This is a genomic window from Ruminococcus sp. NK3A76, from assembly GCF_000686125.1.
Classification (GTDB): domain Bacteria; phylum Bacillota; class Clostridia; order Oscillospirales; family Ruminococcaceae; genus NK3A76.
The window spans coordinates 519,043-634,385 of record NZ_JMMA01000002.1; the positions used below are offsets into that span (position 1 = coordinate 519,043).

Below are 115,343 nucleotides of genomic sequence, written 5' to 3' on the forward strand. Positions count from 1 at the left end.
GCCTTCACAGTTCATAGTAAACGCTATGCAGGAGGAATAATCGGATATTTTAAACAAGGAAATCTTAGTATAAGTAATGTTGCTATCAAATTGCCCACTGTACTTAATGAGTATAAAGGACAAGATACTAGTGATAATGCTGTTGATTTTGATAATGGTGCCGGTGGTGTAATAGGCTATTGCCAAAATGTTAATGGTAATAGTCCGATTGAATTATCTAATATTGTATTAGGTCAGTTGAATAGTGATATTGAATCACGAATTGGATATATTGAAGATTATACATGCGCTAAGAAAGAAGCGAATGTTGTAGCAGGCGGTATAATCGGAAGAAATAATACTGTTGTTGGCTCTAATTCATATTCTTTAAAGTTTGATAATTGCAATGTATACAATATTAGTATTTTTGGCCATAGAGTTGGGGGATTGATAGGAAGCGATGCAGCAGATAATAATACAAACACTTCATCAAAAATAGTAATATATAATTCCCAAGTAAAAAGTGATAATGATTCTGTTTTGTATGGTTTAATTCCTGAACAGATCAAGCACAGAAATTGTGGCGGAATAATGGGTGGATCAAGAGCCGGAAAAGGCGTCGTGATAGATACATGTACTGTTGAGGGATACACTTTTCAAGGATTCCAAGATACAGCTGGTGTATGTGCTAATGTTGAAGGAGGAGCATTTGAAGTACGTAACTTTACAATAAAGAATGTAACAATGAAATCTGATTATTCAGCTTGTTTGTTTGGCTGGCTCAACCAACCGTTATCCGGTTATAATATCCTTTGCGATAATATCCAGTTTCAGGATAGAAAAGGCGGAACAACTTATAATGCAACACAACATGGATATTTAGTCGCTAAAAACAACATAAAGAATATTAAGATAGCTGGATTATCCATTCAGAACGCTACACCAAAATCGTCAGCATATTTTATTCCTCCTCGATTATCGGGAACAAACGATTATAATGCTAATGGCGGATATGTTGTTTTCGCAGATTACAATGGCGCTGCTTCTGACAGCAATAAAACATTTTCGGATATAAATAATACCACAAATGTTAAAGACTATAATAACCAAATTGTTACAGATAATACTCCTTATGTAACATCAAGTCCTAAAATGTTTATCGGTACAGATCAGTTCCTGACGGGTGATGCGGTAAGCTCGACTACTTACGAGGACTCAGCGTTAGAGCAGATAATACTTGATAAGCAGGATCCGGAAAAGAGCAAAAACGGTGCTCAATCATACCAGACAGCTCCTGCTGTCGATACTTCTCTTCTCAAAGACATAACCGACCACCTCACCACATCAAGAGATGAATTCGGGATACAGTCTATGCCGAATTTCCCGATGCTGAAGGTCGAGGATTCTGATAAGGCAAAGGTAACTGCATATATAAACTATTATATCCAGAATCTTACCAACTCGCCAAGCACTTTCATTTTCCAGCTGGATAAAACATCTGATAATAAAGAAAACATCTATAAGGTCACTATGCATAAATGCACATATGACAAAGATACCGGCAAGTTTACTGTTGGAGCAGACGGTTCAGGCTCGCTGAAACGATATACAACAGGCTTCCAGATGGAAGCTAACAGAATTGATAACGCCGACCCCAACACACCGCAGTTCACGCTGATGGACGTTCAGTTCCTGAATCCTTCTAAAAACTCTGAGGTCGCTTATCATCTTTATGTACCGATATATGTCAAGAAGTTGATACAGTATAAGTTCAGTGCTAAGATAATCTCGGGTACGAACTATTATGCAGGCGCTTATGATAATATAAACGAGCATAACACGCTGTTTGAAAACCTCGGAAACCCTGTTACGATGAAGGTGGAGTATACATATGACAGGACCGCTTCGGACTGGGCAGAAGCGATAAACAGCGGTGAAAATGTGCTGACAGACTCGAATTTCTATAAGGAACTCAAACTGTCGATGAATGACAACGGCTGGATACCTGATTCTCGACTGGTGCTCGTTGACCCGAACAATAACGACAAACACTATTATCTTGACACGGGAGTCGCAGATAAGGATTCGAGCGGATATTACCATATCCCGTTTGATAAGTTCACAACTGACGGAACAGATTCCGCAACTGCGTATAAACCGGCACCGCTGAACAGCCTGCTCGATGTGACCTGCACTGATACGGACAACGGCCCTCTTGTGATCACGACTGATGATACAAAGGCGACGGTCAAGGATCAAAGCGGAACAATGTATATGCCTCGGCCGACAGGTAACACCTCGCAGGGGTATACAGCTACAGTTACGGCTATCAGGCCGGAGACGTATTATCTCAGCTTCTTTACCAACAAGGATAAGGGAAATGACAGGATCTATCATTACGAGATAAGCTCGCTTGAAAGATTTGAGAAGCATGATGACAGTGATACCAACTGGAAGCCTAATAAGATAATCAGGGCATATAACTATCCTGTTCATCTTATCATAGGGAAACTGTATACTAACGATGACTTTACGCTGTCTGTAAATACTCCGAGGTCTCCTGGTACATACAAGATGACTAAGGATAACAATGTCATTGAGGTGACGATGACAGCTCATGTTGCTCTTACAGATGAGGCAAAGATTGAAAGGGTATGGCAGAACCTCAATGAGAACAGCAATTCCACGATATATCAGACGTTCCTTATGAACTATGATATGAAGGAAAAGGACGCTCTGACATCAAAGATCGGCGTGGACACATCAGCAATACAGTCGATAACGGTCACGAAGTATATGATCTATTATGGTTTGGTAGTGCCGACTACTGATGCTGAGCTTGCGGCAAATCCCGGTGAGGAGATAGCTTATTCTGATCCTGAGGAGCTCATGACAAGCAACTACATCGAACTCAGAAACAATAAAAACCTGAATGAATACCTCGGAAACAGTGCCGCCGGGCATGACAATGCAGCGACGATACAGGTCACATTCGCAATAGAGTATCCTGATGTGAATCTTGCCAAGCAGTTCCCCGAGAGAAGCGATGAGACCAACACGGAGATCGGCTCGCTGGTAAGAGGCTATTCAAACATTTCATCTGTTGCTGAGAGCGGTGCTTACAGTTCGACATCTAATCCTGCTGCCAGTCAGCACAGGTATTACACCAAAAACACTGCGGCGTCGAAGCTGACATACAGTGTCGTCAAAACAACGGATAGTGCAGCAGGGCATTACAGCTCGCTCGGTATAAACCCGTTTGATGAGCAGGACAGCAAGAGCCCGACAAACAAAGGCCATATCGACTCCACGGCGCTGTATAATTTTATGGACTTCTCTGACCCGGGTGATTATATAGAGTTCAACATCTCGCTCACCTGCAAGAAGGACGGATATGATAATACTCCGCTCGTGCTCGGAGACTATCTGAGAAATCTGACTGTCAAAGCCGGTTCGACACTTCTGTATACACAGGGCGACACAGTGGATACAGAGAATATAAAGGGGCATATAAGCAGCGACGGAAAGATACTGACCTTGCGTGCTCATAAGTCCAAGCTGACTGAGGTCTCGAAAAAGGCTTATTCGATCGACATATCGTATGATGTGCTGACCGGTGAGAAAAACGGGTTCGGAAGCACAAAGGCTTATTCAAACTACAAGGTCTCGCTCACAGCGGATATCTATTCGGACATGAGCGAAGAAAGCACGCTTAACAACCCGACGCACGCATCAGACCACATTATCTATACCAACTCAAAGCTACAGTATAAAATGATCGCCTGATGCTGTCAAAGAAAACATCTTCCGGGCCGGGACATACCCCCGGCTCGGGGAAATAAATACCCGGCGGCTATTTAAAAACGCCGCAAACACCCGATATATAGTTCGTAGGATTATAATACACAAAAAAATCGCACGGCATTTTGTTAAATCTGCCAAACTTTTTAAGACTGGCGTCTAAACTATTGACAAAAAAGGCTGCATATAATATAATTATAGTGTGATAAAGTATTATATAATAAAGCGGCAAGTGCCGTGATACTGCCTATAGAATTGAAATTTTAGGAAAGGGAATGATAATATGAAAAAGAACAGTACAAAAATGAAGCTGTTATCGGCAGCAGGAATGCTCGCTATATCAGCTGCAATGCTGGCTACATCGACTTATGCATGGTTTTCGATGAATAAGGAAGTTTCGGTTACTAATATGCAATTAAAAGCTAAAAGTGAAGACGGTATTTTGATTGCTGCATATACACAAAGCAACAGCACATGGACTGCGCCAACGGCTTCAGCTTTCAGCAATACAGCAAATGCTTCAGCAGCTGACGTTAATGGCAGCACTGTTGCGGAGTTGCTTCCGACTTTTACTTCGGCTGGAACCACTTGGTACCATGCAGCAAGTAAGGTGTCAAATAATGGTCAGGACTATACAGATGCAGGATATACAGTTGTTACTAATGATACAACAAACAGTTATTATCTAACAAACAAATTCCAGATTAAATCAACTGGTGATGAAAAAGCAGTTTATGTTAAAAGCATTACAGTAACAAGGGGTACAGAAGAAAATTATGATCCGTCTATGCGTGTAATGATTAAGTCTGGAGATGCAACCTTGTTCTTTGCACCTATAGGTGAGCATACAGGGTCGGAAACCATTTTAGCTGCTACAGCTGATGATGATGCTCTTGAAGCAAATGAATCAATAACATTTGTAAGTGTCAATACTACTGGTGCAAAAATACTTAACGACGTTACAACTACTGCTGAGGATGTGCAGGTTTATATTTATTTTGATGGTGAAGATGCAGCATGCAAGACTGATAATGTTGGCGATTTTGCAAACAAGTCTGTAAGTATTGAATTCACAACAGATACTCCGACAGGTACATGATTACCTTGAAATGAGAAATACCATATCCCCCTCTCTCGAGGGGGATATTTTTATGCCTTTTTTCTACAGAAAACGCACAATAAAATCCTTACAATTAATTGACATTTTCGTGAATTTGTAGTATAATAGAATTGGCTAACTGTTTCTATTTATAAAACAGCTGAAAGGGGTGTTTAAACGTGGCCGGACAAACGCTGGTAGGAGGCCTTCGGGCAGTTGAAATGTATTACAGGAACGTGCGTGAGATATCAAGCGGCTCGGCGGCGTTTTTGCAGACGCAGACAAGGCTCAACACTCCTGACATGGGCGTGCTGATGCCCGAAGCGTACAGGGAGCTGTGCGATTTTACAAACCAGTCGGTGGCGCTTTTCGGGCTTGAACTCGTGCAGGCGCTCGACGCTATAAAGAAATTTGAAGACAGAGATGTGCCGTTTCGCTGGCTGAGCGTGTATATGCCGGTCAACTACTTAAGAGAGGAAAAGGCGGAGCGTGGCATTATCGGATATATGGAAAGATACAAGGTCGATTCAAACCGCCTGTGTTTTGAACTGCCTGACAAGCTGCTTTCCGAGACAAGCGGCGCTGCGGCTGATAATATACAGAAGCTGCGAAACAGGGGCTTCCACTTTATGCTGCAAAACTTCGGTGCGGCTTCAACGCCTATGATGAGGCTGTCGGATTTTGCGGTGGACTATGTGCTTATGAGCGGCGAGGTGACTACATACCTCGGGCGTGATTCAAGAGCTGACAATGCCGTCAAGTCAATGATAGCCTTTGCAAAGGATATGGGCGCTGAGCCTATAGCCGACAGCGTGGTCAACGCTTCGCAGGCAGAGATGCTTTTTGAGCTTGAATGCAACTACTGCACGGGAACGCTTGCAGGAAAATATACGCAGGAGCGCTACGTCAGACGCCGTGGCGACGATGCAGAAGAAGATACCCAGGAATGAGGAGTAACCTATGGACGAAAAGCTGAGAGATGTTTTGGAGCTTCGCAGAACAGCAAAGGAGGTCAAGCGGCACGTTATCCTGATGCGTGTGCTCGGCCTGCTCGCTATAATTCTTATTGCGATAGTTTCTATAGCGTATGCGATAGCATATTTCTATGATAAGTACGGGAGCTTTACTGTCAGGATAAATAAATACGATATGGTAAAGCAGGGGCTGACCCTTTCGGAAAACCCCGACTGGGAAAGAACACAGTCGGTGCTCAATGCTGATATCATCTATGATATGACCAATATCAGCGGCGAAGACCTGCCGGAGAATATCGACAGTGTCAACGGCTCGCATAACGGCGAAAACTATATCGCATATACCTTCTACCTGATAAACTCGGGCGATGATACGCTTTCCTACGAGGGCGAGATGACACTTGACAATGTCACAAACGACCTTGACGAGGCGATACGCATAGCTGTGTATATCAACGGCGAAAAGACCGTCTACGGCAAGACCAAGTCGAGCGGCGAGGGCATCGAGGGCGACTGCGACAAGGAGTTCGACACCTCGAATATCGTAATGACAACAGGCAAGGAAGGCTTCAAGCCCGGCAGCAAGGATAAGTACACAGTAGTCGTATGGCTCGAGGGCAACGACCCCGACTGCACAGATGAGCTTATAGGCGGCACGCTTAAGCTCGGCATGGATTTCAGGATAGTAGAATCGACCTGATAAATTATAAATAGGGGAGCATAATCTGTATGAAAAAGGCGCTTTCGATAATAGTTAATATAATAGCGTGGGTGATACTGCTTTTCGCACTGCTTGTGACAATAATAGTTTTCTCGTCGTCAAGAAACGGCGATACGGCTGATGTCTTCGGGTATATACCACTCACAGTCGAGTCCGACTCGATGAAGCCGACCTTTGAAAAGGGCGACCTTATCATCATAAAAGAGGTCGATGACCTGTACGACTTAAAAGAGGACGACGTTATCACCTACTGGACGATAATCGACGGCAAGCGTGTCAAGAACACCCACCGAATAGTGAGCATCAACGAGTTCGAGTCATCAAGGAGCTTCGTTATGAAGGGCGATAACAACGAGATAAATGACGAAGACCCTGTGCTCCCGGCTGATATTATCGGCAGGTGGAACGACACGAAAATAGGCGGCGGCGGAAAGGTCATGGACTTTCTGCGCACCAAGAAGGGCTTCTTTATCTGCATCGTGATACCGATGATACTCTTCTTCCTGTTTGAGCTGTATAAGTTCATAGTGACGCTGGTAGAGGTCAAGAAGCCGGTGCTCACAGAGGCCGATGAGGAAGCTATAAAGAAGAGAGCAATAGAGGAATATCTCGCCGAGCAGAACAAGAAAAACGGCGATGAGGATACAGACAGCACCGGTGCAGATGATACATCTGACGGTCAGGAGAAGTAAGACTTAGGAGAAGACTATGAATGCATTCTTAAAATGGTTTTTTGTCTTTATATCCGAGATGCTAAAGGGCTTTGCCGATATCTTCGGCGGCCTGTGGAGCGGTATAAAGCAGATATTCAACATCAAAAACTACATAAGTATATTTAAAAGCTACTCTACCGAGTTCGGTGCTCTGGCGTGGATACTGGCTGTGCTGTCTATTATCGTGGTCGTGGCTATCTTTGTGATAATCGCACTTATGATAATACTCGCACTCAGAAAGTACGTCCGTTTCAGGCATTCTATCGTCTCGAATGAGGATCTTCTGGAGGAGATAGCTCTGCTCCAGCGCAGAGTGCTCAAAATGACCAAGGAGAAGGACGAGATCATGGCTATGAAGATAGCTCAGATGGGCGTTCCTATGTCGGGCGGCTTGGCTCTCGGTGACGGTCAGATGATGCTTGACGGCGAGGCCGCAGGCGCTGAGGGCATGGCACCTCAGGCTGAGGCTGTGGCTGACGACGGTATCATTCAGACGACAGACAGGCGTTTCTCAAAGCTCATGGAGGTCGATGCTTTCTACAAGACCTACACGCCGCCTGAGTATGACAACACCATAACACTCGAGGAGTTCTGCGAGAGATACCGCAACTTCGCCTGCTCCCGTATGCACCTGTATTATGAGCCCAAGACCATACGCCTCTTCATTGCGGGCATGGCTTCTACAAAGCTCATAATCTTACAGGGTATCTCCGGTACAGGTAAGACCTCGCTTCCTTACTCGTTCGGTAAGTTCTTACAGCACGACACTACCATAGCATCCGTACAGCCTTCATGGCGTGACAGAACTGAGCTTTTCGGTTACTTCAACGAATTCACCAAGAACTTCAACGAGACTGAGACACTTAAGAGAATATACTCATCGAGCTTCAACAACGATATCAACCTTATCCTCCTCGATGAGATGAACATTGCACGTATAGAGTATTACTTCGCAGAGATGCTCTCGATACTTGAAATGCCTAACGCTGACGAGTGGGAGCTCGACATCGTGCCCAACGCATGGAGCACCGACCCTGTGAACCTCGACCACGGCAAGATAAAGATACCGCAGAACATCTGGTACATCGGTACTGCTAATAACGACGACTCGACCTACGCTATCTCAGATAAGGTCTACGACCGTGCTCAGCCGATAAACCTCGATGCAAAGGGTATACCGTTTGAAGCGCCCGACACACCGCCTATCAATATGGGCTTTGATCATCTTGACAAGCTGTTCAACGAGGCGTTTGAGAAGTACCCGATATCTCAGGAGAACTTAAAGAAGATTCAGCAGCTCGACCTGTGGGTAATAGAAAAGCTGCGTGTGGCATTCGGTAACAGAATCTTAAAGCAGATGAACCTGTTTGTGCCTGTATACGTTGCCTGCGGCGGCGAGGAGCTTGACGGTATCGACTATGTTCTTGCTACCAAGATATTCAGAAAGTTTGAGAGCCTGAACCTTGCCATGCTTCGTGAGGAGCTGCGTGAGCTTTGCGTATACATCACAAAATCCTTCGGCAAGAACAAGATGAACGAGTCGATAGCTTATCTGGAGAGGCTGCAGAAATTATTCTAAGCTGGTGTACCGCAATGAACAAAACACTATCAAAAATAGGCGCAATGCTCACCGCAGTTACGGTGGCGCTGTTTGCACTGTTTATAATAATGGATTTTTCCTTCGGGTCGTACTTTGTGTGTATGTTCCTGCCTATAGGCTATGTCATGACGGCGGCAGGCTTTGCGCATGAGTGCGATGAAGACAGGAAGGTGGCCGCAAACATAGGCATGATCCTTGCGGCGGTGTATATGACGCTGATACTGCTTGTATACTACTCGCAGACAACGAGCGTCAGGCTTGAAGACCTGTCCGGGCAGGCGCAGAAGATACTCGACTATAAAAACGGTGGGCTGATGTTCAACTACGACCTGCTGGGCTACGGCATGATGGCGCTCTCGACATTCTTTATCGGGCTGACTGTAAAGCCCGAGAACAAAAAGGATAAGTGGCTCAGAACACTTATGATGATACACGGGGTATTCTTCCTCAGCTGCTTTATAATGCCTATGACGGGAATGTTTCTCTCAATGGCGGACGGTGACGGCGGAAACGGCGGCAGTATAGCGCTGCTTTTCTGGTGCATATACTTTTTCCCGATAGGGGTGCTCTCTTACCTGCATTTTGACAGGGGAGAAAGCAAGGACTGATATAAAAGACTTAATTCAAGGAGGTGAGTAAGGCTATGGCAGGCTCGCAGCAGCAATGGGTAAAGGAATTCAAGAGCTTTGTAAAGGATATGGGCGACGACGAGCTTTTTGCCTCGCTTGACTCGCTTCTTCACGCAAGCAGAAATAATTTTGCATTCAACCGCAAGATAATGGAAAAGGCGATAGACGTATCGTGGGTAGAAACGATAGAAAACGGCCTTTTCCACGTTGATAACGTGATAAGAAACCCAAGACGTACCATTGAGGACGTTGAGGAGGTAGTGCCGATAGCCCTCTCACGCAAGATAACCGTCGAGAGCGTAAAGCACTTAGCACAGCACACAGACCTTATACAGAGCATCGACAAGAAGACAGGGCGCATAACCCCTTCCAAGATACTCAATGTGTATAAGGAAGAAAGCCTTATGACCTACGAGAACAAGTTTGTAAACACCCTCGTAGACAGGCTGTATATATTCATAAACAGAAGATACGAAAAGCTCGCCCAGGTGGCCAAGGACGAGGAAGTGCTCTCTCTCGGCTACGACACCGACATCGACGACGGTTCGGGCGGCAAGATGAAGATAAATATAAATATCGAGACGATAGACAGTCTTGACAAGGTCAATGAGAGCGGCCTGACAGTGTGGCAGAGAGTTGAAAAGCTCAAAAAGATAATCGAGGAATACAAGGGCTCGGAGCTTTGCCTGACACTGGGCAACACCTATATAAGACCGCCTGTCATGCGTACAAACGCTATCATGAAAAACGTTGACCTCAAAGCCTGCCTGACGCTATGGCAGTATATCGAGAGCTACGACAAGGTCGGCTACGAGATAAACGTGCAGAACACAGCCGTCAAGCCGGATATCAAGTATGTAGAGGATTTCTACAAGGTCGTCATCATGAGCCTGCTGCTTTTCCGCTCGTACAATGCAGAAAACGGCAACAAGAAATTAGAGGAGATGAAGACCGTCAAGCAGCGCTCGCTCCAGCCGAGGTTCTTAAAGCACTTTGACAAGGAGCTTGCGAGCACCTATGATATACAGACAGAGGCCGCAGCCGGCTATCTTGCGGCAGACAGCGACCAGAAGCTGATAAAGAAGATGCCTGAGGACGTCAGCGGCGTTATAGACCAGGTGTCCAAGGTAATCGAGATAGAGCGCAATTATATGCGTGAGCAGGAACGCCTTCGCCAGGAGCGCATAAAGGCCGAGGAAGAAGCCGAGCGCCTGCGCCAGGAGGAACTTGCCCGCCAGGAGGAGCTCAGGCGCATAGAAGAAGCCAAAGAGGCCGAGCGGGAGCGTATCAGGCAGCAGCAGCAGGAGGAAGAACGCCAGCTGCGTGAGATGCTCGAACAGAAGCGCCGTGAGCAGGAAGAAGCCGAAAAGGAGCGTGCAAGGCAGGAGGAGATCCGTCTTGCAAGGCTCGAAGAGGAGCGCAAACGAGAAGAAGAAGAGCGCCTGAAGCGGGAGAAGGAGGAGGCCGAGGCCGCCGAAAGAGAGCGTATCAGGCAGGAAAAGCTGCAGGTAATGACCGAGCTTGGCGAGGCCGAGGGACTGGCTGCCGAGCAGATAGAGGAAGAAGCTCAGGCGGCAGAGGAAGCCGAGGAGCAGAAGGCCTACGAGGAAGTTACCGAGGCGGAGATAGAAGAAGTAAAGAACGATATCGAGGAGGAGGCTGCCGAGAACGAGGAGCAGCCTGAGGAGGTAGAAGACCCGAGAGCTATTGCTGCACGAATGAAGCTCGAACAGCAAAAGCGTGAGAAGGAGCGCAGGGAGCGTGAGCGTGCCGAGCGTCTCAAGGCCGAAAGACAGCGCTTTGAGAGCAAGCCTTTCCGGGAGATATACAAGGAATACTCCAAGAACCCGATATACGCTATACCACGTCTGATAAGATATATACTTGCATTCGTATTCGGTATAATACCCGAGGATACAGACAACCCCGACCTCAGAGAGAAACTTGCAAAGCGCAAGGCCGAGGCCGAGGCAAGAGAGATCGAGCAGGCAAAGCATATCGAGATGGAGGGCTACTACAAAAAGTATGCCCAGACATTCAAGTATCGCTTTATGCGAAAGATCGGCGATATCAAGTTCAAGCGCAAAAAGAAGAAAGAGCGCAAGAACAGCCCGAGGCCTGTATACAAGCCGCCTGTTCGCACCGCAGAGGAGCAGCGTGCTATTGATACAGAGATGAAGCGCCTGTATAAGGAGTATCACGTATCTCTTGCGGAGAGATTTAGAAGGTGGCTCGAGGAATTTAAGTTCAAGCATCGAAGGAGATGAGCGAAGGCTTGAAAAGCGCCGAAAATACAGCAAATACAAAAGGCAGACTGACTAAAGCCTTCGATATAGCGCTAACAGCTGTTATCGCCGTGCTTGTTATCGTGATAGGCTATACTATGTATCAGAGCCACCACGGCAAGTCGGCAAGCTTCTTCGGCAAGAGCGTGCTTGTGGTAGTCACAGGCAGTATGGAGCCGTCTATCAGCGAGGGAGACCACATTTTCATTGAGAAATGCGACCCCGATACGCTCAAAGAGGGCGATATAATAACATTCACCTCCCACGAGGAGGATATAAACGGCAAGCTGGTTACTCACCGCATAATAGCCAAAAACGCCGACGGCAGCTTTGAAACAAAGGGCGATGCTAACCCCACAGCCGATAAAGAGCCCGTTAAGCCCTCTGATATCGAGGGCAGATATGCGGGCAGGGCAAGGGTGTTTGACCTGATAGGGTCATTCGGCAGCCCCCAGAAGCTGATAATGGTGTTTGTGATGATACCGCTTGCACTTGTGTCGCTTTATGAGGTCAAGACGCTGATGAAGCTGTTCATTAAAAGCAGGGCAGAGCAGCGGCTGACTGATGAAGAGCTCAAACAAAAGCTTATAAGAGAAGAGATAGAAAAGGAAAAAGAACGCCTGCGGCAGCAGGCCGAGAATGATAAAGCAGGGGAGGTGGAGCCTGATGGGACAGGAAGCGATAATGAGGCGTAAGATGATAAGCGCTATCATATTTGCCATAGTCATGACGATTGGAATGCTCGTGTTCATCGGGCTTTACATCGACGAAAGGAACCTTGTGCAGGAAAAATACCGTGAGCAGTATTCAACAGCGCTCGGAAATGTGACTGAGGACATAGATTCCTACATCAAAGCCGAGGGCGACAAGGATATGCGCTATACAAGGATAGTCTGTGATATGTCAACTGCCGATTCCTTTGCTTTTCTGATAGATAATTTTACTGACAGGCAGAAGACGGTAAACGAGCTGTACACCTGCCTGCTCAAATACCCCGAGCAGATGACAGGCAAGCTCGAAGATGTGAAAGAAGCTGTGGCTGATATGCAGCAGGGGCTTGACAAGGGGTATGACAAGGCCGACGAGATAATCGACTCGGTCAACAAAAAAGGTAATTAATTTTGTAGAAGGTGATATACATGAGTGAAAAAAGCAAGCTGAAAAAGGAAATAAAGATCTGTCAGCAGACGATAGAGGAGATAGAGCGCAAGCGTTCACGTTCCCAGTCTGCGCTCGTTCAGGCGGTGCTTTTGCAGGAAACGCCTAACGAGAACGACGTTGAGTGGTTCAACAAGTACACAGGCGAGATAACCGCCTGCCGTAACCATATGATAGAGCTGCAGAAAAAGCTCGACTCGATAAAGTAGGTGTTATACTATGAGCGAGAGAAACATTACAGATTATCTGGGCTATGAATATGACAAGATACCCCTCTGGACTACCCCTAAGGAGCTTATGGAGCTCTGGAGGAAGGAATACGAGAGGGGCAAGGCCGAGGGCTTTATCCCGGTGATAATACCTATAGAGGACAGGCTTGAAGACTATCTTGAAGACATGGAGGGGCAGGACTACGATGCAGAGCAGCTGCCCGATGTAAGGCAGTTCTTTTCCGCAGCGAAGGAGAACTGTGACGACTATTCTCAGTTTATAGGAACTATGACGCAGGGCGATGCGAATGACCTCATGGTGTCTATGACCGACTATGAGTCAGGCGAGCTTGCCGAGTGCGTCATGATACATCTGCCGACAGACAAGCCGTGGGAAGCAGCACTTCTGGTGCCCTTCGGCGGCTGGAACGACTGCCCCACGCCTGACGATATGGCAGCAGTTTTAAAATACTGGTACGAGCAGTACGGCGCAGTGCCGGCAGCGATAACACACGACACCTTAGAGCTGGTGCTCCCCAAGCCCATACCGAGAGAGGACGCATCACAGGTGGCTGTTGAGCAGTATCTTTTCTGCTCTGACAGGGTGACACAGTGTACCAAATCGGGCACTATCGGTGAGCTTGCGGGTGATCTGAGCGTTTCTACCGTGTGGTATTTCTGGTGGGATTAGCCATTTGGTGTTGGCAATACGGAGTTAACAATAACTATGGACAAAAAAGAAAAAAACACCCTTTCATTTTGGACAGCGGTTTTGGTGTTCGATGCTATCTATTATTTTATGTTTCATAAAGTTTCATCAAGATGGAACGTTTCAAATCCGCAAACAATACTAATGATTTCAGTACTTATTCCTGCTTTTTTTGAGCTGTTTCTTTTTATTTATCCAAGAGAGCAGGAAAGATTAATTTATAAAGGTTTTGCATTTTATATAGCAAGGCTATGGGTGATTTGTTTCTGTATATATGTAATATGCTATGGATTTAAGCATCATAACAGTCCGTTAGATGCAAAAGTGTATTTATGGCTTCCTTTTATGATAGCTATAATACTTATATGCTTGAAAAGCATTATTGGACATATTTATTCCGGCATTAAAGCCGTTAATAAAGATAAAACAACAAAGGAGTAATTAAAACAATGAGCAAGATCGAAACAAAGTGTATTCAGGCAGGCTGGCAGCCCAAGCAGGGTGAGCCGAGACAGGTGCCTATCTATCAGTCAACTACATTCAAGTATGACACGAGCGATGCTATGGGCAAGCTCTTTGACTTAGAGGCATCGGGCTATTTCTATACACGCCTTCAGAACCCGACAAACGATGCGGTAGCAAACAAGATATGCGCACTCGAAGGCGGCGTTGCTGCTATGCTGACATCGTCAGGCCAGGCTGCTAATTTCTTTGCGATATTCAATATCTGCGAGGCAGGCGACCACTTTATAGCTTCCTCGTCTATCTACGGCGGCACATTCAACCTCTTTGGCACGACAATGAAGAAAATGGGCATCGAGTGCTCATTCTTTGACGCAAAGATGTCCGATGACGAGATAAAGGCTCTTATCAAGCCCAACACAAAGGCTGTTTTCGGCGAGACTATAACAAACCCGACCTGCGATGTGTTCGATATCGAGAGATTTGCAAAGATCGCACACGAGGCAGGCGTTCCGCTCATCATAGACAATACCTTCGCAACACCTGTAAACTGCCGCCCGATAGAGTGGGGCGCAGACATTGTAACTCACTCGACGACCAAGTATATGGACGGCCACGCATCAGGTGTCGGCGGCTGTATAGTTGACAGCGGCAATTTCGACTGGGAAGCTCACAAGGAGAAGTTCCCGATGCTCACAACCCCCGACGAGAGCTATCACGGCCTTGTTTACACCGAGAAGTTCGGCAAGGGCGCATACATCACAAAGGCTACATCTCAGCTTATGAGAGACTTCGGCGCTATACAGTCACCGCAGAATGCATTCTACCTCAACTTAGGCCTTGAATCGCTCCATGTAAGAATGCCGAGACACTGCGAGAATGCGCTTAAGATAGCTAAGTTCTTAAAGTCGAGCGATAAGGTCGCATGGATAAAGTACCCCGAGCTTGAGGGCGACGAGAGCTATGAGCTTGCAAAGAAGTATCTCCCGAACGGCTCCTGCGGCGTAATGTGCTTTGGCATCAAGGGCGGCAGAGCAGAAAGCATCAAGTTCATGGACAGCCTTAAGCTCGTATCAATAGTTACACACGTTGCAGATGCACGCACCTGCCTGCTCCACCCTGCAAGCCACACACACAGGCAGATGACAGACGAGCAGCTGTTAGAGGCAGGCATAGCACCCGACCTTATCAGGCTCTCTGTAGGCCTGGAGAACGCTGACGACCTTATCGAGGACATCAGGCAGGCACTGGATAAGATCTGAGATAATATCTGAATAAACTAACACCCCCGGTTTTTTATAAACCCGGGGGTGTTTCTATCAGTCCGACAGCTTGCATAACAGCCGCCATATTATCAGAAACGCAAACAAAGGTACAAGGTCGTTGCCGTCAAGCAGTTTGTTAAGCAGTATCACGGTCAGCGGTAAAACAATAAAGAGAATGACCAGAAATGCAATTATGTGTCCGCCGCCGCTGAGCTGTGAGAATATCGACTTCTTTGCAGGCTTTACAGGGCGGTAAACAGGGCTGCCGCCGTTTTGCTTTTCCTGCTCTTTCTGATACTCCTCAAAAGCCAGATAGTCCATAAACTCCAAAAACATCTTATCATCATCGCTCATAACAGCACCTCCTGTCTGCTTTTTCTGAGGCTATTATAACACGAGTTGCCAAAGCTGTCAATGCAAAATTTTGGACAGTTACAAAAAATTGCCGCCCGTTTCCCAGGCGGCGATCTTTTGCGTCATCAGTTGTTTGTAATGGTCTTGTACACTAAGAGGGGGAACGGAGCCGTGAACGGTATTTCTCTCTGTCACGGCTTATATGTCAAAGGGGCACGTCTGCCTTCCTTTGCCAAAATAATACCACATACTTAACCGTATGTCAATGGTTTTACTAAAACTGTAAACTCATCTTAACTGTACTGTAATAAGGTTACAGACGGCGTTTTGCGGTGAGCGCCTTGAATAATTGTACGCAAAAAGGTACAAGTGCGGCGAATGTGACAGATATCAGAGTGTAGCTTAAAGTCATTCTGCCCTCTGAGAAAACGCCCGAAAGCGCCGGCAGGAACACAGCAGCCATAAGCGCTGCAAGAGATATCAGCACCGAGATGATGAGCGTGGGGTTGTTTAGTATTCCGGTGCGGCAAAGCGGCTTTGTCTCGCTCTTGCATTCAAAAACGTGAATGAGCTGATTTACCGAAAGAGTGATAAGAGCTCCTGTTCTTGCGCAGGCGAGGGGAGCGCCTATCCTCAGCAGCAGCCCGAACGCTGCAAGCGTTGAAAGCGCAATTAGTATGCCCCTTATGAACACCGAGAAAAGCAGCCCTCCCTCGAAAAAGCTGTCGCTGTCCTTTCTTGGCGGCTTGTGCATCACCTCCGGCTCGGGCGGCTCTAAACCGAGCGCTACTGCCGGCAGGCCGTCTGTCACGAGGTTTACAAGAAGTATCTGAGAGGGGGTGAGTATCGCCGGCATACCTATTAGTATAGCCCCGAGTGTTGTGAGCACCTCGCCTATGTTGCAACCGAGCAGAAACCTCACGAACTTCCTGATGTTTGAGTAGATAGCCCTGCCCTCACGCACAGCTCCCTCAAGCGTTGCAAAGTTGTCATCGAGCAGTATCACATCCGCTGCCTGTTTGGTGACATCAGTTCCTGTTATGCCCATTGATACACCGATGTCGGCTTCCTTTATCGCAGGGGCATCATTTACTCCGTCGCCTGTCATGGCGCATATGTGGCCGCACTTTCGCAGCAGCCTGACTATTCGCAGCTTGTGCGCAGGGGTCACTCGTGCGTAAACGCTCACCTGGTCTATGATGTCGCAAAGCTGCTCGTCTGTCAGTCGGTCAAGCTCCGAGCCTGTGAGCGCTCTGTCGCCCTCACGAAAGATGCCGGCCTGCTTGGCTATAGCTCTGGCGGTGAGTATGTGGTCGCCTGTGATCATAACTGTTCTTATCCCCGCACGGCGGCAGCTTGTCACAGCGCCCCTTGCTTCATCACGCAGAGGGTCTTTCATCGCAGCAAGTCCCAAGAACACCGCCCCCTGCCCGAAGTCACAGCAAAGCGCCAGCACACGCAGGCCGTTTTCAGCATACCTCTCGCAGACCTTGTTTATGAGCGTCTTTTCATTGGCGCTCATGGCAAATTCGCCATCGCCGTCAAGCCGCAGCGTGCAGCCTGAGAGCACAGCCGCCGGTGCGCCCTTTGTGAATGCCACTTCATTTCCGTCTTTGGATCTGACGGTCACGCTCATGGTCTTTTTCTCGCTGTCAAACGGCTGCTCTGATATTCGCTCTGCGCCCAAAGTTTCGGCTGTGACGGAGTTTGTGTATGCCGCCATTGCAAGGGCAGCTTCAGTCGGGTCGCCTGTGCAGGTGAGTGATGTCTTGCCACGGTTTCTTTCTGAGGGGGTGGCTCTTGTGCGCTTTATCACAGCATCGCTGCATAAGGCGCAGCACTGGTTTATCAGCCTGAAAGCCCTCTCGCTGCCCGGCTTGTCTGATGTGTATTTTCCGTCAGAAAGAGTGTAGCTGCATGGGGCTTCAGAGTAGACGAAAAGGTCAGTCACGGTCATTTTATTCTGTGTCACAGTGCCTGTTTTGTCAGTGCAGATGACATCAGCGCAGCCAAGCGTTTCGACACTGTGCAGCCTGTGAACGAGCGCCTGCTTTTTGAGCATTCTCCTCACTGACAGCGACAGCGCAACAGTCACAGCCGCAGGCAGCCCCTCTGGGATTGCAGCAACGGCAATCGTGATAGATGTCATCAGCATATCGGTTATCCCCTCGCCACGGAGTATGCCTGCGATAAAGGTGAGTATGCATATGCCGACACATATAAGTGCGAGCATCTTGCCAAGCTCGCCGAGCTTTTTCTGTAAGGGTGTAAGCTGCTCGTCTGCATTGCTTATCATGCCGGATATCTGGCCTATCTGTGTGTCTTTCCCGGTGTGGCAGGCTTTCATCAGTCCGCTGCCCTTGACGGCTGTCGTGCCCATGTAGAGCATATAGTCAAGGTTTATCGAGGAATAGTCAGTCTCGCTGGTTCTGACCTTTTTGCGTGCAGGCAGGCTCTCGCCGCTGAGCGAGCTCTCGTCGCATTCAAGAGCTGAGCACTTTAGCAGATATCCGTCGCATGGGATAGTGTCGCCGGCGCTGACACTTATCACATCACCGCACACCACCTCGGAGGAGGGGATACTCATAAGCTCTCCGTCACGGTATACCCTGGCTGTGGGGGCGGTCATGGCTTCGAGCTTTTCAAGCGTCTTCTCGCACCTGTATTCCTGAAAAAAGCCTAAGCAGGCGTTTACGACTATTATAATAAGTATAGGCACAGCGTCGCTTATCTGCCCCGCAGCCACAGTCACCGCCATTGCAAACAGCAGTATCATCACCATGACATCGTGGAACTGGTTGGCAAATATCTTTAGCGGCCCCTTGCGCTTTCCGGGGTCAAGGGTGTTCGCTCCGTCACTGAGCAGCCGCTGCCTTGCCTCACCCGAGGTTAGCCCCTGTGTCTCGCTGCCTGCCACGCTTTGGGCAGGGTCAAGCTCCATTTTAAGTATATCAAGCATCTTTTTTGCTCCTTTCATGGCTTTTTACTATGTCTATGAAGCCGTTTTTGAAAAAAGAACAAGCCTAAGATGTGCCAATATATTAGTTTCTGAGATTAACAAACCTTATTATAATTTACAAGTTGAAAAGCCGGGGATTTTTTTGGACAAGACAAATGTTACAAAAGGTTACAAACGGTGCTATAATCGGTTACAAAACGATTTTATTCTGTAAACTGTCTGTTTTTCTTCCGTAATAAACGTGAAAAAAAGTCTGAAAAAAGGCGATTTTTGGAGAATTTACTATTGATTTTTCTTGAAGAGTGTGGTAAAATATTAGTGTACTAAATTTTACATAATTTTTTGTTTTCATCTTTCCTGCGGTAAATCCACAGGCTGCATGGGGGCAGATGCGGCGAGTTTTGGCTGTCCCTTTGGTAGAGCAATGGCAGGAAAAGATATGAGACATATGGAAAGTGTGTAAATTCTGTAAACATGAAGGGTAAATATTATACTTAATTTTTATTTTGACGTGGAAATTTTTAGGCAATTAGCGGAATTTATGCGCCAGGGCTTTTAAATAAAGCGCAGCTGTGGTATAATAACGGAAAGTAATGTTAACGATTTCCGTGGATCAAGGGGTTGTGGATCAAGTGGAAAAATTTATTATAAGGGGCGGAAAGCCGCTTGAAGGAGAGGTCTCTATAAGCGGTGCCAAGAATGCAGCCGTTGCACTTGTTGCAGCTACTATACTTTGTGATGAGCCTTGTATTCTTGAAAACGTTCCCGAGATAAGCGATATAACCAAATGCGTCAAGATCCTTAAGGAAATGGGCGCAGACATAAAGATAATCAACAGAAATACAATAAGATTCGATACAAGAAATATCCGTGAGCCTGTAGTTCCCTATGAGCTTGCGATAACTATGAGAGCTTCGAGCTACTTCCTTGGCACTCTGCTTGGCAGGTTCCATGAAGCATACGTTCCGATGCCCGGCGGCTGTGACCTTGGCGACAGGCCGATAGATCAGCACCTTAAGGCATTCCGCTCGCTCGGCGCTACAGATGAGATAATAAACGGTGCGAACCATGTAACAGCAAAGAGACTTATCGGCTCGCAGATATACTTTGACTTTATAACAGTCGGCGCTACTATAAACGCTATATGCGCAGCAGTAAAGGCTGAGGGTCTTACAATAATCGAGAACTGCGCTAAGGAGCCGCACATAGTTGACCTTGCGAACTTCCTTAACTCTATGGGCGCAGATATCAGAGGCGCAGGTACAGACGTTATAAAGATTAGAGGTGTAGATCACCTTCACGGCGTTACTTATGCAACTATCCCCGACCAGATAGAGGCAGGCACATATATGGTAGCTGCTGCCGCTACAAGGGGCAATGTACTTATCAAGAATGTAATACCCAAGCATCTTGAATCTATCACAGCCAAGCTCAGAAAAGTCGGCGTGACTGTTGAGGAGTTTGATGAGAGCGTAAGAGTAAGCGTTGACGGCCCTATGGTAAAGACATCGCTCAAGACTCAGCCGCACCCGGGCTTCCCGACAGATATGCAGCCGCAGTTCTCCACTCTGCTCACACTTGCAGAGGGTACGAGCATCGTGACTGATGATATTTTCGACAACCGTTTCAGATATGTGGGCGAGCTCAGAAAAATGGGCGCTGATATATCCGTTGATGGCAAGGTGGCAGTTATACAGGGCGTGGGCGGCCTTAAGGGTGCTCCCGTTATCGCTACCGACCTCAGAGCAGGCGCTGCTATGGTGATAGCCGGCCTTGCTGCACAGGGCACAACTGAGATAGACAATATCTTCTATATCGAGCGTGGCTATGAGAACATCGACGAAAAGCTCCGTGGCCTCGGCGCTGATATCAGACGTGTTTATACTGAGGACAAGGGCGCTGCTAAGCTCAGCAGCTGATAAAAGGATAAAAAAGTTTACACTCTCCGTGTTTTGCGGAGGGTGTTTTTGTTGACTTATGTAAAAAAATATGATATAATCTTCTGTGAAAGTTTCTAAGGCGATACCGCAAAGCTGTCAGGCGGTCTTGGTGCGGTGTTGCAAAGATCAAAGAAGGAGATAAATATGGCAACGGTTTACCCACTATATTCATCAAGCAGCGGTAACTGCACATATATAGGCGATGATAAAAGCGGCGTGCTCATAGACTGCGGTGTCAGCTGTAAAAAGGCTGTCGATGCCCTCTCGCAGCACGGTATACCTCTTGATGCGGTAAAGGCTGTGTGCGTTACACATACCCACTCAGACCATATAAGCGGCCTTAAGGTGCTCACCAAAAAGCACCCGGTTGCTATCATCGCACAGAAGACCAACCTTGATATACTCTGCGATAAGGATAAGATAAACGCTGCCTGCCCCCTTGTGGAGATACAAAACGGCCAGACGATAAGCTGCGCTGACCTGGAGATAACCGCATTCGAGACATGGCACGACACCCCGGCAAGCTGTGGCTATACCTTTGTGACTAAGGATAATAAAAAGGCGGCCGTGTGTACCGACCTCGGCGTCGTGACGGATAATGTCAGGGCGGCTGTGTCAGGCTGTGATATGGCGCTTATCGAATCAAATTACGACAGGCAGATGCTTATAAACGGCTATTACGAGTATAACCTCAAACAGCGTATACTCTCAGACCACGGGCATCTTTCAAACAACGACAGCGGCGCATTTATAAATGAGCTTATCGCAAGCGGTACTACGAGGGTGTGCCTCGGGCATCTGAGCGAGCATAACAACACCCCTGCAAAGGCTGAGAGCACCGTGCTTTCAAGCCTTGGGCGTTTCAGAAGAAACAGGGATTACCTTCTTGAAGTCGCTACAAAGGATTTCAGCGGACTGGCGGTGGTATTCTGATAAAGGTAAATATCATCACGGTCGGCAAGCTAAAAGAGAACTATCTTAAGCAGGCACAGGAGGAATACTCAAAGCGGCTGGGGGCTTTCTGCAAGCTGACTGTTATAGAACTGCCTGAGAGCAGGCTGTCTGATAACCCCTCGCAGAAGGAGATAGACGCAGCACTTGCCAATGAAGCCAAAGCAATGGCCAAATACACCGAGGGCAAGGACGCAAAGAACATCGCCATGTGCATAGAGGGCGGCCAGCTTTCAAGTGTAAAGCTGTCAAGGAAGATAGAGGAGCTCTCGCTGTCTGCGAGCACGCTCAATTTTATAATCGGCTCGTCGTTCGGTATCGACGAGAGCGTTAAAAAGAAAGCTGATATGAGACTGTCTATGTCTGAGATGACCTTCCCTCACCAGCTTGCACGCATAATGCTGCTGGAGCAGGTCTACAGGGCGTTTTCTATCACGGCAGGGAGCAAGTATCACAAATGATATTTGAGGAGATCTATGAGAAAAATACTTATTACGAATGATGACGGCATATTTGCAGACGGCATCATAAGGCTTGCGAGAGCTGCAAAGAAATACGGCGAGGTCTGGGTAGTAGCACCTGACGGGCAGAGGAGTGCGGCTTCTCACAGTATATCGCTTAGGCACAGCTTTGATGCATGGGAGGTGGATTTCCCTGTCGAGGGCGTACACGCTTTCGCCTGCGAGGGAACTCCTGCTGACTGCGTGCGCATAGGTGTTTTGAACATCGTCCCCGGAAAGCCTGACCATGTGTTCTCGGGCATCAACTACGGCTATAACCTTGCATCGGATATACAGTATTCTGCAACGGCAGGTGCGGCGTTCGAGGCGGCCTTTCAGCGTGTGCATACTATTGCATTCTCCGAGGGCGCTGAGGATATCCATGAGGTGACTGACAGATATCTTGATGAGCTGATAGCAGAGCTTATAGATAAGCCGCTTGACCTGTGGGAGATATGGAACGTAAACTTCCCCTCGTGCAGCCTTGCGGATTGCGGCGGCATACTCCGTGACAGAACAGTCTCGACAGATGATTTCTACCACGACCACTACATAGAGACACGTCTTGACGACAAGAGGATAAACTTCACAGTCGAGGGCGTGCGCAACTGGGCGGCAAAAGAGGGCACAGACCTTCGAGCGATACTTGATAACTGCGTTTCTGTCGGCAAGGCAAAGAATATCTCATGATTATTCGTAATAGTTATTGACAAATGCAGAGATTTATGTTAAGGCAACACCGCACGACTCGCGGCTAACGCCTCTGCACATCATCTGCTTGCCAGCTTTCCGTCATATTACCCCAATTCTCCTTGACTTGCGTCAGCAAGCCTGTGTCGAATTTAGGCAATCTGACGAAAATCTGTGCCTCAACGCCAGTTGAGGTTGCGCATACTGATGCACAGGGGTCTTGCGGTGTTGCCTTAAAATAACTACATCAATTGAGAGGCGGGTGAATGATATGAAAACTTTAGAATACCGAAACGAGAGTGTCTGTCATTCACATAATGCGTCCTGATGCGCTCAAGCGCAATGATTTGATATACAGGTAATATAAAGTGTTCTCGTTAACGGAACGTGCCATAAAGAAGTAAACTTATTTTAATATCGGCTGCGCAGCCCTACGCTACGCAGCCTTTTTCCTTTTGTCGTAATCCTGTCTGTCAAGCACAAGGCTCGTTCTGACTACCTTGAATCTGAATACTATCTCGATTTCCTGCCTCCTGTGACCGCTTGACTTGTCGGGTGCGTGAACAGTGATAAACTCCACAAGCTCGTGCATAATGTCGGGTGTCAGCTTGTCAACGTGCTTTATCCTTTTGGCAAGCTCAATAAAAGCTGTGATGTCGGATGCCTTCTGCTCCTTGTCCTCGATGAAGGCGGTCAGCTCACCGACCTTTGCTTTAAGCTGCTTTTGCTCGTCCTCGTAATTTTTTGACATCATCTCAAAACGCTCGTCAGAGATCTTGCCCGAAACATTGTCCTCGTAAAGCCTTGTGAACAGCTTGTCAAGCTCGGCTATCCGCTTTTCGGATCTGCCGAGCATTTTCTTTGCCTGTTTGACCTCCTTCAAATGGTCGGCGGCCTTGCTCTCCATTGTTGTCTGAACAAAGCTGTCATCGTCCTTGTTTATCATGTCGAGGACCTTGTTCATTTCAGAAAGAACGATCTCTTTGAGAATGCAGGTTCGTATAAAATGTGCAGTGCATTCCGTATGGTCGCTGGCATAGGTGCTGCATTTCAAATGCTCCTGTATGTCGGACAGCGTCCTTGCCCTGCAAAGATACATCGGCTTGCCGCAGTCGGCACAATAGACTACCCCCGAAAACGGATTGACCTCGTTTGAACGCTGTATCCTGCGTTTGTTCTTCCTTAGCTCCTGTACCAGCTCAAAGTCTTGCTTGCTGATTATCGGCTCGTGAGTGTTTTCAAAGATCACCCATTCCTCTTGTGGATTTTTTACTGTTTTCTTACACTTGTAGGATTTTTTGTGCGTTTTGAAATTCACCGTATGCCCAAGATATTCGTACTTTTCCAAGATGCCGACCACCGTTTTCTGCGCCCAGCGATAAGGCTTGTCGCAGATGACCTTGCCGTTTGCTTTAAATTCATTGTAGGCAGTCGGTTTCAAAATCTTATCAGCCGACAGTTTCTTTGCGATCTGTGTCGGGCCATAGCCCTCGATACACAACTGATATATTTTCCTGACAATAGGTGCGGTCTCCTCATCAGGCTCCCAAGCGTTTTTGTCCTGCTCGCTCTTTTTGTAGCCATACGGAGGAATGGTCGAAAGCGGTTTGCCCGACATTCCCTTTGCCTTAAATACGGCCTTTATCTTCTTTGAGGTGTCACGAGCGAACCAATCATTAAAAATGTTTTTGAACGCCATGAACTCATTTTCCGATTTCAGCGTATCCACATTATCATTGATAGCTATGTAGCGAACATCATAGTCGGGGAATATCATTTCAATATATTCGCCGGTTTTCAGATACTCTCTCCCGAGCCTTGAAAGGTCTTTGGTTATGATCGTGCTTATCCTGCCGTTTTCCATATCGGCTATCATTCGCTGAAAATCGGGTCTGTCGAAATTCGTGCCGCTATACCCGTCGTCGATATAGAACTGCGTATTTCTGAAACCGTTATCCTGCGCATACTTCAAAAGTATTGTCTTCTGATTTGTTATGCTGTTGCTCTCGCCCTGCAAATCATCGTCATTGCTAAGGCGGCAATACAGTGCTGTAATTTTGTCTGTCATAAAACCCTCTCTTTCCGACAAATACAGCGGATCATTTACAGTATACCACAAACTTGTGAACACTTTATCGCTTTAAAGCCGATTTTGTGTAAATGATCCGCCCTTTGTCGGAGACTATGCGGCCATTAGGCAATCAAGCCGACATAGCCTTTTCCACTTCTTTTGTTATCAAGCGCTGAACTACATCTTCAAGCGACTCCTCACAATCGAGGTCAAAGTACGTTTTGACAATATATGTTGACTTGCCGAATTTGTATTCTGTCACCGAATTAAGCTTATAGCGCTCTTTCTTTAGTTCGTCTTTTTCTATGATTCTGCTCAAATATTTTTCTCCCTTCGCTTTCACGAAAGGAGGTATGACGGCTGTCAAAACGGTTGGCGAAACCAGTCCGACAGCTCCTGCCGCCTGGCACTGCGGCAGTATGCACTTTGATGATGTTGCTAAATACCGAAAGCTGCCCGACTTGCCCTAATAGGCGAACGGCTCATCGGGCAGCGAGTAGTTTTACATTGGACTCACCTTGCCTTTTCACAAATCTATTTAAGCCGATTTTGACTTTTCTTGTTCCTGCCGATACTTTTCCGTCACCTCGGCTATGAATTCTATGCAGTCCTCGTGCAGAAGCATAAACTCAATGATCTCTCCATACTTTTCAAGCGGCAGATCGTCTTTCATTCTGTTTCTGAACATCTTACCGACTGCCTGATTAGTCACCATTTCGGCTTTCTCCAGCTCGTCTGCGATTTCTGCATCGAGCTTCTTTTGAGCATCACGCCTCTCTTTAAGGCGCTTTTCAATTTTACTGATTTCTTCGGTCATCAGCTTCGATTTCTCGATCTTTTCTTCTGTTGTCAGTTTCTTATTGCTCAATAGCATTCTCCTTTCCGTGAGGCGCAATTCTGCGCCCGATGCATACGCATCTATTCGCATACGCGAAGGTTTGATTTTGGGCAGCTCGCTTTCTTCACAATATGTGTACCCGTTTTAAGCTCACCACCCCCGGAGGGCGCACTTATACAAACCACGGAGGGTTTGTAAGTGCGCCAGAGGGAGACCCCTCTGGACTCCCCAAAGCGAGCCATACGGCTCTGTTGTTGTAGGGCTCATCGCTTCGGCTTGGTGTTAGCTGTCTTTGCTGTTCCAAAGTCCTTTTCAGAATGCATTTTCTTGTAGCTTGTCAGCAAGGCAAGAGCTCTATCCTTTTCAGCCTTCGGTATGAACAATTCGCATTTGTCCTCATTGTAGAACATAAACTCACAGGGCACACCTCGGCTTTGCAGAAATGTCTCATACTGTTCCAAAGTGTCCTGCTCATCATGAATGACGAAAGCGTCCGACACCTTGCAGCCTATATTTGCTTCAAGGTAGTCTATCATATCCTGCCGATGTTCCGAGCGCATTGTCTGCATTTGCTTTTCAAGCGCAGCTATCTCCGTTTCAAGATTGTGCTGCCTTATCCTTCTGTTGCGGTTGCCTTTATCAGTCTTAAAGCCCTTTCGCTCAACTGCACAGACCTCTACGCCCAAATGGATCTGCGGTAGCTTGTCAACTCCCTGCTCTTTGTAGCTTCGGTGATCGACCCGAGCGTCCGAAACGAAATACAGCTTGTGATTGCACCAATCCGCCCAGCGTTCCCGCCATTCAATTAGAAGCTTCTTGTCATTCCAGGCACGTTCCTTTTGCGTGAAGCCCGACTTGTTCAACTTTCGGGTAGCGAGCAGAATGTGAACGTGAGGGTTTCCGTCGCCTTTGTCATGGATAGCGAAATCGCAGCACATTCCTTGTGACACAAAGCACTGCTCGCAGAACTGTCTGACCAGATTAATTTGATCTTCTCTTGACAGCTCCTTCGGCAAAGCAGCGTTAATACTCCGAGCAGTTTGGCTGTTCTTGCGCTTTTCGGCTGCTTCGGCAGCGTTCTATAGTTTGGCTCGTTCTCGAAATTCAGGCGGCGCATTTATGGGAAGCATAATCTCCTTATGCACCACCTCATGCTTGTTGCGGTAATCGTGGATTTGACCGTCACTCTCATTTTTGATCTTCTCGCCTGCGATATATGCGGCACTCGCTACGCAGCAGCCGCCTTTTGAGCGAGTGACCATTTTGACATTGAAATGATATATTGCGGGTATCAGTCCTTCTTTCTTAATGGATATGTTTTGAAAATCAAACGTACGTTCTGATTGTATATTTTAGTATAGCACGGGCAAAAGGGATTGTCAATACGTTTATCGAACATTTGTTTATATAGACAAAATTGTGGATATGAATTTTGGCAGATTGCTGTATATTATATTTGAGTAAATATTTCGTGTACTTAACAAAGCATTTACAATCATTATGTGATATTTTGCCCCCGTCACTTGTTTTACTTAAAAGGGGGAATGAAAATGCTGCTTAAGCTTTCACTTTGTTACTACAGAAAGCACCCTGCAAAACTTGCAATCATGCTTGCAATACTGCTGTCGGGAATAGTTGCTCTTGCGCTGACTCTGCTTTTTGTCAGAAGCTCCAAAATGCAGGAGCTTGAAAACCAGCTCACTCTGTCCGGGGATTATGATGTAATTGCGTTTGACTGTGATTATACGATCGCAGAAAAAGTAACTGCTCTCAAAAGCGTTACCGACAGCGGAATGTATAAACGTACCTATGTGACACTTGGCGGCAATAGCGTTCCTGCTATGGCTTTTCGTGACAAGCACTCGCAGGAGATATTTCATATGTCAATGCTTCGGGGAACAGCGCCTGAAAGTGCCGATGAGATCGCCCTTGACCTGACACTTGCCAAAGCCTGCGGTATATCGCCTTACCCCGGGCAGACCGTCATTTTAAATATAGGCGGCGAGGAAAGATCTCTTACACTTACCGGTGTGTTTGAGATAAAAAATGAAACAGCCTATGGCGGCTTTACCCGATACCCCTCATCTGTAGAGGAGGGATATGAGCTGCCTATGATAATTCTTGACAGCAGCTATTTTTCCGAGGGCAGCGGGCTGTATACTGTTTTTGTTCAGGCGGATAAAGGAAACACAGAGCAGATGTATATGGATATCCTGTCCCTTGGCGCAGATGAGAGCCTTGTGGATATGACAAACGGTAGGGGCTTTTCCTATTCGTATATTTTAGGCACTGAGGACTTTGGCGAGGTAAAAAGCCTTGAACAGACCGATGAGGAGATATCTTCCGGCAGTGCGCGTAAGGATATATTCTCATACATTATACCGCTGTTTGCCATGCTGATAGGCGTTGTTACAGTAATATCGCTTTATCAGATGATGAAAAACACCTTTGATGACAGAATGAGAAACAGCGGCATTATTCTTAGTCTTGGAATGTCAAGCTCTGCCCGACTGTTACAGCTTGTGGGTGAGGTGATTGTGATCACTGCAATAACACTTCCTGTCGGACTTTTGCTTGCAAGGTATATTTTTCTTTTGACTGTAAAGCTTACCTCTGTTCAAAATGCTCTTAATGCAGATAAGCTGATAAAGGAAGTTACATATGCCCCTTGGGTCACAACAGTTATAATAATATCTGTATCGGTTCTTGCGGTTTCGCTGCTCTATGTATGCAGGTATAAGAAAATGACGGCTCTTACGCTTATTACGGGCAAGTCATCAAAAATCGGGAAACGCCTTAAAAAGCACCGTAGATGCAAGATGCGTGGCTCGCTTTTTATAGTTTTCAGTAATATATCTTACACAACATTTTCTGTCACATTGCTTATCATCATCGGTATGGCAAGTATGAGCTTCGGCACATTATTTGTCAGCGAGATAGGAAGATTTGAATCAAGCGAGACTAGATTTCTCCTTGAAGAAAGCGGTATGAAAAATGCCGACCTTTCCGCTTCAAAGCAGGAGGGTTGCATTATAGAACCAAATACAGAAAACCACCACGACTACGGCATTTCGCCCTATCTTTTTGAAGGCTTTAAAGAAAACTGTGCGGAGGATATAAAAGACGCAAGCTCCTGCATAGTCTGCAGCTCGGGAATGATAATATTAAACGGCGAATATGAAAACCTGCCCTATATCCTTAAGGATAAAAGGCTTACTCCCGAGACGGTAAAGGACAATGATGACGGTGTGCTTTCATTTGATGAAGCGGAGGGCAAGGCAAGGCTTGCAGTATGGGAAAAGGCAGGCTATCAATCGGACGAAAATGCTTTCTCTGCGCCCTTTGTGGCACTTGATGAGAACGGGTTTTCTGCGCTTGAGCTTAAAGAGGGCAGCATCAATGAGGCTGAGATATCCGCAGGCAGGGAATGTATAATTGCTGTAAGCGAAACAAGCTACAAGGACATCTCGGCTGTCCTTCACACAGGCGATGAGATAACGCTTTCAAGCATTATGATAAACAGTGCCGCAGATGAGCTTGATGCAAATTCTCTGACTGCCGAGGACTATGAAAAATACGGCACCCTTGCCTACAAAGACACCGTGACAGAGGACGGTGCAAACGTCCCGATGACTGCATACTGTATGGGCAGGCGGCAGGATATAAAGGTAAAAATAGGCGGCATAGCTGCAATAAAACCGACAGCAAAGCGGACTTTTATCACCAAAACGGCAGAGTGAATATTTTTGTCACACCCGAATGCTTTAAGGCTTGGGGCCTGCCAGATGAAAACCTGACAGATGTAAGCGTTTCGCTTAAAGACGGTGCAAATATCAGGGCAGTTGATAAGGAGTGGTACAATATGCTCGGGCAGTGCAAGGGTATAAAAAGCGCTTCAAAAAGCGAGCTGCTTGAACGATATGAGCGTGAAAGGAACGGTATGAAAAATATCTTCCTGCGGCTTGAAGGTATGCTTATCATGCTGACGCTGACAGGAATAATATTAGCGCTGTACAGCAGGCTGCGGCAGCAGCGGAAAAACATTGCCGCTATGAGGGCTATAGGCTTTACAAAGGGGCAGCTTGCACTGATCTCACTTGCGCAAAATGAGCTGTTGGTGCTTTTGGGTGCTATAATATCTTTACTGCCGATATATGCTTTTCACAGGCTTTCGGCATATGCACAAAGTATTAAATTTGAAGGCGGCGTAGGCAGTGTAACGGAAGAAACGGCTGCCAGTCGGACAGATATTTTTCTGTATAACGGACTGCTCAGATTCGATATGTTAAACAAAGCTTACCGAAAGGACATATTTCTTGTGATACTGTTTTTTGCAGTTATTATAGGCATAGCCTCGGTCATACCGATACTTACACAAAAGAAGCTGAAAATAACAGATGAGCTGAAAAGGGAGTGAGCAAATGCTGATAGAAGCTAAGGACCTTTGCAAATACTACGGCAAGGGCGAGGGTGAGGTAAAAGCGCTTGACAATGCCTGCCTTTCGATAGATAAGGGCGAGATGACAGCCATTGTCGGCACAAGCGGAGCAGGCAAATCAACACTTTTACACCTGTTGGGCGGCCTTGACAAGCCAAGCTCGGGTGTGGTACGATATGAGGGTGAGAATATATTTGATTACAGTGAGCATAAGCTTGCAAGGTTCAGGCTCAAAAAAATAGGGTTTGTTTTTCAGTTCTTCGGGCTTGTTCCCGAGCTGACTGCGTGGAATAATATTATACTGCCCGCAGGTCTTAACAGAAATGTCGATAAGGAGTATATCCGCCACATTTGCGAGACCCTCGGCATAAGTGAAAGGCTCATTCATTACCCAAGCCAGCTTTCAGGCGGTCAACAGCAGCGTGTGGCAATCGCAAGGGCGCTTGCAAACAAGCCTTCCGTACTGCTTTGTGATGAGCCTACGGGAAACCTTGATGAGGCCTCGGGCAAAGAGGTAATGGAGCTGCTTGCAAGAGTAAGAAGGGAATACGGGCAGACTGTGATCATAATAACCCACGACAGCTCTATTGCAGGGCAGTGCGGCAGAATTATAAAAATAAATGACGGAAAGCTAACGGAAAATGGATAAGGAATATTTTGAAAACTGTGTCAGGCTATATGAGAAAACAGTTTTTCATATAGCGGTGAATTATTGCAAAAGCTACCATGATGCAGAGGATATAACGCAGGAGGTATTTCTGCGGTTTTACAATAAGATCAAGCAGCCGCCGAATGTAGAGCAGGCAAAATTTCTGCTTATACGAATGGCTGTGAATATCAGCATAAATCACACAAGATCGGCGTGGAAAACTAAAGTGATCCAAAGCGATAATGATGAGCTGCTTGATAAGCTATATAATGGCGGCAAGGCAGAGAGCAAGCGCAGTGCCGAGGTGCTGTCGGCCGTGCGTGAGCTGCCGGTAAAGTACAGATCGGTGGTATATCTTTATTACTATGAGGATATGCAAATAGGCGAGATAAGCCGTGTGATTAAAATAAAAGAGACTACTGTTCAGACACAGCTTTACCGTGCAAGGGAAATACTCAGAAAAAAGCTCGGGGAGGTGCCAAAGTGAATAACAGATTTAAAGAAGCATATGATGATATAAACGTCCCGGACAGCCTGCATAGCAGACTTATGGATATACCTGCTAAAAAGGCAGCTGCCAAAAGCGTTTGGGTCAGGGCAGCGGCGATAATGGCGGCAGTATTTGTGCTGTTCTTTTCTGCCGACATAATAGGCTATGCAGTTACCGGAGAGGGCATAGTCGAGCGTGTCCATAAGGCATTTTCCGATGATAAGAGTATAACCAAAGTCGAGATAAACGGCAGACCCGCAGACAGCTTTGAGATCTCCTCTGACGGAAAGACTGTAATTATAAATGATGATATCTACGCCGGGGTGCTTATAGATACAGACGGCAATGCCAATGATATAGCTATCAGCATTTTCTCAGAGCCTGTGCTTTCAGCAGAAAGCCAAAATGGCAGGGTGTATCTGCTGATAGGTTCGGCGGGTAAAATGAAAATCGACATTACTGATGATTTACAGGACGGCGAGGCAAAGGGTAGCTTTATAGTAGATGATAAGGAGTATAACTACAAGGTGACGGAACAGGACGAGGTATTTGAAGTGGAGTATGAGTAAAAGTTAAAAGTCATACAAACGCCTTTTACAGAAAAACAGACAGGGAATCTGATAAACGATCTGCCTGTCTGTTATTATTAATGATGAACCCGAGTTATATTATACAGGAGAATTAAAATAATTATTACATATGAGCCTTTTTGTAGTTTCGACAATATATGACAGTATAAAAAGCACCCCGATGAAGATTCCATCGAGGTGTTTTGATCTGCTGTTATTTGTCTGTTTTAGTTGTTAGTTAGCTCAAAAACTTCTGTGTGGCACGTGCCCATATCGGGGGCACTTTTTTATTATTATTTCGGCCGCATTAAGGAGAAAAAACTATGAAAATATTATCTGTAAAAAACAACACTGACCTTTGTGAAAAGGTAAAGGACTATTGCAAAAACAACTGGGCAAAGGTGTATGAGAGCTTTGCCAAGACTGCGGATAAAAGCGTTACAGCAGAGCGCTTTCCGCAGACATGGCTGATGTATGAGCGCCGCAAGGACGAGCCGCAGCTGAGTATCGCAGGCTTTTACCAGCTCGATGTGCAGGACGGACTGACTGTTCACACGTCGCTTACGCCGTTTATAACGACGCTGTTTGTTGATCCGTATTTTCGCAGCACAAGGCACTTCGGCGAAACTGCTCTTATGCACGCCCGTGAGATGCTCGGGGATATGGGCTATGACACGGCATATCTTCATACCGACCTTGTGGGCTACTACGAGAAATACGGCTTTAGCGAGATAGGGCTCGATATCACCAACTACGGCAGCCCGACAAAGGTCTACTGCGCCGACACGATAACCGACATTTACTACGAGGTGTATGATAAGCATAATAAAAAGCCCGACCATATCCGCCTTGGTATAGGCAACACCGCTGGGCCATTGTACGTCAGACACGCAGTCATATTTTCCGTCAGATTGGCTAAATTTACCGCAGGAATACTAACGTATTTCAAGGTAAATTTGGGTAATATGACGGAAAATTTGCAAGTGGATGGCGTGCAAAGGTATCCGCCGGTGGTTGTGCGGTGTTGCCTATATATAAGCTGAAAAACCGGCTTAATGAGAGCAGGGCGTGGCATCTGTGGTTTGACAAGCATTGCAGCTGCAAGCAGTGGATGGACATAGCTGACGATATTACTGTCACGGCATTCTGCGACGGGCGTGTGGTCGGCTCGGTGAACTTCCTGCAAAGCGGCAGTGACAAGAAAAACTGGTATCTCGGCGATCTGTGCGTGGCTGAGGACTTCAGAAGGAGAGGCATAGCATCACAGCTGCTGCGCAAGGGCATGGGGCTTATCAGACGCAAGGCAAACGGCGGCGAGTATTTGTATGCCTATATTGACAGAGATAATAAGGCATCTGTCGGCCTGCATAAAAAGCTCGGCTTTGCCGACACCGGCGAGATAAGACCCTTTGAGGAGCTTATGTTCGGCGATGAGGAGACAACGTGGGTGAAGTATCTTTGATATAGTATCTTTGGCATAAAACGCAAGACCCTTTCCGGGCTTGAACCGGAGGGGGTCTTGTAATATGCCCTAAAAAACCGTCTTTTTATTGACTTATACGAAGGTTGTGTGATATAATGATATTATACAAACCGAGGTGAAAGCAATGAATAAAATCGCAGGACATTTTAAAACGATAACACACCACCGTCATCAGGTGATAAAAAACTGCTGGTATGCAGGTATATTCTTCCAGGGGCTGTTCCATGACCTGTCTAAGTATTCGCCGACAGAGTTCATTGTCGGGGTCAGGCACTATCAGGGCACACGCTCACCCAACGAGGGCGAAAGGGAGGACTACGGCTACTCTCTTGCGTGGATGCACCACAAGGGCAGGAACAAGCACCACTTTGAATACTGGACTGACTATGACAGCGTGACCAAAAAGCTAAAGCCTGTCAAGATGCCGATGCGCTATGTCAAGGAGATGTTCTGTGACAGAATGGCGGCAAGCAAGACATATCTTGGCGAGAATTATTCCGACGCTGCACCGCTTGATTATTTCTTAAAGGGCAACACGGCCTCCCGTATGCACCCTGAAACGGCGGCGCTGCTTGAAAGGCTGCTCGTCATGCTCAAAGAAAAGGGCGAAAAAAAGACCTTTGCATACATCAGAAGACTAAAAGAATACTGAGATAAGCCCTGAAATAGAAAAATATGACTGCTATTTTCAGGCCGCTTTCATATACATATCACATTCAGATACTATAATAAGACTGTTGATATTATTATTTCTAAAAAAGGGGAGATATATATGCCAAGGATATTAGTTGTCGATGATGAGCCGAAGATAAGGGCACTTATCAGAGAATACGCCGAGTGGGGCGGCTATGAGGTAGTCGAGGCGGCTGACGGTATGGAGGCAGCAGAGCTTGCAAAGGCTCACGACTATGACGTTATAGTTATGGATATCATGATGCCCAAGCTCGACGGCTATTCGGCTGTAAAGGAGATAAGAAAGACCAAGAAGACACCTGTTATCATGCTCTCGGCAAGAGGTGAGGAGTATGACAAGCTTTTCGGCTTCGAGATAGGCGTTGATGACTATGTGGTAAAGCCCTTCTCGCCCAAGGAGCTCATGGCGAGGATAAAGGCAGTCATCGCACGCTCAAAGCCCTCACGCATCAGCGAGGAGGAAGTGCTCATATATAAGGGACTGGAGATAAACTTCACAGCCCGTGAGGTGAAGATAGACGGCCAGAAGGTGCAGATGACCCCGAAGGAATACGACCTGCTTTTCTTCCTGGTGCGAAATATGAACATCGCCCTTTCAAGAGAAAAGCTGCTTGAAGAAGTATGGGGCTTTGACTTCTACGGCGATGACAGAACTGTGGATACTCATATCAAAATGCTCAGAAACAGCCTTGGTGAGTACCGCAACCTTATAGTGACCCTGAGAGGAATGGGGTATAAGTTTGAAAAGATCGAGCAGTAGGACTGTGAACGGCACGCCCAGAAAGCATGGCATGAAATACTATGTGTGGATATATTTTATGATATTCACCATACTTATTCTTGCTATACTCTGGGTGTTCCAGTATTTCTTTTTGCAAAACTACTATCGCTCGGCCAAGACGAGGGATATGACGCTTGCGGCACAGAAGCTCACTTCAAAGGCCGGCAGCGAGGATTTCTATTCGCTGATAAATGAGACGGCTTTCAAAAACGGCATGAACGTAAAGATAGTTGACGATATGGGCAACGAGCTGTATAACGTCAACAATATGGGCAGCTTTTCGCTGCTTGCGCAGGATAACTACGGCACCAAGCAGTTTGAGCTCATCAATAAGTATGAGGAGTCGGGCAAGGACACCTACAGCGAGGTCATAAGCAATTCTGACTTCAAGGTAAAGGAGATAGTTCTGGTATCGGGTGCCGGCAAGGGCTGCTATCTGATAATCGAAGCCTCTATCGAGCCGCTTGATTCCACAACAAGGATAATCAGGGAGCAGCTTTTCTATATCTCGATAATACTCTTTGAGCTGGCGTTTATCGTGACTATCATCATATCAAGACGGCTGTCAAAGCCTATCACTGAGCTTACCAATACTGCGAGACAGTTCGGCTCGGGCGATTATGATATTAGCTTTACAGCCAAGGGCTATAACGAGGTCGAGGAGCTTTCAAATGTGCTCGAAGACGCAAAGGACGAGATAAAGAAGGTAACTGACCTCAGAAAAGAGCTTATCGCAAACGTATCTCACGACCTGAGAACACCTCTTACAATGGTCAAGGCATATGCTGAGATGATAAGAGACTTATCTGGCGATAACCCTGTCAAGCGTGAGGAGCACCTGAAGGTCATAATTGATGAGTCGGACAGGCTCTCAAACCTTGTAAATGACCTGCTTGCCATATCCCGTATGGAGTCGGGCAATATGGAGCTCAACAAGCAGGAGTTCCATATAGTAGACAAGCTCGAAGACTGCATGACGAGATACAAGCTGCTCGTTGAGCAGGAGGGCTATGATATACAGTATATCCCCGATGAGGACAGAGTGGTCTGCGCAGACCCTGAGAAGATAGACCAGGTAATATATAATTTCATAAACAACGCCATAAACTATACAGGCGAGGACAAGGTGATACGCCTTGTGCAGAAGAACAAGCACGGCTGCGTGCGCATCGAGGTCACTGATAACGGGCAGGGCATATCCAAGGAGCTGCTGCCGAAGGTGTTCGACCGCTATTACAGGGGCGAAAAGTATAAGCGTGATGTGGTGGGTACAGGGCTCGGGCTCTCTATCTGCAAGGAGATACTTAAAAAGCATGATTTCGCTTTCGGTGTTTCGTCTACCGAGGGCGTGGGGTCGGTATTCTGGTTCGAGATGCCTGTTGAGGCTGAAAAGAAGCATTTAAAGCGACAGCCAAAGGAAAAGGAAAGGCCGCAGGAGCCTTTGACGGAAAATAATACTAAGCCAAAGGAGCAATAAATAAATGTCGGTTTTTTTTAAGGAGCTTATCGCAGTTTCGGGGCTGAGCTTTATAATAATGGGCAGGTATATCTTCTACTGCCTTTTCCCGGTATTTATCAAGGCGGCAATGATGTTCCTGCTCGATGTCAAGGGAATGTGGAAGATCTCGCTCTCCTCGCTGCTGACACAGTTCACTCTCGTCGGGGCAGGGGCAATATTTGCAAGAATGATACATCCGGAGCTTGATATCTTTTATGCACTTGAAGATACCGGCATAGAAAATGTTGGGATTTTCGTAATGTTGACACTGATTATCGTGTATATTTCGGCTGACATAATTATGATGAAAATATCAAATAAAGAACTTTTTTCTAACGTAAAGTCCCTATTTACGGTACTTGGCGCAGACATTGTAAACTTTTTTCTAATTGTGCTCATGTTCTCCCACCAGATCATCATAACAGTGTAGTTTAAGCACCTGCTAAATGTTCTTATAAAGGTTAATATATTTATACTTAAGAACACCGTTCCCGTGTGAAGGAGCGGTGTTCTTTAATCGTTTTCGGATAAAATGTTAATATATAATCGTAAAATATCACTACTTTTATCGAAAACGTTTTAAGGCTTGACAAATCGGTTTAAATCTGCTATAATGTTAAAGAAATCACAACGAAAACATTTACATTTTATAGATTTATAGTGATTTTTAACATATGTGATTTCATCAGCTCGAAAAGGCGGCTAAATCTGATTGGAGATTTCGTTGTGGTTTCGTGAACGATTCGTGAAAGCACTTTGGAATTACAAATCGGTAACGTTTTACATAATTCAATATACAAGCTGCACAAAAAGCGAGTGTGAAAGTTGTGAAATTGTCCATAATTTATTACATAGCGCATAAAAAAAGCATAAAACACTTGCAATTATCTTCGGAATACTGTATATTTTTATGTAGCGGAAAGACCGGAAGGAACGCCGCAACGGCGCTATCGAAAACGTTAACTTAATAAGAAGGGGCGAACGGTAAAATGGTTTCTCTGAAAGATATATCAGTTCGCTGCGGCGTGTCGGTGGCAACTGTGAGCAAGGCGCTGAACGGTCATAAGGACGTAAGCGAGGCGACCAAGGAAAGGCTCATAAAGGCTGCGAAGGAAATGGGTTACTTCCCTAACTCGCAGGCGAGGGCGCTGAAGACTAACAGGACATATAACCTTGGGGTCATGTTCCTTGACGAAGCCGGCAGCGGTCTTACACATGAGTTCTTTGCAAGGCTTCTCAACAGCTTCAAGATGGAAGCTGAGTCGGCCGGGTACGATATAACATTTATAAACAGAGATATGGGGTCAAGAAAAATGACCACATACGAACACTGTAAGTACAGAAATGTTGACGGCGTGATAATCCAATCCCATTAAGTCACCCCATTCCCGCCAGCACTCCACTTATAAAAATACAATAAAACTCTAATATAAGGATATCAAGGCGCAGCAAAGCTGACGGTCATTTTGCCGCCTGAAAAAATATGAATTTCTCGGTCAGGCTATCCTGTAATTAAAATACACGTCCCGCCTTGCACCCTTTATTCGTGGTTTGTCTCGTCCTTTTCGGATCGGCAGTATGAATGCTGATATGAGTGCAGAAATGTCAGACTGAATAACCTTCCCCGATAAAAAGTTTCTGCATATCTGCACCGCCTGAGAAAGGTTTATCCTGTAGGCGTATTTCCTGCCATTTTTTGAACGCTTGATATCAACTTGACCTGTGATAAGCTGGCAAAAGTTGTACATCACCATTCTTGCATATATTTCCTGAAGTACACTGTCGGTTTTCTTAGAGTGATAATAATTCAGACCTATCGTGTGTTTCAGATCTCTGAATGATGTTTCTATCCCCCAGCGCATACCGTAGAGCTTTTTGATCTCAATAGGCGGAAACTTTTCCTTCGGCAGATTTGTCATTATGACCTCATATTTTTCCTTGACCTTAAAGCGGACTATTCTTATCGGCAGCTCATAAAACTGTGGAGGAGCAGTGCGGTCAAAGCTTCTTGGAAGATAATCAAATGCAGTTGTGATATGCTTTATCCTGTGATCATTATTCATCATTTCTTTGATATCTTGAGTATATCTTCTGGTTAATTGCAGCGTTATGCACTCATCAAAAAATCTGTCCGGCAGACCAAGTCCGGCAGCAATACCTCTGCTGTCAATATCCTGTACCCTTATCAGAAACCTGTGCCCCGATTCGATAATATGCGCCATATCATTGTATGACTCGTATCCTCTGTCAGCAATAAAAATGATAGGGATATCGTCATTTCGGTGCTTTTCGACCATTTCGATAAATGCCTCTCTTTCATCGCAGTTACGCTTTTTCTTGATCACAACATCTGTATATGTATGCCGCAAAAGGTCATACATGGCGTTGATGTGAAACAGATTGTAGTGCCTGCCGTTTGGATTAGAAAAATATGATGCCCGGTCATCGGGATTGGTAGGCACATGAGAATCAGAGCCGTCAACAGCAAAAAGACGGTAGCCCTTATACAGATATTTTTTCTTGTTATCCGTAGTCGCTGAAACCAATCGGTCAAACAGAGCTTCAAACGCAGATGGCTTTATCTTAGCCCGAGCCTGAACAAAGGCAGAAGGCGTAGGGGTATTCTTTTTGAAATCAAAATACGGCAGCAACTCGTGAGAGAGCGATCTGTCTTCCATAAGAAGCAGAGCCTTGAAAATATCCCGGGGCTTGAATTTGCCTTTTCGGGTAAAATTGCTTTTTGATGAAACGAAAAATTCATCACGCTGCGAACAGATAACGTCAATAATATCCCATAAAGTTTTTCTCAATCTTCCTGCATATTTCATAATGAAAACCTCCTTGAAACGGTAAAAACTATACCTATTTAAAAGGGTTTAATTGCCGCAGGCAATTAAACCGCAGATTTTCATCAATTTGTCAAGTGGTTTTCTGTAAAGTTTTCATTTTGTACATATTTCGGTTGACTTAATGGGATTGTTTCATAAGACAATCCCATTAAGTCACCCCATTCCCGCCAGCACTCCACTTATAAAAATACAATAAAACTCTAATATAAGGATATCAAGGCGCAGCAAAGCTGACGGTCATTTTGCCGCCTGAAAAAATATGAATTTCTCGGTCAGGCTATCCTGTAATTAAAATACACGTCCCGCCTTGCACCCTTTATTCGTGGTTTGTCTCGTCCTTTTCGGATCGGCAGTATGAATGCTGATATGAGTGCAGAAATGTCAGACTGAATAACCTTCCCCGATAAAAAGTTTCTGCATATCTGCACCGCCTGAGAAAGGTTTATCCTGTAGGCGTATTTCCTGCCATTTTTTGAACGCTTGATATCAACTTGACCTGTGATAAGCTGGCAAAAGTTGTACATCACCATTCTTGCATATATTTCCTGAAGTACACTGTCGGTTTTCTTAGAGTGATAATAATTCAGACCTATCGTGTGTTTCAGATCTCTGAATGATGTTTCTATCCCCCAGCGCATACCGTAGAGCTTTTTGATCTCAATAGGCGGAAACTTTTCCTTCGGCAGATTTGTCATTATGACCTCATATTTTTCCTTGACCTTAAAGCGGACTATTCTTATCGGCAGCTCATAAAACTGTGGAGGAGCAGTGCGGTCAAAGCTTCTTGGAAGATAATCAAATGCAGTTGTGATATGCTTTATCCTGTGATCATTATTCATCATTTCTTTGATATCTTGAGTATATCTTCTGGTTAATTGCAGCGTTATGCACTCATCAAAAAATCTGTCCGGCAGACCAAGTCCGGCAGCAATACCTCTGCTGTCAATATCCTGTACCCTTATCAGAAACCTGTGCCCCGATTCGATAATATGCGCCATATCATTGTATGACTCGTATCCTCTGTCAGCAATAAAAATGATAGGGATATCGTCATTTCGGTGCTTTTCGACCATTTCGATAAATGCCTCTCTTTCATCGCAGTTACGCTTTTTCTTGATCACAACATCTGTATATGTATGCCGCAAAAGGTCATACATGGCGTTGATGTGAAACAGATTGTAGTGCCTGCCGTTTGGATTAGAAAAATATGATGCCCGGTCATCGGGATTGGTAGGCACATGAGAATCAGAGCCGTCAACAGCAAAAAGACGGTAGCCCTTATACAGATATTTTTTCTTGTTATCCGTAGTCGCTGAAACCAATCGGTCAAACAGAGCTTCAAACGCAGATGGCTTTATCTTAGCCCGAGCCTGAACAAAGGCAGAAGGCGTAGGGGTATTCTTTTTGAAATCAAAATACGGCAGCAACTCGTGAGAGAGCGATCTGTCTTCCATAAGAAGCAGAGCCTTGAAAATATCCCGGGGCTTGAATTTGCCTTTTCGGGTAAAATTGCTTTTTGATGAAACGAAAAATTCATCACGCTGCGAACAGATAACGTCAATAATATCCCATAAAGTTTTTCTCAATCTTCCTGCATATTTCATAATGAAAACCTCCTTGAAACGGTAAAAACTATACCTATTTAAAAGGGTTTAATTGCCGCAGGCAATTAAACCGCAGATTTTCATCAATTTGTCAAGTGGTTTTCTGTAAAGTTTTCATTTTGTACATATTTCGGTTGACTTAATGGGATTGCGTGATAATCGCCTGCACAGATTTCTCCTCGTCAGATGTTTATGAAGTTATAAACGGTGATATCCCGGTGGTGACTATAGACCATACCTTTGAGATGCGCTCGTCTGTTCTTTCTAATAATGAACAGGGCATCGAGGAGCTGGTCGATTATGCATACTCCTTAGGGCATAAGAAAATCGCTTATATCCAGGGAAACAGATCGGCGGTCGCTGAAAAGAGACTTAAAGGCTTTCTTCAGTCGATGAGCAGTAAGGGGCTTGAGATAAAGAGCGACTGGATACTCACAGCCGAATATCATAACCCCGAGCTTACATATAAGTATACAAAACAGCTGCTTGACAGCAACGACAGACCGACCTGCATATTCATGCCGGATGATTACTCGGCGATAGGCGGATATAACGCCATAAAGGATATGGGGCTGACGATCGGTAAGGATGTATCGGTGGTCGGGTATGACGGGATAGCGTATGCAACGCTTGTTTCCCCGAAGCTGACGACATATGCACAGGATACCGAGAAGATCGGCATAGCGGCGGCAAAAAAACTTGTGGCTCTGATAGAAGAACCGCAGACAACATTCCATGAGGTCATTACGATCGGCGGTAGCCTTGTAAAAGGTGAGTCGGTCGTGAAGATAAATCAATAAAAGGCATTAGGTTTTTGGGAGACACCCAGAAATTATTAAAAACAAATGCATTTTTAAGGAGGAAATTTATTATGACAAAGCTTAAGAGAATTCTTTGCGGCACAATGTGCCTCGCAATGGCAGGTTCAATGTTTACTGCTTGCGGTGACGACAGCAGCAGCAGCGGTAAGTCTGCTGAGGACGTAAAGCCCGCAGAGCAGAAGACAGAGGGTTCTGAGGACTCCAAGAACACTATCAAGATCTATGTATGGAACCAGGAGTTCCAGGGTCTCTTCAGAAGATACTATCCTGACTATGATGCTGAGAAGTCCGGCTACGACACAGAGAAGCATGAAAAGACAGGTACAGGCGACGATTACCTCAAGGATGGCAAGAAGGTCGTTTGGGTAGTTAACGACAACCAGGGCAACAACTATCAGGATAAGCTCGATACAGCTCTTAAGGCACAGTCTGAGTCTGATGACAAGGTTGATATGTTCCTTATCGAGGCTGACTACGCTCTCAAGTATGTAAATTCACCTTACACACTTCCTCTTAAGGACATCGGTGTTACAGACGACGATATGAAGGATATGTATGACTATACAAAGCAGGTCGCTACATCTGCTGACGATACAATCCGTGCAGTATCCTGGCAGGCAACCCCTGGCCTCTTCGCTTACAGAAGAGATATCGCTAAGACCGTTCTCGGCACAGACGAGCCCGATAAGGTACAGGCAGAGCTCGCTGACTGGGACAAGTTCGATGCAGTTGCTGAGAAGATGAACGCTAAGGGCTATCAGATGCTCTCCGGCTTCGATGACAGCTACCGTGTATTCTCCAACAACGTTGAGAAGCCTTGGGTAGACGGCGACAAAACTATCCAGATCGACGATCAGATCTGGAAGTGGGTTGACCAGACTAAGGATTACACAGACAAGGGCTACAACAACAAGACAACTCTCTGGGCTCCTGAGTGGTCTGCTGACCAGGGCCCGACAGGTAAGGTATTCGGCTTCTTCTACTCCACATGGGGCATCAACTTCACACTCGCTGAGAACTCCCTCGAGAAGTCCACTAAAGACGGCGGCAAGCAGGAAGTTGGTAACGGTCTCTATGGTCAGTATGCAGTTTGCGAAGGCCCTGCAGCATTCTTCTGGGGCGGTACATGGCTCTGCTGCGCTGCTGGTTCCGACAACCAGGATATCGTTGCTGACATCATGAAGAAGATGACCTGCGACAAGGATATCGCTAAGCAGCTCACACTTGACACTCTTGACTATACAAACAACAAGACAGCTATGCAGGAGATCGCTGACGATGCTTCCTACGGCTCTGAGTTCCTCGGCGGCCAGAACCACATCAAGCTCTTCGCTGCTGCTGCTCCCAGCATCAAGATGGATAAGACAACTGAGTTTGACCAGGGTCTTAACGAGGCATTCCAGACAGCATTCCATGACTACTTCAACGGTACAGTTGATAAGGATACAGCTCTTGACAACTTCTACAAGGCAGCTCTCGAGAAGTATCCGAACCTCAAGAAGCCTGACTAATTTAAGTCTCGTTGCGTAAAAATTATTGAAATTTCTGGAGTACGGGGTGGCGCCACCGCCATCCCGTATTCTTGAATTCTTTACTCTATGAAAGGAATTTTGCTATATTTTATAGCAGGGTGAGTATATGGCGTCATCAAATAAACACAAATCCATAAGCTATGCTAAATGGGGCTATTTCTTTATCTTACCTTTCTTTGTTGTCTATGCAATCTTTTCTCTCTATCCTATGTTCTCGACTATCCGTGACAGCTTCTATAAAAAGATGACTGTTGGTCTTATCGAGTATCCTGAAGAGTTCGTTGGCGTAAACAACTACATTGATCTTTTCAAGGAAGGCGATATTTTTACCTATTTTGGCAATACCTTTATTATCTGGATAATAGGCTTTATTCCCCAGATATTTATTGCACTTCTCCTTGCTTCTTGGTTTACAGACATTCGTCTTAAGCTCAAGGCACAGGGCTTCTTCAAAGTCGTGATCTATCTTCCTAACATAATCATGGCTGCAGCTGTATCAATGCTGTTCTTCTCGATCTTCGCAGACAGCGGTCCGATAAACGACATCTACAAGGACATCACAGGTGCTGAGGAATCCTACAGATTCTTTGCTCATGTCGGCAGTACAAGGATCGTTATCGCACTTATCAACTTTTTAATGTGGTTTGGTAATACTACCATACTCCTTATGGCGGCAATTATGGGTGTTGACCCTGCCCTCTACGAAGCAGCTGAGATCGACGGTGCTACACCTTCTCAGACCTTCTGGCAGATCACTATCCCTTCAATAAGACCTATCCTTATCTACGTTCTCGTTACATCGCTCATCGGCGGTGTTCAGATGTACGATATCCCGCAGATCATCACTAACGGTCAGGGTAATCCTAACAGAACGAGCATGACAGTTGTTATGTATCTTAATAACCAGATCTCAGTAGGTAAGAACTACGGTAAGGCTGGTACTATCTCGGTAGTTCTGTTCATCGTTGCAGCTGTTCTCTCACTCGGTGTAGCAGCATTCAATTCTAAGGATCAGATCGCTGAGCAAAGAGCTAAAAAGCTCAAGAAAAAGAAACTGAAGGGGGCATATAAGATATGAGTGCTAATACAACAGATCATGTAGGCGAGCACAGCAGTAAGACCACTCTTCTTGTCAGACGTATAGTTGCATATACTGTACTTGTTCTTCTTACTATTGTTGCGCTGTTCCCCTTCGTTATAATGATCATCAACTCGACACGTTCGCACCCGGATATCCAGAAGGGCTTCAAGTTTGTAATAGGCGGAAGCTTCGGTACAAACTTCAAGAACGTGTACAACAACACAGATATCCCGCTGTTAACCGGTCTTAAGAACTCATTCATCGTTGCAGGTTCCTGCACATTTCTGAGTACATATTTCTCGGCACTTACAGCTTACGGTATCCATGTTTATGAGTTCAGACTCAAGAAATTCGCTTTCGCATTCATTCTCGTTATCATGATGGTTCCTGCACAGGTTTCCGCTCTCGGTTTCTACAGAATGATGTTCGACCTCGAACTCACAAACAACCTTCTCCCGCTTATTATTCCGTCTATCGCTGCTCCTGCAACATTCTTCTTCATGAAGCAGTATATGGAATCCTCACTTCCTCTTGAAATAGTTGAGGCTGCCCGTATCGACGGCTGTAACGAGTTCCGCACCTTTAACTCGATAGTTATGCCTATCATGAAGCCGGCTATGGCTGTTCAGGGCATCTTCACTTTCGTTGCTAACTGGAACAACTACTTCATTCCTTCTCTTATCATTGATAAGAAAGAGTTAAAGACACTCCCTATCATGGTCGCTCAGCTCAGATCTGCTGACTTCCTTAAGTTCGATATGGGTCAGGTTTACATGATGATCTTCATTGCAATTATCCCTGTTGTCGTGGTATATCTTGCACTTTCCAAGTTCATCATCAGAGGTATTGCTCTTGGTTCTGTAAAGGGCTGATTTGTAAAATTAAAAGCGTCTGCATCTTGCAGGCGCTTTTTTTGTGTGGGTATAATAATAATGGCTGCCAATCATGTGACCGGCAGCCTTTTTGGATTTTGGTTTATTTATCAAGTGCGTTGTTGATAGCAGATACGAGAGCCTTTATCGAAGAAACGATAATATCAGAGTTCCTGCCGACGCCCCAGAACACCTCATTTCCGACATTTATGCCGACATATGATACAGCCTCGGAGGTGGACTTGCGCTCGAGTGCGTGCTCGGTGTAGGTGTCGATGTTGAAGTCTATATCGAGTATCTTTGATAAGCAGTTTGCAACAGCGTCAAGTCTGCCGTTGCCCTCAGCCTGTGCTTCAAGTATCTTGCCCTTTAAGTTGACTCTTACAGCAGCGCCGATAACGCCCTCAGCCTTCTGGACATAATGCGCTTCCTCGATGTTGAGGATATCGTTCTTGTTGAGATATGCTTCCTTGAATATCGAGTATACCTCGTCGGGCTTGAGCTCCTTGTGTGCTCTGTCGGAAACGCCCTTGACCTTGTAGCCGAAGTTCTCTCTCATCTTCTTGGGGAGGTCATAGCCAAACTGGTTCTGTAAAATATAGCCAATTCCGCCCTTGCCCGACTGGGAATTTATCCTGATAACGTCGCCGTCGTACTCTCTGCCGACATCGTGCGGGTCGATAGGGAGGTAGGGAACTGTCCACTGGTGGAGGTTCTTTTCCTTTCTCCAGTTCATGCCCTTTGCGATAGCGTCCTGATGCGAGCCGGAGAATGCAGCAAACACGAGTGCGCCGCAGTAGGGGCTTCTTACATTTACCTTCATGCGTGTAACTCTCTCATAGAGCTCAACGAGCGAAGGCATATCCGAGAAGTCGAGCTCGGGGTCAACGCCGTGGCTGAACATATTCATAGCGAGTGTGATGATGTCAACATTGCCTGTTCTCTCGCCGTTGCCGAAGCAGGTGCCTTCTATTCTGTCTGCGCCTGCGAGTAAGCCAAGCTCGGAATCAGCAACTGCACTGCCCCTGTCGTTGTGGGGATGGAGCGATACGATGACATTCTCTCTGTTGTGGAGCACAGAGCACATATACTCTATCTGCGAAGCATAAACGTGCGGCAAGCTCATCTCAACTGTTACAGGGAGATTGATGATGACTTTATTCTCAGGTGTTGGCTGCCAGATGTCAATTACTGCGTTGCAGATGTCTCTTGCAAACTCCATCTCTGTGCCTGTGAAGCTCTCGGGAGAGTACTCAAAGGTGATGTTGCCCTTTGCCTTTTTCTTGTATTCGTTGCAGAGTGTAGCACCGTCGGTAGCAATCTTGATTATATCTTCCTTGTTCTTTTTGAACACCTGCTCACGCTGTGCAACAGATGTCGAGTTGTAGAGGTGAACTACTGCGTTCTTAGCGCCGTCGATAGCCTCAAATGTCTTTTTGATGATGTGCTCTCTTGACTGTGTGAGCACCTGGATAGTTACATCATCAGGTATCATATTCTTCTCGATAAGTGTGCGGCAGAACTCATATTCAGTGTCAGATGCAGCCGGGAAGCCTATCTCTATCTCCTTGAAGCCGATGTTTACAAGCTTTGTGAAGAATTCGAGCTTTTCCTCTAAGCTCATGGGGATAATGAGCGCCTGGTTGCCGTCACGGAGGTCAACAGAGCACCATGCAGGAGCCTTGTCGATGTATTCTTTCTTGACCCATTCAAAGCAGGGTACGGGGGGCATGAAATAGCCTCTCTGGTATTTATCAAAGTTTTTCATAGTATCTTTCCTTTCTGTTTTCGTCAGATAAGCTGTTGTGTCGTGTCCGGTAAAAAAGCCGGCTTCAAAGTCGCACCTTGCCGCCGCAGGGCAGGAGCATATTCTTTTGTGTTCTCATATATCCGCCCTCACTTTCAGCAAATAAAAAACCCCATCTTCCTAAATGAAGACGAGGATAATACCCGTGTTACCACTTCAATTCACGCACAGCTCACACTGTACGCCTTAGCCGTATCTGTTATAATACGCTTCCCTGTAACGTGAGAAACACGTTCAAGACTACTTGACCTGACCTTTATGGTATATATAAACACCATACAGCACCGCTGCACCGCCGTACTGCCACACCTGACCGGCCGCTTCACCTTGACTGCTCGGGGAGGAGTTATTACTTATCACATCTGCCGCCTTGCACCGACCGCCGGCTCTCTGAAAGCTGCTCTAAGCGTTTGTTCCCTTCATCGCATTTGTTAACTATAATATTATTATATTATATAACTTGCGCTTTGTCAAGTACTTCAAATTTTTTTTACAATTTATTGACACAGAGCCGCTAAAGGTGTATAATATAAGTGTATAAATATTTTTAAGAGAGGTATCCTTTTATGATATATGAAAGCATCAAAAAGCTTGTGACATACGGCCTTGAAACAGGGCTTATTACCGAGTCGGATAAGGTGTATGCAACAAACAGACTGCTCGAAGCTTTGGGTCTTGATGAGTATGACGAGCCGCAGCAGGAATTCAGCGGCATCGACCTTGAAAGCACTCTTAAGGAGCTGCTTGACTACGCCTGCGAGAAAGGGCTTTGTGAGGACTCGACAGTCTACCGTGACCTTTTCGATACAAAGCTCATGGGGCTGCTCACGCCAAGACCTTCTGAGGTGGACGAAAAGTTCTGGTTCAAGTATGACCACCCCTCGGCAGTCGCTGCGACGGATTATTTCTATAAGCTCTCGCAGGATACTGACTATATCAGGCGCTACCGCATAAAGAAGGATATGCGCTGGCTCGCACCCACCGGGTACGGCGAGCTGGATATAACTATAAACCTTTCCAAGCCGGAGAAGGACCCCAAGGCTATTGCCGCTGCAAAGAACGCAAAGCAGTCGGGCTATCCGAAATGCCTGCTCTGCTATGAGAACGTGGGCTACGCCGGCAGAGTAAACCACCCTGCAAGGCAGAACCACCGTGTTATCTCGCTGGAGATAAACGGTGAACAGTGGGGCTTGCAGTATTCGCCGTATGTATATTACAACGAGCACTGCATACTATTTAATAAGAAGCACACCCCTATGGTTATCGACAAGGGCGCATTCAAAAAGCTATTTGATTTTGTGAGCCAGTTCCCGCACTACTTCATCGGCTCGAATGCTGACCTGCCGATAGTCGGCGGCTCTATACTTGCGCACGAGCATTTCCAGGGCGGCCATTACGACTTCGCTATGGCAAAGGCTCCTGTTGAGCGTGAGGTGGTGTTCTCAGGCTTTGAGGACGTTAAGGCAGGTATCGTCAAGTGGCCTATGTCGGTCATCAGGATATCATCGCCCGACAGCGAAAGGCTTGTCGAGCTTGCTGATAAGATACTTACCCTCTGGCGTGGCTATACCGATGAGGAAGCATTTATCTTCGCTGAGACAGACGGTGAGCCGCACAACACGATAACACCTATCGCCAGAAAGCGTGGGGCAGAGTATGAGCTCGACCTTGTGCTCAGAAACAACATAACAACTGATGAACACCCCCTCGGTGTTTATCACCCCCATGCAGAGCTTCACCATATAAAGAAGGAAAACATCGGCCTTATAGAAGTTATGGGTCTTGCTGTTCTGCCTTCAAGGTTAAAGGGCGAGATGGCACAGCTTGCTGATGTGATAGTCAATAAGGGCGCTGCGGCTTTAAGAGAAGACGAGGTGCTCTCAAAGCACGCTGACTGGGCAGAGGAATTCTGCGCAAGGCGTGATGTCAATAAGGATAACATAAACGATGTGATAAAGGAAGAGATAGGCGCTGTCTTTGCAAAGGTGCTCGAACACGCAGGCGTGTATAAGAGAAATGAACAGGGGCAGGCGTATTTTGACAGATTTATAACCTATGTGAACATGAAATGAGTGAAAATATAAACTATGGAACTTACAAGCAAAAACAAACGTATCGCTAAGATAGCAATATACGCAGCATTTGCGGTAGTTGTGCTGGTGGCATTCTTCTTCTGGGCGAGATATATCGAAAAGGCCAAGGCGTATCATGTTGACCCGCTCAAGGAAGAAACGCTGATGTCTATCGGCGTAAAAAACTGCAAGAAGCTGATGATAGTAGCGCACCCTGACGATGAGTTCCTCTGGGGAGGGGCGCACCTTAAGGAGGGCGGCTATCTTGTTGTGTGCATAACCAACGGCAAGAAGCTCGAAAGGCATGATGAATTTATAAACGCCGTTGAAAAGTCCGGCAACACGCCTCTGATACTCGGCTACCCCGACAAGGTGCTCGGCAAGCGTGATGAGTGGACGGAGGTAAGAGACAAGATAGAGGACGACCTGGGCTACATTATGAGCTACAACGACTGGGAGCTCATAGTAACACACAACCCGAGCGGCGAATACGGCCACATACACCACGTTATGACTAACGAGATAGTCACAAAGCTGTATGAAAGGCAGAAACCCTCGGCCAAGCTGTGGTTCTTCGGGAAATACTATAAAGCATCTGACCTGCCGGCTGTCAAGGACAAACTGACGCCGATAACCGAGGAGGAGCTTGACTTCAAGGAGTCGCTTAGAGAGTGCTACCCCTCACAGGAAGATACGATAGAAAAACTTTCGCATATGGTGCCATATGAGATGTGGACGGAGTATCAGCCTGCCTGATACTATTAATAACAGAGATGGGTGATAAGAATGCAGTTTGAAGTACAGTGTGATATGAATGACGGTATCGTTATAATGGATCCGTGCTTTGTGAAGGATATGAATGAGGATATCCTGAATGCAATGAATATCTTCCTTGACCCGGACGGAGAAACTGAGCTTGCCGATGATTTCCCGGGTGAAGACTGGAACGATGTTTACAAGCGTGAAACTGCACCTCTTATTTCTCTTGCCAAGGACGGTAAGCTGTGGATAAGCCTGCTGCCGCCGTGTGAAAAGAGCTTTGTTCTGAAAGAAGCTGATGATGACAAGCTGACTGAAAAGCTGATGATAGCATCAGGCAGGGTCGTTGCTGTTATGGCAAGCGAGCTGCTCCAGTGCTTATACTATCCGGAGCTTGAAATGGAGCTGCTCGGAGAGACAGAGCTTGAAAACGGCGAGTATAAGATAGGCTCATCAGCTGACGTAATGATAGGTATAAAAAGACAGAAATAAATGATTTAAATAACTTCGTTTCAAAGGAGAACTATGAAAAGCAAGCTGAACAACAAGGACATATATGCGCTTGGCGGTATCATACTGTCAAGCGCAGTTATAATGATAGCGTTTATCGTCATAAAAGGGGCGGTCTACGGCTCGCAGATGGACTGGGTGTCGCAGCACTACCCGATACCCGAGTATTTCAGGACGCTGTTTTATGACACGCACCAGCTTTTCCCGTCGTATGCTGCCAATATAGGCGCAGGGGAGAGCATATATTCACTTTCCTACTACGGGCTTTATTCGCCTGTGACACTTTTATCATACCTGCTGCCGTTCGTGCCCATGCCATACTATATGATGATGACGAGCGTGCTTACGGTCTATGCAAGTGACTGCATATTCTATTTTCTTATAAGAAAGCGCCATGATCTTAAGGTCACAGTGTTTATGAGCGTGCTGTTTGCATTCTCGTTCGTGCTGATATTCCATTCGCACAGGCATATAATGTTTGTCAGCTTTATGCCGTTTCTGCTGCTGGCGCTTCACTTTACCGACAGGTATTTCGAGACCGGCAGGCGCTGGCCGCTCGTGCTGAGTGCATTCCTTATGATAATGTGCAACTACTTTTTCGCTGTCACAGCGCTTTTTGCACTTGCAGCCTATGGTATGGCAAAGACTATCGACGAGAAGCTGTCGTTCGGCGGCTTTGTAAAGAGATATGCACCGTTTGTAATGCTCTTGTTTGTAAGCGTGCTGATGTCCTGCGTGCTGCTGCTGCCGACGGCCTACGGGCTCCTTGCCGGCAGAGACGAGGGCAACGTCGCAGTTTCGCTTTCATCATTCCTGCCAAGAATGCGCTTTGACTGGCTGACATACAACAACTACTCTATGGGGCTTTCAGCATTCGGCGTTTTTGCCTGCATACACGGCATATTCTATGCAAAGGGCGGCAGGCGCTTTCTGTGCGTGCTCACTATACTTTTCGCAGTGTGTCCGCTGCTTGTGTTCATATTAAACGGCACGCTGTATTTCGATTCAAAGGTGCTCATAGCATTCCTGCCGCTTGCGTTGTATGCGATAGTTCCCTTCATAGAGGACGTATACGAAAACGGCATAAGCAGGCTCAAGCTGCCGCTCACAGTCTTTGTGGTGCTGTCTGCTATGTGCCTTGTCATCAACTTCTCTGATGCACTTGTCAAGGTGTATGCAGCAGATGCGGCTGTTACGGCTGTTGTTCTGCTTAGGCTCAACAAGAAGTTTGACAAGCGCCTTTTCTGCTTCTTCCTTGCTGTTGCTGTCGGCACCTGCTGCTTTAAGAATCACTTTGACGAGCTCGTTCTGACAGGGCAGTTCGCAGAGATAGAGAATGACACGGTGACTGAGCTTATAGACGATGTGTCAAAAGGAAAAGTCGTGCGAACAGCGGTGGATGTAAGGCGTGTCGATACACCAAACAAGGTCTACAGCATCGACCAGTATCAGGACACGGTGTATTCATCTATCCACTCGAAGGATTATAACACCTTCTACTTTGAAAAGATGTGCAACGAGAACGAATACCGCAACTCAGCCCTCACCACACGCTCGCAGAACCTGTTTTTCAACTGCTTTATGGGCGACAGATACATAGTATCCGACAGACCTCTGCAAAACTACGGCTATGAGCTGCTAAAAGACACCGGCGACGGGCATTACCTCTATGAGAACAAGAACGCCCTGCCGCTTGCATATCACACATCACAGCTTATGAGCCAGAGAGAGTTTGATTCTCTCAGCTATCCGGCGACAGTCGAGGCGCTTACCAGATACACGATAGTTGATAAGGACATACCCGACACAGACTTTGTGTCGCAGATGCAGAGGGTCGATATAGGCGATATCTTCGACATAGGCGACGAGCTTGCGGACGGCGACAGCTGCACAAACGGCAGTGACGGCGAGCACAGCTTTGAGCTTAAGAGCAGGCTTGCGGAATACTCAAAAGACCTGCCCGAAAGCTGCAAGGGCAAGCTGCTCGTGATAAAGTTCCACGTTGACAACCCCAAGGAAAAGCACGACAGCGGCGCTGCAAAGCTCGGTGATGTAACAATAATCATCAACGATATAAAGAACAAGCTCACCGACCCCGACTGGAAATACTTTAACAACAATAACGATATGGAGTACGTTTTATCGGACTGCAAGGATAAGCTCGATATCACGATAAAGGGCGGAAGCTTCAAGATATCAGCGCTTGAAGCGTACACAGCCGATACCTCATACTTTGATAAGCTGAGCGATAACAGGGCTGCGTTTGATTTTGATGTTTCACAGACAAAGGGCGACAGCATCACAGGAACAGTCAACGCCCCTGAGGACGGCTATCTGACGACGAGCTTTGTATACCTTGACGGCATGACTGCCGAGATAGACGGAGAAAAGGTGACTCCCGAAAAGGTGAACACCGCCTTTGTCGGCCTGCCTGTGACAAAGGGCAGCCACAAGGTAGTCATAACCTACCATGCGCCGTGGCTCAGTGCCGGCATTGCAGCGAGCGGTGCAGGCTTTGCAGTCTTCCTGCTTGTGATAATACTTGATATATTTAAAAAGAAAAAGGACAAATAAATACACCCGTGAGCGGAGTTAAATAACGCTCACGGGTGTTTGATTTGGTTTTACATCGTCTTTATAAGCCATGGGATAAAGTATGAAACTATGCACATTATAGTCGTTGCGAGCAGCAGCCCCAGGAATATCGGAAGTACGGCTCTTTTGGGCTTTATGTCAAGCAGCACTGCAATGAGCGAGCCCGTCCACGCCCCTGTGCCGGGGAGGGGGATACCTACAAAGAGCAGCAGCCCCAAAAACTCATATTTCTGTATCTTGTCAGACTTTTCAAGCGATTTCTTCTCTATCTTTTCAACTAACCCCTTGAACAGCTTTGTCTTTTTGAGCCATTCAAAAATAGGCTTTATAAACATCATGATAAAGGGGATAGGGATTATGTTTCCGATTATGCAGATAGGTATCGCCTTGGTGATGCTCACCCCGAGCAGCGATGCCGCCACGATGCCGCCCCTGAGTTCGAGTATCGGCACCATCGAGATGATGAATATTATCAGTTCCTTCGGGAGCCCTGCAAGGGTCTCGGTAAAAAAGCTGATGAGCGTATCAGTCATGTTTAAGTTGTCCTTTCCTGTGTGTCTTGTTCTATGCTTTCTGTTTCTGTGTTTTCTTCTGTTTGCAAAGGTCCGGCTTCTTCTGCCTGCGGCTCTGAGCCTTGAGTCTTAGCAGTATCTTCTTCCGGGGCAGGTTTGCTTTCTTTCATGCTCTCGTATTTCTCTATAAGCGCACGCAGTTTTGTCAGATTTCTTTCCTCGCACTTTGTCGAGAGGGTGCTCTCTGCTTCGTCAGCAAGAGCCTTTGCATCACGCAGGCTGCCCTCCTTCAGCGAGCAAAGCGCCAGATAAAGGTCGCAGTCGCAGATGTTCCTGTCGCTGCCGTCTGCCGACCTTGACTGCAAAAGATAAGACCTTGCCTTGCCATAGTTTCCCTTGGCATACTCAAAAACGCCCAGTGTGTGCAGCACTGACGGCGCAGGCCTTGAAAAATACGGCTCGGCCTCTGAGTAGACCTTCTCGGCGTTTTTAAGGTCGCCGTTTTGCAGATAGGTGTACATAAAGGCATTGAAATACTCCTGCTGCAAATTGGGCGACAGCTCGGAAAAATCAATCTTTTCAAGCGTTTCAAGAGCCTTGGTGTAATTCTCTGTCTCGGTATACACAGCACTTAGTATAAGCATATATGCCGCCTTTTTTGAGGGGCTTTGAGTGCGCTCTGCCTTGCGCTCCATTAAATCGTATGCCTTTTGCGGGTCGTCCTGCTGCTCGGCGATCTTCAGAGCCTTGTTCACAGGGTGCAGATCAATAAGCGAGTAAATGAGCTTCACGGCAGCAGCCGTTACAGCACCAGCGGCAGAAGCCGTTCTTAAGATATTCAGGCACTTCATGGCGTCCGGCTTGTCTTTTGAAAAAGCCCACACGCCGAGCATAACAAAAAAGCCCAGCACTATGCCGGTGCAAACGCAGATGATCACGCTTTTTATAATGTATAAAGCCCTTTTCAAACTCTCACCGCCCGAATATCAACTCACCTATATAGAATACCATAGTTTCACATAAAAGTCAATGCTATTTTTGCCTTGCAGTATTGACTTTTGGTAAGTGATTTGGTATAATTATATATGTATCATTACGGCAATATCGCCTTGAGTTTTTAAGGAAGGGTCTTATTATGAAGAAGCTGCTATTTGTTTTTAACCCCCATGCAGGCAAGGGCATGATAAGAAGTAATCTTTGTGATATAATAGATATTTTCACCAAACACGGCTATGAGGTCACGGCATATCCTACGCAGGCGCCGCTTGACGGTTATCAGAAGATAGCCTCTGACGCAGCGCTTTATGACGTTGTGGTCACATCGGGCGGTGACGGAACGCTCTCGGAAGCGGTAAAAGGTCTTATGCACTATAAGCAGAAGATACCGCTCGGTTATATCCCGGCAGGCTCGACGAATGACTTTGCGGCAAGTATGTCACTCAACCGCAAGATGAAAGATGCCGCTGAGGAAATAATGCAGGGTGTGTTCTTTGATTACGATGTAGGTGATTTTAATGGCAACAAGTTTGTCTATGTTGCCGCATTCGGCGCTTTTACTGATGTTTCCTACCAGACGCCGCAGTGGTCTAAGAATATCCTCGGGCACGCTGCGTATCTTTTTGAGGGGCTTCGCAGGCTGCCTAAGATAACCGGCTATGATGTCAGGGTCGAGCATGACGGCGAGGTCATAGAGGGCAAGTTCGTCTATGGCATGGTGTCAAACACTATCTCGGTCGGCGGCATGAAAAAGCTCATCGCAGACGGCGTGTGCTATGACGACGGGCTTTTTGAGATAACTCTTATAAAGATGCCCTCAAACCCCATAGAGCTTTCAAACACGCTCACCGAGGCGATGCTTGATAAGTTCAATGAAAACAGTATCGTGACTTTCAAGACCTCGAAGGTGACATTTACATCAAATGACGAGATTGCCTGGACGCTTGACGGCGAGGCAGGCGGCGCTTTTAGGCATGTCGAGATAAACAACATCAAGCAGGCAGTGCGCTTTCTTGTAAAGCCCGACTCAAAGACTGCCGAGCAGGACGCACTTCTTGGCAGAGTCAAGAACACCGTTCAGGAAAAGCCCGAGCTTGGCTGGGATAACCTGTTTGAAGACCAGATGGATATTGATGAATAAGCGTATAAGTAGTCCGAAATTACGGACTGCTTGTTCTTTTATCCCACCTTCTGCAAGTCTATGCCCTTGAAGTAGAATCTCATTATGCTGTCGTATGTCTTCTCGTTCTTGGCAAGGGAGTTTGCCCCGTACTGGCTAAGCCCCACAAGATGACCGCAGCCGCAGACTGTGAAGGTGAAGCTGCCGCCCTCGTATTCATAACGAAAATGCGGGCTTCTGAGGTCAAAAATCTTCATGAAGTCATAGCCGCTCATTTTCTCTTTTTTGTCGCCTATGCCGATGCTCAGCACCGTTCCGCCCCGTGAAGTCTCGTTTATGTCGAGCCACGTTTCAGGCTTGCTGTCAAAACTAAGCCCCGGGCAGCTATCAAGCAGCTTGGCTTTGAGCTCGTCGGCGGTTATTATGTATTTCTTTGAGTAATCCTCGCTTGACGGGTCAAACTCGCTCTCAACGCTTACAAGATAGGGGATATCAATCCCCCAGGCGTTCTCGGCACTCTCGGTAAAGCCGCTCGATATGCCGTGAAATGCCGAGACTATCGGCTTGCCGTCGTATACTGCTATAATGTCGCCTACGCTGTCAACGCAGGCGGCTATTTTTTTGACGGCCTTGTCTGCATCGTCGCCGTAGAGGTCATTTATGGCGGCTTCATCGTAATACGGCTGGTAGACTTCTCTGTCAAGGCTGATGTCAGCGCCCAGCAGCTCCTTTGTAGGCTCGTCCTGCTCGGCCATGTGGCGTGAGAGAATGTAGGTGTGCGCAAGTATTACCTGGCATTTTAAAGCCTCGTCCTCATAGTCGTATGGCATCTGCGCTGCTACTGCACCTATCAGGTAATCCCTTATAGGGAGTTCGGTGATGCTGCCGCTTTCGGTGTCGAGTATCTTCACCGTGTCAAGCGGCTCTAAGCTGCTTTTTATGACGGTGCTGCCTATCTTCTGCGGCTTGTCGCCTGCTATCAGCACTATCATGGGTATAAGTGTCAGAAACATTATGAATATCAGTACTGCCTGAAAGTATTTTTTCAAAGTGCTCACTCCTTTTTTTTATAATCTTATGTCTCTGCCACAGGCGATATTCATTGACAAGGCGTCGTTATTTTGGTATAATGTTCTCAGGAGCGTGATGCTATGAAAACAACACCGTATAAAAGACGTGCTTATTATTATGAAACGGATAAAATGGGCATAGTTCACCATTCTAACTATGTGCGTATACTTGAAGAATCAAGGGTAGACCTTATGCGCAAGGTCGGGCTGCCGTTTACGATGGTAGAGGAGCTGGGGCTCATGATACCTGTGCTTTCGGTAAATCTGGAATATAAATTCCCGCTTCGGTTCGATGATGAATTCGAGGTGGTGTGCAGCCTTGCTGATTTTAACGGCTGCAAGTTCACAGTCAGGTATGAGGTAAATAACCTCACCACGGGCAAGCTCGCAGTAAAGGCTGTCACGAGCCACTGCTTTACCGATGAAAGGCTCGTGCCTGTGCGCCTAAAAAAGAAATTCCCTGAGATATATGAAAAATTCAATGAGTATGTGATACCTCAGACTGACGACAAAGGAAAGGAAGAATAACAATGAGCATTATAAGAGATGAGTCGCTCTGGGAGAGCGGCAAGAGAAAGATAGACTGGGTGCGCCACAATATGCCTCTGCTAAACGGCCTGGAGGAGCGCTTTATAAAGGAAAAGCCCTTTGAGGGGCTTAAGGTCGCACTGTCTGTACATTTAGAGGCAAAGACAGCTTACCTTTGCAAGGTGCTCGCAGCAGGCGGAGCTCAGATGTATGTCACAGGCTCTAACCCGCTTTCAACGCAGGACGACGTTGCGGCAGCGCTTGTGCATGACGGGCTGAATGTCTTCGCATGGCACGGAGCAACTGATGAGGAGTATCACAGCCATATCTCTGAGGTCGTAAAGATAGGCCCCAACATCATCATAGACGACGGCGGCGACCTTGTAAACATTATCCACAACGAGTACAAAGAGCTTATCCCACAGGTTATAGGCGGCTGCGAGGAGACGACAACCGGTATTATCCGCCTTATGGCTATGAACAGGGATAAGGCGCTTAGATTCCCTATGGTGCTTGTAAACAATGCACGCTGCAAGCATCTTTTCGATAACCGATACGGCACAGGCCAGTCGGTGTGGGACGGCATAAACCGCACGACAAACCTCATAGTTGCCGGCAAGAATGTAGTCGTTGCAGGCTACGGCTGGTGCGGCAAGGGCGTTGCGATGCGTGCAAAGGGTCTTGGTGCAAGGGTCATCGTCACCGAGATAGACCCTGTAAAGGCTGCCGAGGCTGTAATGGACGGCTTCAGGGTGATGAAGATGACCGAGGCTGCAAAGACAGGTGATATCTTTGTGACCGTGACAGGCTGCAAGGACGTTATCTGTGAGGACAGCTTTGCCAATATGAAGGACGGCGCTATCCTCTGCAACGCAGGACATTTTGACTGCGAGGTAGACGTAGCAGGCCTTGACAGGATAGCAAAGAAGAAATTCCTGGCAAGAAACAACATCGACGGCTATACACTCGAAGACGGCAGAACACTCTACGTTATCGGTGAGGGCAGGCTCGTAAACCTTGCTGCCGGCGACGGCCACCCGGCAGAGATAATGGATATGTCGTTTGCTATACAGGCACTCTCGGCACTTTACCTTGCACAGCACAGGAATGAGAGCCATGAGCCTGGCGATATGGTGATAGGCGTGCCTGAAAGCGTTGATGAAGAAGTCGCAAGAGAAAAACTGCGTCACTGGGGCTATGAGATAGACACTCTCACCGAGGAGCAGGAAAGGTATTTAAACAGCTGGAACGTTGAATAAACCGCAACTCATCTCACATAATATATACGAGATGAAATCGGGCGGTGAATTGATTGACAAGGGCAAGACTTGAAGGGGTATGTGTGTTTTTTACAGGGGCTTTCTGCTATGGGCTGTGTGAACTTATAGCAAGGGGCAGAACGCATATCACAATGGGTCTTTTAGGCGGCGTGGCAATGCTTTTTATACACTTCCTGGGCGAAAAGCGCAGGAACGGTATGCTCATAATCACCGCCATGGCAGCAGGGGCGCTGTTCATCACGGCAGTGGAATACATCGCCGGGCTGATACTGAACATAAGCCTCGGCCTTGCGATATGGGATTACTCATCGCTTGCTCTCAATTACCGTGGGCAGATATGCATAGAGTATTCTTTAAAATGGGGGCTCATCACCCTTGCAGGAATGCTTTTTGATGAGCTTCTGCGTGTGTTCGTGTTCAAGGACAAGGCGTTTGTGATAAACAAGCCTGTCCCCGACAGGATAATAAGACAACTTAAGATATTGACGGAGGGGTCGATAAAATGAACGATTATAACTCACCGATACTTAACAAACTCGATAGCTATGCAGGCTACTATGAAACAGAGCGTGCTTCATACAAGGGCGTGCTCTCAAAGGTGCTCTACTTTATGGCGCTCATAGGCCTTGGCATAGCAGGCTTTTTCCTGCTGCATTCGATGCTGGCCGATAAGGGCGCAGTAATTGCTACGCAGGAGAAGAATTTTGTCATCTACCAGACCGAGATGCTGGCATTCATAGGCTGTATAGTGATAATACTCGTGTCTTCACTGATATCATCATTCAAGCCAATGGCGATACCCTTTTTCGGGTCGGTGTATGCCTGCGCTACAGGCTACTGGGTAACGTTTATCTCACGCACCTATGCATATGCATACGGCGGCATCGTGATAGAAGCACTTGTGCTCACAGCTTTGCTTGTAGGCGTTATGGCTTTCATATACTTCTCAGGCCTTGTTAAGGTCACAGACCAGATGAGAACTATCGTCTATTCAGTGTTCGGCACAATGTTCATGGGCTCGCTCATCTATATGCTCATATACTTCATAGCTCCTAACAGCGGCCTTGTGAGAATGGTGTCTGCTGTTAATAACGGACCGTTAGGAATAGTATTTGCGGTGCTCGGTGTTGCGCTTGCCTGCTTCTTCCTGATAATCGACTTTGACACTATCGTGAATGTCGTAGAGCGTGGACTTGACAGGCAGTATGAGTGGTATGCAGCATACGGCCTTGTTGTGAGCATAGTTTATCTCTATGTAAGGCTTCTCCGCCTGCTTGCAAGGCTCAACCGCAGAAACTGACAGGTGTTTGTTTATGACTAAGAAAGAAAAAGCCGTCATCGTGTGTGACAGGCTTGAAGAAAGATATCCCGATGCACGCTGCTCGCTTGTCTACACAAAGCCGCACGAGCTTATGATAGCAGGCAGGCTCTCGGCACAGTGTACAGATGCAAGAGTGAATATCGTGACAAAGGAGCTTTTTGCAAAGTATCAGAGTATTGAGGATTTTGCTAATGCCGATATCAAGGACATCGAGCGCATCATCATGCCATGTGGGCTGTATAAGACCAAGGCGCAGTCGATAGTGGGTATGTGCCAAAAGCTGCTTGAAGATTTCGGCGGCGAGATACCGAAAACTATTGAGGAGCTGACCACTCTGCCCGGCATCGGCAGAAAGACTGCTAATCTTATCATGGGCGATGTTCACGGTCTTCCTGCTATCGTTACCGATACTCACTGTATCAGGATATGCGGAAGGATAGGGCTCTCAAAGTCAAAGGAGCCGGCAAAGGTCGAGCAGGAGCTGCGGCCTATTATCCCCAAGGAGCGCTCGTCTGACTTCTGCCACAGGCTTGTGATGTTCGGGCGTGACGTATGTAAGGCAAGAGGCGAGAAATGCGCTGAGTGCGAGCTTTGCGACGTGTGTACATACTTCAGATCAAAGCAGAAGGTATAAAAGCCCGAGCAGCAGCTTATAATCGCCCCCGTTTTTGTAAATGATATAAATAAGCATTCCGATAAGAGCCTTTTCCTCGTCTATCTTTATAGAGCCGAGGTCAAAGAGCTCCTTCGGGGTGCTTTTGTTTTTCTGCGGCGGTGCGGCTGTGGGTGAGTCGCTGCGCTGACCGCTTATGAAGGAATTGGCACGAGCGTGCATCTCCCTTGCACGCTCTATAGCTTCACGCTGCATACGGTTCAGGTTCTCATCATTTGAAAAGTCCAAGCCCTTCACCTCCAAGCAGGCCGCTCTCCTTAAGAGCCGGGTATGCTGCAAGCAGCCGGAAAACGCTTATCACCCTGTCTATCTTTGCCTGCTTTTCCTCGCTGACCATAGGCTTAAGCGCAAGCAGCAGGTTGATGCTGTCGTCGTTGCTCGTTGCAGCACTTATCACCGAGCCGAGCTTGAGCATAGTCGCCGGGTCTATGCCGCCGCTTTGCTGCCCCGGCGGGGGAGAGCCGCCAAGCAGCGACGAGAGCTGTGAAAGCCCCTCATTGCTGCTGCCGCTTTGCTGCTCAGGCTCGCTGCTGCCGGAAAGCATTTTTGCAAGCTCGCTTATCTGCGCCATGGCATTCTCGTCACCGAGCACGCCCTGCAGCTTTGATACAATATCGTCCAATGTCACTTACCTCCGAGCTTTTTGTAAATGCTTCTTGCCCTTGGCGAGCTTAAATATCTCTCGGCGGCCTTGGGGTCTTTCATCGCCTGCTGCAATACTTTTCCGCTGTCGCCTGACATATTGTTGATAGCTCTTTCAAGCGAGCCGTCCTCTATCTGCTGCTGTAGCTTCTCAGGCGTCGTGCCGAGCTTTTTCGATGCCATTGCGATGAGCGCCTGCATGGCTTTGTTGTCTAATTGCTGCATAAAACACTGTCCTTTCGTTAAAAAAATATCACTTTTATTGTTTAAGGGCGTATTATATTTTCTTAATAATTTTATGTTATAATATACTAAATAATTCTTTTATTATGGGGAGGGGTAAGCTGTGAGAATAATCGTGTTTTCAGACACACACGGGCATTTTTCTGCCATGCATAAGATATTCAAGCGCAATACCTCTGCCGACTGCTTTATTTTCTTAGGCGACGGGCTTGAGGAGCTTGCTCATATCAAGGAGCTCTACCCCGAAAAGCAGATACTCTGCGTCAGCGGCAACTGCGACTTCACCGAGGAGTATTTAAGCACTGATGTAGCCGTGATCGGCGGTGTCAAGATACTCTATACCCACGGCCACAGGCACGATGTGAGGTTCACGACCGCCAAGATACGCCTAAAGGCCAAGGAAATGGGTGCAAAGATAGTGCTCTACGGCCACACGCATTGCAGGAATTACGAGTATGTTGACGGGATACACCTTTTAAACCCCGGAAGCGCTGCCCAGCCACGTGACGGGCTGCCGCCGAGCTATGCCTTTATCGACATAACCCCCAAGGGCATCATGTGCGCCCATGTTGACTTATAATATGTCATATCCCAATGAAAGGTGAGTGATAGCTATGAAAGACCCGAACCATGCAAAGGGTATAATGTATCTGATACTGTTTGGCAGCTTTGTGCCTTTTATCATAGGTTCTATAGTCATGGCGGATATGCTCTGGCTTGCTATAATTATGTATATCGCAGGCACTGTTTTAATGGGCTATTCGCTCCTTTACGGCATAAAAAACGTAAGATGCCCTCACTGCGGCAAGCTGCAGAACCTGAAGCTATGGCCTATAACCACCTGCCCATACTGCAAAAAGAGAGTTGACAGGTTTTTCTGATATCTTTGGTCAAATAATAAAAATAATTAAATTTATACCACAGCTACTTGACAATGCAAAGTAGTTGTGGTATATTATTTGCAAAAGGTACTTTGCAATACAAAGTACCGCACCCGGAAAGGGGAGGAAGCAATGGATAATGCACAGCTATTAAAGGGCTTGCTCGAAGGCTGCGTACTTGCTGTCATTGCCGAGGGCGAGACCTACGGCTATGAGATACTTGACAGGCTGTCAAAGGCAGGGTTTGAGGATATCGGCGAGGGCACGCTCTATCCGATAATCACAAGGCTCGACAAGGGCGGACTGATAAGCTGCCGCAAGGCAAAGTCGCCGCTCGGGCCTGTGAGAAAGTATTACAGCATGACCGAGCAGGGCATGGCCGAGCTTGAAGATTTCAAAGAGAGATACAAACGTATATCACGCTGCGCAGGCAGGCTGCTGTACGAGAGAGTAGAAGATATATGAATTTCCACAGTCTTGAAAAAGGCCTTACGGGCGAATATAAAGAGGCTTATAAAAAGGTCAGCACATACGCTGCCATGAAAAACTATTCGGGCGACAGCATAGAGGAGCAGATGACAGAGCTTTACGATATACTGCTCACCGCCGAGAAAAACGGCAAGCCGGTGCAAAGCATCATCGGCAAGGACACCGAGAGCTTTCTGCACAGCTTCTTTTCCGAATACGGTGCAAAGGAGAGGGTGATGAATTATCTCACTATCCTTTACAGGCTGGCTGTGCTGATGCTCATATTTGCGGCATTTGATGTGTTTGCAGCTGACAGCCCCAAAGAAATGCTGCTGCACGGCAGTATTGCACCGCAGAATATTATAGGCGGTTTCCTTACAGGCTTTGCGTTTACGATACTTACATCGACCGTCTTTGCGCCCCGTGCTGCAAAGAGCCGGAAGAATGATTCTAACATGTGGCTCGGGCTGACGGTGGTCGTTTTCGGTGTGCTGTTAGTGGCAGAGGTCTTGCTGATGAAGCATTATAAAGACAAGCTCGGTTTTTTAAGTGTCAGCTGTCTGCCGTATATGATATGCTGTGCGGCGTATATCACAGTTTTCCTTGTGTGCCGTGCGGTATACAGATACTGGACATACGGCACTGTAAGAAATGTCACCAAGCAGCTTTACAGTGATGCGCACTACAAGAGCATTGATGATGCTGAACTGAAGTATATGACAATGAAGCGCTGGCAAAAGACCTTTGATAAGATGCTCAGAAATGGCAAGACAGAGGAGGATTTTGAGAAGGCTGTACGCAATGAGATAAAGAATCAAAAAACAGGCAATGTGATATTTGTAGTCACTACTGTCTCACTCACACTTATTTCAATAATAAAGGTCGCAATGGAGAGCGCTATGCCCGACACGATACTTTATGCGGTAATAATAACCGTTATCGAGGGGTTGCTGATAAGGTTCTTTCTCCGAACCTTTAAGAGCGGTGAAAAAACAACGAGAGAGATAATTGATGAGTGCGAGAGCGAGGGCGTAAGTATGTTGCAGTTTATCAAAAACAAGCTCGACACCACCAGAGAAAGCGAGGAAACAGATGCAGAACACGCAGCCATATGAGCAGAGAGAGAACGAGCACATCTACTATCCCACTGTGAAAAATAACAAGATGATCTGGGCGCTGCTGTTCATTCTCTGCGTGGCCGTGCCGGTGTTTGGCGTGACATTTGCGAGCATTCTTGAAATAGCTTTCCTCACAGGTGTGAGCGGCTTCTTTATCTTCGCTGCAATTGGTGCGGTGGCAGCATTTTCACTGGCAAGGCTTTTTGCAGTGGATATACAGTACATAAGCGTTTACCGTGGCGGCCTGCGCATATATAAAAAGGACGGCAGCGAGGTGTTTTATCCGCTTAACTGCTACGCAGGCTACACCTATGAGCTCGTCTCGACAAGGTCAAACTACAAGTCCGCAATACTCTGGTTTCAGGACGGCAATGACAGAACAGGCCTTGAGATAAACTGCCTTAATGACGAGCAGAAGCAGTCGATAGTGAATGATATCGAAGCTCTTATCAAAACAGAAAGCTTCAAGCAGGCAGCACCGAAAAAGCCGGCAGTGCAGAACATTGTCCGCCCGGCTGCGCCTGTGAATGAGTCCAAAAAATCAGACCCTATGCAATACAGGCTGATGCTTGAAAAGGCCGCCGGAAAGATAACCCTCAATGACAGGATACATCTTACAAAGATGCTGACCGAGCAGAGAAAGATAGATGCTGTCAAGCTGATACAGCGTATAACGGGGCTTGGCATCGCCGAGGCAAGAGATCTGGCGGAGTATCATTCTGACCTGATATGGGTGGGTTCAAGGCTGGAGCAGATGTCAAAGCCGACCGGCTCGCCTTACGAGGAACGCCTAAAAAGAAAGGCCGACCCTGCTAAATACAAGGAGTATCTCGGTCAGGCAGCAGGGCGCATGAGCTATGAAGACAGAGCCTGTGCAAGAGAGCTCATCGCACAGAAAAACAACATCGAGGCCATTCGCCTTGTCAGGGAGCGCACAGGCCTTGGGCTTGCCGAGGTGAGAGATCTGGTCATGGATCACAGCGAGGTGCTGTGACAGAGCAGTCTGATATATGTACAAAAAACAGTACAATAAACATCTGAAATACAACAGTCTGTAAAATAAGTGCTGACAGGTCTGCACACAAGCCGGCTATTGACAAAGCAAAGAAAATATGGTATAATATTCTTGGCGGTAATCGTTAGGCGAGACGGTTACTTATGAGGGCAAATGGAATTGAGGGTATGCTGCGTGGCAACCCTCTTTTCTTGTTTTTCTAAGTTTTTTTGAAAAAGGGCTTGATTTTTGTTTCAAGTTATGGTATAATATTTATGCTGTATTTGAGCCCCCATAGTTAAACGGATATAACAGCCCCCTCCTAAGGGGCAGTTACAGGTTCGATTCCTGTTGGGGGTGCCATGACCCATAATGTGGGTCACTTTTTTTGCGGATGTGGTGAAATTGGCAGACACGTCAGATTTAGGTTCTGATGCCGTAAGGTGTGCAGGTTCAAGTCCTGTCATCCGCACCAGAAATAAAGCTCTGAAATAGCGTAAATGCGCTGTTTCGGGGCTTTTTGTTTTGCCTGTTTTGGGATTTTGGGTCTGCTTGCCTTGGTGCTTTGGCGTAGTATTTCCAATTGTCTTGACAGGTCACTGTGTTTTGGTTAATAATTAAAACAAATAAACAAATGCCATTGATTGTATATAAAAATATTGACATTATACCTAAATGTTTTTAAACGATTCTATCAAATATGTGCATTGAAATACCTGTCTGATAGTGGTATAGTATATGATGAGGTTATTATGGCAACACCGCACAAAGACCGCCTGAAGGCTTTGTACGCAACTTACTTGCATCTTTTCCGTCATATTACACATTTTTTCCTTGAAATACGGTAGTATTCCTTCGGAAAATCTGTGCAATCTGACGAAAAAGCTGACTGCGCAATTTGCGCACAATCTTCGTGCGGTGTTGCCTTTATTAAACGCACAAATACACACGATTATATGTATCTCTACGGCAGCTCACAGCATGAGGAACAAAGAACGCTGACCACAACAACGCAGTACATTGATCTTGCCTACTATATACATCAGGGCAGCAACTTTCTGAGGTTCAATGGTTCCGGGTTCTCAAATACCACGAATATTTCTCAGGCGACCGAATGGGCAGTCGATACGAACGGCAGGATCTATACAGTATTGCAAAACGGCAGCACTTATACATATTACTACCTGATAAATGACAATAATACATTGGGTCATCAGGCGGCAGCGGCAGATGCCGAAATCCCTGCGTCTGTAACTACGTGGACAGTGAACAGCACGTCGATAAGCAATAACAGCTGCTATCTCAACAGATCGTCAAACAACACGCTTGAGCTTATCCAGAGCTCCGGCGCAACATCATGGAGCATCGACAGCACAGCCAATGAGATATACAGCGGCGACTGGTATGTATCCTACAATGGCAGAGCATGGTGCCTGACACGCAAGGCTCCTGATCTCATCTCGGACGGAAACGGGCACTATGCACGCATCGTTGGCGGAACGCTCTCAACAACGAGCGATATCAACGAAGCATCAGATCTCTACGTGAGCGGCGGCACGCTTGCTGTTCATACAGACAATAACTGTTATACCACCTATACTATCGACGAATACGGCAGGATACTGAACGGCGATGAAATGCTTTATTCTGAGAACGGAGCATTTGTCTGGAAAGATGCCTACTATTACGTCATAAAGACTGATAATAACTATATGCTATTGAATGAAAACAGTCTCAGCATAACAAGTGATCTGAACGATGCAACACACTGGGTGTTTGAAAACAACAGTCTTACAGTTGCCAATGGCAGTACATATCTGGATTATAACCGATCAGTCATGTTTGCATATAGCTACACCCTTGCTGTTAACGGGTCTGCGCCTAAGTGGCAAAGCACTGATAATGGTTTGTATTTTTCGGCTAATTCAACGATTCTGGTCGGCAGTAAGAATTACTATCTTACTTATTCCAATAATAGCTGGACGCTCAACCAGGATTCCGGCACTGCCCGTCTCGAAGCACGCCACATAGACACAAATGTATCTTTGACGAGTTCATCACGCACACCTGTCACAGCATATGAGGATAATACCGTTTCCGGCACCGCAAATGAATCAGGCGAAACGACTGTGCAGTTATCTGATACAACATATCGTCCTATCACTGTGACAACAGGCAGCCAAAAACGATGACGGAACGTATACCTATCGTTATGCCGGTGCAAGTGCTCCTTCAAGCGGTACAAAGGTGTTCGATACAGCATGGCTGACCGATCCTGACAGTGTCCGCAGTAATACGGTATACTATTTCGAGATCCCTGTCAATGCAGGTGAATATGCGCTCGGCTCTGTATCAGGCAGTAACGGTGCTTATCTGCTTTATCTGGATATTTCCACGCATCAGGGCGACTCTGTGCTCACTTATGAGAAAATGGAGATAACGACTACGACTTATCAGATGCCTGCCGGAGTCAGGTTCAGTGACGATGAGTTCAAGGCATATGCTATTCCCGTATCGCAGACCGGCAGCATTGAATTCACAAGCGAAGGCCTGACGGTCACCTCATATCCTGAGCTGGATGATACAAGTTCATCAGAGACTAAGATGATCGAGACTGTCACAGTCATTGACTATGCAGGAACCGTGGCGGCACGGCGTATCACAGAAGGCAGCAGCGTGACATACTATTACGGTGCAGATGCAGAGCACCTGACACTATCGAATGCACGGGTATGCAGCGTATACTTCGCAAATACAGCTTCTGACACTGTGATACTGCAATACTATTATTATCCTGAGGATACGAATACCGTTCAGAATAAGGCATCACCTACCTATGTGATAGCTGAAGATATAACTATATCGGCATATGATGTGACTGCTTCGGCAAGCGATGCTGCGGTCACAGCCAATGTTACTGTATTCGACACGGACAAGTCTTATCTGACATTCCAGAGCCGCAGTGATATCTCGGCAGGGGATACTGTGACCATTCCGGTCATATCACCGTAAACAAATATCAGAATGTGTTCTGAAATGACTGCTCCCACCGGAGCTTATATCCGGTGGGGGTCATCGTATATCATATCAAAGCCACCCTATCAGGCACATTAGCACCTATACTGCTTTGAAAAAAATGTGTCCTTCTGTGCAGGCTATGTGTATCAAAAACCGCCCCCCGGAAAACCGGAGAGCGGAAACTTTTATGCTGACCCCCGCAGGCGGAATCAAACCGCCGTAGTCCCTTCGTGAGGGGAAGGGTGTTCTTGCACTGAACTATACGGGGGGTGGGCTGCAAGCAGCTTCTCCCACTTAGCGGGTGGGTGTTTTATATAAACTACCTGTATATATTATATACTCCATAAAGGCTTTTGTCAACTTGATTTTTATGAGGGGCAACACCGCACAAAGAACGCCTGAAGGCTTTGTACGCAACTTACTTGCATCTTTTCCGTCATATTACACATTTTTTCCTTGAAATACGGTAGTATTCCTTCGGAAAATCTGTGCAATCTGACGAAAATCTAGACGTCGCATCTGACGCACAGGGGTCGTGCGGTATTGCCTAAAACAAACAGCTGATTATCAAATAAAGGCCTGTATGCCGGATATAAGCATACAGGTCTTTCGCTTTTTATGAAACGGGCAGCACTTGATGAATGCTATGCTAACAGCAAAAGCCGCCGGGAGTGTTCCCGACGGCTTCTGCTTATTATATGAGGAGTGTATCACGTTATCTTATTTATGGCGGTTAGCATCAGCTAACCTTATGCTTTTATTATACACGTTATTTAATACAAAGTCAAGAAAATTTATCTCTCCGACGTTAAATTTGGCGAAATAACGAAAACGATTAGCGATAACTAACCCGAATTTGTGAGAAAGGTATATCATTCCCCTTGAGCATAGTTGACATAACGCCTTGTCTGCGGTATAATTATCATTGTAGTTTTACAAGGAGAGCAATAATATGACATTACAACAGCTTAGATATATAATAGAGATAGCCGAGACAGGCTCTATCACAATGGCGGCACAGCGGCTTTTTATAGCACAGCCAAGCCTTTCAAAGTCGGTCGCCGAGCTTGAAAAGGAAATGGGCATCACGATATTTGCACGCAGCAACAGGGGAGTGTATCTTACAGAGGAGGGGTCAAGATTTCTTTCCTATGCAAGGCAGATAATCGAGCAGACGCAGCTGCTTGAAAGCGAGTATAAATCCGCACCGCCCCCGAACAGGGTGTTTGCCGTGTCGTCGCAGCATTACGCCTTTGTGGTCAATGCGTTTGTAGAGCTCGTGCGTGAATACGGCAAGGATAAGTATGAGTTCACCCTGCGTGAGCTCAAAACTGCCGAGATAATCGAAGACGTGCGCACTCACCGCAGCGACATAGGCGTGCTTTTCTTAAGCAGCTTCAATCGTGAGGTGATTAGGCATATTCTCCAGAGCGAGGAGCTTAAGTTTGAAACGCTGTTCACTGCCAAGCCGCACGTTTTTGTTAGCAAGAATAACCCGCTTGTCGGCCGCAGCAGCGTCACACTTGAAGACCTGAGGGAATTCCCGAGGCTGACATACGACCAGGGCGTCAAGAATTCCTTCTACTTCGCCGAGGAGCTGCACATCACCGAGCAGAGCCCCAAGAATATCATAGTTTCAGACAGAGCGTCGCTTTTTAACCTTCTCATAGGCCTTGACGGATATACTATCTCATCAGGCGTGCTGAGTTCTGACCTTAACGGTGACAATATCGTATCAATCCCCCTTGAAAGCGACGAGCGCATGGAGATAGGCTACATAATCACCAACGACCGCCCCATGAACGCTATGACACAGAGCTATCTTGAACACCTTAATAGATACATTTCAAATTACTCACCGGATCAATGATATGCGGCTGTTTCATGCAGCCGTTTCTTTTTGCCCTGATATAGCCAAAAGCTATCGCACTGTATGATTATTATATATTAACACATTTCAGAAATGTGTGTTATAATAGTAAACGTAGTAATCATACAGGAGGAATAGGAAATGAAGACAACAATAATCGGATACCCAAGGATAGGTGATCTGCGTGAACTGAAATTTGCAAGCGAGAAATATTTCAGAAAAGAGATAACAGCTGATGAACTCGAAAGGACTGCAAAAGAGATAAGGCAGCACGACCTTGCCATACAGAAAAGCAGCGGACTTGACTATATACCGTCAAATGATTTCTCATACTATGACGGCGTGCTCGATACGGCTTTCCTGCTTGGTGCCGTGCCTGAAAGATACACATCGCTCGGGCTTTCTGAGCTTGATACATACTTTGCGGCGGCAAGGGGCTATCAGGGCGATAAGGGCGATGTAAGAGCGCTTGCCATGAAAAAGTGGTTCAACACCAACTATCATTATATCGTGCCTGAGATAGACGACGAAACAGAGATAAAGCTTAATGGCAGCAAGCCGTTTGACCTGTTTTCAGAGGCTCTTGAAAGCGGCGTCAAGACAAAGCCCGTTATCATCGGTGCATACACGTTCTTAAAGCTCGCAAGATACAAGGGCAGCAAAAAGGCGGAAGATTTTGCAGAGCAGGCAGCAAAGGCATACACAGAGCTTCTTGAAAAGCTCGCTGCCCTCGGCGCTGAGTGGGTGCAGCTTGATGAGCCCTCGCTCGTTACTGATATGACAGCTGAGGATATATCGCTTTTCAAGTCGATTTATGAAAAGATACTTGCTGACAAGCACGGCGTAAAGGTGCTCGTTCAGACATACTTCGGCGATGTGCGTGACTGCTACAGCGAGCTGTGCGCTCTTGACTTTGACGGCATAGGCCTTGACTTTGTCGAGGGCAAGGAGTCGTTAAACCTTATAAGTAAATACGGCTTCCCGACAGGAACAGTGCTCTTTGCAGGTGTGGTAAACGGCAAGAACATCTGGCGCAACAACTACGCCGGAACACTTGATATAATAGCCAAGCTCAGGGGCTTTACTGATGATATCGTGCTTGGCACATCATGCTCGCTGCTGCACGTTCCCTGCACTCTTGACAACGAGAGCAAGCTCTCTGCCGATATCAAGAAGCACTTTGCATACGCCGCTGAAAAGCTCACAGAGCTTGCCGAGCTTAAGAAGCTGGTGCTGGCAGAAAAGCCTGAGGAAACAGCGGAATTTGTACGCAACGCCGCACTTCACAGCGGCAGCAGGATAGAGGGCAACGAGGCAGTAAGACAGAAAGTCGCAAGCCTTGGTGAGAAGGACTTTACAAGACTGCCTGAGTTTGCCGAGCGTGAAAAGATACAGAAGGAGCGCTTTAAGCTGCCGCTTTTCCCGACAACGACTATCGGCTCGTTCCCCCAGACAAAGGAGGTCAAGGCAAACCGTGCAGCACGCCGCAAGGGCGAGATAACACAGGCCGAATACGAGCAGTTTATCGAGAAGAAGATAGCCGAGTGTGTATCGCTTCAGGAGGAGATAGGCCTTGATGTGCTCGTTCACGGCGAGTATGAAAGAAACGACATGGTGGAATACTTCGGTGAGTGCCTTGACGGTTATATCTTCACAGAAAAAGCGTGGGTGCAGTCATACGGCACACGCTGCGTCAAGCCGCCTGTTATCTGGGGTGATATCTCCCGTGCAAGACCTATGACAGTACGCTGGTCAAAGTATGCGCAGAGCCTTACAAACAAGCCCATGAAGGGTATGCTCACAGGCCCTGTGACGATACTCAACTGGTCGTTCCCGAGAGAGGATATAACACTTAAGGAAAGTGCTTTCCAGATAGCACACGCTATCCGTGAGGAGGTGCTCGACCTTGAAGCAAACGGCATAAGCATTATTCAGGTAGACGAGGCTGCCCTGCGTGAAAAGCTGCCGCTTCGCCGTGCTGACTGGCACAAGGATTATCTTGACTGGGCGATACCGGCGTTTCGGTATGTCCACAGCGGTGTAAAGCCACAAACACAGATACACACGCATATGTGCTACAGCGAGTTTGCAGATATAATCAAGGACATAGACGATATGGACGCAGACGTGATAACCTTTGAAGCATCACGCTCTGACCTGACTATCCTTGATGTGTTAAAGGAGAACAGCTTCCGCACAGAGGTCGGCCCCGGTGTGTATGACATCCATTCACCGAGAGTGCCTTCAAAGGATGAGATAAAGACAGCCGTAAACAAGATGCTCGGGCGCATATCCGCTGACAAGCTGTGGATAAACCCCGACTGCGGACTTAAGACAAGAGGCACCGAGGAGACAGTTCCGAGCCTTGAAAACCTTGTTGCGGCAGCAAAAGAGGTAAGAAATGAGAACAGCTGATATTTTTAAAGAGAAGACAGTCTTTTCGCTTGAGATATTCCCCCCAAAGCCTGGGGCTGATGAGAGCGTGATATATAAAACACTTGACGGCCTTACCGATATCTGCCCGGATTTTATAAGCGTTACCTACGGCGCAGGCGGCGGCAAAAACGGCAGCAGGACTATAGGCATCGCATCTGATATACAGCAGCTATACGGTGTCACAAGTGCTGCACATCTGCCCTGCATCGGCCTTACAAAGCAGCAGGCGGCAGATATCCTTGACAGTATGCAGAAAAGCGGCATAGAGAATATCCTTGCTCTGCGTGGCGACAGGGGAGAGGGCGACACCCCTCACGGCGACTTTGAGCACGCAAGTGACCTGATAACATTTATCAGGGAAAACTACGACTTCAACATAATAGCAGCCTGCTATCCCGAAGTCCACCCCGAGAGCGCATCTGCGGCTGATGACATAAAGCATCTGAGATACAAGGTAGACCAGGGCGCAAGCCACCTGATAACACAGCTTTTCCTTGACAATGAATACTTCTACCGTTTCTATGAGAAAACGCTCATTGCCGGCATAGATGTGCCTATAGAAGCCGGCATAATGCCTGTGACTAACAGGCGGCAGATAGAGCGCATGGTAAGCCTTTGCGGAGTTGAGCTACCTAAGAAATTCCGCCAGATGCTCGACCGCTACGGTGATGACCCTGTGGCTCTGCGTGATGCAGGCATCGCCTACGCTATCGACCAGATAACCGACCTTATCACTGACGGTGTGAGCGGAATACATCTTTACACGATGAATGACACTGACATCGCACACCGCATATATGACGCTGTGCAGAGCCTTATCATGGTGAGCACAGGCATGAGGGCATAAAGGCAACACCACACAAAGATTGCCTGACGGCTTTGTACCAAATCCACTTGCATATTTTCCGCCATATTACACATTTTCTCCTTGAAATACGGTAGTATTCCTTCGGAAAATCTGTGCAATCTGACGAAAAAGCTGACTGCGCAATTTGCGCACAATCTTCGTGCGGTGTTGCCTTAATAGTTTCGGTACTTATAGCAACACCGGTCAAGGCATCGGCAGAGGACGGTGAAACAGAGCTCGTAACCGCCTATTCCGACCTGTGGAAGGGCGATATATCCGTTAAGGCAGGCGAGAAGATAAGGTGGTATGTTGATGTGCCTGAGGACGTTACACCCAGGGGGTGCGGCGCTACCGTAAAGATTCCAGGCCTTGGCTTCGGCACAGACACACACAACAAGGAAGAAGGCCACATCGTTTTAAAGCAGGGCAGAAACTTTATCTATGAATTCACAGCCGAGGAGACAGGCGATATACTCTTTACCTGCTGGATGGGCTCGGGCTGCCACAAGAACTATATCCACGTTACTGAGGACGGAACATACACAGCCGAGCCGGCTGCTGAGTCTGAGAAAGGAGTTGAACAGGTAAGTCACGAGGACGAAGCCACCGCTGAGGAGACTGCTTCTGCAGAGGAGATAAAGCCTGCCGATGCTGATACAGCAGAGGAAACACGGTCAGCTGATACAGACACGACCACAGAAGACACACAGCCTGCCGATGCCGACGCAGAAGCCGCAGACGATACCGAGACAGCCGACGTTGACAGAGCAGACGACACTGAGGTGGTAGATGCAGAAAACGACTTATCAGATGAAAAAGCAGAGGCAGAAGACGATGAGACAGCTGCCGACGAAGCTGCTGACGATGAGCAGGCAGAAGACGCAGTGGACGGCGAAGCTGACGGCGCAACACTTTCCGGCAGCGAGACTGTTACAGCTACAGCTCCTGCATCTCAGGGCGCTGTTACATCAAATCCTGTGACAGGCGTTCACAGCACAGTCGCCGGCGCAGTTATAATACTTGCAGCTGTTGCAGCGGTCAAGAGAAAGAAATAAACTCCACCCTTTCACAATAAAGAGGAAGCTCGTTTTTTGGCAAACGGGCTTTCTTTTTATTGAAAAAAACGGTGCTGTGGGCTTATAAAGCAAAGCCGGAAGGCAAATTGCCATATTTGTGGTACGATAGAAAAAAATTTTTGGAAATTCTGCACCCATTTGCCCGGTTTGGAGGGTATTATAAATAGTACAGTATGCATAAGTGTTGTAACACCTAAAAAATGACGGCTAAAGCACTAAGGCAACACCGCACAAAGACCGCCTGAAGGCTTTGTACGCAACTTACTTGCATCTTTTCCGTCATATTACACTTTTTTTCCTTGAAATACGGTAGTATTCCTTCGGAAAATCTGTGCAATCTGACGAAAAAGCTGACTGCGCAATTTGCGCACAATCTTCGTGCGGTGTTGCCCTAAAAAGCATCGCAACAAGGACGGTTTTTCTATGACAAACGAATTCAGTTTAGAAGAATACATCAAGGACTTATCACCCGAGCTGCAGCAAAAGGCAAGACAGTGCAAGACCAGAGATGAGCTTGACACTTTTATAGCCGATAACAACTTAGAGCTGCCTGAGGACGTGCTCGAAATGGTAGCAGTCGGCTGCTCAAAGACCGAGACATGGGTGTGCAACACCTGCAATTCCGTAATGAGTGAAGAAAACTCCGCCTATCCCCATGTGTATGCACCCTCTGACGGCAAACAGCATGAAGGAACGTATTATACGACCATTAAAATCTGCCCTGTCTGTCAGAAGAACTACGAATATTGCAGTGATTATATGCGTAAGGAAATGAGATAAATGTATTTCAGAGTAAAAGACAACATAGCCCTGCGCAGCTGGCAGTTTGTCCCAAGGGCGTACTACATAAAGAACGACCCCTACGCAAAAGCCCTTAGCGAGGAGGAGTTTGAGCTGCTTGACCGCTGCGACGGTGAGCAGGATATAGAAGAAAGCGAGCTTGTAAGCCGGCTTTTAGCAAAGGGCCTTATCGAGCCCTGCGAAAAGGGCGAGCACCCCCGTGAATGGTCAAGGCTTAAGACCTACAGCCACCGCTATTTCCCGATGATGAATTTCATGATAACAGGCAAGTGCAACTACAACTGCCTGCATTGCTTCAATGCGGCAGACAATGCGCCCCTGATGACCGAATGGAAGTACGAAGAAGCTCTTGACCTGCTCGACCAGGCACGGGACTGCGGTATAGAGGGCATTACGATAACAGGCGGTGAGCCTATGCTGCACCCACACTTTATGGATATCGTTAAGGCGATCTACAGCAGGGATATGTTTATAAGAGAGCTAAACACCAACGGCTTTTTTATCACTCAGCAGGTACTTGATGAGTTTAAGGAGATAGGCTGCGACCCGCTTATGAAAATATCCTTTGACGGCATAGGCTGCCACGACTGGATGCGTGACCGCAAGGGCGCTGAGGAGCGTACTCTTGCCGCTATGGAGCTTTGCATAAAAAACGGCTTTAAGGTAATGTCGCAGACACAGGTGAACAAAAGAAACCTGCACACGCTTATCCCTACAGCAAGAAAGCTCAATGACATGGGCGTATCTGTCCTGCGGCTTATCCGCACGACCGAAGCCCCACGCTGGGAGAAAAACTCGCCCGGCAGCTGTCTTACATTTGAGGAATACTATGAGGCTATGCTCGGCTTTATTGGCGAGTATAAAAACAGCGGTATGACAATGGAACTGACACTATGGCAGTTTATGAGCGCACACCCTGAGACCAGAAGCTACAGCATTCAGCCGGTGCTGTGTCCGAGCGGCAAATACAAGCCTACAGCGCCTGTCTGCAAGGGGATAAGAGGGCTTGTAGGCATCACATCTTCCGGCGACATAGTGCCCTGCCTGCAAATGTCCGGCTACTTTGAAGAAAACGGCATACATCTTGGCAACCTGCACAAGACGAGCCTTAAAGAGCTGCTTGCTGAGAGCGATTATATGAAGATAGTCTGCACAAACCTGCACAAGCGCAGAAAGAATAACCCCAAATGTGATGCGTGCAGATTTTTCCCATACTGCAACGGCGGCTGCCCTGCACTGGGCGGACTATACTCTGCTGACAGGCTGAACCTTAACGATACGGACATAACAAAGTGCCTGTTCTTTGAAAACGGCTGGTATCAAAAATGCGTTAAGACGATGTCCGGCTGGACGAACACCACGTCAGTTGCAGAGCTTGAAACGTAAAACCTGAAAGGACCATATAAATGGAACTTGATACTATTTGCGAAAAATACAGCCTGTCCTGTGAAGACAGGGCAGAGCTTTCAGAATATCTGACCAACCGCTTCGCAGGCCTTAAAGAGAATGAGCCTGCCGCCTTTGAGCAGCTTGATGTTTGGAAAAAGCTCGCATCACTTGCGGGGCTTTGCGGTGCGGCGGAGGTAATAAACCAGAAGGTATGCCGCAGGCTGCCTGTTGGTTTTAAACACCCTGACGGCGTGCAGCTTAAGATATACACTTCCCCTGCCGGGGAGCTGCCGATCATCTATGTTGATGACAAGGACGATTTTGAAGCGCTTGTTACAAACATAGTCCACAAGGGCGAGCGCCCTGAGAATATCGGCAAAACAGGTGCGGCGTTTGTTTCGGGGCAGAAGACAAGGCTTATTATATTGTCATCAAAGCCCTACAGCAACCTTCCGGCAAGTGAGCTTTCGCTTGATAAAGATGACTGGGCGCAGAAATCTCTGCTGATACGCCGCAGCCACGAGTGTACGCACTTTTACACAAAGCAGGTCTACGGTGTTTCCAACAATATCCTGCACGACGAGCTGATGGCGGATTTTGTCGGGCTCTATGACACCTTCGGCTTTTATAGGGCTGAGTGGTTTTTGAAGTTTTTGGGCATTATCCCCGGCAGCGGCGACAGGCTTGGAGTTTACACAGCCGGCCTTTCGCAAAAGGTCACGCAGGCCGTGACAGAGATAGTTGAAGCGGCGGCACACGGCCTTGAAAAATGGTCGCACAGCGAGGGATTCTTAAGCCTTGACTACAGTGCAAGGATAAGAGAAATGGTGCATATGGGCATCACGGGCATGGCAGATCTTAATGATATGAAAGAGGTGAGTATATGAGCGCTGAAAAAAGAAGAAGGCGACCCAAGCTTATGATAAGGATAGCTCTGATACTCATATTTGTCCTGACGTTTATGTTGACCGCAATGATGTATGCGATATATACAAGCACTACAGACGGCTTTCTTGAAGCTAAAGATGCACATATGAAAGCTGTTCTTGACGAGCTGTATGAAAACACCATTTACATAAATGATGAAGAAGGGATTCTGGAATGGTATCTTGATATGTGGGAAAAGTATCCCGAAGATATGCTCAGAGAGACCACAGAGGAAGAGTTTGACAGGTTTGGCACCTATCTTGGATCTCTTGATGATGAAGATGTATGGAGCGTTGACTCTCTGAAAAAAATGCCTGAAGATATCCAAATATACAGTGCCAGGAACCAGCTTGAAAATATAGATTTCTCACTTAGATTTGAATCTGCCGATAATAGCTATGAGCGAGTGTTCTTTGTTGATGTCAGAGAAGAGCACAGAGGTAATGTGATAGCAGAATATTCGTTACTTGAAGATAAACAGTTGGGCGATACATATGATCTTGACCCGTCAGAGCACCCTGCAATAAAACAGATGCTCGAAGAAAACAAAGACACACTATATTTTGAAAAAATGTATGATTTCCCCGAAAAGGGAAGCTACTATATAGCATACAGGCCTCTCATTGCAGACGGCAAGGCAGTTGCGGCAATTGGCGTAGTATATAACTGGGATGAATTCCAGCAAAAGATAATGGATACATTAGGACAGGCGGCTGTAATATGTATAGCCGGTTTGCTTCTGGCAATGCTTGTTTTATTCGCTATGATCTACCACAGCGCCGTGCTGCCGGTCAAGAATATACAGAGCGGCGTGCGTGATTACATCGAGACCAAGGACAGCGAGGCAATTATCGACAAGATGTCAAGGATAAAACAACGAAACGAGTTCGGTATACTGTCAAGCGATATTTCAGACCTTGCCAGGGCGATAGACCGCTTCAACGAGGAGAATATAAAGCTGACGAGTGAGCGTGAGAGGGTGGCAGCAGAGCTTGACATGGCAACGGCTATCCAGGCAGAGCAGCTGCCGAGCGTATTCCCGGCATTCCCTGACAGGACGGAGTTCGATATCTACGCATCTATGACCCCTGCAAAGGAGGTCGGCGGCGATTTCTACGACTTCTTCTTTGTTGACGATGACCACTTTGCAATGGTAATGGCAGACGTTTCGGGCAAGGGAGTTCCGGCGGCACTGTTTATGATGATGTCGAAGATTCTCATAAACAACTTCACCATGATGGGGCTGTCCCCACACGAGGTGCTTGAACGCACGAACGATACCATCTGCAAGAACAATAAGAACAAGATGTTCGTGACCGTGTGGCTCGGAATACTTGAGATATCAACAGGCAAGTTGACCGCCGCAAACGCAGGCCACGAATACCCGATAATACGCCAGCCGGGCGGAGAATACGAGCTGTTCAAGGACAAGCACGGTTTTGTGATAGGCGGCCTTAAGAACAAGAAATACAAGGAGTATGAGTTCACCCTGCAAAGGGGCGGCACGCTGTTTGTCTACACCGACGGCGTACCTGAGGCGACCAATGCAGCTGAGGAAATGTTCGGCACCCAGCGGCTCGTTGACACGCTCAATGAGATGCCTGATGCCGCACCAAAGGAGCTCCTTGAAGGCGTACACGAAAAAGTAAACCTATTTGTGGGCGAAGCACCGCAGTTTGATGACCTGACGATGCTTGGCATCACATTGTTATAATTCATTACATGGAGGTAATCATTATGGAGATCAGAGAAAACAGAAACGGCAGCGAGCTTACAGTAGCTCTTGTAGGAAGACTTGACACGCTCAGCTCACCTGAGCTTGAAGAAAAGCTCGAAGATATGCTCGAAGGGGTTGAAAAACTCGTGTTCGATTTTGCAGAGCTCAGGTATATATCAAGTGCAGGGCTTCGTGTGATGCTCACAGCCATGCAGATAATGGAAGATCAGGGCGAGATGACAGTAAAGAACGTCTGCCAGGACGTAATGGATGTTTTTGAAGTGACTGGCTTTGTAGACGATCTTAACATTGAGTGACACCGAAAGGAGGAGGCCCCGTGCAGGGGACGGCCATTGATGAAAGAACTTGATGTAAAAGCAGAGAAGACTGCACTTCCGCAGGTGCTTGGGCTTATCGACGAGCAGCTCGAGGCGAATGAGTGCAGCATGAAGCTGATGACACAGATAGATCTCGCAGCAGAGGAGATATTCACAAATATCGCAAGCTATGCTTATGAAGGCGAGGCAGGCGATGTTCTCATAAGGGTGGATATTTCAGGTGAACCTGAATGTGTGACTATCAGCTTTACCGACAGCGGCAGACAGTATGACCCACTTTCCGTGCCCGAGCCCGAGAAAAACAAGCTGCCGCTCAAAGAGCGCAAAAAGGGTGGCCTCGGCGTATTCCTTGTCAGGAAGAACATGGACGATGTAAGGTATGAATACAAGGACGGAAAGAATATTCTGACTATGACAAAAAAGATAAAGTAAGGTGAGTAAAATGGCAGATCAGAACCCCGGTATTTTCAGGCAGAAAAATCTTGACAGGATCAATTCTCCCGAGCAGCTGACCGACTACCTGAAGGTAACAAATCCTGGTATCTGGATGCTTCTTGCGGCGGTGATAATACTTCTCGGCGGCCTGTTTGTGTGGAGTATTTCAGGCAGGCTCGAAACAGTCAGGGACGGCGTGGCTGTCGTTGAAAACGGCCAGGCTGTCATAATGATGACAGATGCATCATCCGAGGAGATATCATCGGGCATGACAGTGCGGATAGGCAGTGATGAATACAGTATAGCAACAGTCGAAACTGACGACTACGGCAGAGCTGTGGCCTATGCCCCGACTGACAAGACAGACGGCAAGTATGATGTCAAGGTAGTGACAGAGAGCATACACCCGATAAAATTCCTGTTCAGCTAAAGAGGTCAAAGATGAGTTATAATAAGAACAGAATAAAGCCTACCGTCACAAAGGGTGCGGCAAAGGTGCCTGTTATCATGCAGCTTGAAGCTCTTGAATGCGGTGCCGCATCGCTTGCTATGGTAATGGCTTACTATGAAAAATGGGTTCCGCTCGAACAGGTGCGTGCTGACTGCGGCGTGTCCCGTGACGGCTCGAATGCAAAGAATATTGCAAAGGCTGCCAAGTCATACGGCTTCAAGGTGCAGGCATTCAGCAGGACACCGAAGACTATCCGTGAGAAGGGCAAGTTCCCGTGTATCATACACTGGAACTTCAACCACTTTGTAGTCCTAAACGGCTTCAAGGGCAGGTACGCCTGTATAAACGACCCTGCAAAGGGCTTTGTCAAAGTCGGTCCGGATGAGTTTGACAAGGCATTTACAGGCATCGTTATCAATATTACTCCCGGTGATGACTTCCAGCCGGGCGGAAAGCGCAAGAGCACCATAGACTTTGCAAGAAAGCGCCTTATCGGTGCAGGTGCGGCGGTGGCATTCGTTATGCTGACAACGGTCATAGCATCGCTGTTTGGCGTTATAAACCCTATAATGTCCAAGATATTCATGGACAGGCTGCTCACAGGCCAGAACAAGGAATGGCTCATGCCCTTTATCGGTATCATGACAGGCCTTGCAGCGATTCAGCTGATAGTCGAGTGGGCAAACACTATATACAGCCTTAAGATAAACGGCAAGATGTCGGTCATCGGCAGCACGGCGTATATGTGGAAGGTTCTGCATATGCCTATGGAGTTCTTCTCGCAGCGAATGGCAGGCGATATCCAGTCAAGGCAGGGCACAAATGCGACTATTGCAAGCACGCTTGTAAACACCTTTGCGCCGCTTCTTTTAAATACGATAATGATGATATTCTACCTTGTGCTGATGCTCAGACAGAGCCTTCTGCTCACGGCTATAGGTATCAGCACGCTCGCTGTGAATATCGTCATGTCAAGGATAATCTCTGAAAAGAGGATAAACATCACAAGAGTCATGTCCCGTGACAGCGCAAAGCTCAGCGCCACCACCGTTGCAGGCATCGAGATGATAGAAACGATAAAGGCAAGCGGCGCTGAGAACGGCTTTTTCCAGAAGTGGGCAGGCTATCAGGCATCTGTCAACTCACAGCAGGTAAAGTCAGAAAAGATGAACAACTACCTCGGCATGATACCTACATTCCTGTCAACTGTTGCAAACCATGCTGTGCTTATCATGGGCATATGGTTCGTCATGCACGGCGAGTTCACTCTCGGATCATTGCAGATGTTCCAGGGGTTCTTAGGCTCGTTTATGTCGCCTGCGATGACGCTTGTGAATGCAGGCCAGACGATACAGGAGATGCGCACCCAGATGGAGCGTGTCGAGGACGTTATGCAGTACCCTGTTGACCCTAATGCAGCCGAGAAACCCTGCACAGAGGAGAGCTTAAGCAAGCTCAGGGGCAATGTCGAGCTTAAGAATATCACCTTCGGCTATTCAAAGCTCGCAGAGCCGGTGATAAAGAACTTCTCGATGACGATAAAGTCAGGCGGCAGAGTGGCATTCGTCGGCACATCGGGCTGCGGCAAGTCAACACTTTCAAAGCTGATATCCGGCCTTTACGAGCCGTGGTCGGGCGAGATACTTTTTGACGGCAAAAAAAGGTCAGAGCACGACCGCTCGGTGATGACAGGCTCGCTTGCGGTCGTTGACCAGGAGATAACTCTTTTTGAAGGCACATTCGCTGAAAACATAAAGATGTGGGACGAGTCGATACAGGACTTTGAGATGATACTCGCTGCCCGTGATGCGCAGCTTCATCAGGATATCATGCAGCGTGAGGGCGGCTTTCACAGCAAGATAGCAACAGGCGGCCGTGACCTTTCCGGCGGCCAGAGGCAGAGAATGGAGATAGCTCGTGTGCTTGCACAGGACCCGTCGATAATCATACTTGACGAGGCGACCTCGGCGCTCGATGCAAAGACTGAGTACGATGTCGTCAAGGCAATAAAGGATAGGGGCATAACCTGCATAGTCATAGCACACAGGCTATCGACTATCCGTGACTGCGACGAGATAATCCTGCTCGATCACGGCGAGGTGGCCGAGCGTGGAACGCATGATGAGCTTATGGCTCTCGGCGGAGCATACACAGAGCTTGTAACTAACGACTAAAGGAGGGAGAAGGACTTTGGGTTGGTTTGATGAACAGATACGCCAGCGTGTCAACATGGATCAGGAGCTGTTTGAGGAGTCTTTCTTCCGTGTGGCAGGTGTCGTTCTCGGTGAGCGCACTGCTACAAAGATAATAGACGACCGCATAATTACCAAACAGGCGATAGATGAGATACTAAAGCAGTTTCACTACAAGCCTGTCGAGATACCTAAAAGCATAAAGGAGCACGAGGCACAGCTTGACTTCTGCTTAAGACAGCACGGGCTCATGAAGCGCCGTGTCGAGCTGACTGAGAATTGGTGGAAGGACGCATACGGCCCCTTGCTTGCATATACAAAAGAAGGCGGCGAGCCTGTTGCCATACTTCCGGGCGGCTTTGGCGGCTACAGCTATACCGACAGAGCCACAGGCAGAAAAGTCAGGATAGATAAAAAGACGGCAAAGGCATTCGAGACGGAAGGGTACTGCTTTTACAGGCCTTTTCCTCAGAAAAAGCTCGGTATACCCGACCTTATCATATACATGAGAAGATGCATGAACAAAATGGATATGGTGTTCGTGATAATAGCAACACTTATCCTCACAAACATTGGTATGCTTATGCCGAGAATGACAAAAGCCCTCACAGGCCCTGTCATAACAACAGGCAGCACGAGGATACTTATAGGCATTGCCATATGTATGCTGTGTACGACGATATCGACCCAGCTGTTTTCATCTGTCAAGGCGCTGTTCATATCGAGAGTGCAGACAAAGACCAAGCTCGGCGTGCAGGCGGCTATGATGATGAGAGTTATGAGCCTTCCGGCAAACTTTTTCAGAAAGTACAGCGCCGGCGAGCTTACCAGCCGTTCGCAGTCGGTCGGGCAGCTGTGTGAGCTGCTGCTCGGCACATTCGTCATGAGCAGCTTATCGTCAATTGCATCGCTGCTTTATATAACGCAGATATTCAGCTTTGCGCCGGCGCTCGTTGTGCCTTCGCTGATGATAATACTTATAACAGTCGCATTCTCGGCTGTATCGTCGATCGTGCAGATAAAGATAAGCAAACGCCAGATGGAGCTCGGCGCCAAGGAATCCGGCATGAGCTATTCGATGATAAGCGGCGTTCAGAAGATAAAGCTCTCGGGCGCTGAAAAGAGGTTTTTCGCACGTTGGCTGGGGCTTTATTCCGACACGGCAGAGCTTGTGTATGCACCGCCCATGTTCATAAAGATAAACGGTGTCATCACGACTGCTATCAGCCTTGTGTCAAACATAGTGCTCTATTACCTCGCTGTCAAGAGCGGCATTGACCAGTCGAATTACTTTGCATTCACGGCGGCATACGGTGCGGTAATGGGCGCATTCTCGACACTTGCAGGCATGGCGCTTTCTGTGGGCAGGATAAAGCCTATACTCGAAATGGCAGAGCCTTTCCTTAAGACCGAGCCTGAGGCGGCTGACAATAAGGAGATAGTCACAAGGCTCTCGGGCAGCATAGAGCTTAATAACGTGTGCTTCCGCTACAACGAGAATTCACCGTATATCGTAAACAATATGTCCTTCAAGATAAAGGCCGGCGAGTATGTTGCGATAGTCGGCAGGACGGGCTGCGGCAAGTCAACGCTCATGCGCCTTCTGCTTGGCTTTGAAAAGCCCGAAAGGGGCGCTGTCTACTACGACGGCAAGGACTTATCCCGGCTTGATCTTCAGACGCTGCGGCAAAAGATAGGCTCAGTTATCCAGAGCGGCGGACTGTTTCAGGGAGATATATTCTCAAACATAATCATCTCAGCGCCGCACCTCACACTTGATGATGCGTGGGCTGCAGCTGAGACAGCCGGTATCGCAGACGATATCAGGGCAATGCCTATGGGTATGCAGACGCTTATCTCAGAGGGGCAGGGCGGCATATCGGGCGGCCAGAAGCAGCGGCTGATGATAGCCCGTGCTGTAGCACCCAAGCCCAAGATACTTATGTTTGACGAGGCGACATCGGCGCTTGACAATAAGACACAGCGTCAGGTCAGCGAGGCGCTTGACAAAATGGGCTGCACCCGTATAGTTATAGCGCACAGGCTCTCGACTATCCGCCACTGTGACAGGATACTTGTGCTTGACGGCGGCAGCATAATCGAGCAAGGCACATATGACGAGCTGATAGCCAGGAACGGTTACTTTGCCGAGCTTGTAGAGCGGCAGAGATTAGATACATGACAAGGAGTGATACTATGAGCGAAAAATATGAAAACTATATCAAGGACTTATCACCTGAATTGCAGCAAAAGGCAAAGGAGTGTAAGAGCAAAGAAGAGCTTATCGAGCTGCTCGCAGAGAATGATGTCGAGCTGCCCGAGGAGGCGCTTGAAATGGTAGCAGGCGGATTTTTAGGCCTGTGCGAGAGCGAAAAGCCCAACAGCGAAGAGATAGAAAAGAACATGAACAAAAATCTTGGCATATAACGGCATGAGCGCATCTGAGCAGTAACATGAAAAAGCACGGCAGAGTATTATCCGCCGTGCTTTTTGTTAATTCTTTTGTGCTTGTGGGAAATGTCAATAATCTGCCGGGCGATTTGTGATAATTGAACGTTGCGGCGACAGCACAGATGTGGTATAATAAACATATGGAATTTTTATGAAGAGGAAGTGTTTTTATGCTTAAAAAACTGCTCTCGTCAGCTCTGGCGGCAGCACTTATTTTCGGCGGCGCAGCAGCCCTGCCGGAGGGAACGGATATTCTTGATGATATAGGCATCACTCATGCCAAGGCTTACAGGACGTATACTATCACAAAGGTCGGCGGCGGTACTATCAGCGAATTCAACAACGGCAATAAATGCACGATATTCGTGTTCGGCAGGCCGAATTGCTATAATACACGAAACACACTGGCCGGTCTTAAGAATATAGCAAAGGAGTTTCCTGATGTAAAGGTCGTGTTTGCAGATATCGACCAGAACACCGAGCAGACGGTCAAGGCCTTTGCTGATGAGTTCGATTTCCCGGAGGCTGACTTCACCTACAGCACAGACGATACTATCGGGGACTTTATGGTCTCGTATATCGGCTACGGCTCATTCACGCTCCCGGCTGTTGTGATAAACAGCGAGACAGAAAACCTGTATGTATCCACCGGCTATAAGGACGCAGATGTATTTCTCCCCTTTATAGAACAGTGCGGCGTTGATACAAGCTCTTATTTTAAAAAGAACTATACCGATATCCCGATAAACGTGACATACCACCAGTCAGAAGCAAGGAAGATGCTTGATATCATCAATTCCTTCCGCACAGGCTCGCAGGCGTGGGCGTGGGACAGCACAGACACCAAGAAGGTGCAGTATACAGGATTAAACAAGCTATCGTATGACTATGAGCTTGAAAAGGTAGCTATGCAGCGTGCAGCAGAGCTCGTGGCACTTTATGACCACACACGCCCGAATAATAAGAACTGCTTCTCGGCATACCCTTCTATATATGACAATACAGGACGTGGTGAGAATATAGCAATGGGCTCGTATTTCATGGATCATGACTATACATTTATGCTGTGGCGTGAGGACGATTACGGCTACGCCGGCCAGGGGCACAGAAGAAATATGCTCGGCGACGGCTACACGGCTGTTGGTGTTGCCTGCGTAGAGTACAAGGGCGCTACCTACTGGGTGCAGGAATTCAGCAGCAAGGTCGGCAGCAGCACTTATACCGCTCCTGCTGACAGCAGCAAAAAGGTCACTGTCAACATAGCGAATTCCCTCATCGGCGAGGACGAGCTGATAGCAGATAAAAGCTCAATATCGCTTTATGAGGGAGACTCGGTATCGCTTCCGGTCGTAAAGCGCCGTATGCTGCTTTTAGGCCAGACATACTGGGCAGAAGATATAGAAACTGATGTGTCGCCGACATGGAAGGTCACAAGCGGCAGTGCTGTAAGCATCAGCGACGGCAAGGTAAAGGGTCTTAAGGCAGGCAGCGCCAAGATAACTGCATCGGCTCAGGGCAAGAGCGTCAGCGTCAAGGTCACGGTATCGCATAAATACAAGGACACAGTAGTAAAGCCCACCTGCACTGAGGGCGGATATACGCTCCACACCTGCTCGGTATGCGGCAACAGCTATAAGGACACAGAAACAAAGACCGCAGGCCACAAATACACCGACAAGGTGGTAAAGCCCACCTACACCTCAGGCGGCTATACAGAGCATACCTGCACAGTCTGCGGAAACAGCTACAAGGACAGCTACACCGACAAGCTCACACGCACGAATATCTCAAAAGCCGCAGTCACAGGCCTTTCAAGCAAGTATTACACAGGCAAGGCGATAACACAGAAGCCCGTAGTCAAGCTCGCCGGCAAAACGCTCAAGGCAGGCACAGACTATACCGTTAGCTATAAGAACAACAAGGCAGTCGGCAAGGCGACAGTCGTTATAACCGGTAAGGGCGACTACACAGGCACAGTGACAGCATCTTTTAAGATACTCCCCAAAAAGACGACTCTAAAGAGCGTTACCTCGCCCAAGACAAAACAGATGAAGGTCACATATTCAAAGGCGGCAGGCGTTACAGGCTATCAGGTGACATATTCGACAAGCTCGAAGTTTACAAAGGCGACTACCAAGTCTGTCAACGTGAGAGGTACTTCCAAGACGATCGGCAAGCTCACAAAGGGCAAGACCTACTACGTCAAGGTGCGCACCTTCAAGACAGTGAACGGCACAAAGTATTACAGCGGTTATTCGGCTGTCAAGAAAGCCAGGATAAAATAATAACAAAAAAAGCACGCTTTTTACAGCGTGCTTTTTTGCGGCCTTTAATTGCCTTTTTTCTTGTCGTATTCCTTCATCGCTTGTTCGACCTTTTCCCAGTAAACGTAGCCGAATTCTTTCTTTGTCCATTCTGCAAGGAAGTCGGCCTTGGCTTTCAGGTGGGGATAACTGCTGATGCCCTCTGTGCCGAATACATAGGGCTCATCGTCTGTGCCGTCGTATTTGTATCTGTGCGAGAGGATACACTCTATCAGAGTTGCCCTGTCCTCCATGGCGGTGACTGTGCTGTAAGAGCTGATGAAGTAGGGGAGCGACGGGTCAAGCCCCTCGTTTATGTCGGCGTATTCGAGCATAGTGTCATTGAGCTCTGATGATGAAGCATAGCTGTCGAAATCTGAAGAGTAGTAGAAATCATAAGGATTGAGCTCGCTCCATTTGCTCTCATCAAGCGGATCGTTTCGTGAAACAAGGTTCTCGACTGTGTGCCACATCTCGTGGTCGAACGATGCCTGGGTGTAGTTTATCATAGATGACTGTATCGCTATGTCATACCACATACCCGACGTGTAGGCTATGCCGCCTGCAACGAAATCCGAGTAATCGTCGTTTTTGAGCGCATCTACAAGAGCCAGGCGGAAGCCGAACTTGCCGTTCTTTGTCTTGAAGTGCTCAAAGAAGCCCTCGGGGTAGCAGCCAAGTATCTTGTCAAGCTCGTTGAGTGAGAACAGCTCGTCCTCGACAGCATACGGGTTTTCAGAGTCTTCCCGGGAAACGAAGACATAATCAGATGTCTTTTCCGATAGGCCGACTTCATTTCCGACGAGTATGCGTATACCGTATTTTTCCTCCAGCTTGTCGGCGGCTTCTCTTACTTCCCTGAACTTCTCGCCGACTTCGTAGACCTTTTCCTTGGCAGGCTCTGTTTCCTCGCTCTTAAGCTCTTTGTCGTAGCTTAAAAGTGCAGGGTCTGTCATCATAAGATGAACGTGCGGATATTCAAAGCTGCCGGTGATGATGCCGTATACCCAGCGCTTTATGTCCTTGTTATAGCAAGGTAGGACGCTTATGATATCTTCGGTTGTGTCGGGCTTTATTTCTGCTGTCTTGCCTGTTTTAAGGTCAAGCATAAGTATCCTGCTGATGTAGGTGTCGTTGGTGCTGTCGTTGACCAATAATGTTGCGTAGCTGCTGTTCAATGAACCCATGACATTCAAATATGCGATGCCTTCAGACTGGTCGATGATAAAGCGTGTGTGCCTGTCTGTGCTGTCATAGGGTGTTTTTTCAAGATAGAAGGCTGTGTTGCTGTTATCGTCAGGCTCAGCGGTCGTGTAGATGTAGCCCTCGGCTGACAGGAAGGAATTCCAGTCGCTGCTCTCTGTTTCTATCAGCCTCTCGTTTGTGTCGAGCGAGTAGATGCCTGCCGAGTAGCCGGAGTCAGAGTTTTCGTCAAACTCTGTCATGTAGTAGGTGCGGTCATAGGTGTTTATGTCTGATGCCATGGATACCTCGCTGCTGACAGCGGTCTTTGTCACCTTGCCGGCGGTATCTATACTGCACAGCTCGTATGTCGTCGGGTCAAACCAGAGTATGCAGTTATTCTGTGCATCAGCTGCAAAGGTCGGCAGATACTCCTCGCCGGTGCTGACTGTCTGCGGCTTGCTCTTGCCCTTGGGGTAGAAATTGAGCTGCACGCCGTCTGCAAAAGACGATGTGACGATAGTTTCATCGCTAAGGCCGCCTACGAGCATCTCCGTATCATCAGTGAGCTGCAATGTCCTGACAGTCGCACCGCTTACTATGTCGTATACCGAGACTGTGCTTGCATCATATGTGTGAGTATGCAGCAGCAGCGTCTGGTCGGGGCCGTTTTTCATATCGACAAGGTCGCCTTCGGCTTCAAAGTCCGGCAGCGTCTCGCTCGGCTCTTTCATTGGCGGCATAAGGGTCGCTGTGGTCGTGGTGGTAGTGGTTTGCTCGGTGGTGGTAGTCGTTTCAAGGGAGTCGTCCTTTGCGGTGGTGGTCTGTGCTGCGGTCGTCTCCTGCTGTGATGAGCTCTTTGAGCTGTCGGAAGATGAGCAGCCTGTGCTCATAATTGTGACAGCTGCGAGCATGAGAGAAGCAAGTCTTGTTGTGAGATCGTTTTTCATATTACACCTCTTAAATTCCCTGACACCGCCTGTGCAGCATCGGGGAACGTGAAATTATTCAGTTGCTTTTACTTGAGGTTTACCTTCCAGCCGGCAAGATACTGCTTAAGAAGCAGGCCGTCCTTGAGGTCTGTCTTGCCGTCGCCGTTTACATCTGCGTTTGAAAGGTTGATACCCACCTTCCAGCCTGCAAGATACTGCTGCATTAGCAGGCCGTCCTTAAGGTCAACCTTTTTGTCGCCGTTGAGGTCGCCGGGCACACGCTCTGAAAGGGCAGGAATGTTCTCCACGTCCTTTGTCTGTGTCTCGAACGCCTTGTTCTTGAATATTGCGATGTAGGTCGTAACGCCCTTTGTGGTGGCTGTGGCAGGGGTCTTGACCTTTGATGTCATTGTGGCAGCTTCTTCTACCTTCTCGCCGCAGAGTGTGCATACGCATGTCGCTGTGCAGACAGGTCCGAGCTTGCCGTCTGTCCATTTATACTCAGGCTTGCTGAACTCATGCTCCTTTACGGGGATATCCTTGACTATCTTTGACTGTGTTTTGAAGTTCACGCCGTGTGTATTTGCAAATGTTGCAGTGTAGTTTGTCGTACCCATTATCGAGCAGGTGGGCTGAGATGCTGCCTTGCTGGTCACAGTTGCTTCTTCGGTCACTGTCTCGCCGCAGCCGGAGCATACAATGCTTGCCGTGCAGGCGGTATTGTCATCGCTCCATGTGTATGTGGGATCTTCAGCAAAGGTGTGGGTGTGTCCCTCAGGCATTATTATTTCGAGCTTGCTGTAATAATTCTTTTTTGCGTTTGAAAACTCTGCGATATTCTCAGTGCTCATTTCATAGGTGAAAGTGCCGTATGCATCAGAGGTATCCTTTCTGTTTGCATAGATGGTTCCGTCCTTAACATAAAAACCTACGTCACTGGTCGTCTTGTCGCCGCAGTTAAGGTCAATGTGGTACTGGTCATAACCGCTTGTCGTCATATAGACCTGGAGAAACAGCTTGTTGCCGTCAATTGTCTTAAGGTTGTTATCGCTGAGTATCTTATAAAGGTTCTCATAGCTGCTTGCGGCATAATCCCATGTGGTAGCTGTCCTTGAAAGGTCAACAGTCATCGTACCCAGATCCTTGCCCCTCTGTGATACGGGTATGGGCTCTATCGTTACGTCCAGAGCGGCCTTTACAGAGTCGTCAGTGTCTTTGTATACTATGTGGCCGTTATTTACATAGCCGCCCTCGGGAGATGTTACCTTGCTGTTTAAAAGCACGATCTTGTCAAGCCATGTCGTGCCGTTTGTACTGCTTGAATCTATCCAGTGAACATTCGAGTTGTCGATTATCAGCGTTTCGCTTGTACTACTGGTTCTGTCATCGGATATGCTGCTGGTGTTGGGGTATTTGTGCTTCATGTCTATGTTTGCGTCCTTGATTGTCACAGTAACATTTCCATCAACATAGATATTAGTCCAATAACAGTCTGATTTGACCTTGCCGTTGCCTGTGACGGTAGTATTCGCATTGCACGCAAAGCCCGTACCGTCCTGTGATATAAGGGTGCAGTCATTTGGTATATTGATTGTCAGCCCGTCAATGCCCGTGTTTGCAACAATAGTTGAATAGCAGTCAACATCGCCGTTAATAGTCAGTGTCTTGGTCTTGTTGTCATAGCTGAATATTCCGTCGCCGAAAACGTCAGCACAGTTCTTATCAGTTACCTGCTTGCCTGCGACCTTGAGCTCATAGGCGTTGCCTGCGTCCTCAAAAACGGGGGTAACGGTAGTGGTGATAGATGTTATTGACGGCTCTGAACCGTAATTCACCTTAGCCTTGATTATGTTTTCAATGGCATTGTGGTTAAAGCCGGTCAGCTCTCTGCATGAAATGAATGTGTTGCTTCCGCAGTTTACAGAGCCGCCGTCTGCATAAGATGTGCTGTATGCTTTGTACTCAACACTGCTGCTTATCTTATAGTGACTGATAGTCTTGCCTGCGGGTATCAGAGATTCATCGGGGGTTATGGTTATCTTTGCGCCCTTTGGTGCATCGTTTATAACATTGCCCGAGGTCTTGGGTGCATTGAGGGTCACATAGTATTTGCCGCTTGTCTTATCAGTTGCAGATTTAAGAGTGAGCGTTGCTTTCTCTGCAAGTGTATCAAACAGCTCATCTACGTCAACGAAGGTGTAGCCTTTGGTTTCTGCACAGCTCTCAGCGTCAGTGCCCTTGTAGCCGTAGACAACAGCGCCGTTAGCCATATTGCTGATAGAATCGCTGTAGGTCATCTTAGCATTTTTCGGGATATATATAGCTTTAAGCGAGCTGCAGTAGCCGAAAGCGGCAGGATCTATTGTTTTTACACTCTCGGGAAGAACTATGTATTTAAGTCTGTCACAGTCATAAAAAGCATAACTGTATATGCTTTCCAGAGTATTGGGCAGGGTTATATCTGTGATCTTATCGCAACCGTCAAATGCACGCATACCTATACTTTTCAACTGGCTGCCCGGAGCAAATGTTACTGTGTTCAGTTTGTCGCAGCCGTAGAAGGTACTTGCTCCTATGTTCACAACGTCCTTAGGTATCCATACACTCAAAAGCGAATCACAGTTATAAAAAGCATATTCGCCAATTGTTGTGACTGTGCTCGGTATGCTGAAGCTATCAAGCTTTATACAGCTTCTGAATGCGTCACGCCCTATCGTTGTTAGTTTAGCGCCCTGCAAGCTGACGGTTTTCAGAGCCTTACATTCGATAAAGGTTTCATTGCCGATAGTTAGCAGCGTTGATGGCAGCGTTACGCTTGTTATAGTATTGTTAGGACTGCCAAAAAGATTATGAGTACTGTTGTCAGCTTCTATGGTGCCGCTTATCCCTGTTACAGTCAGCCTCTTGAATTTTGATTTGTTTATTACAGAGGGTATTGTAACAGATGTGGCAGCCGCATCTTTCAGGGCAACACCCGTGACAGTGCAGGTGCCTTCACCCGTCGTCTCATCAAATGATGTCTGCTCATACGTCCATACGCCATAGCTGTCCTCATAGGTCAACGTATCCGCACTTACCGTCATCAGCCACCCCTCAGGCAGCAGCGCCGTGAGCGATATCATCAGCATAAGCGCCGTGACAAGGCTCAGTAGCCGTTTTCTTGATTTTTTCATATTATTCCTCCTTAATTGATAATAGTATAATATACAATTTATATAATAGCATACAAGAGACGGCTTGTCAAGAACTTTTTGTATGAAAAATTAACAGAGTATTAACAAAATAATCCTTGTAATGTGCTATACTTTTATCAGATGTAATTTTGTTACAGAACGGGGGATATGTATGAATACGTATTATGATGCCAATACAGGCGGCAAGATACCTACCGGGCTGCCGGGCGGTTTCTTTATCTACGAGGCTGACGATGACGAGGAGAAGATACTCTTTGCCGAGACGAATGTCTGCAAGCTCTACGGCTGCGAGGATTTCAAGGAGTTTATGGAGTATACCGGCGGCTCCTTCAAGGGCATGGTACACCCTGACGACCTGCACAGGATAGAGAACCAGATACAGGCGCAGACAGTCTTCGGAGAAAAGAGGCATGACTATGTGCGCTACCGCATACTCACCAAGCAGGGCGAGGAGCGCTATATCGAGGACTTCGGCCACCTGCTCCACTGGTTAAACGGCAAGAGCTTTTTCTATGTTTTCATAATAGATGTCGATAAGAACGAGTTTTTCAACCGCTCACGCAACTCCTTCGCCGAGGCTGAGATTCTTTCGCATAATAACGAGACTGACCAGCTGACAGGGCTTTTCAATATGTCGTTTTTCTACCATAAGATACAGCTTCTGCTCAATTCCTACGAGGGCAGGAGAAAGGATTTCTCGTTCATACACTTTGATATACCAAACTTCAAGCTCTTTAATGAGCGCCACGGCTTCAAGCGTGGTGACGAGCTGCTTTGCGACCTCGCAAAGACGATAAGAGACACCTTCAAGGGCGCCACAGTAGCAAGATTTTCGGACGACCACTTCTTTGTCTGCACCGCCGACGATAAGCAGAAGGTAATAGACAGGGTAGAGAAGGTCTACAAGCAGATGCTCATGACCGAGGACCCGAACAAGAAGGTCAGGATAAAGGCCGGCATCTATTTCCTTGATGACCGCTATGCAGAGGTAGGTCTTGCCTGCGACCATGCACGCCTTGCCTGCAACAGCATCAAGGGCAGACATGATATAAACTACTGCATCTATGACGAAATGCTCAGAGAGCAGCTGAGAAAGCAGCAGTATGTCGTTGACCATATCGACGAGGCTGTTGAAAACGGCTATATCAAGGTCTACTACCAGCCGGTTATCCGTGTGAGAACAGGCGAGATATGCGGCTATGAGGCGCTTGTCCGCTGGTCTGACCCGAAGATAGGCATTCTCTCTCCGGCTGATTTTATCGAAACGCTTGAACAGTTCCACCTTATCCATATAGTTGATAAATATGTCGTCAAGCGTGTCTGCGAGGACTATAAGGCACTCAAAGAAGCCGGCGAGCCGGTCGTTCCTATGTCTGTCAATATATCAAGGCTCGATTTCGAGCTGTGTGATATCTTCGGTATAATCGAGAACATAAGGGCAGAATACGATGTACCCAGAGAAATGCTCGATATCGAGATAACAGAGAGCGCCCTCAACGACAACGTAGGCTATATCAAGAGCGAGTGCGATAAGATGAAAGCTCAGGGCTACCACATCTGGCTCGATGACTTCGGCAGCGGCTATTCTTCGCTCAACACGATAGCCGAGTATGACTTTGACGTGCTCAAGCTCGACCTCGTGTTCCTGCGGAGCCTTGACCATAACCCCAAGACGGCCGTGCTGATGAAGTTTATCATGCAGGGTGCCAGAGCAATGGGTCTTGCACCGCTTTGCGAGGGCGTTGAGACGGCTGAACATTTTGAGTTTTTAAAGAAAGCGGGCTGCGAGCGTGCTCAGGGCTACTTCTTCGGCAAGCCTATGCCTATGGACGTGTCAAGAGCCTTCACCAAGGGCAAGGGACTTACATGGGAAGAAGCTCCTGTCAGTGAATAATAACAATAGTCCCCGGGCTCAGTTCCCCGGGACTTTTTGTTAAATAAATATATTTAATTAAATTATTTCGGCCATTATAGCCCCTTTACAAACCCTATTAAAAGTGGTATAATAAAATAATACTGAGTTTGTTTATAGGAGAGATAATAATGGCTACAAGAGTAGGTATGGTCTCGCTCGGGTGTCCGAAGAACCAGATAGATGCCGAGCATATGCTGTTTGCGCTTAAGGCGGAGGGCTTTGAGCTCGTACAGGACGCAGCGCTTGCTGATGTTGTTATAATAAACACCTGCGGCTTTATAAGCGATGCCAAGCAGGAAGCTATAGATACGACTCTTGAATTTATAGAGCTCAAAAAGGAAGGCAGGATAAAGGCTGTGATAATGACCGGCTGCCTTGCTGAGAGATACAGAGAGCAGATAATGCAGGAGATGCCGGAGCTCGATGCCGTTATAGGCCTGGGCTCAAACGAAAAGCTCGTTGATATTATAAGGGATATCTTTGCATACCATAAGCCCGTGCAGTGCTACGGCGAGTGCGAGGCACTTGCTATGGAGGGCGGCAGGATAATCTCGACAGAGCCGTTCTATGCATACCTCAAAATAGCCGAGGGCTGCTCGAATTACTGTACATACTGTGCGATACCCAGGATAAGGGGCAAATTCCGCAGCAGAAAAATGGAAGATATCATCGAAGAAGCCAGGTGGCTCGCAGAGCACGGCGTCAAGGAGCTTGTTGTGATAGCTCAGGACACCACACGCTACGGCGAGGATAACTACGGCAAGCCTATGCTGCCCGAGCTGCTAAGAGAGCTTTGCAGGATAGACGGCTTTAAGTGGATAAGAACGCTCTACAGCTACCCCGAGAGGATAACTGATGAACTTATAGATGTAGTGGCGAGCGAGGAAAAGCTCGTGAAATACTTCGATATTCCGATACAGCACTGCAACAGCGAGGTGCTGCGGCGTATGAACCGCCACTGCAACAAAGAGCAGATAACAGAGCTTGTAGATAAGCTCAGGACACGCATTCCCGGCGTGATACTGCGAACGACAGTCATTACCGGCTTCCCCGGCGAGACTGAGGAGCAGTTTGAGGAGCTGACACGCTTTGTCAAGAGCGCACGCTTTGAGCGCCTTGGTGCATTTGCATACTCCGCCGAGGAGGACACGCCTGCTGCTGTGATGCCCGACCAGATAGATGAAGACATCAAGCAAAAGCGCCTTGAAACGGTCTATAACGACCAGAGCTTCATTATGGACGAGAACAACGAAGCGCTTATCGGCAGGACTTTTGAGACAGTGTGCGAGGGCTTTGACAGATACGCCGAGATGTACTACGGCAGAACATATATGGATGCCCCTGAGATAGACGGCAAGGTCTTCTTTACAAGCGGCAGAAAGCTCGCAGCAGGGGAGTTTGTAAGTGTCAGGATAACTGACATACTTGACTATGATCCTATTGGCGAGACTGTATAATAAATCATATAAAAGGACAGATCTGATATGAATTTACCGAATAAACTGACAGTTTTGAGAGTGCTGCTGATACCGTTCTTTGCGGTGTTCGTGCTGCTCTATATCCCGTATCACTGGATTTGGGCACTCATTGTATTCGCAGCAGCTTCGATCACAGATATGCTTGACGGCAAGATAGCGAGGGCGCAGAACCTTGTCACTACCTTCGGCAAGTTTTTGGATCCGCTGGCTGACAAGCTGCTCGTTATGACAGCACTTATCACTCTATGCTTTGAGCGTCTTATCGACCCTGTGGCGGTAATAATAATCCTCTCCCGTGAGTTTATGGTAACGGGCTTAAGGCTCGTTGTTGCAAACGAGGGCGTGGTCGTCGCAGCAGGCATATGGGGCAAGCTGAAAACTGCATTCACTATGGTCGCACTTGTGGCTATCATGGCACTTCAGATATTCTTCCCCGACGCAAAGGGCAGCCCGGACCTTAACTGGAACTCCACAGTGTTCCTTGTTAACGAGGCTCTTATCTGGGTATCAGTCGTGCTTACGGTGATATCCGGCATGAAGTATCTTAAGGGTTATTGGAAATATATAGATTCAAGCAAATAAAGAAGGGAAACATACTAATGAGAATATATAACACACTTTCACATAAGGTCGAGGAATTCGTTCCGAATGAGCCTGGCAAGGTATCTATGTATACCTGCGGCCCTACCGTTTATCACTTTGCGCATATCGGCAACCTCAGGAGCTATATCATGGAGGACGTGCTTGAAAAATATATGCGCTTTACCGGCCTTGATGTCAAGAGAGTAATGAATATAACAGACGTAGGCCACCTTACCTCTGACGGCGACACCGGTGAGGATAAGATGCTGAAAGGTGCCAAGCGTGAGCACAAGAGCGTTATGGATATCGCTAAATTCTACACCGACGCTTTCTTTGAGGACTGCAAAAAGCTCGGCATCAAGACACCTGATGTGGTAGAGCCTGCAACACACTGTATAGATGATTTTATCAGAGTTATATCATCGCTTATCGAGAAGGGCTATGCTTACGAGGCAGGCGGCAATATCTACTTTGACACCTCAAAGCTCAAAGAGTATTACGTTTTCCACAATTTCAACGAGGAAGACCTCGAAGACGGCGTGCGTGAAGGCGTTGAGAAGGACGAGAACAAGAAAAACAAAGCCGATTTCGTGCTCTGGTTCACAAAGAGCAAGTTTGACGATCAGGAGCTCAAGTGGGATTCTCCGTGGGGTGTAGGCTACCCCGGCTGGCATATCGAGTGCTCATGCATATCAATGAAGCACCTCGGCGAAAAGCTCGATATCCACTGCGGCGGCATTGATAACGCATTCCCTCACCACACAAACGAGATAGCACAGAGTGAGGCCTACCTCGGCCATAAGTGGTGCAACTACTGGTTCCATATACTCCACCTGAACACAAATGACGGCAAGATGAGCAAGTCAAAGGGCGAGTTTTTGACAGTCAAGCTGCTTGAAGAAAAGGGCTATCCGGCTGTTGTTTACCGCTTCTTCTGCCTGCTCTCGCACTACAGAAAGAGCCTTGTGTTCTCCTGGGAGAATCTTGACAACGCAAAGACTGCATATAACAAGATACTTGCAAAGGTAGCTTCGCTGCAGGGCGAGACTGCCGGCGATATAGACAAGGCGGCATATGATGCGCTCATGGCAAGGTTTACCGAGGCGCTCGATAATGATATAAACACATCTAACGCTATAACAGCGCTCTACGATGTGCTCAAGGCTGATACAACACCTGCTACAAAGCTCGCACTCATCGACGAGTTTGACAAGGTGCTCACTCTTGATATCACTGCAAATGCCAGGAAGCTCTCACAGCAGAGCGAGGAGACAGAGCTCCCGGCTGAGGTGGCAGAGCTCGTGGCTTTGCGTGCTGCCGCAAGAAAAGAAAAGAATTTCGCCCTTGCCGACGAGCTCAGGGACAAGATAACCGCCCTCGGCTACAAGATAGAGGAAACAAGACAGGGCACTAAAGTAACAAAGCTGTAATAAGCATTAAGGAGAAACAATGGCAAAGGATAAGGATAATGAGATAAAGCGCCTGCCAAGGGGCAGAAATATGACTTCAAGGCGCTTTAAGGTGTTCTTCCAGTTCTCGATGATAGGTCTTGCTTTTGTCATGGTGTTTGCGGTGTTCTATCGCTGCACTGTACAAAAAAACAGACTTGATTCCGACGATGTGGAGATAATCCAGTTCGATACGCCTGCTGACGATGCGCCTGTGTGCGTGTTTGAGACGACTATGGGCACATATAAGGCTGTGCTCTACCCGGATATCGTGCCGGATTACTGCGAATATTTCACAGACCTTGTGAATGACGGCTACTATGACGGCACATATGTCTTCGCAGTTCAGGACGGCGTATATTTCATGGGCGGCTCGAAGACTGATGACGGCACCACAAATGACGACACCAACACCAAGAACTACGAGCGAGAGCTCTCGCCAAAGCTGTGGCCTTTCAAGGGCTCGCTGGTGGCTTTCGGTGACGAGAAGGGCCTGTTTGTAAAGGAAACTCTCGCAGGTTCGAGGATAATGTTTGTAAACTCTGTTGAATTCACCGACGAATTCAAGGAGGAACTCGACAACGCAGGCGGCAACAAGACGCTTGTCGAGGCATTCAAGGAGCACGGCGGCGTGCCTAACTTCTCGCAGCAGTATACAGTGTTCGGCCAGGTCATTGACGGCATGGACGTTTACGACAAGATATGCTCAGTCGAGGTCAACAGCGAGGAGACCAAAAAGCCGATGAACGACATACAGTTCACAAAGGTGTATATGACCACCTACGGCGAGATAAAAAGCAGCCTGTCTTCTTCCGACAGCTCATCTGACAGCGTGGCGGACAGCAGCGAAGAAAGCAGCGAGAGCAAATAACTTAAGGCAACACCGCACAAAGACCGCCTGAAGGCTTTGTACGCAACTTACTTGCATCTTTTCCGTCATATTACACATTTTTTCCTTGAAATACGGTAGTATTCCTTCGGAAAATCTGTGCAATCTGACGAAAAAGCTGACTGCGCAATTTGCGCACAATCTTCGTGCGGTGTTGCCTTAAAAATCAATAAACCCCGGAGCTTGGTGAAGTGACCACAGCTCCGGGGTGTTTTTATATTGTGTCAGACTGAGAAGTCAGGAATAGCCTTTTCAAGCTCTGCTATTATTATCGAGTAGGCCTTGCCGTCTACCATTGAAACGCATACCCAGAGGCCGTCGCAGTCATACTTTGAATCTGAGCCGTTTGTTTTTACTGGGGTGCCGAGAATTGAATCTGCATCTGTGATGCCTGTCTTAAGGCCGCAGACAGTCTCGGGGGCAGGCTTGTCAGAGTTGCCGTTGTCGTAGATCATGACGTTTGATACCTTGCCTTCAAAAACGGTAACGTCCATGCCGGAGTACACATATATATCGTCCATGCCGACCTCAGTGCAGTGAGCAGCCTGGAAGTTGTCGCTGTATCCGCCGAGGGATTTTTCTATGTCAGCAAATGTGTCGCCTATGCTGAATTCAGTGCCGTTGTACTTTATCTTCAGCTTGTCAGCAAAAGTCTCCTCCTTGGGGGCTTCGGCTGTGGTAGTCGTAGTTTCGGCTTCCGAGCTGTCAGGAGCAGAGGTGGTGGTCGTAGTCTCAGCCTCTGATGAATCGGCGGCGGCTGTGGTAGTTGTGGTCGTAGTCTCCTCCTCAGAGCTGCTGTCGGCAGGGGCTGCCGTGGTGGTCGTCACAAGCGATACTGTGCCGGATTTCGAGCTGCTTTCACTGGTGTCGCCGCAGGAAGCAAAGCTCATCATAACTGTCACTGCAGCGGCTGCTGCGATAATTGCTTTTGCTGTTCTTTTCATAATGTTCATTCTCCTTTTATGGTCAGTGTTTCAAGAGTCACGCTCTTCATTTTGTTTGATATTATGTGTATCTCGTAATCACCGTCTGCCAAGTCAGATGTGTCGATGTGCGCCGAGAAGCCGTATTCGGTATCTTCAAGCCCCTGGCCGTCAAGCAGCATCTGCTCGGCAATGGGGAAGGCCTCATAGGTCTTTTCAACACCGCTGCCGGTCAGCTGAATGTACACCCTCGCATCGTCGCTTGCAAAGTTATCATCAAGCGTACCGTATATGAAAACGCCGGCGCTTTCTTCCTTGATGAATGCCCTGTTGCCGTCGGCCGCATAGTCGCCCGTGTAGTCGGATATCTCACGCAGGGGGGCTTTCATGTTGGGTGCTGATGTGGTGATGTTTGCAAGATTTCTCTCGACTATCTCGTACACAAGGTCGCCGCCTGCCGGCAGGGAGTTCATGTTCGGCACAGTGCGCCTCTCAAAGAAAGCTGTGTCGTAATTGTCTATCATAAACGGCAGCAGCGCACGCCCGAAGGAGTCTCTTATCATATACAGACTGCCTGCGCCTGTGGGCTTTAGCTTCTGTGTGCGTATCCTTGTGTCGCCCTGCTCCTTGTCTGACATGAAAAGCTCTAAGCTCGCCTTTGTGTCGGACGCTGCAGGAGGCATCGTGAAGCGGAACTCGTCGTACTCGATATCAAAGCGGTACTGCTCGTCATAGCCCGGGTCATTCGGGTAGAGCAGCTTTTCAAGGTCGCCCTGCCAGTCGTTGGTGACGCTGTAGGATACATTGTCGTATGTCTTGTGAGGGTGCGACAGCCCGTCCATAATGGCGTTGTAGCCGATAAGCGCCCCAAGGTAGTTCCAGTGGGTGTCACGCTTGTGGTAGATGCCGTTATCCTTATTGTCACGCATCACCTGCTTCATATCGAGCACGCTGACACCGTATGCATTGAGCCGTTCAAGCAGCCTTGAGTAGTTGTTCTCATCTGCCTTGATGTAGTTTGCAGGCATATATTCGTCATACACCTCTGCCTTGTTAGGCATCGGCACAAAGAGGAACTTTCCTCCCTTTTCCCTGACATTTTCTTCTATCAGCGAGAGTGTGACAGCCGTGCATTCGAGCCTGTGGCTGCTCATAGCGTTTGAATCTATGTAATCCTTTGCCGAGCCCTCGAAGAACAGCCAGCCGTCCTTGCCTGATATGACGTTTGCTGTCGGTGCGCCGAACACCTCGCTCTTTATCCTGCCTGCCCCTTCAAGAAGCGTTGCCCTGAAAGGCAGCCTGTCGTTATACCACGCCTCGGCCTGCTCGGAAAACGATGTGTTGAGCGAGCCGTCTTCTATTATCTTCGGCGCTTTGGCAAGCTCACGCTTTTCTATCTGCTCATTGCTCGATGCAAAAGGCATAGTGATAAGCGGTGCTGCGCACACCCCGAAGAAAAGGGCAGCGTAAATTATCTTAAAAGCCTTATTCATATCCACGCCCCCCTTAAAATCTGAAATAGATAAACGGGTTATATGTGCTCGATACAAGCGAGAGCACACACAGAGCGAATATCACAAGTGTTCCTGTATATGCGGTGTACTGTGCGATGGGGTAGGCCTTTGTCTTTTCGAGCTTGGCTTTTATAAAAGGCACTGTGGGTATGCATATAATCACACCGAAGATGAATGCCGTGAGCACAAGGCCGTTGAGCATCGAATAGACTGTAGCATCAACGCCTGCATCGCCTGCGCTGAATGTGAACATATCGGCTATCACCTTTACACCCTGTGTCAGAGTGTCTGCTCTGAATATTACAAATGTGACTATCACAACGAGCATGGTGTATATATGCAGCAGCGGAGCGAGCTTTTTGTTCTTGGTGGGGATAAGCCCGTGGTTTTCAAGCAGCAGGAAAAACCCGTGCGCAAGACCCCACACGATGAATGTGAAATTAGCCCCGTGCCAGAAGCCTGTCAGAAAGAAGACGATTATCTTGTTGACATCTGTCCTGACCTTGCCCTTGCGGTTGCCGCCCAGGGGGATATATACATACTCCTTGAACCATGTCGAGAGGGAAATATGCCACCTTCTCCAGAAATCCTGCATACTGCCGGCGGAGAATGGGTAGTTGAAGTTGTCCTTGAAGTCAAAGCCGAACATACACCCAAGGCCTATTGCCATGTCAGAGTAGCCCGAGAAATCAAAGAATATCTGCAAGCTATAGCACACAGCGCCTATCCACGCAGCGCCCGAGCCCAGCTTGTCAGGGTCAAGCCCGAAGACCGTGTCAGCCACAAGCCCCATCTGATTTGCTATGAGCACCTTTTTGGCAAGGCCTGTTATAAAGCGGTTGACGCCTCTTGAGACCCTGTCGGCTGTAAGCTCACGCTTGTGCAGCTGGGCTTCGATATCGTGATACTTGACGATAGGCCCGGCAATAAGCTGCGGAAAGAACGATATGTACAATAAAACGGACATCAAGCTTTTCTGCACCGACTTTTTGTCTCTGTAAACGTCGATAACATAGCTGAGCCCCTGAAATGTGAAGAAGGATATGCCTATCGGCAGCCTTATCTTCGGCACGGGTATGCCGATGCCTGTCGTGTCATTAATAAGCTGTGCAAAGAAGCCTGTGTATTTAAAGGCGATGAGGAGTCCGATATTTAATAGCACTGCTAAGAACACCGCCGCCTTGTCATGCTTGTCCTTTGATGCGGCACGCCCGAGGAAATAGTTTATGATGACGGATATTATCATGATAAACACAGCCACCGGCTCGCCGAATGCGTAGAACACAAGGCTTGCGAGCATCAACAGGATATTGCGTATGCTGTCTTTGGCGCATATGCAGTAAAGCCCGAATGTCACGGGCAGAAATATAAACAGGAATATGACCGAGCTGAAGGTCATTATCTTCCCTCCCTATAGTCTTTATTGAAAGCCGGGTGACGCATTTATATTAGTAAGCCCCGGCGTTATTTCATTAATAATGAATGCACACATTTATTATACCATAATAAATGTAATAAAGTCAATAATTTATATCAAGCTGTAAACAAATTGTATAGATTTACAGGCCGCAGACATGAAATGCCGTAAAAATGCAAGGAATAACCGCCGTCTATGCATCATATACTGCTACAACACCTTACCGAAAGGATATGGCAATGAATGAACTTATTGAGAGGATAGATAGTATGATCTGGGGCTTGCCGCTCACTTTACTGATACTCGGGTGCGGAGTTTTCCTGACAGTGCGCTTTGGCGGCGTGCAGTTTAAAAGGCTTTTTGCTGCACTCAGTCTCACAGTCAGCAAAGAGCAGGGCGGTGAGGGCGATATATCGTCATTTGCGGCACTTTGCACAGCGCTCTCGGCAACTATAGGTACAGGGAATATCATAGGCGTTGCAACAGCGATAGCCGCAGGCGGCCCGGGTGCGCTTTTCTGGATGGAGGCGGCGGCAATCTTTGGCATGGCGACAAAATACGCCGAGGGCTTTCTTGCTGTAAAATACCGTGTCAGCGCCCCTGACGGCGGCAAGCTCGGGGGGCCTTTCTACTACATAGAAAAAGGCATGGGCAAGAGATTCAAGCCGCTTGCGTGTGTATTTGCGCTTAACGGCCTGCTCGTCGGGCTGCTCGGTATCGGCACGTTCACGCAGATAAACGGCATATCAGCAGCTGTGAACGCTCTCTTTGACGGTTCTCACGGGCGGCAGCTGACGGTCATGGGAAGCAGCTTCCCTCTTGTTAAGGTGATAACAGGCATCGTGGTGACGGTTCTTGCCGGGCTTGTCATAATCGGCGGTATCAGGAGCATTTCAAAGGTGTCGTCGGTTATCGTGCCGTTTATGGCTGTGCTGTATGTGGCCTGCACGCTCACGATAATTCTTTCCCATGCTGACAGGCTGCCTGCGGCGATATATGAGGTGGTATCAGGCGCTTTCGGGCTCAAGGCGGTAGGCGGTGCAGCTGCCGGCAGGGGTGTCATGCTTGCTGTACGAAACGGTGTAGCAAGGGGTATATTCTCAAACGAAGCAGGCCTTGGCTCGGCACCTATAGCAGCGGCCGCCGCCAAGACAAATGACCCGGTGCATCAGGGGCTCGTGACCATGACAGGGACGTTTATCGACACTATCTGCATATGCACGATGACAGGGCTCGCTGTTATTATCTCCGGCGCATGGAATGACACCTCGCTCGAAGGAGTAAACATCACCTCGGCAGCTTTTTGCTTCGGGCTGCCTTTGCCGGAGAGGGCGGCGCAGGCCATACTCACAGTCTGCCTTGTTTTTTTTGCTTTTACGACTATTCTCGGCTGGAGCTATTATTCAGAGCGCTGCCTTGCATATCTTCTCGGCAGGCGCTACTGCGCAAAGGCCGCACTTGTCTTTGATGCTCTGTATATCCTTGCAGTGTTCATAGGCCCTTATATGACCGCCACTCAGGTCTGGGGGATAGCGGACATACTAAATGCCCTTATGGCGCTGCCTAATATCATAGCGCTGATAGCCCTTTCCCCGATTATCGCAAAGGAGACAAAGGCATGGCATAGCAAGAATAGCAGTACATAAAAACGGACTGTCGGCTTATCTGACAGTCCGTTAAGTTTTTTATCCGATGTATCTCTTGTCAACAGGGTTTACTCTGTAGTCGTAGGGGAGAACATTGTAATTCCCGGAGAAGCTCTTGGCTTCTGCAAATACAGGGTCGTAGAGATACTGGCCTATCGTTACCCATGAATGGCTCGTGTCGTGGCATACCGCAACATCTGTGTAGCCTATCTCTCTGAACAGGAACGCTGTTGCAGCACTCTCGGCAACACAGCAGCCCTGGTGGTTGTCGAAGATGTCGTTTGCAAAGGTCATCTCCCAGCCCTGCTGCCTGTAGATGGTTCTCAGCAGCCTGTACTGATGATACGGGAACGAGAGCACCCAGTTGAAGGCCTTGAGCCTCTTTTCAGCCATAGTGTCTGTGGGGTTGGTGATGCTCTTTAAGATTTTCTTGGCCTTTATCATCGTGGCTATCTTGTTTGCAGCCCAGTCATCTATCACAGCGTTGCCTTTTTTGTTTATCTTGATGCCGTCAACGGTGGTGTTTGTCTGCCTTCTGCCGTTTAGCCTGTCATAGAGCCTGTAGTTGCTGCCGACCTTTACCCAGCCCTGCTGCCTGATGCCGTTCTTGCTGAAGTAGTAGTAATAGTCGCCTATCTTATACTCTCCGCTGACATATTTCTTGCCCTCGTTTGAGTAGTAATAGTAGTTGCCGTTGTAGAGGAACCAGCCTGTTCTCACTATCTTGAATTTCTTGGTGAGCGTGCCTTTATAGTTGCCTTTGCCCTTGATGATGAGCTGTGCTGTACCTTTGTTTACGTTGTTTTTGTAGCTTATCTTGTAGTCGGTGCCGTTTTTGAGCGTCTTGCCGCCGAGCGTCACCTTGACCGACTGCCTGACAGCCGAGCCTGTGTACTTCATGGTCGCCTTAAGGCCTGTCACCTTGGCTTTTGCTATGCTTGCTGCGGTTATCTTGAAGGTGACGGTCTTAGTGTCGGCGTATTTGCCGATGCCTTTTATGGTTATCTTGCCGGTGCCCTTCTTGGTGTTCGAGGAATACGACAGCGTGTAGTCAGTTCCCTTAACGAGCTTCTGCGAGCCGTATTTGAGCACAGGTGCAGGCTTGACAGCCTTTCCGGTGTATCTGTATGAGGCTTTCAGGCCTGTCACAGACACCTTATTTATGTTCTTAAGCTGTGCTGTATAGTCTTTTTTGATCTCCTCGCCGCAGGCAGAGCATTTGTATACTGTGTAGCCCTTTGCTGTTAAGGTGGGGGCTACTGTCTTGACCTTTTTGTAGGTGTGGCTGAGCTTTTGCAGGGTCACGGCGTAGCTGTCGCCGCATTCGCACCTGAACACCTCAGTGCCGTTCTTGGTACAGGTGGACGGTGTTTTTGCGACCGACTTGTAGCTGTGAACGTGGGGCGGCTCGGGCTCCGGTTCGGGGTCTGGCTCAGGCTCCTGCGTGGTCACACTGTCACCCGGCGTTGCCGGTATATCCTCAGCACCTGCCGTTATGCCGCCCAGCAGGGGGCAGGCCATGAGTGAAAGGCACAAAAGCGCTGTCAGAAGTTTTTTGTTCATATATCTCATTCCTCCGATACAGGTAGTATTTCCATAAGAATAGTATATCATAGCTTTGTCTTTTTGGCAATAGCTTTATATTATTTTAGAATTTTTACAAAATATCTGTGAATAATCACGATGCCCTGTCATTTGCTGCCGGGCGCTTATTAAATCGTTTGACTAATCGTGTTTAATATGGTATAATGGACGCAAAGCGTTTGATCAAGATATTTATGAAATGAGGTGCGGCGATGAGCGGCCATAACAATAATAAAAGCATCTGGAATACCGACCTGAACGAATACGGCTACAGAGCGTCATTCATCGGCGGCCGCAGGAGTTTCAGAAGACGCAATGCTGACAGGGATCTCAGGGAAGTTCTTATATACGGTGCGCTGATACTGATAGTTCTGATATCGGCGATAGGCATTTCGTCAAGAGGACCTGAGATAACCAAGTCAACAAAGTCAAGAGACAAGATAAGTCCGACTATCAACACCCCGGCATCGTATATTGACGACCAGGCGGAGTTTATTGATGACAGGGGTGCGGCTGAGAGCGCAATGTCGTCTTTTTTCGGCAAGACGGGTGTAGCGCCCTATATCGTCATAGTAAACAACAGCGCATTTGAAAAAGACAAAGCCTACTCTACAAAGAGCCTGAGTGAAGCTGCATACACAATGTATGACAAGCTGTTTGACGACGGCGACCATATGCTGATATTGATGCTGCGGCTCGATGATGACAGCTTCAAATATGTTATCCACGTCGGCAGCAATGCTTCGCAGTTTATGGACGAGGAGGCTAAAACTATAGTCATCGACTGCCTTGAACACTACATCTACAAGCAAAAGCAGGAGGTGCGCTATGCAAACGACAAGCTGCAGGGCGGCAAGGCGATAGCAGATGCCTTTGATGATGCATCAGACCGCCTGATGCACAAGGATATGAGCGTGCTTGTGATAATAGGGCTTACAGCCGGCGGAAGCGTTGTGCTGATACTTGCTTTCAGATATATCCGTAAGCTGCGCAGAAAAGGCGGGCTCGTGATAGAAAAGGAATATCTGCCGGGCGAGTATGTTCCCCCGAGCGTTGTCAGAATCAGCGACACCGAGAACGCAAAGAAGGGCATCAAGTATAACTACGGCAGCGAGGGCGTTTCGGGCGATATACCTATGGGAACACTGCTTACCCACGATATGCTCCACCCGCAGATGGAGAGCGCTGTTATGCCGAGTGCGGCTTACCCGGGCGGCGTGCTTCTGAACAATCGCAAAAACGGCGCACTTATGCCTGATGTCGAGATGCCGAGCGTTGAAAAGCCTTTCAATGACTTTGTGCGCAGGCAGGAAAAGACCGACGAGAGCGAGTTTTTAAGCTCCGGCTCTGTGTCATACAGAGACAACAAAGGCAACACCGTCTACATGAATAAGGAAGACGATATGAAGGCGCAGTTTAACAACTGGGCGCAGGATTACGCATCTCAAAACGGCGAGAGCGCATTTAAGGACGAGAGCGGCGACACACCCGTCAGCACATCTGTCTACCACGACAACAAGGGCGGCAGCGTGCTGCTAAAGGGAGAGAACAAGCCTGCCGATACACAGTCGCAGATAGACAAATGGGCAAGCTACTACGCATCAGTCAGGAATGATAGCAGCAGCCCGCTTCTAAACGAAGAAAAGAAAGACAACTGGCTCGATGACACTATCTCATCAGAGAATGACAAAAACAGCAGCCTGTTTCATTTGTAATTAAAAGGAGACGTAAAAATGGCCGAAAACATGATAACCACCGAGCAGAAGCCCCCGAGGGCGATACTTGTGTGTGTCGATACAGGGGAGTATGATGCGCAGCGCTCGCTCGACGAGCTTGAAGAGCTTGCAAACACCGCAGGCGCTGAGACTGTCGCTAAGGTGATACAAAAGCGCCCGACATTCGACAGCGCTACCTGCATAGGCTCGGGCAGGCTGGAGGAGATAGCAGAGCTTGCCGAGCGTGAGGATATCGAGCTGCTGATATTTGACTGCGAGCTGACAGCTACACAGACACGAAACATCGAAAACGTGACCGACACCCACACTATAGACCGCACAACGCTTATCCTTGATATATTCGCACAGCACGCAAAGACAAGAGAAGGCCGCTTACAGGTCGAGATAGCGCAGTATAAATACCGCCTTGCAAGGCTTGCCGGAATGGGTGTCAAGCTCTCACGTCTGGGCGGCGGTATAGGCACAAGAGGCCCCGGCGAAACAAAGCTCGAAACTGACAAGCGCCATGTAAGAGAGCGTATGGCGGCACTTTCCGAGGAGCTTAAGGAGATAGAAAAGCGCCGTGAGCTGCACCGCAAAAGAAGAAAGAAGGACGGCGTGCTGACAGCGGCGATAGTCGGCTATACGAATGTCGGCAAGAGCACGCTGCTCAACACCCTCACCGAAGCAGGGGTGCTGGCAGAAAACAAGCTGTTCGCTACACTTGAGACCACATCAAGAGCTATATTGCTGCCCGACGGCAGGAGCGTCACGCTTATCGACACGGTAGGTTTAGTCAGAAGGCTCCCTCACGGGCTGGTCGAGGCTTTTAAATCTACGCTTGAAGAAACAAGCAGCGCTGATGTGATCATCCACGTCACCGATGTGTCAAGTGATGACTGCCGTGAAAAGGCCGAGGCTACGGAAAAGCTGCTCGATGAGCTCGGCTGTGCCGATATCCCGGTGATAACAGTGCTCAACAAGTGTGACCTCGTGCCGGAGATAGATATGCTCGACACCTCGCAGGAGGCTTATGTGAAAATGAGCGCCAAGAAGGGCTTAGGAATAGAGTCACTGCTCGATGCTATCGTTAAGGCACTTCCCGAGACGCTCAGGCGTGGAAAGTATATGATACCCTACGACAAGGCAGGGCTTATAAACAAGATACTCGAAGACGGCAAGATATTCTCGCAGGAATACACCCCCGACGGCACGCTCATCGACTGCCTTGTGAGCATAGAAAAGCTGTTTATGGTCGAGAGCTATGCTGTCTGAGAAATGTTAACTCTACATTAAATTTCCGACATATACTTGACAAGCCGGCAGATTTGTTATATAATTGATACCGTGATAACACTTTAAAGGAGAAAAGGATATGTACTTAACAGCTGCATTTGTCTTTACATACTTCTTTTTTGGCTCGTTTTACTTTTGGGGTAACGGGTCTGTTAGTCGTGTAAAGAAAGCTGTAAGGAATATGCTTCCTTAAATAGTGATATCGCTTGTAGTTAAGTGAAATACGCTGTGGTTTTCTTTACGAAAGCTGCGGCGTTTTTTGATGTCTGATGAAAATGAAAGGAATGCGTAAACATGGTAGTAATTTTAAAGAACACAGCAACAGAGGAACAGATAGGCGAGCTTTTAAAGTGGCTTGACAGCTTCAAGGTGACAACACACTTCGTTGAGGGTACACATCAGAGGATAATCGGCCTTATAGGCGACACCACGACTATTGACATAGACGACGTATCGGCAAAGGACTGCGTAGAGAGCGTTACCCGTGTCGCAGAGCCTTACAAGAACGCAAACAGGCGCTTCCACCCCGATGATACAGTGATAGACGTGCGTGGCAGGGCAGTAGGCGGCGGAAAGCTGCACGTTATAGCAGGCCCCTGCTCGGTAGAGAACAGAGACCAGCTGATAACCACAGCCGTAGCTGTAAAGCAGGCAGGTGCTACAATGCTCAGAGGCGGCGCATTCAAGCCGAGAACATCGCCCTACGCTTTCCAGGGTCTTGGCAAGGAGGGTATAGACCTGCTCATCGAGGCAAGAGATATAACAGGCCTGCCGATAGTTACAGAGATAATGGACGCTAAGGATATCGACCTTTTTGCAGATGTTGATGTGATACAGGTCGGTGCAAGAAATATGCAGAACTTCACTCTTTTAAAGGAGCTTGGCAGATGTGACAAGCCGATACTCCTCAAAAGGGGCTTAAGCGCTACGCTCCAGGAGCTGCTTATGAGTGCTGAATACATAATGAGCGAGGGCAACAGCAAGGTCATTCTCTGCGAGAGAGGTATCAGAACATACGAGACAGCCACAAGAAACACACTTGACATCTCGGCTGTTCCGCTTCTTCACCAGAAGACACACCTGCCTGTATGTGTTGACCCCTCTCATGCAACGGGCGTGGTGACGCTTGTCGAGCCTATGGCGCTTGCTTCCTGCGCAGCCGGCTGCGACCTTCTTGAAATTGAAGTACACAACGATCCCAAGAACGCCAAGAGCGACGGTGCACAGCAGCTCACCCCGGTACAGTTCGCAGAGACTATGAAGAAGATAATGAGCATTTCCGGATTCGTCGGCAAGCCGCTGTGGAATGAGGTCAATAAGTGATAAGCTACGCTCAGGTAACAAGTAACAGGTAACAGGTAACAGGTATTGTGTCTGCCTTACGGCAGACGGATGCCCATTCGGGCGTTTCATGCGGTAGTCTGCATTGAAAAAGCCCCTTTACATCGGCGCAGAAATATGTTATAATATTATATTATATGCAAATTAAGGAGAATACCTATGATTTTCGATTGTGAGCTAAAAAGAGTAGTTGATGACAGCTATGATATAGAGATAGGCAGACAGTTATCGAATAAGCTGGTGTCTGACCTTAAGGCCGGTCTTTGCGGCAAGGCTTCACGCTTTGCTGTGGTGACCGATTCAAATGTCGAGGGGCTATATGCTCTGCCGATAATGGAAAAGCTCGCTCTTGCCGATCTGAGGGCTGATCTTATTACTATCCCGGCAGGCGAAAAGAGCAAGACAAGAGAGGTCAAGGCAGAGGTCGAGGACAAGATGCTCTCTCTCGGTTGCAGGAGAGACTGCGCAGTTATAGCAGTCGGCGGCGGAGTGGTCACAGACCTTGCAGGCTTTGTAGCAGGAACTTTCGGCAGAGGTGTGCCGTTTGTAAACTACGCTACCACGCTCCTTTCGGCGGCTGATGCATCAGTCGGCGGCAAAACTGCCGTAGATACACCTCTTGCGACTAACCTTATCGGTATGTTCAACCAGCCGAAAAAGGTGTATATCGACATAGACACATGGAAGACCCTGCCAAGGCGTGAGATAGCGAGCGGTCTTGCAGAGACAGTCAAGCACGGCTGCCTTGCGGACATAGAGCTGTTTGAATACCTGGAAAAGAACATTGAGAAGGTCTTTGACTGCGACGGCGAGGTGTGCGAATATATCTCACAGCACAACTGTGAGGTCAAGTACAAGGTGGTTATGCAGGACGAGCGTGAGAGCGGCCTGCGTGAGATACTCAACCTCGGCCATACCGTTGGCAGAGCTGTCGAGACGCTTTCTGACTATCAGCTCACACACGGCGAGGCTGTGTCGATCGGCATTGTTGCTCAGGCAAGGCTTGGGCTTACGTTTGGCTATGTCACGGCTGAGGAGGTGCAGAGGATAGAAAAGCTGCTGCATCGTGCAGAGCTTCCGGTAAGCCTGCCTGATTATGTAGACAGAGCAGCGCTTGCAGACAAGCTCTACACCGATAAAAAGGTAAGAAACGGCAGGCTGCGATTCGTATTCCAGGACGGCATAGGCGCTATGAAGTGCTTTGGTGACAACCAGTATGGAAAAGAGATAGAAAAAGCACAGATAGCCGAAATACTCAGCGAGATGTGATGACAGATGCCTGATGAGAATAAAACAGTCCGCTCCTCAAAAAAGCCGTTTATAGTGCTTGTTATCGGGCTTTTGGCGGTAATAGTATCGGCGGTCATACTTACGCCTAAGCTCTGGCACAGGCTCAGATACCCTGCATCGGCTGACGGGCAGATGCTCGCCGTCCGTGACGTTAACGGTGACAACGAGGGCAGGATAAGCAAAAAACCTGACCCACGCAATTCAAGAACGTATATTACCGTAAATGATGAGGGCGGCTTTGGTGTACATCTTATCGAGACCGATGACTCTATAGCTGTTGAAAAATACTATAAAGGCGATGTTTTTGTAAAGATACTCTATGACCCCACAGACATCCGGAAATATGTTATCGAATATGATGACGGCAGCGAATGGTATCTGTTTCTTGTTTTATTCGGCGTGGGCGCTGTGATGACGATTGTGGGTGCCGTGGCTTTAAAATGCAGTAAAGCCAAAGGTGCAGCGAATAACCAGAGCTCTGATGAAAGGAACGGTTCTGTCGTACCGCTGAGAGCAAAAAAGGCGTTCTTAGCGTTTGATGCGCTGATAACAGTGGCGCTTCTGGCATCGTCAGCGTGCCTATGGAGCTATTACATGAATGTGCGTGACAACTACACCGCCACTGCGAAGGCATACCCTGACGGGCTTGCGGTAATAGACGACAGCGGCAGCTTTAAGCCTGCAAGGAACGGGCGGGATAAAGGCGGCGTAAAAAAGACATATCTGCGCCTTGAAATCAGTTTTCAGGAGGACAGTGATGAGTCTGAATATATATATACCGATGATCTGGATTATCGGTTGAAAAAAAGCGTGACCATTTTGTATGACCCCGACGATCCGCAGGACTGGTGCATAGATGAAAAGAGAGACTCCTACCGTCTGTGTGCTGTGATCCTGGCGGTGCTGGGTGCTGCAAGCTGCGTGATCACCGTGCTCCTTGCAAGGAATGTTTTAAATCGTGCAAAAGCGCAAAGCTCACCGAACAGCAAGCCTAAAAGAAAGAGGACAAAGTAAATGGATATAAAGATAACCCCTAAAAAACTGTCAGGCAGGGTGACAGCTCCGCCCTCAAAAAGCGTTGCGCACAGGCTTCTTATCTGTGCGGCACTTGCAAAGGGCGAGAGCGTGATAAAGAATATAAGCTCATCTAAGGATATGCAGGCGACCGTCAGCTGCCTTAAAGCGCTCGGCGCTCAGATAGAGCTAAAGGGCGATACTGCTTATATAAACGGTATTGATAAGCCCAGCGATAAAGCGACGCTTGACTGCTTTGAGTCGGGCTCGACGCTGAGGTTCCTGATACCTGTGGCCTGTGCGCTGGGGGTGAGGGCTGAGTTTGCCGGCTCCGGCAGGCTGCCGCAAAGGCCTATAACGCCTTACCTTGAAACGCTTCCCTCACACGGGGCTGAGTTTGATTATGATAACACTATGCCCTTTACCGTGAGCGGCAGGCTCACCTCGGGGCGCTATGAGATTAGGGGAGACGTTTCCTCGCAGTTTATAACAGGGCTGCTGCTCGCACTTCCTCTCTGCGAGGGCGACAGCGAGATAGTCATAACCACAGCCCTTGAATCAAAGCCATATATCGACATAACCATAGGCGCTATGGAGCAGTTCGGCGTTAAAGTCGGGCAGAGGGATAATACATTTATTATAAAGGGCGGCCAGAGCTATAAGCCGCAGAGCCTTGCTGTAGAGGGAGACCATTCGCAGGCGGCCTTCTTCGAGGTAGGCAATGCGCTGGGAGCTGATATAGAGATTTTAGGCCTAAATGTAAATTCTTATCAGGGCGACAAAAAAATTATTGAAATTATCAGAGAAATAGTGTATAATAGTAGTGATAGGCTTTTTCCGTTCGAGGCAGATGTGTCGGATATACCCGACCTTGTGCCCATTCTTGCCGTTTTGGCGAGCTTTTGCGACGGAAAGTCACGCATATATAATGCAGGCAGGCTGCGCATAAAAGAGTGCGACAGGCTGAGCGCTATGGCTCAGAGCCTTAATGCCTGCGGCGGCAAGGTCACAGAGACACCTGATGAGCTCATCATAGAGGGCGTCGGCAGCCTTAAGGGCGGCGAGGTGCCTGATTTTAACGACCACCGCATACCAATGGCGATGTCGATAGCGGCTATGAGGAGCGATGCACCTGTAATAATAAGAGGCGCTCAGTCGGTGGCCAAGTCATACCCTGATTTCTGGGAGGTATACAAAAGCCTCGGCGGAGAATTTGAGGAGATATAGTATATGGGCTTTTTATCAAAACTTTTCGGGCGTGGCGGCAATGAAACTTTTAATGAGCAAGGGTATTTCCCCAAGGAGCCTGAGCCGGCACCTGCCGAAACTGAGAGAAAGCCTCTTGCAGAGGACGAGAACTTCACTATAAGGCCTGCTCAGGGGCAGGGCTATGACAAGCAGGCTGTGACAGACGAGACAAACCGCCTGATGTTTGAGCTTATGCTGCTTGACGGTGCTTTTGAGAGCAAGCAGATGGGTGAGCCTTATATGCTTCCCCCGCACGAGCAGAGGGCGGCTATACCTGTGGCAGCACAGGGAGGGCTTGATATCGGTGATACAGACGTTTACCTTTCTCAGCTTGAAAAATGGATAGCCGAGGCAAGGGCAAGGTTCTTAGTAAGAATAAGGAGAAACGCTTATGGGATTTTTATCATGGCTGTTTAACGATGACGGCGGCAAGACGCTGGAGGGCTTTAGAAACGGCAGTGTCCAGATAAGAACGGAAAACGGCGTTAGCTATGACAAGGCGAGCACACTTGCGGCATTTGACAAGCTCAACGGCGAGATACTTAAGCTCGAGGAGCTTTATGCGAAAAAGCAGAGGGGAGAGCCCTATGTGCTTCACCCATACGAGGCGCCTGCACCTATAGCCACCTGCAACGGCGGCGGATTTAATATGAAAGATGTTGAAGCATACCTGACAGAGCTTGATTACCGCATAGTCGAGCTGCGAGCAGAGCTGTAAAACACAGTTTCGCCCGTTACGGGTAACAGGTAACAGGCGATAGTATGACCATTCGGTCTTTTGCAAAAAATGTTATTGTTTAAGCCGAGAGCTTCGGCTTGCCCTAACAATTATTATATAGATCAGTAAAGGCTATCACAGATAGCAAAGGTACGGTGACAAGCCCGAATGGGCATCACGTCCTGCCTAAGCAGGACACAATAACTGCTACCTGTTACCTGTGACCTGTTACCTACTTTACAGAGGAGGATTTGAATGTCATCAACATGGGATCACAATATCAAGTTTTCGGTCTTCGGTGAGAGCCACGGGCCTGCAATAGGTATATGCATGGATAATGTACCGCCCGGCGAAAGCATTGATATGGACAAGCTAATGGCGTTTATGGCAAGAAGAGCGCCTAAGAAGGACAAGACCTCTACCCAGAGGCGTGAAAAGGATATGCCGCAGATAATGTCGGGCTTTTTGAACGGCAAGACCACAGGCACACCCCTTTGCGCTCTTATACAGAATACAGACCAGCATTCGGGCGATTACTCCAATCTCTCACGCCTTGCAAGACCCGGTCACGCAGATTATACAGGTGCGCTCAGATACAGGGGCTTCAACGATGTAAGAGGCGGCGGCCATTTTTCTGGCAGGCTTACTGCACCGCTTTGCTTTGCAGGCGCTGTGGCAGCGCAGATATTAGAGAAGCGTGGAATATATGTAGGCGCACATATTGCCGAGATACACGGTATCAAGGACAGGCGTCTTGACCCCATAAATACTACAAGAGATCAGATAATCGAGCTCAGAGGGAAGGAATTCCCCACAATAGATGACGCAAAGGGCGCAGGCATGAAGGCTGATATCGAAAAGGCAAGAATGTGCCGGGACAGTGTCGGCGGCATCATCGAGTGCATAGCTA

The 115,343-nt window shown here is 47.7% G+C and carries 100 protein-coding genes, 2 tRNA genes and 2 pseudogenes (2 of these 104 only partly in view); 83 read left to right on the forward strand and 21 right to left on the reverse strand.

The features are described 5' to 3' along the window. The 14 genes from CD05_RS0102560 to CD05_RS0102625 form a co-directional block, all read left to right on the forward strand. Positions 1-3,765, forward strand: partial view of a hypothetical protein gene (locus CD05_RS0102560; RefSeq protein ID WP_028509178.1) — the 3' portion only. 6,582 nt of this gene lie to the left of the window's left edge; the window shows 3,765 of its 10,347 coding nt (coding positions 6,583-10,347); the start codon falls outside the window, past its left edge; it ends in the stop codon at positions 3,763-3,765. 298 nt (positions 3,766-4,063) lie between these two features. Further along, positions 4,064-4,879: a hypothetical protein gene (locus tag CD05_RS0102565; protein WP_028509179.1), complete on the forward strand. Its 816-nt coding sequence runs from the start codon at positions 4,064-4,066 to the stop codon at positions 4,877-4,879. Between the two features lie 221 nt (positions 4,880-5,100). Next, positions 5,101-5,829: an EAL domain-containing protein gene (locus CD05_RS17160; protein WP_051588779.1), complete on the forward strand. Its 729-nt coding sequence runs from the start codon at positions 5,101-5,103 to the stop codon at positions 5,827-5,829. Positions 5,830-5,839: 10 nt separating this feature from the next. Continuing rightward, positions 5,840-6,553 carry a hypothetical protein gene (locus tag CD05_RS0102575; protein WP_242841221.1) on the forward strand — a complete coding sequence of 238 codons (714 nt, stop codon included), beginning with the start codon at positions 5,840-5,842 and terminating at the stop codon, positions 6,551-6,553. 29 nt (positions 6,554-6,582) lie between these two features. Beyond that, entirely contained in the window at positions 6,583-7,266 is a 684-nt protein-coding gene (locus tag CD05_RS17165; protein WP_051588780.1) for a signal peptidase I, read from the forward strand. Between the two features lie 16 nt (positions 7,267-7,282). Next, a complete protein-coding gene (locus CD05_RS0102585) occupies positions 7,283-8,866 on the forward strand; it encodes a hypothetical protein (RefSeq protein WP_028509181.1) in 1,584 nt (527 codons plus the stop codon). A gap of 14 nt (positions 8,867-8,880) precedes the next feature. Further along, on the forward strand, positions 8,881-9,495 hold the full coding sequence (locus CD05_RS0102590; protein WP_028509182.1) for a hypothetical protein: 615 nt from the start codon (positions 8,881-8,883) through the stop codon (positions 9,493-9,495). A 35-nt stretch (positions 9,496-9,530) separates the two neighbouring features. After that, positions 9,531-11,783 carry a DUF2357 domain-containing protein gene (locus tag CD05_RS19395; RefSeq protein ID WP_051588781.1) on the forward strand — a complete coding sequence of 751 codons (2,253 nt, stop codon included), beginning with the start codon at positions 9,531-9,533 and terminating at the stop codon, positions 11,781-11,783. A gap of 8 nt (positions 11,784-11,791) precedes the next feature. Then, a complete protein-coding gene (locus CD05_RS0102600; protein ID WP_198021563.1) occupies positions 11,792-12,496 on the forward strand; it encodes a signal peptidase I in 705 nt (234 codons plus the stop codon). Continuing rightward, positions 12,468-12,920 (forward strand): hypothetical protein, encoded by a 453-nt coding sequence (locus CD05_RS0102605; protein WP_028509184.1) that lies wholly within the window; start codon positions 12,468-12,470, stop codon positions 12,918-12,920. Before CD05_RS0102600 ends, CD05_RS0102605 begins: the two co-directional genes overlap by 29 nt. 20 nt (positions 12,921-12,940) lie before the next feature. Further along, entirely contained in the window at positions 12,941-13,168 is a 228-nt protein-coding gene (locus tag CD05_RS0102610) for a hypothetical protein (RefSeq protein WP_028509185.1), read from the forward strand. A gap of 10 nt (positions 13,169-13,178) precedes the next feature. After that, positions 13,179-13,859, forward strand: a complete 681-nt coding sequence (locus tag CD05_RS0102615) for a DUF4253 domain-containing protein (protein WP_028509186.1) — start codon at positions 13,179-13,181, stop codon at positions 13,857-13,859. Positions 13,860-13,895: 36 nt separating this feature from the next. Then, entirely contained in the window at positions 13,896-14,318 is a 423-nt protein-coding gene (locus CD05_RS0102620; RefSeq protein ID WP_028509187.1) for a hypothetical protein, read from the forward strand. An 8-nt stretch (positions 14,319-14,326) separates the two neighbouring features. Beyond that, on the forward strand, positions 14,327-15,601 hold the full coding sequence (locus tag CD05_RS0102625; RefSeq protein WP_028509188.1) for an O-acetylhomoserine aminocarboxypropyltransferase/cysteine synthase family protein: 1,275 nt from the start codon (positions 14,327-14,329) through the stop codon (positions 15,599-15,601). A gap of 57 nt (positions 15,602-15,658) precedes the next feature. Here the strand turns inward: CD05_RS0102625 and CD05_RS0102630 are convergent, their stop codons facing one another. After that, positions 15,659-15,958, reverse strand: a complete 300-nt coding sequence (locus CD05_RS0102630) for a hypothetical protein (protein ID WP_028509189.1) — start codon at positions 15,956-15,958, stop codon at positions 15,659-15,661. 313 nt (positions 15,959-16,271) lie between these two features. After that, positions 16,272-18,917 carry a cation-translocating P-type ATPase gene (locus CD05_RS0102635; protein ID WP_028509190.1) on the reverse strand — a complete coding sequence of 882 codons (2,646 nt, stop codon included), beginning with the start codon at positions 18,915-18,917 and terminating at the stop codon, positions 16,272-16,274. Between the two features lie 632 nt (positions 18,918-19,549). On the opposite strand from CD05_RS0102635, the gene CD05_RS0102640 reads away from it, so the two are divergent. The 4 genes from CD05_RS0102640 to surE all read left to right on the forward strand — a co-directional run bounded on the left by CD05_RS0102640 (position 19,550) and on the right by surE (position 22,998). Further along, the gene (locus CD05_RS0102640; RefSeq protein WP_028509191.1) at positions 19,550-20,836 is read left to right on the forward strand and encodes a UDP-N-acetylglucosamine 1-carboxyvinyltransferase; all 1,287 of its coding nucleotides are present in this window, start codon (positions 19,550-19,552) and stop codon (positions 20,834-20,836) included. A gap of 165 nt (positions 20,837-21,001) precedes the next feature. Then, a complete protein-coding gene (locus CD05_RS0102645) occupies positions 21,002-21,790 on the forward strand; it encodes an MBL fold metallo-hydrolase (protein WP_028509192.1) in 789 nt (262 codons plus the stop codon). Then, entirely contained in the window at positions 21,787-22,269 is a 483-nt protein-coding gene (gene rlmH / locus CD05_RS0102650) for a 23S rRNA (pseudouridine(1915)-N(3))-methyltransferase RlmH (protein ID WP_028509193.1), read from the forward strand. Before CD05_RS0102645 ends, rlmH begins: the two co-directional genes overlap by 4 nt. Before the next feature lie 15 nt (positions 22,270-22,284). Next, positions 22,285-22,998 carry a 5'/3'-nucleotidase SurE gene (gene surE, locus CD05_RS0102655; protein WP_028509194.1) on the forward strand — a complete coding sequence of 238 codons (714 nt, stop codon included), beginning with the start codon at positions 22,285-22,287 and terminating at the stop codon, positions 22,996-22,998. A 436-nt stretch (positions 22,999-23,434) separates the two neighbouring features. Here the strand turns inward: surE and CD05_RS0102660 are convergent, their stop codons facing one another. The 4 genes and pseudogenes from CD05_RS0102660 to mobQ all read right to left on the reverse strand — a co-directional run bounded on the left by CD05_RS0102660 (position 23,435) and on the right by mobQ (position 27,169). Next, positions 23,435-25,066, reverse strand: a complete 1,632-nt coding sequence (locus tag CD05_RS0102660) for a recombinase family protein (protein WP_028509195.1) — start codon at positions 25,064-25,066, stop codon at positions 23,435-23,437. Positions 25,067-25,199: 133 nt separating this feature from the next. Then, positions 25,200-25,388, reverse strand: coding sequence for a hypothetical protein (locus tag CD05_RS20500; RefSeq protein WP_037322755.1), 189 nt, complete (start codon positions 25,386-25,388; stop codon positions 25,200-25,202). A gap of 219 nt (positions 25,389-25,607) precedes the next feature. Beyond that, complete coding sequence (locus CD05_RS0102675; RefSeq protein ID WP_028509196.1) at positions 25,608-25,937, reverse strand: hypothetical protein; 330 nt, start codon at positions 25,935-25,937, stop codon at positions 25,608-25,610. Between the two features lie 233 nt (positions 25,938-26,170). Beyond that, a pseudogene (gene mobQ, locus CD05_RS19400) lies at positions 26,171-27,169 on the reverse strand (MobQ family relaxase). Positions 27,170-27,457: 288 nt separating this feature from the next. Between mobQ and CD05_RS0102690 the strand changes: the two are divergent. The 12 genes and pseudogenes from CD05_RS0102690 to CD05_RS0102745 all read left to right on the forward strand — a co-directional run. After that, complete coding sequence (locus tag CD05_RS0102690) at positions 27,458-29,647, forward strand: ABC transporter permease (RefSeq protein WP_028509199.1); 2,190 nt, start codon at positions 27,458-27,460, stop codon at positions 29,645-29,647. Further along, positions 29,644-30,324 carry an FtsX-like permease family protein gene (locus tag CD05_RS0102695; protein WP_028509200.1) on the forward strand — a complete coding sequence of 227 codons (681 nt, stop codon included), beginning with the start codon at positions 29,644-29,646 and terminating at the stop codon, positions 30,322-30,324. The genes CD05_RS0102690 and CD05_RS0102695 overlap by 4 nt, the downstream gene beginning before the upstream one ends. 4 nt (positions 30,325-30,328) lie before the next feature. Further along, complete coding sequence (locus CD05_RS0102700) at positions 30,329-30,994, forward strand: ABC transporter ATP-binding protein (protein ID WP_037322757.1); 666 nt, start codon at positions 30,329-30,331, stop codon at positions 30,992-30,994. Further along, positions 30,987-31,481 carry a sigma-70 family RNA polymerase sigma factor gene (locus CD05_RS17185; RefSeq protein WP_051588782.1) on the forward strand — a complete coding sequence of 165 codons (495 nt, stop codon included), beginning with the start codon at positions 30,987-30,989 and terminating at the stop codon, positions 31,479-31,481. Before CD05_RS0102700 ends, CD05_RS17185 begins: the two co-directional genes overlap by 8 nt. Further along, positions 31,478-32,053 (forward strand): hypothetical protein, encoded by a 576-nt coding sequence (locus CD05_RS0102710; RefSeq protein WP_028509202.1) that lies wholly within the window; start codon positions 31,478-31,480, stop codon positions 32,051-32,053. Before CD05_RS17185 ends, CD05_RS0102710 begins: the two co-directional genes overlap by 4 nt. A gap of 323 nt (positions 32,054-32,376) precedes the next feature. Beyond that, a complete protein-coding gene (locus tag CD05_RS0102715) occupies positions 32,377-33,096 on the forward strand; it encodes a hypothetical protein (protein WP_028509203.1) in 720 nt (239 codons plus the stop codon). Further along, entirely contained in the window at positions 33,078-33,515 is a 438-nt protein-coding gene (locus tag CD05_RS0102720; protein ID WP_028509204.1) for a GNAT family N-acetyltransferase, read from the forward strand. Before CD05_RS0102715 ends, CD05_RS0102720 begins: the two co-directional genes overlap by 19 nt. Positions 33,516-33,660: 145 nt before the next feature. Beyond that, the gene (locus CD05_RS0102725) at positions 33,661-34,188 is read left to right on the forward strand and encodes a DUF5662 family protein (RefSeq protein WP_028509205.1); all 528 of its coding nucleotides are present in this window, start codon (positions 33,661-33,663) and stop codon (positions 34,186-34,188) included. A 120-nt stretch (positions 34,189-34,308) separates the two neighbouring features. Continuing rightward, positions 34,309-34,989 carry a response regulator transcription factor gene (locus CD05_RS0102730; RefSeq protein WP_028509206.1) on the forward strand — a complete coding sequence of 227 codons (681 nt, stop codon included), beginning with the start codon at positions 34,309-34,311 and terminating at the stop codon, positions 34,987-34,989. Then, the gene (locus tag CD05_RS17190) at positions 34,970-36,487 is read left to right on the forward strand and encodes a HAMP domain-containing sensor histidine kinase (RefSeq protein WP_242841222.1); all 1,518 of its coding nucleotides are present in this window, start codon (positions 34,970-34,972) and stop codon (positions 36,485-36,487) included. Before CD05_RS0102730 ends, CD05_RS17190 begins: the two co-directional genes overlap by 20 nt. A 4-nt stretch (positions 36,488-36,491) precedes the next feature. After that, positions 36,492-36,938, forward strand: a complete 447-nt coding sequence (locus CD05_RS0102740) for a hypothetical protein (protein ID WP_028509207.1) — start codon at positions 36,492-36,494, stop codon at positions 36,936-36,938. Between the two features lie 559 nt (positions 36,939-37,497). Next, a pseudogene (locus CD05_RS0102745) lies at positions 37,498-37,872 on the forward strand (LacI family DNA-binding transcriptional regulator); the annotation flags it as partial. Between the two features lie 132 nt (positions 37,873-38,004). Here the strand turns inward: CD05_RS0102745 and CD05_RS0102750 are convergent. Beyond that, on the reverse strand, positions 38,005-39,336 hold the full coding sequence (locus CD05_RS0102750) for an IS4 family transposase (protein WP_028509209.1): 1,332 nt from the start codon (positions 39,334-39,336) through the stop codon (positions 38,005-38,007). A gap of 293 nt (positions 39,337-39,629) precedes the next feature. Next, positions 39,630-40,961 (reverse strand): IS4 family transposase, encoded by a 1,332-nt coding sequence (locus CD05_RS0102755; protein WP_028509209.1) that lies wholly within the window; start codon positions 40,959-40,961, stop codon positions 39,630-39,632. Between the two features lie 152 nt (positions 40,962-41,113). Here CD05_RS0102755 and CD05_RS17195 point away from each other — a divergent pair, with 152 nt between their 5' ends. The 4 genes from CD05_RS17195 (at position 41,114) to CD05_RS0102775 (ending at position 45,267) form a co-directional block, all read left to right on the forward strand. Continuing rightward, on the forward strand, positions 41,114-41,761 hold the full coding sequence (locus tag CD05_RS17195; protein ID WP_051588783.1) for a substrate-binding domain-containing protein: 648 nt from the start codon (positions 41,114-41,116) through the stop codon (positions 41,759-41,761). 71 nt (positions 41,762-41,832) lie between these two features. After that, positions 41,833-43,293: an ABC transporter substrate-binding protein gene (locus tag CD05_RS0102765; RefSeq protein WP_028509210.1), complete on the forward strand. Its 1,461-nt coding sequence runs from the start codon at positions 41,833-41,835 to the stop codon at positions 43,291-43,293. A 127-nt stretch (positions 43,294-43,420) separates the two neighbouring features. Further along, entirely contained in the window at positions 43,421-44,392 is a 972-nt protein-coding gene (locus tag CD05_RS0102770) for a sugar ABC transporter permease (protein WP_028509211.1), read from the forward strand. Then, a complete protein-coding gene (locus tag CD05_RS0102775; RefSeq protein WP_028509212.1) occupies positions 44,389-45,267 on the forward strand; it encodes a carbohydrate ABC transporter permease in 879 nt (292 codons plus the stop codon). Before CD05_RS0102770 ends, CD05_RS0102775 begins: the two co-directional genes overlap by 4 nt. Positions 45,268-45,370: 103 nt before the next feature. Here the strand turns inward: CD05_RS0102775 and CD05_RS0102780 are convergent, their stop codons facing one another. After that, on the reverse strand, positions 45,371-47,035 hold the full coding sequence (locus CD05_RS0102780; protein ID WP_028509213.1) for a 2-isopropylmalate synthase: 1,665 nt from the start codon (positions 47,033-47,035) through the stop codon (positions 45,371-45,373). A 605-nt stretch (positions 47,036-47,640) separates the two neighbouring features. On the opposite strand from CD05_RS0102780, the gene galT reads away from it, so the two are divergent. Genes galT through CD05_RS0102800 form a run of 4 tightly spaced genes read left to right on the forward strand, consistent with a single transcriptional unit; the run spans position 47,641 to position 52,989 of the window. Continuing rightward, the gene (gene galT, locus CD05_RS0102785) at positions 47,641-49,146 is read left to right on the forward strand and encodes a UDP-glucose--hexose-1-phosphate uridylyltransferase (protein WP_028509214.1); all 1,506 of its coding nucleotides are present in this window, start codon (positions 47,641-47,643) and stop codon (positions 49,144-49,146) included. Between the two features lie 15 nt (positions 49,147-49,161). Next, positions 49,162-49,902, forward strand: a complete 741-nt coding sequence (locus tag CD05_RS17200; RefSeq protein ID WP_051588784.1) for a PIG-L family deacetylase — start codon at positions 49,162-49,164, stop codon at positions 49,900-49,902. A gap of 30 nt (positions 49,903-49,932) precedes the next feature. After that, positions 49,933-50,397: a hypothetical protein gene (locus tag CD05_RS0102795; RefSeq protein ID WP_028509215.1), complete on the forward strand. Its 465-nt coding sequence runs from the start codon at positions 49,933-49,935 to the stop codon at positions 50,395-50,397. A gap of 33 nt (positions 50,398-50,430) precedes the next feature. Next, positions 50,431-52,989 (forward strand): YfhO family protein, encoded by a 2,559-nt coding sequence (locus CD05_RS0102800; protein WP_028509216.1) that lies wholly within the window; start codon positions 50,431-50,433, stop codon positions 52,987-52,989. A 50-nt stretch (positions 52,990-53,039) separates the two neighbouring features. On the opposite strand, the gene CD05_RS0102805 is transcribed toward CD05_RS0102800, so the two are convergent. Together CD05_RS0102805 and CD05_RS0102810 are read right to left on the reverse strand one after the other, a co-directional pair. Further along, positions 53,040-53,543, reverse strand: a complete 504-nt coding sequence (locus CD05_RS0102805) for a small multi-drug export protein (RefSeq protein ID WP_028509217.1) — start codon at positions 53,541-53,543, stop codon at positions 53,040-53,042. Positions 53,544-53,545: 2 nt separating this feature from the next. Further along, positions 53,546-54,490 (reverse strand): hypothetical protein, encoded by a 945-nt coding sequence (locus CD05_RS0102810; RefSeq protein WP_028509218.1) that lies wholly within the window; start codon positions 54,488-54,490, stop codon positions 53,546-53,548. Positions 54,491-54,657: 167 nt separating this feature from the next. Between CD05_RS0102810 and CD05_RS17205 the strand changes: the two genes are divergently transcribed. After that, positions 54,658-55,659 carry a diacylglycerol kinase family protein gene (locus CD05_RS17205; protein WP_037322759.1) on the forward strand — a complete coding sequence of 334 codons (1,002 nt, stop codon included), beginning with the start codon at positions 54,658-54,660 and terminating at the stop codon, positions 55,657-55,659. 38 nt (positions 55,660-55,697) lie between these two features. Here CD05_RS17205 and CD05_RS17210 read toward each other — a convergent pair whose 3' ends face one another. Then, a complete protein-coding gene (locus CD05_RS17210) occupies positions 55,698-56,687 on the reverse strand; it encodes a SpoIID/LytB domain-containing protein (protein ID WP_051588785.1) in 990 nt (329 codons plus the stop codon). A gap of 102 nt (positions 56,688-56,789) precedes the next feature. On the opposite strand from CD05_RS17210, the gene CD05_RS0102825 reads away from it, so the two are divergent. Genes CD05_RS0102825 through nth form a run of 5 tightly spaced genes read left to right on the forward strand, consistent with a single transcriptional unit; the run spans position 56,790 to position 60,471 of the window. After that, the gene (locus CD05_RS0102825) at positions 56,790-57,236 is read left to right on the forward strand and encodes an acyl-CoA thioesterase (RefSeq protein WP_028509219.1); all 447 of its coding nucleotides are present in this window, start codon (positions 56,790-56,792) and stop codon (positions 57,234-57,236) included. A gap of 2 nt (positions 57,237-57,238) precedes the next feature. Beyond that, positions 57,239-58,495, forward strand: a complete 1,257-nt coding sequence (locus CD05_RS0102830) for an adenosylhomocysteinase (RefSeq protein WP_028509220.1) — start codon at positions 57,239-57,241, stop codon at positions 58,493-58,495. A 53-nt stretch (positions 58,496-58,548) separates the two neighbouring features. Next, a complete protein-coding gene (locus CD05_RS17215) occupies positions 58,549-59,022 on the forward strand; it encodes a hypothetical protein (protein ID WP_051588786.1) in 474 nt (157 codons plus the stop codon). Then, complete coding sequence (locus CD05_RS0102840; RefSeq protein ID WP_028509221.1) at positions 59,019-59,816, forward strand: Bax inhibitor-1/YccA family protein; 798 nt, start codon at positions 59,019-59,021, stop codon at positions 59,814-59,816. The genes CD05_RS17215 and CD05_RS0102840 overlap by 4 nt, the downstream gene beginning before the upstream one ends. A gap of 13 nt (positions 59,817-59,829) precedes the next feature. Beyond that, entirely contained in the window at positions 59,830-60,471 is a 642-nt protein-coding gene (nth, locus tag CD05_RS0102845; RefSeq protein ID WP_028509222.1) for an endonuclease III, read from the forward strand. Here nth and CD05_RS0102850 read toward each other — a convergent pair. The 3 genes from CD05_RS0102850 to CD05_RS0102860 are packed head-to-tail and all read right to left on the reverse strand — an operon-like array spanning position 60,454 to position 61,377. Next, positions 60,454-60,738: a hypothetical protein gene (locus CD05_RS0102850; RefSeq protein ID WP_028509223.1), complete on the reverse strand. Its 285-nt coding sequence runs from the start codon at positions 60,736-60,738 to the stop codon at positions 60,454-60,456. The two genes, nth and CD05_RS0102850, sit on opposite strands and share 18 nt — an antisense overlap. Beyond that, positions 60,722-61,132 (reverse strand): hypothetical protein, encoded by a 411-nt coding sequence (locus CD05_RS0102855; protein WP_051588787.1) that lies wholly within the window; start codon positions 61,130-61,132, stop codon positions 60,722-60,724. The genes CD05_RS0102850 and CD05_RS0102855 overlap by 17 nt, the downstream gene beginning before the upstream one ends. Positions 61,133-61,134: 2 nt before the next feature. Beyond that, positions 61,135-61,377 (reverse strand): hypothetical protein, encoded by a 243-nt coding sequence (locus CD05_RS0102860; RefSeq protein ID WP_037322762.1) that lies wholly within the window; start codon positions 61,375-61,377, stop codon positions 61,135-61,137. Between the two features lie 121 nt (positions 61,378-61,498). On the opposite strand from CD05_RS0102860, the gene CD05_RS0102865 reads away from it, so the two are divergent. The 24 genes from CD05_RS0102865 to CD05_RS19420 all read left to right on the forward strand — a co-directional run bounded on the left by CD05_RS0102865 (position 61,499) and on the right by CD05_RS19420 (position 87,089). Next, positions 61,499-61,975: a metallophosphoesterase gene (locus CD05_RS0102865; protein WP_028509226.1), complete on the forward strand. Its 477-nt coding sequence runs from the start codon at positions 61,499-61,501 to the stop codon at positions 61,973-61,975. A gap of 34 nt (positions 61,976-62,009) precedes the next feature. Further along, complete coding sequence (locus CD05_RS0102870) at positions 62,010-62,276, forward strand: hypothetical protein (protein ID WP_028509227.1); 267 nt, start codon at positions 62,010-62,012, stop codon at positions 62,274-62,276. 132 nt (positions 62,277-62,408) lie between these two features. Further along, a complete protein-coding gene (locus CD05_RS0102875; protein ID WP_028509228.1) occupies positions 62,409-62,741 on the forward strand; it encodes a PadR family transcriptional regulator in 333 nt (110 codons plus the stop codon). After that, on the forward strand, positions 62,738-63,859 hold the full coding sequence (locus tag CD05_RS0102880) for a hypothetical protein (protein ID WP_028509229.1): 1,122 nt from the start codon (positions 62,738-62,740) through the stop codon (positions 63,857-63,859). The genes CD05_RS0102875 and CD05_RS0102880 overlap by 4 nt, the downstream gene beginning before the upstream one ends. Further along, entirely contained in the window at positions 63,837-64,856 is a 1,020-nt protein-coding gene (locus CD05_RS0102885; protein ID WP_028509230.1) for a hypothetical protein, read from the forward strand. The genes CD05_RS0102880 and CD05_RS0102885 overlap by 23 nt, the downstream gene beginning before the upstream one ends. 288 nt (positions 64,857-65,144) lie before the next feature. Continuing rightward, positions 65,145-65,219: transfer RNA gene (locus CD05_RS0102890), tRNA-Arg, on the forward strand. Positions 65,220-65,246: 27 nt separating this feature from the next. Further along, positions 65,247-65,331 (forward strand) — tRNA-Leu (locus tag CD05_RS0102895). A 391-nt stretch (positions 65,332-65,722) separates the two neighbouring features. Then, positions 65,723-67,048, forward strand: a complete 1,326-nt coding sequence (locus tag CD05_RS0102900; RefSeq protein WP_156947271.1) for a hypothetical protein — start codon at positions 65,723-65,725, stop codon at positions 67,046-67,048. Between the two features lie 55 nt (positions 67,049-67,103). Continuing rightward, positions 67,104-67,868, forward strand: a complete 765-nt coding sequence (locus CD05_RS0102905; protein WP_028509232.1) for a hypothetical protein — start codon at positions 67,104-67,106, stop codon at positions 67,866-67,868. Between the two features lie 958 nt (positions 67,869-68,826). Continuing rightward, positions 68,827-69,744 (forward strand): LysR family transcriptional regulator, encoded by a 918-nt coding sequence (locus CD05_RS0102910; RefSeq protein ID WP_028509233.1) that lies wholly within the window; start codon positions 68,827-68,829, stop codon positions 69,742-69,744. Positions 69,745-69,885: 141 nt separating this feature from the next. After that, the gene (gene metE / locus CD05_RS0102915) at positions 69,886-72,159 is read left to right on the forward strand and encodes a 5-methyltetrahydropteroyltriglutamate--homocysteine S-methyltransferase (RefSeq protein ID WP_028509234.1); all 2,274 of its coding nucleotides are present in this window, start codon (positions 69,886-69,888) and stop codon (positions 72,157-72,159) included. Beyond that, positions 72,146-73,027: a methylenetetrahydrofolate reductase [NAD(P)H] gene (metF, locus tag CD05_RS0102920; RefSeq protein ID WP_028509235.1), complete on the forward strand. Its 882-nt coding sequence runs from the start codon at positions 72,146-72,148 to the stop codon at positions 73,025-73,027. Before metE ends, metF begins: the two co-directional genes overlap by 14 nt. Positions 73,028-73,140: 113 nt before the next feature. Further along, positions 73,141-74,082: a hypothetical protein gene (locus CD05_RS19410; RefSeq protein ID WP_051588788.1), complete on the forward strand. Its 942-nt coding sequence runs from the start codon at positions 73,141-73,143 to the stop codon at positions 74,080-74,082. A gap of 444 nt (positions 74,083-74,526) precedes the next feature. Continuing rightward, complete coding sequence (locus CD05_RS0102935) at positions 74,527-74,883, forward strand: hypothetical protein (protein WP_028509237.1); 357 nt, start codon at positions 74,527-74,529, stop codon at positions 74,881-74,883. Beyond that, positions 74,884-76,290 (forward strand): radical SAM protein, encoded by a 1,407-nt coding sequence (locus tag CD05_RS0102940; protein ID WP_028509238.1) that lies wholly within the window; start codon positions 74,884-74,886, stop codon positions 76,288-76,290. 20 nt (positions 76,291-76,310) lie between these two features. Then, positions 76,311-77,180 (forward strand): hypothetical protein, encoded by an 870-nt coding sequence (locus tag CD05_RS0102945; protein WP_028509239.1) that lies wholly within the window; start codon positions 76,311-76,313, stop codon positions 77,178-77,180. Then, positions 77,177-78,934 carry a PP2C family protein-serine/threonine phosphatase gene (locus tag CD05_RS19415; protein ID WP_051588789.1) on the forward strand — a complete coding sequence of 586 codons (1,758 nt, stop codon included), beginning with the start codon at positions 77,177-77,179 and terminating at the stop codon, positions 78,932-78,934. Before CD05_RS0102945 ends, CD05_RS19415 begins: the two co-directional genes overlap by 4 nt. A 23-nt stretch (positions 78,935-78,957) precedes the next feature. After that, positions 78,958-79,254 (forward strand): STAS domain-containing protein, encoded by a 297-nt coding sequence (locus tag CD05_RS0102955; protein WP_028509240.1) that lies wholly within the window; start codon positions 78,958-78,960, stop codon positions 79,252-79,254. Between the two features lie 39 nt (positions 79,255-79,293). Beyond that, positions 79,294-79,707 carry an ATP-binding protein gene (locus CD05_RS0102960; protein ID WP_028509241.1) on the forward strand — a complete coding sequence of 138 codons (414 nt, stop codon included), beginning with the start codon at positions 79,294-79,296 and terminating at the stop codon, positions 79,705-79,707. Positions 79,708-79,717: 10 nt separating this feature from the next. Then, positions 79,718-80,140 (forward strand): hypothetical protein, encoded by a 423-nt coding sequence (locus CD05_RS17235; RefSeq protein WP_051588790.1) that lies wholly within the window; start codon positions 79,718-79,720, stop codon positions 80,138-80,140. Between the two features lie 11 nt (positions 80,141-80,151). Next, positions 80,152-82,335, forward strand: a complete 2,184-nt coding sequence (locus CD05_RS0102970; protein ID WP_051588791.1) for an NHLP family bacteriocin export ABC transporter peptidase/permease/ATPase subunit — start codon at positions 80,152-80,154, stop codon at positions 82,333-82,335. A gap of 16 nt (positions 82,336-82,351) precedes the next feature. Continuing rightward, positions 82,352-84,535 carry an NHLP bacteriocin export ABC transporter permease/ATPase subunit gene (locus CD05_RS0102975; protein ID WP_028509243.1) on the forward strand — a complete coding sequence of 728 codons (2,184 nt, stop codon included), beginning with the start codon at positions 82,352-82,354 and terminating at the stop codon, positions 84,533-84,535. Between the two features lie 14 nt (positions 84,536-84,549). Further along, complete coding sequence (locus CD05_RS0102980; RefSeq protein WP_028509244.1) at positions 84,550-84,780, forward strand: hypothetical protein; 231 nt, start codon at positions 84,550-84,552, stop codon at positions 84,778-84,780. 194 nt (positions 84,781-84,974) lie between these two features. Further along, positions 84,975-87,089, forward strand: a complete 2,115-nt coding sequence (locus CD05_RS19420; protein ID WP_028509245.1) for a CAP domain-containing protein — start codon at positions 84,975-84,977, stop codon at positions 87,087-87,089. 44 nt (positions 87,090-87,133) lie between these two features. Here the strand turns inward: CD05_RS19420 and CD05_RS0102990 are convergent, their stop codons facing one another. Then, positions 87,134-89,239, reverse strand: a complete 2,106-nt coding sequence (locus CD05_RS0102990) for a hypothetical protein (protein WP_028509246.1) — start codon at positions 89,237-89,239, stop codon at positions 87,134-87,136. Between the two features lie 68 nt (positions 89,240-89,307). Next, on the reverse strand, positions 89,308-92,394 hold the full coding sequence (locus CD05_RS19425) for a leucine-rich repeat protein (protein WP_051588792.1): 3,087 nt from the start codon (positions 92,392-92,394) through the stop codon (positions 89,308-89,310). Positions 92,395-92,566: 172 nt separating this feature from the next. On the opposite strand from CD05_RS19425, the gene CD05_RS17250 reads away from it, so the two are divergent. From CD05_RS17250 to CD05_RS0103020, 5 genes are all read left to right on the forward strand, one after another. After that, on the forward strand, positions 92,567-94,309 hold the full coding sequence (locus CD05_RS17250) for a GGDEF and EAL domain-containing protein (protein ID WP_051588793.1): 1,743 nt from the start codon (positions 92,567-92,569) through the stop codon (positions 94,307-94,309). Positions 94,310-94,458: 149 nt separating this feature from the next. After that, a complete protein-coding gene (gene rimO / locus CD05_RS0103005; protein WP_028509247.1) occupies positions 94,459-95,787 on the forward strand; it encodes a 30S ribosomal protein S12 methylthiotransferase RimO in 1,329 nt (442 codons plus the stop codon). Positions 95,788-95,814: 27 nt separating this feature from the next. Beyond that, complete coding sequence (gene pgsA, locus CD05_RS0103010; RefSeq protein WP_028509248.1) at positions 95,815-96,390, forward strand: CDP-diacylglycerol--glycerol-3-phosphate 3-phosphatidyltransferase; 576 nt, start codon at positions 95,815-95,817, stop codon at positions 96,388-96,390. A 17-nt stretch (positions 96,391-96,407) separates the two neighbouring features. Then, entirely contained in the window at positions 96,408-97,820 is a 1,413-nt protein-coding gene (gene cysS, locus CD05_RS0103015; RefSeq protein ID WP_028509249.1) for a cysteine--tRNA ligase, read from the forward strand. 19 nt (positions 97,821-97,839) lie between these two features. Continuing rightward, a complete protein-coding gene (locus tag CD05_RS0103020; protein WP_037322766.1) occupies positions 97,840-98,709 on the forward strand; it encodes a peptidylprolyl isomerase in 870 nt (289 codons plus the stop codon). Positions 98,710-98,951: 242 nt separating this feature from the next. Here CD05_RS0103020 and CD05_RS0103025 read toward each other — a convergent pair whose 3' ends face one another. From CD05_RS0103025 to CD05_RS0103035, 3 genes are read right to left on the reverse strand one after another with little or no spacing between them, the layout of a single operon-like run. Then, positions 98,952-99,671 carry a hypothetical protein gene (locus CD05_RS0103025; RefSeq protein WP_028509251.1) on the reverse strand — a complete coding sequence of 240 codons (720 nt, stop codon included), beginning with the start codon at positions 99,669-99,671 and terminating at the stop codon, positions 98,952-98,954. A gap of 5 nt (positions 99,672-99,676) precedes the next feature. Next, entirely contained in the window at positions 99,677-101,143 is a 1,467-nt protein-coding gene (locus tag CD05_RS0103030; protein WP_028509252.1) for a hypothetical protein, read from the reverse strand. 13 nt (positions 101,144-101,156) lie between these two features. Then, the gene (locus CD05_RS0103035; RefSeq protein ID WP_028509253.1) at positions 101,157-102,563 is read right to left on the reverse strand and encodes an MBOAT family O-acyltransferase; all 1,407 of its coding nucleotides are present in this window, start codon (positions 102,561-102,563) and stop codon (positions 101,157-101,159) included. Positions 102,564-102,820: 257 nt separating this feature from the next. Between CD05_RS0103035 and CD05_RS0103040 the strand changes: the two genes are divergently transcribed. Then, positions 102,821-104,227 carry a sodium:alanine symporter family protein gene (locus CD05_RS0103040; RefSeq protein WP_242841223.1) on the forward strand — a complete coding sequence of 469 codons (1,407 nt, stop codon included), beginning with the start codon at positions 102,821-102,823 and terminating at the stop codon, positions 104,225-104,227. A 39-nt stretch (positions 104,228-104,266) separates the two neighbouring features. Here the strand turns inward: CD05_RS0103040 and CD05_RS0103045 are convergent, their stop codons facing one another. After that, positions 104,267-105,790, reverse strand: a complete 1,524-nt coding sequence (locus CD05_RS0103045; RefSeq protein ID WP_028509255.1) for a hypothetical protein — start codon at positions 105,788-105,790, stop codon at positions 104,267-104,269. 233 nt (positions 105,791-106,023) lie between these two features. Between CD05_RS0103045 and CD05_RS0103050 the strand changes: the two genes are divergently transcribed. From CD05_RS0103050 to aroC, 9 genes are all read left to right on the forward strand, one after another. Further along, entirely contained in the window at positions 106,024-107,526 is a 1,503-nt protein-coding gene (locus CD05_RS0103050; RefSeq protein ID WP_028509256.1) for a hypothetical protein, read from the forward strand. Between the two features lie 18 nt (positions 107,527-107,544). Further along, positions 107,545-108,801 (forward strand): GTPase HflX, encoded by a 1,257-nt coding sequence (gene hflX, locus CD05_RS17255; RefSeq protein ID WP_037322770.1) that lies wholly within the window; start codon positions 107,545-107,547, stop codon positions 108,799-108,801. 315 nt (positions 108,802-109,116) lie between these two features. Continuing rightward, positions 109,117-110,145: a 3-deoxy-7-phosphoheptulonate synthase gene (gene aroF / locus CD05_RS0103065; RefSeq protein ID WP_028509257.1), complete on the forward strand. Its 1,029-nt coding sequence runs from the start codon at positions 109,117-109,119 to the stop codon at positions 110,143-110,145. A gap of 177 nt (positions 110,146-110,322) precedes the next feature. Continuing rightward, positions 110,323-111,432, forward strand: a complete 1,110-nt coding sequence (gene aroB, locus CD05_RS0103070) for a 3-dehydroquinate synthase (RefSeq protein WP_028509258.1) — start codon at positions 110,323-110,325, stop codon at positions 111,430-111,432. A 6-nt stretch (positions 111,433-111,438) separates the two neighbouring features. After that, positions 111,439-112,467 carry a hypothetical protein gene (locus CD05_RS0103075; RefSeq protein WP_028509259.1) on the forward strand — a complete coding sequence of 343 codons (1,029 nt, stop codon included), beginning with the start codon at positions 111,439-111,441 and terminating at the stop codon, positions 112,465-112,467. Beyond that, positions 112,468-113,694 (forward strand): 3-phosphoshikimate 1-carboxyvinyltransferase, encoded by a 1,227-nt coding sequence (gene aroA, locus CD05_RS0103080; protein ID WP_028509260.1) that lies wholly within the window; start codon positions 112,468-112,470, stop codon positions 113,692-113,694. Between the two features lie 3 nt (positions 113,695-113,697). Beyond that, positions 113,698-114,132, forward strand: a complete 435-nt coding sequence (locus tag CD05_RS0103085; RefSeq protein WP_028509261.1) for a hypothetical protein — start codon at positions 113,698-113,700, stop codon at positions 114,130-114,132. Continuing rightward, positions 114,107-114,433 carry a hypothetical protein gene (locus tag CD05_RS0103090; RefSeq protein WP_028509262.1) on the forward strand — a complete coding sequence of 109 codons (327 nt, stop codon included), beginning with the start codon at positions 114,107-114,109 and terminating at the stop codon, positions 114,431-114,433. The genes CD05_RS0103085 and CD05_RS0103090 overlap by 26 nt, the downstream gene beginning before the upstream one ends. Positions 114,434-114,688: 255 nt before the next feature. Further along, positions 114,689-115,343, forward strand: partial view of a chorismate synthase gene (gene aroC, locus CD05_RS0103095; RefSeq protein WP_028509263.1) — the 5' portion only. It continues 437 nt past the right edge of the window; 655 of the gene's 1,092 nt are visible here — the first part of the coding sequence; the start codon lies at positions 114,689-114,691; the stop codon falls past the right edge of the window.

Coding starts and splice junctions, on each gene's coding strand:
- CD05_RS19415 (WP_051588789.1), top strand. CDS start 77,177: ATGAGCGCTGAAAAAAGAAGAAGGCGACCCAAGCTTATGATAAGGATA.
- CD05_RS0102970 (WP_051588791.1), top strand. CDS start 80,152: ATGAGTTATAATAAGAACAGAATAAAGCCTACCGTCACAAAGGGTGCG.
- CD05_RS0102770 (WP_028509211.1), top strand. CDS start 43,421: ATGGCGTCATCAAATAAACACAAATCCATAAGCTATGCTAAATGGGGC.
- CD05_RS0102755 (WP_028509209.1), bottom strand. CDS start 40,961: ATGAAATATGCAGGAAGATTGAGAAAAACTTTATGGGATATTATTGAC.
- CD05_RS0102875 (WP_028509228.1), top strand. CDS start 62,409: ATGGATAATGCACAGCTATTAAAGGGCTTGCTCGAAGGCTGCGTACTT.
- CD05_RS0102805 (WP_028509217.1), bottom strand. CDS start 53,543: ATGACTGATACGCTCATCAGCTTTTTTACCGAGACCCTTGCAGGGCTC.
- CD05_RS0102605 (WP_028509184.1), top strand. CDS start 12,468: ATGGGACAGGAAGCGATAATGAGGCGTAAGATGATAAGCGCTATCATA.
- CD05_RS0103040 (WP_242841223.1), top strand. CDS start 102,821: ATGAATGAACTTATTGAGAGGATAGATAGTATGATCTGGGGCTTGCCG.
- CD05_RS0102585 (WP_028509181.1), top strand. CDS start 7,283: ATGAATGCATTCTTAAAATGGTTTTTTGTCTTTATATCCGAGATGCTA.
- CD05_RS0103090 (WP_028509262.1), top strand. CDS start 114,107: ATGGGATTTTTATCATGGCTGTTTAACGATGACGGCGGCAAGACGCTG.
- CD05_RS0102630 (WP_028509189.1), bottom strand. CDS start 15,958: ATGAGCGATGATGATAAGATGTTTTTGGAGTTTATGGACTATCTGGCT.
- aroF (WP_028509257.1), top strand. CDS start 109,117: ATGGTAGTAATTTTAAAGAACACAGCAACAGAGGAACAGATAGGCGAG.
- surE (WP_028509194.1), top strand. CDS start 22,285: ATGAGAAAAATACTTATTACGAATGATGACGGCATATTTGCAGACGGC.
- cysS (WP_028509249.1), top strand. CDS start 96,408: ATGAGAATATATAACACACTTTCACATAAGGTCGAGGAATTCGTTCCG.
- CD05_RS17205 (WP_037322759.1), top strand. CDS start 54,658: ATGAAGAAGCTGCTATTTGTTTTTAACCCCCATGCAGGCAAGGGCATG.
- CD05_RS17160 (WP_051588779.1), top strand. CDS start 5,101: ATGTATTACAGGAACGTGCGTGAGATATCAAGCGGCTCGGCGGCGTTT.
- metF (WP_028509235.1), top strand. CDS start 72,146: ATGAGAACAGCTGATATTTTTAAAGAGAAGACAGTCTTTTCGCTTGAG.
- CD05_RS0102740 (WP_028509207.1), top strand. CDS start 36,492: ATGTCGGTTTTTTTTAAGGAGCTTATCGCAGTTTCGGGGCTGAGCTTT.
- CD05_RS0102940 (WP_028509238.1), top strand. CDS start 74,884: ATGTATTTCAGAGTAAAAGACAACATAGCCCTGCGCAGCTGGCAGTTT.
- CD05_RS0102660 (WP_028509195.1), bottom strand. CDS start 25,066: ATGACAGACAAAATTACAGCACTGTATTGCCGCCTTAGCAATGACGAT.
- hflX (WP_037322770.1), top strand. CDS start 107,545: ATGGCCGAAAACATGATAACCACCGAGCAGAAGCCCCCGAGGGCGATA.
- CD05_RS0102945 (WP_028509239.1), top strand. CDS start 76,311: ATGGAACTTGATACTATTTGCGAAAAATACAGCCTGTCCTGTGAAGAC.
- CD05_RS0103045 (WP_028509255.1), bottom strand. CDS start 105,790: ATGAACAAAAAACTTCTGACAGCGCTTTTGTGCCTTTCACTCATGGCC.
- CD05_RS0102860 (WP_037322762.1), bottom strand. CDS start 61,377: ATGCAGCAATTAGACAACAAAGCCATGCAGGCGCTCATCGCAATGGCA.
- galT (WP_028509214.1), top strand. CDS start 47,641: ATGATATATGAAAGCATCAAAAAGCTTGTGACATACGGCCTTGAAACA.
- CD05_RS0102690 (WP_028509199.1), top strand. CDS start 27,458: ATGCTGCTTAAGCTTTCACTTTGTTACTACAGAAAGCACCCTGCAAAA.
- aroB (WP_028509258.1), top strand. CDS start 110,323: ATGATTTTCGATTGTGAGCTAAAAAGAGTAGTTGATGACAGCTATGAT.
- CD05_RS0102565 (WP_028509179.1), top strand. CDS start 4,064: ATGAAAAAGAACAGTACAAAAATGAAGCTGTTATCGGCAGCAGGAATG.
- CD05_RS0102795 (WP_028509215.1), top strand. CDS start 49,933: ATGCAGTTTGAAGTACAGTGTGATATGAATGACGGTATCGTTATAATG.
- CD05_RS0102885 (WP_028509230.1), top strand. CDS start 63,837: ATGCAGAACACGCAGCCATATGAGCAGAGAGAGAACGAGCACATCTAC.
- CD05_RS0102615 (WP_028509186.1), top strand. CDS start 13,179: ATGAGCGAGAGAAACATTACAGATTATCTGGGCTATGAATATGACAAG.
- CD05_RS0103075 (WP_028509259.1), top strand. CDS start 111,439: ATGCCTGATGAGAATAAAACAGTCCGCTCCTCAAAAAAGCCGTTTATA.
- nth (WP_028509222.1), top strand. CDS start 59,830: ATGACTAAGAAAGAAAAAGCCGTCATCGTGTGTGACAGGCTTGAAGAA.
- CD05_RS0102715 (WP_028509203.1), top strand. CDS start 32,377: ATGAAAATATTATCTGTAAAAAACAACACTGACCTTTGTGAAAAGGTA.
- CD05_RS17200 (WP_051588784.1), top strand. CDS start 49,162: ATGGAACTTACAAGCAAAAACAAACGTATCGCTAAGATAGCAATATAC.
- CD05_RS0102910 (WP_028509233.1), top strand. CDS start 68,827: ATGACATTACAACAGCTTAGATATATAATAGAGATAGCCGAGACAGGC.
- CD05_RS19425 (WP_051588792.1), bottom strand. CDS start 92,394: ATGAAAAAATCAAGAAAACGGCTACTGAGCCTTGTCACGGCGCTTATG.
- CD05_RS0102830 (WP_028509220.1), top strand. CDS start 57,239: ATGAGCATTATAAGAGATGAGTCGCTCTGGGAGAGCGGCAAGAGAAAG.
- CD05_RS0102870 (WP_028509227.1), top strand. CDS start 62,010: ATGAAAGACCCGAACCATGCAAAGGGTATAATGTATCTGATACTGTTT.
- CD05_RS0102635 (WP_028509190.1), bottom strand. CDS start 18,917: ATGCTTGATATACTTAAAATGGAGCTTGACCCTGCCCAAAGCGTGGCA.
- CD05_RS0102775 (WP_028509212.1), top strand. CDS start 44,389: ATGAGTGCTAATACAACAGATCATGTAGGCGAGCACAGCAGTAAGACC.
- CD05_RS0102730 (WP_028509206.1), top strand. CDS start 34,309: ATGCCAAGGATATTAGTTGTCGATGATGAGCCGAAGATAAGGGCACTT.
- CD05_RS0103050 (WP_028509256.1), top strand. CDS start 106,024: ATGAGCGGCCATAACAATAATAAAAGCATCTGGAATACCGACCTGAAC.
- aroA (WP_028509260.1), top strand. CDS start 112,468: ATGGATATAAAGATAACCCCTAAAAAACTGTCAGGCAGGGTGACAGCT.
- CD05_RS0102935 (WP_028509237.1), top strand. CDS start 74,527: ATGACAAACGAATTCAGTTTAGAAGAATACATCAAGGACTTATCACCC.
- CD05_RS0103020 (WP_037322766.1), top strand. CDS start 97,840: ATGGCAAAGGATAAGGATAATGAGATAAAGCGCCTGCCAAGGGGCAGA.
- CD05_RS0102800 (WP_028509216.1), top strand. CDS start 50,431: ATGAAAAGCAAGCTGAACAACAAGGACATATATGCGCTTGGCGGTATC.
- CD05_RS0103035 (WP_028509253.1), bottom strand. CDS start 102,563: ATGACCTTCAGCTCGGTCATATTCCTGTTTATATTTCTGCCCGTGACA.
- CD05_RS17235 (WP_051588790.1), top strand. CDS start 79,718: ATGGCAGATCAGAACCCCGGTATTTTCAGGCAGAAAAATCTTGACAGG.
- CD05_RS0102880 (WP_028509229.1), top strand. CDS start 62,738: ATGAATTTCCACAGTCTTGAAAAAGGCCTTACGGGCGAATATAAAGAG.
- CD05_RS0102725 (WP_028509205.1), top strand. CDS start 33,661: ATGAATAAAATCGCAGGACATTTTAAAACGATAACACACCACCGTCAT.
- CD05_RS0102980 (WP_028509244.1), top strand. CDS start 84,550: ATGAGCGAAAAATATGAAAACTATATCAAGGACTTATCACCTGAATTG.
- CD05_RS0102610 (WP_028509185.1), top strand. CDS start 12,941: ATGAGTGAAAAAAGCAAGCTGAAAAAGGAAATAAAGATCTGTCAGCAG.
- CD05_RS17165 (WP_051588780.1), top strand. CDS start 6,583: ATGAAAAAGGCGCTTTCGATAATAGTTAATATAATAGCGTGGGTGATA.
- CD05_RS0102840 (WP_028509221.1), top strand. CDS start 59,019: ATGAACGATTATAACTCACCGATACTTAACAAACTCGATAGCTATGCA.
- CD05_RS0102955 (WP_028509240.1), top strand. CDS start 78,958: ATGGAGATCAGAGAAAACAGAAACGGCAGCGAGCTTACAGTAGCTCTT.
- rimO (WP_028509247.1), top strand. CDS start 94,459: ATGGCTACAAGAGTAGGTATGGTCTCGCTCGGGTGTCCGAAGAACCAG.
- CD05_RS0102700 (WP_037322757.1), top strand. CDS start 30,329: ATGCTGATAGAAGCTAAGGACCTTTGCAAATACTACGGCAAGGGCGAG.
- CD05_RS0102645 (WP_028509192.1), top strand. CDS start 21,002: ATGGCAACGGTTTACCCACTATATTCATCAAGCAGCGGTAACTGCACA.
- metE (WP_028509234.1), top strand. CDS start 69,886: ATGAAGACAACAATAATCGGATACCCAAGGATAGGTGATCTGCGTGAA.
- CD05_RS0102990 (WP_028509246.1), bottom strand. CDS start 89,239: ATGAAAAACGATCTCACAACAAGACTTGCTTCTCTCATGCTCGCAGCT.
- CD05_RS0102620 (WP_028509187.1), top strand. CDS start 13,896: ATGGACAAAAAAGAAAAAAACACCCTTTCATTTTGGACAGCGGTTTTG.
- CD05_RS17250 (WP_051588793.1), top strand. CDS start 92,567: ATGAATACGTATTATGATGCCAATACAGGCGGCAAGATACCTACCGGG.
- CD05_RS0102825 (WP_028509219.1), top strand. CDS start 56,790: ATGAAAACAACACCGTATAAAAGACGTGCTTATTATTATGAAACGGAT.
- CD05_RS0102625 (WP_028509188.1), top strand. CDS start 14,327: ATGAGCAAGATCGAAACAAAGTGTATTCAGGCAGGCTGGCAGCCCAAG.
- CD05_RS0102960 (WP_028509241.1), top strand. CDS start 79,294: ATGAAAGAACTTGATGTAAAAGCAGAGAAGACTGCACTTCCGCAGGTG.
- CD05_RS0103025 (WP_028509251.1), bottom strand. CDS start 99,671: ATGAAAAGAACAGCAAAAGCAATTATCGCAGCAGCCGCTGCAGTGACA.
- CD05_RS0102590 (WP_028509182.1), top strand. CDS start 8,881: ATGAACAAAACACTATCAAAAATAGGCGCAATGCTCACCGCAGTTACG.
- CD05_RS17185 (WP_051588782.1), top strand. CDS start 30,987: ATGGATAAGGAATATTTTGAAAACTGTGTCAGGCTATATGAGAAAACA.
- CD05_RS0103030 (WP_028509252.1), bottom strand. CDS start 101,143: ATGAATAAGGCTTTTAAGATAATTTACGCTGCCCTTTTCTTCGGGGTG.
- pgsA (WP_028509248.1), top strand. CDS start 95,815: ATGAATTTACCGAATAAACTGACAGTTTTGAGAGTGCTGCTGATACCG.
- CD05_RS19395 (WP_051588781.1), top strand. CDS start 9,531: ATGGCAGGCTCGCAGCAGCAATGGGTAAAGGAATTCAAGAGCTTTGTA.
- CD05_RS0102575 (WP_242841221.1), top strand. CDS start 5,840: ATGGACGAAAAGCTGAGAGATGTTTTGGAGCTTCGCAGAACAGCAAAG.
- CD05_RS19420 (WP_028509245.1), top strand. CDS start 84,975: ATGCTTAAAAAACTGCTCTCGTCAGCTCTGGCGGCAGCACTTATTTTC.
- CD05_RS0102765 (WP_028509210.1), top strand. CDS start 41,833: ATGACAAAGCTTAAGAGAATTCTTTGCGGCACAATGTGCCTCGCAATG.
- CD05_RS0102780 (WP_028509213.1), bottom strand. CDS start 47,035: ATGAAAAACTTTGATAAATACCAGAGAGGCTATTTCATGCCCCCCGTA.
- CD05_RS0103085 (WP_028509261.1), top strand. CDS start 113,698: ATGGGCTTTTTATCAAAACTTTTCGGGCGTGGCGGCAATGAAACTTTT.
- CD05_RS0102750 (WP_028509209.1), bottom strand. CDS start 39,336: ATGAAATATGCAGGAAGATTGAGAAAAACTTTATGGGATATTATTGAC.